General features: G+C 59.7%; 98 protein-coding genes and 1 pseudogene (2 of these 99 running past the window's edge). 50 read left to right on the top strand and 49 right to left on the bottom strand.

Going from position 1 to position 115,343, the window contains the following annotated elements; translation table 11 throughout:
- Window positions 1-225 carry the 5' end (the start) of a peptidase M41 gene (locus tag ACYZTS_RS09715; RefSeq protein WP_461995593.1) on the bottom strand. The gene continues 429 nt to the left of window position 1, outside the view, so 225 of the gene's 654 nt are visible here — the first part of the coding sequence; it begins with the start codon at window positions 223-225; the stop codon falls past the left edge of the window.
- 157 nt (window positions 226-382) lie between these two features.
- On the opposite strand from ACYZTS_RS09715, the gene ACYZTS_RS09710 reads away from it, so the two are divergent.
- From ACYZTS_RS09710 to ACYZTS_RS09665, 10 genes are all read left to right on the top strand, one after another.
- Window positions 383-844, top strand: coding sequence for an Lrp/AsnC family transcriptional regulator (locus ACYZTS_RS09710; RefSeq protein ID WP_028621524.1), 462 nt, complete (start codon window positions 383-385; stop codon window positions 842-844).
- Window positions 845-1,082: 238 nt separating this feature from the next.
- The gene (locus ACYZTS_RS09705; RefSeq protein WP_028621525.1) at window positions 1,083-2,765 is read left to right on the top strand and encodes a flavin monoamine oxidase family protein; all 1,683 of its coding nucleotides are present in this window, start codon (window positions 1,083-1,085) and stop codon (window positions 2,763-2,765) included.
- 12 nt (window positions 2,766-2,777) lie between these two features.
- The gene (locus ACYZTS_RS09700) at window positions 2,778-3,572 is read left to right on the top strand and encodes a carbon-nitrogen hydrolase family protein (protein WP_028621526.1); all 795 of its coding nucleotides are present in this window, start codon (window positions 2,778-2,780) and stop codon (window positions 3,570-3,572) included.
- Window positions 3,573-3,620: 48 nt separating this feature from the next.
- Entirely contained in the window at window positions 3,621-6,053 is a 2,433-nt protein-coding gene (gene pqqF / locus ACYZTS_RS09695) for a pyrroloquinoline quinone biosynthesis protein PqqF (protein WP_461995590.1), read from the top strand.
- 160 nt (window positions 6,054-6,213) lie between these two features.
- The gene (pqqA, locus tag ACYZTS_RS09690) at window positions 6,214-6,288 is read left to right on the top strand and encodes a pyrroloquinoline quinone precursor peptide PqqA (RefSeq protein ID WP_009045898.1); all 75 of its coding nucleotides are present in this window, start codon (window positions 6,214-6,216) and stop codon (window positions 6,286-6,288) included.
- A gap of 73 nt (window positions 6,289-6,361) precedes the next feature.
- Window positions 6,362-7,273, top strand: a complete 912-nt coding sequence (gene pqqB, locus ACYZTS_RS09685; RefSeq protein WP_461995588.1) for a pyrroloquinoline quinone biosynthesis protein PqqB — start codon at window positions 6,362-6,364, stop codon at window positions 7,271-7,273.
- A gap of 219 nt (window positions 7,274-7,492) precedes the next feature.
- Entirely contained in the window at window positions 7,493-8,245 is a 753-nt protein-coding gene (gene pqqC / locus ACYZTS_RS09680) for a pyrroloquinoline-quinone synthase PqqC (RefSeq protein ID WP_028621529.1), read from the top strand.
- A complete protein-coding gene (gene pqqD, locus ACYZTS_RS09675; protein ID WP_461995586.1) occupies window positions 8,242-8,517 on the top strand; it encodes a pyrroloquinoline quinone biosynthesis peptide chaperone PqqD in 276 nt (91 codons plus the stop codon). The genes pqqC and pqqD overlap by 4 nt, the downstream gene beginning before the upstream one ends.
- A gap of 4 nt (window positions 8,518-8,521) precedes the next feature.
- Window positions 8,522-9,664 (top strand): pyrroloquinoline quinone biosynthesis protein PqqE, encoded by a 1,143-nt coding sequence (pqqE, locus tag ACYZTS_RS09670; RefSeq protein ID WP_461996392.1) that lies wholly within the window; start codon window positions 8,522-8,524, stop codon window positions 9,662-9,664.
- Entirely contained in the window at window positions 9,630-11,444 is a 1,815-nt protein-coding gene (locus ACYZTS_RS09665; RefSeq protein WP_461995584.1) for a prolyl oligopeptidase family serine peptidase, read from the top strand. The genes pqqE and ACYZTS_RS09665 overlap by 35 nt, the downstream gene beginning before the upstream one ends.
- A gap of 129 nt (window positions 11,445-11,573) precedes the next feature.
- Here the strand turns inward: ACYZTS_RS09665 and ACYZTS_RS09660 are convergent, their stop codons facing one another.
- From ACYZTS_RS09660 to ACYZTS_RS09640, 5 genes are all read right to left on the bottom strand, one after another.
- Entirely contained in the window at window positions 11,574-11,732 is a 159-nt protein-coding gene (locus ACYZTS_RS09660) for a YqaE/Pmp3 family membrane protein (RefSeq protein ID WP_033050408.1), read from the bottom strand.
- 366 nt (window positions 11,733-12,098) lie between these two features.
- Window positions 12,099-13,877, bottom strand: a complete 1,779-nt coding sequence (locus ACYZTS_RS09655; RefSeq protein WP_461995581.1) for an acyl-CoA dehydrogenase C-terminal domain-containing protein — start codon at window positions 13,875-13,877, stop codon at window positions 12,099-12,101.
- Window positions 13,878-14,135: 258 nt separating this feature from the next.
- Window positions 14,136-15,932 (bottom strand): acyl-CoA dehydrogenase C-terminal domain-containing protein, encoded by a 1,797-nt coding sequence (locus tag ACYZTS_RS09650; protein ID WP_461995579.1) that lies wholly within the window; start codon window positions 15,930-15,932, stop codon window positions 14,136-14,138.
- A 90-nt stretch (window positions 15,933-16,022) separates the two neighbouring features.
- The gene (locus ACYZTS_RS09645; RefSeq protein WP_461995577.1) at window positions 16,023-17,309 is read right to left on the bottom strand and encodes a GGDEF domain-containing protein; all 1,287 of its coding nucleotides are present in this window, start codon (window positions 17,307-17,309) and stop codon (window positions 16,023-16,025) included.
- A gap of 221 nt (window positions 17,310-17,530) precedes the next feature.
- Window positions 17,531-19,336 carry a phenylacyl-CoA dehydrogenase gene (locus tag ACYZTS_RS09640; protein WP_028619909.1) on the bottom strand — a complete coding sequence of 602 codons (1,806 nt, stop codon included), beginning with the start codon at window positions 19,334-19,336 and terminating at the stop codon, window positions 17,531-17,533.
- A 53-nt stretch (window positions 19,337-19,389) separates the two neighbouring features.
- On the opposite strand from ACYZTS_RS09640, the gene ACYZTS_RS09635 reads away from it, so the two are divergent.
- Window positions 19,390-19,545, top strand: coding sequence for a hypothetical protein (locus ACYZTS_RS09635; RefSeq protein ID WP_461995575.1), 156 nt, complete (start codon window positions 19,390-19,392; stop codon window positions 19,543-19,545).
- A 69-nt stretch (window positions 19,546-19,614) separates the two neighbouring features.
- Here the strand turns inward: ACYZTS_RS09635 and ACYZTS_RS09630 are convergent, their stop codons facing one another.
- The 6 genes from ACYZTS_RS09630 to bioB all read right to left on the bottom strand — a co-directional run bounded on the left by ACYZTS_RS09630 (window position 19,615) and on the right by bioB (window position 24,620).
- Window positions 19,615-19,911, bottom strand: a complete 297-nt coding sequence (locus tag ACYZTS_RS09630) for a pyrroloquinoline quinone biosynthesis protein PqqE (protein WP_461995573.1) — start codon at window positions 19,909-19,911, stop codon at window positions 19,615-19,617.
- Between the two features lie 107 nt (window positions 19,912-20,018).
- A complete protein-coding gene (gene bioD / locus ACYZTS_RS09625) occupies window positions 20,019-20,699 on the bottom strand; it encodes a dethiobiotin synthase (protein ID WP_028619911.1) in 681 nt (226 codons plus the stop codon).
- Window positions 20,696-21,508, bottom strand: a complete 813-nt coding sequence (gene bioC, locus ACYZTS_RS09620) for a malonyl-ACP O-methyltransferase BioC (protein WP_461995571.1) — start codon at window positions 21,506-21,508, stop codon at window positions 20,696-20,698. Before bioC ends, bioD begins: the two co-directional genes overlap by 4 nt.
- Window positions 21,501-22,232 carry an alpha/beta fold hydrolase gene (locus ACYZTS_RS09615; protein WP_461995569.1) on the bottom strand — a complete coding sequence of 244 codons (732 nt, stop codon included), beginning with the start codon at window positions 22,230-22,232 and terminating at the stop codon, window positions 21,501-21,503. Before ACYZTS_RS09615 ends, bioC begins: the two co-directional genes overlap by 8 nt.
- Window positions 22,225-23,403 (bottom strand): 8-amino-7-oxononanoate synthase, encoded by a 1,179-nt coding sequence (gene bioF / locus ACYZTS_RS09610; RefSeq protein WP_461995567.1) that lies wholly within the window; start codon window positions 23,401-23,403, stop codon window positions 22,225-22,227. The genes ACYZTS_RS09615 and bioF overlap by 8 nt, the downstream gene beginning before the upstream one ends.
- A gap of 161 nt (window positions 23,404-23,564) precedes the next feature.
- Window positions 23,565-24,620 carry a biotin synthase BioB gene (gene bioB, locus ACYZTS_RS09605; protein WP_028619915.1) on the bottom strand — a complete coding sequence of 352 codons (1,056 nt, stop codon included), beginning with the start codon at window positions 24,618-24,620 and terminating at the stop codon, window positions 23,565-23,567.
- 92 nt (window positions 24,621-24,712) lie between these two features.
- Here bioB and ACYZTS_RS09600 point away from each other — a divergent pair, with 92 nt between their 5' ends.
- The 5 genes from ACYZTS_RS09600 to rarD all read left to right on the top strand — a co-directional run bounded on the left by ACYZTS_RS09600 (window position 24,713) and on the right by rarD (window position 31,052).
- Complete coding sequence (locus ACYZTS_RS09600; RefSeq protein ID WP_461995564.1) at window positions 24,713-25,453, top strand: double zinc ribbon domain-containing protein; 741 nt, start codon at window positions 24,713-24,715, stop codon at window positions 25,451-25,453.
- A 456-nt stretch (window positions 25,454-25,909) separates the two neighbouring features.
- Window positions 25,910-26,674, top strand: coding sequence for a TOBE domain-containing protein (locus ACYZTS_RS09595; RefSeq protein WP_461995562.1), 765 nt, complete (start codon window positions 25,910-25,912; stop codon window positions 26,672-26,674).
- A gap of 171 nt (window positions 26,675-26,845) precedes the next feature.
- A complete protein-coding gene (locus ACYZTS_RS09590; protein WP_461995560.1) occupies window positions 26,846-28,747 on the top strand; it encodes a PhoX family protein in 1,902 nt (633 codons plus the stop codon).
- Window positions 28,748-28,985: 238 nt separating this feature from the next.
- The gene (locus tag ACYZTS_RS09585; RefSeq protein ID WP_028619919.1) at window positions 28,986-29,960 is read left to right on the top strand and encodes a serine/threonine protein kinase; all 975 of its coding nucleotides are present in this window, start codon (window positions 28,986-28,988) and stop codon (window positions 29,958-29,960) included.
- A gap of 204 nt (window positions 29,961-30,164) precedes the next feature.
- On the top strand, window positions 30,165-31,052 hold the full coding sequence (gene rarD / locus ACYZTS_RS09580) for an EamA family transporter RarD (protein WP_028619920.1): 888 nt from the start codon (window positions 30,165-30,167) through the stop codon (window positions 31,050-31,052).
- Window positions 31,053-31,266: 214 nt separating this feature from the next.
- Here the strand turns inward: rarD and ACYZTS_RS09575 are convergent, their stop codons facing one another.
- The gene (locus ACYZTS_RS09575) at window positions 31,267-31,785 is read right to left on the bottom strand and encodes a glycine cleavage system transcriptional repressor (protein WP_028619921.1); all 519 of its coding nucleotides are present in this window, start codon (window positions 31,783-31,785) and stop codon (window positions 31,267-31,269) included.
- 537 nt (window positions 31,786-32,322) lie between these two features.
- On the opposite strand from ACYZTS_RS09575, the gene ACYZTS_RS09570 reads away from it, so the two are divergent.
- Complete coding sequence (locus tag ACYZTS_RS09570; protein ID WP_461995557.1) at window positions 32,323-34,500, top strand: malate synthase G; 2,178 nt, start codon at window positions 32,323-32,325, stop codon at window positions 34,498-34,500.
- Between the two features lie 183 nt (window positions 34,501-34,683).
- Here ACYZTS_RS09570 and ACYZTS_RS09565 read toward each other — a convergent pair whose 3' ends face one another.
- On the bottom strand, window positions 34,684-35,130 hold the full coding sequence (locus ACYZTS_RS09565; RefSeq protein ID WP_028619923.1) for a response regulator: 447 nt from the start codon (window positions 35,128-35,130) through the stop codon (window positions 34,684-34,686).
- Window positions 35,131-35,388: 258 nt separating this feature from the next.
- Here ACYZTS_RS09565 and ACYZTS_RS09560 point away from each other — a divergent pair, with 258 nt between their 5' ends.
- The 8 genes from ACYZTS_RS09560 (at window position 35,389) to ACYZTS_RS09525 (ending at window position 44,709) form a co-directional block, all read left to right on the top strand.
- Window positions 35,389-37,323, top strand: coding sequence for a putative nucleotidyltransferase substrate binding domain-containing protein (locus ACYZTS_RS09560; protein ID WP_028619924.1), 1,935 nt, complete (start codon window positions 35,389-35,391; stop codon window positions 37,321-37,323).
- On the top strand, window positions 37,320-38,027 hold the full coding sequence (locus ACYZTS_RS09555) for a 3'-5' exonuclease (protein WP_461995554.1): 708 nt from the start codon (window positions 37,320-37,322) through the stop codon (window positions 38,025-38,027). Before ACYZTS_RS09560 ends, ACYZTS_RS09555 begins: the two co-directional genes overlap by 4 nt.
- A 238-nt stretch (window positions 38,028-38,265) precedes the next feature.
- Window positions 38,266-38,784 carry an RNA polymerase sigma factor gene (locus ACYZTS_RS09550; RefSeq protein ID WP_461995552.1) on the top strand — a complete coding sequence of 173 codons (519 nt, stop codon included), beginning with the start codon at window positions 38,266-38,268 and terminating at the stop codon, window positions 38,782-38,784.
- Window positions 38,781-39,755, top strand: a complete 975-nt coding sequence (locus ACYZTS_RS09545) for a FecR domain-containing protein (RefSeq protein WP_461995551.1) — start codon at window positions 38,781-38,783, stop codon at window positions 39,753-39,755. The genes ACYZTS_RS09550 and ACYZTS_RS09545 overlap by 4 nt, the downstream gene beginning before the upstream one ends.
- Before the next feature lie 244 nt (window positions 39,756-39,999).
- Complete coding sequence (locus ACYZTS_RS09540) at window positions 40,000-42,435, top strand: TonB-dependent siderophore receptor (protein ID WP_461995550.1); 2,436 nt, start codon at window positions 40,000-40,002, stop codon at window positions 42,433-42,435.
- Window positions 42,436-42,507: 72 nt separating this feature from the next.
- Window positions 42,508-43,638: a PepSY-associated TM helix domain-containing protein gene (locus tag ACYZTS_RS09535; RefSeq protein ID WP_461995548.1), complete on the top strand. Its 1,131-nt coding sequence runs from the start codon at window positions 42,508-42,510 to the stop codon at window positions 43,636-43,638.
- Window positions 43,635-43,814, top strand: a complete 180-nt coding sequence (locus tag ACYZTS_RS09530; RefSeq protein ID WP_028619930.1) for a hypothetical protein — start codon at window positions 43,635-43,637, stop codon at window positions 43,812-43,814. Before ACYZTS_RS09535 ends, ACYZTS_RS09530 begins: the two co-directional genes overlap by 4 nt.
- A 265-nt stretch (window positions 43,815-44,079) precedes the next feature.
- A complete protein-coding gene (locus tag ACYZTS_RS09525; protein ID WP_461996391.1) occupies window positions 44,080-44,709 on the top strand; it encodes a glutathione S-transferase in 630 nt (209 codons plus the stop codon).
- 22 nt (window positions 44,710-44,731) lie between these two features.
- On the opposite strand, the gene ACYZTS_RS09520 is transcribed toward ACYZTS_RS09525, so the two are convergent.
- From ACYZTS_RS09520 to rloA2, 6 genes are all read right to left on the bottom strand, one after another.
- On the bottom strand, window positions 44,732-45,070 hold the full coding sequence (locus ACYZTS_RS09520; protein WP_461995547.1) for a hypothetical protein: 339 nt from the start codon (window positions 45,068-45,070) through the stop codon (window positions 44,732-44,734).
- Complete coding sequence (locus ACYZTS_RS09515) at window positions 45,067-46,077, bottom strand: hypothetical protein (protein WP_461995545.1); 1,011 nt, start codon at window positions 46,075-46,077, stop codon at window positions 45,067-45,069. The genes ACYZTS_RS09520 and ACYZTS_RS09515 overlap by 4 nt, the downstream gene beginning before the upstream one ends.
- 136 nt (window positions 46,078-46,213) lie before the next feature.
- Window positions 46,214-47,584: a cell envelope integrity protein CreD gene (creD, locus tag ACYZTS_RS09510; RefSeq protein ID WP_461995544.1), complete on the bottom strand. Its 1,371-nt coding sequence runs from the start codon at window positions 47,582-47,584 to the stop codon at window positions 46,214-46,216.
- A gap of 197 nt (window positions 47,585-47,781) precedes the next feature.
- Window positions 47,782-49,200 carry a two-component system sensor histidine kinase CreC gene (gene creC / locus ACYZTS_RS09505; RefSeq protein WP_461995542.1) on the bottom strand — a complete coding sequence of 473 codons (1,419 nt, stop codon included), beginning with the start codon at window positions 49,198-49,200 and terminating at the stop codon, window positions 47,782-47,784.
- Window positions 49,200-49,880, bottom strand: coding sequence for a two-component system response regulator CreB (gene creB / locus ACYZTS_RS09500; protein WP_461995540.1), 681 nt, complete (start codon window positions 49,878-49,880; stop codon window positions 49,200-49,202). The genes creC and creB overlap by 1 nt, the downstream gene beginning before the upstream one ends.
- A gap of 59 nt (window positions 49,881-49,939) precedes the next feature.
- Window positions 49,940-50,446, bottom strand: a complete 507-nt coding sequence (gene rloA2 / locus ACYZTS_RS09495) for a retropepsin-like aspartic peptidase RloA2 (RefSeq protein ID WP_028619937.1) — start codon at window positions 50,444-50,446, stop codon at window positions 49,940-49,942.
- 311 nt (window positions 50,447-50,757) lie between these two features.
- Between rloA2 and ACYZTS_RS09490 the strand changes: the two genes are divergently transcribed.
- Window positions 50,758-51,645 (top strand): acyltransferase, encoded by an 888-nt coding sequence (locus ACYZTS_RS09490; protein ID WP_461995538.1) that lies wholly within the window; start codon window positions 50,758-50,760, stop codon window positions 51,643-51,645.
- A gap of 1 nt (window position 51,646) precedes the next feature.
- Here the strand turns inward: ACYZTS_RS09490 and ACYZTS_RS09485 are convergent, their stop codons facing one another.
- The 9 genes from ACYZTS_RS09485 to ACYZTS_RS09445 form a co-directional block, all read right to left on the bottom strand.
- Window positions 51,647-52,204, bottom strand: coding sequence for a DUF2780 domain-containing protein (locus ACYZTS_RS09485; protein ID WP_028619939.1), 558 nt, complete (start codon window positions 52,202-52,204; stop codon window positions 51,647-51,649).
- A gap of 163 nt (window positions 52,205-52,367) precedes the next feature.
- The gene (gene fdhA, locus ACYZTS_RS09480; RefSeq protein ID WP_150579295.1) at window positions 52,368-53,567 is read right to left on the bottom strand and encodes a formaldehyde dehydrogenase, glutathione-independent; all 1,200 of its coding nucleotides are present in this window, start codon (window positions 53,565-53,567) and stop codon (window positions 52,368-52,370) included.
- 205 nt (window positions 53,568-53,772) lie between these two features.
- Window positions 53,773-54,630 (bottom strand): formyltetrahydrofolate deformylase, encoded by an 858-nt coding sequence (purU, locus tag ACYZTS_RS09475; RefSeq protein WP_461995536.1) that lies wholly within the window; start codon window positions 54,628-54,630, stop codon window positions 53,773-53,775.
- A 169-nt stretch (window positions 54,631-54,799) separates the two neighbouring features.
- Window positions 54,800-55,432 carry a sarcosine oxidase subunit gamma gene (locus tag ACYZTS_RS09470; RefSeq protein ID WP_461995534.1) on the bottom strand — a complete coding sequence of 211 codons (633 nt, stop codon included), beginning with the start codon at window positions 55,430-55,432 and terminating at the stop codon, window positions 54,800-54,802.
- A 160-nt stretch (window positions 55,433-55,592) separates the two neighbouring features.
- Entirely contained in the window at window positions 55,593-58,610 is a 3,018-nt protein-coding gene (locus ACYZTS_RS09465; protein ID WP_461995532.1) for a sarcosine oxidase subunit alpha, read from the bottom strand.
- On the bottom strand, window positions 58,607-58,936 hold the full coding sequence (locus tag ACYZTS_RS09460) for a sarcosine oxidase subunit delta (RefSeq protein ID WP_461995531.1): 330 nt from the start codon (window positions 58,934-58,936) through the stop codon (window positions 58,607-58,609). Before ACYZTS_RS09460 ends, ACYZTS_RS09465 begins: the two co-directional genes overlap by 4 nt.
- Window positions 58,937-58,950: 14 nt before the next feature.
- Window positions 58,951-60,201, bottom strand: coding sequence for a sarcosine oxidase subunit beta (locus tag ACYZTS_RS09455; RefSeq protein WP_007947735.1), 1,251 nt, complete (start codon window positions 60,199-60,201; stop codon window positions 58,951-58,953).
- 21 nt (window positions 60,202-60,222) lie between these two features.
- Complete coding sequence (gene glyA / locus ACYZTS_RS09450) at window positions 60,223-61,476, bottom strand: serine hydroxymethyltransferase (RefSeq protein WP_461995529.1); 1,254 nt, start codon at window positions 61,474-61,476, stop codon at window positions 60,223-60,225.
- A 284-nt stretch (window positions 61,477-61,760) separates the two neighbouring features.
- Entirely contained in the window at window positions 61,761-62,477 is a 717-nt protein-coding gene (locus tag ACYZTS_RS09445) for a TraX family protein (protein WP_028619946.1), read from the bottom strand.
- Between the two features lie 131 nt (window positions 62,478-62,608).
- Here ACYZTS_RS09445 and ACYZTS_RS09440 point away from each other — a divergent pair, with 131 nt between their 5' ends.
- On the top strand, window positions 62,609-63,649 hold the full coding sequence (locus ACYZTS_RS09440; RefSeq protein ID WP_028619947.1) for a threonine aldolase family protein: 1,041 nt from the start codon (window positions 62,609-62,611) through the stop codon (window positions 63,647-63,649).
- Window positions 63,650-63,836: 187 nt separating this feature from the next.
- On the opposite strand, the gene gbcB is transcribed toward ACYZTS_RS09440, so the two are convergent.
- Entirely contained in the window at window positions 63,837-64,937 is a 1,101-nt protein-coding gene (gene gbcB / locus ACYZTS_RS09435) for a glycine-betaine demethylase subunit GbcB (protein ID WP_461995527.1), read from the bottom strand.
- 295 nt (window positions 64,938-65,232) lie between these two features.
- Here gbcB and gbcA point away from each other — a divergent pair, with 295 nt between their 5' ends.
- Window positions 65,233-66,528 carry a glycine-betaine demethylase subunit GbcA gene (gbcA, locus tag ACYZTS_RS09430; RefSeq protein WP_028619949.1) on the top strand — a complete coding sequence of 432 codons (1,296 nt, stop codon included), beginning with the start codon at window positions 65,233-65,235 and terminating at the stop codon, window positions 66,526-66,528.
- Window positions 66,529-67,434: 906 nt separating this feature from the next.
- On the opposite strand, the gene etfB is transcribed toward gbcA, so the two are convergent.
- The 6 genes from etfB to ACYZTS_RS09400 form a co-directional block, all read right to left on the bottom strand.
- Window positions 67,435-68,205 carry an electron transfer flavoprotein subunit beta gene (etfB, locus tag ACYZTS_RS09425; protein ID WP_461995524.1) on the bottom strand — a complete coding sequence of 257 codons (771 nt, stop codon included), beginning with the start codon at window positions 68,203-68,205 and terminating at the stop codon, window positions 67,435-67,437.
- 15 nt (window positions 68,206-68,220) lie between these two features.
- The gene (etfA, locus tag ACYZTS_RS09420) at window positions 68,221-69,441 is read right to left on the bottom strand and encodes an electron transfer flavoprotein subunit alpha (protein ID WP_461995523.1); all 1,221 of its coding nucleotides are present in this window, start codon (window positions 69,439-69,441) and stop codon (window positions 68,221-68,223) included.
- Entirely contained in the window at window positions 69,441-71,390 is a 1,950-nt protein-coding gene (dgcB, locus tag ACYZTS_RS09415; protein WP_461995521.1) for a dimethylglycine demethylation protein DgcB, read from the bottom strand. Before dgcB ends, etfA begins: the two co-directional genes overlap by 1 nt.
- Window positions 71,391-71,493: 103 nt before the next feature.
- On the bottom strand, window positions 71,494-73,554 hold the full coding sequence (gene dgcA / locus ACYZTS_RS09410; RefSeq protein ID WP_028619953.1) for a dimethylglycine demethylation protein DgcA: 2,061 nt from the start codon (window positions 73,552-73,554) through the stop codon (window positions 71,494-71,496).
- A gap of 15 nt (window positions 73,555-73,569) precedes the next feature.
- A complete protein-coding gene (locus ACYZTS_RS09405; protein ID WP_027606002.1) occupies window positions 73,570-74,100 on the bottom strand; it encodes a DUF5943 domain-containing protein in 531 nt (176 codons plus the stop codon).
- Window positions 74,101-74,258: 158 nt separating this feature from the next.
- Window positions 74,259-75,236 (bottom strand): dipeptidase, encoded by a 978-nt coding sequence (locus ACYZTS_RS09400; RefSeq protein ID WP_461995518.1) that lies wholly within the window; start codon window positions 75,234-75,236, stop codon window positions 74,259-74,261.
- A gap of 232 nt (window positions 75,237-75,468) precedes the next feature.
- Here ACYZTS_RS09400 and ACYZTS_RS09395 point away from each other — a divergent pair, with 232 nt between their 5' ends.
- The 3 genes and pseudogenes from ACYZTS_RS09395 to ACYZTS_RS09385 all read left to right on the top strand — a co-directional run bounded on the left by ACYZTS_RS09395 (window position 75,469) and on the right by ACYZTS_RS09385 (window position 76,559).
- A complete protein-coding gene (locus ACYZTS_RS09395; protein WP_028619956.1) occupies window positions 75,469-75,870 on the top strand; it encodes a lysozyme inhibitor LprI family protein in 402 nt (133 codons plus the stop codon).
- Between the two features lie 19 nt (window positions 75,871-75,889).
- Window positions 75,890-76,111 (top strand): annotated as a pseudogene (locus ACYZTS_RS09390) (helix-turn-helix domain-containing protein); the annotation flags it as partial.
- Between the two features lie 31 nt (window positions 76,112-76,142).
- Window positions 76,143-76,559 carry a DUF3010 family protein gene (locus ACYZTS_RS09385; protein WP_461995516.1) on the top strand — a complete coding sequence of 139 codons (417 nt, stop codon included), beginning with the start codon at window positions 76,143-76,145 and terminating at the stop codon, window positions 76,557-76,559.
- 132 nt (window positions 76,560-76,691) lie between these two features.
- Here the strand turns inward: ACYZTS_RS09385 and ACYZTS_RS09380 are convergent, their stop codons facing one another.
- The gene (locus tag ACYZTS_RS09380; protein WP_461995515.1) at window positions 76,692-77,636 is read right to left on the bottom strand and encodes a GlxA family transcriptional regulator; all 945 of its coding nucleotides are present in this window, start codon (window positions 77,634-77,636) and stop codon (window positions 76,692-76,694) included.
- 219 nt (window positions 77,637-77,855) lie between these two features.
- Between ACYZTS_RS09380 and ACYZTS_RS09375 the strand changes: the two genes are divergently transcribed.
- The 5 genes from ACYZTS_RS09375 to ACYZTS_RS09355 all read left to right on the top strand — a co-directional run bounded on the left by ACYZTS_RS09375 (window position 77,856) and on the right by ACYZTS_RS09355 (window position 82,171).
- Window positions 77,856-78,800 (top strand): choline ABC transporter substrate-binding protein, encoded by a 945-nt coding sequence (locus tag ACYZTS_RS09375; RefSeq protein ID WP_461995513.1) that lies wholly within the window; start codon window positions 77,856-77,858, stop codon window positions 78,798-78,800.
- 88 nt (window positions 78,801-78,888) lie between these two features.
- Window positions 78,889-79,776 carry a beta-keto acid cleavage family enzyme gene (locus tag ACYZTS_RS09370; protein WP_461995512.1) on the top strand — a complete coding sequence of 296 codons (888 nt, stop codon included), beginning with the start codon at window positions 78,889-78,891 and terminating at the stop codon, window positions 79,774-79,776.
- Between the two features lie 136 nt (window positions 79,777-79,912).
- On the top strand, window positions 79,913-80,878 hold the full coding sequence (locus ACYZTS_RS09365) for an L-carnitine dehydrogenase (RefSeq protein WP_461995510.1): 966 nt from the start codon (window positions 79,913-79,915) through the stop codon (window positions 80,876-80,878).
- A gap of 129 nt (window positions 80,879-81,007) precedes the next feature.
- Window positions 81,008-81,484 carry a thioesterase family protein gene (locus tag ACYZTS_RS09360; protein ID WP_461995508.1) on the top strand — a complete coding sequence of 159 codons (477 nt, stop codon included), beginning with the start codon at window positions 81,008-81,010 and terminating at the stop codon, window positions 81,482-81,484.
- 423 nt (window positions 81,485-81,907) lie between these two features.
- Complete coding sequence (locus ACYZTS_RS09355; RefSeq protein ID WP_461995507.1) at window positions 81,908-82,171, top strand: hypothetical protein; 264 nt, start codon at window positions 81,908-81,910, stop codon at window positions 82,169-82,171.
- Window positions 82,172-82,281: 110 nt separating this feature from the next.
- Here ACYZTS_RS09355 and gbdR read toward each other — a convergent pair whose 3' ends face one another.
- On the bottom strand, window positions 82,282-83,385 hold the full coding sequence (gene gbdR / locus ACYZTS_RS09350) for a choline metabolism transcriptional regulator GbdR (protein WP_461995505.1): 1,104 nt from the start codon (window positions 83,383-83,385) through the stop codon (window positions 82,282-82,284).
- 555 nt (window positions 83,386-83,940) lie between these two features.
- Window positions 83,941-85,317 carry an L-serine ammonia-lyase gene (locus ACYZTS_RS09345; protein ID WP_461995503.1) on the bottom strand — a complete coding sequence of 459 codons (1,377 nt, stop codon included), beginning with the start codon at window positions 85,315-85,317 and terminating at the stop codon, window positions 83,941-83,943.
- A gap of 435 nt (window positions 85,318-85,752) precedes the next feature.
- Between ACYZTS_RS09345 and ACYZTS_RS09340 the strand changes: the two genes are divergently transcribed.
- From ACYZTS_RS09340 to choV, 3 genes are all read left to right on the top strand, one after another.
- On the top strand, window positions 85,753-86,703 hold the full coding sequence (locus ACYZTS_RS09340; protein WP_461995502.1) for a choline ABC transporter substrate-binding protein: 951 nt from the start codon (window positions 85,753-85,755) through the stop codon (window positions 86,701-86,703).
- Between the two features lie 76 nt (window positions 86,704-86,779).
- Window positions 86,780-87,625 (top strand): choline ABC transporter permease subunit, encoded by an 846-nt coding sequence (choW, locus tag ACYZTS_RS09335; protein ID WP_461995500.1) that lies wholly within the window; start codon window positions 86,780-86,782, stop codon window positions 87,623-87,625.
- A complete protein-coding gene (choV, locus tag ACYZTS_RS09330; protein WP_028623436.1) occupies window positions 87,622-88,800 on the top strand; it encodes a choline ABC transporter ATP-binding protein in 1,179 nt (392 codons plus the stop codon). The genes choW and choV overlap by 4 nt, the downstream gene beginning before the upstream one ends.
- 166 nt (window positions 88,801-88,966) lie before the next feature.
- Here the strand turns inward: choV and ACYZTS_RS09325 are convergent, their stop codons facing one another.
- Complete coding sequence (locus ACYZTS_RS09325) at window positions 88,967-90,916, bottom strand: BCCT family transporter (RefSeq protein ID WP_236645635.1); 1,950 nt, start codon at window positions 90,914-90,916, stop codon at window positions 88,967-88,969.
- Window positions 90,917-91,293: 377 nt separating this feature from the next.
- On the opposite strand from ACYZTS_RS09325, the gene betI reads away from it, so the two are divergent.
- The 9 genes from betI (at window position 91,294) to yccS (ending at window position 105,318) form a co-directional block, all read left to right on the top strand.
- On the top strand, window positions 91,294-91,887 hold the full coding sequence (gene betI, locus ACYZTS_RS09320) for a transcriptional regulator BetI (RefSeq protein WP_461995498.1): 594 nt from the start codon (window positions 91,294-91,296) through the stop codon (window positions 91,885-91,887).
- Between the two features lie 108 nt (window positions 91,888-91,995).
- Window positions 91,996-93,468, top strand: a complete 1,473-nt coding sequence (betB, locus tag ACYZTS_RS09315) for a betaine-aldehyde dehydrogenase (RefSeq protein WP_461995496.1) — start codon at window positions 91,996-91,998, stop codon at window positions 93,466-93,468.
- A 216-nt stretch (window positions 93,469-93,684) separates the two neighbouring features.
- Complete coding sequence (betA, locus tag ACYZTS_RS09310; RefSeq protein ID WP_028624751.1) at window positions 93,685-95,388, top strand: choline dehydrogenase; 1,704 nt, start codon at window positions 93,685-93,687, stop codon at window positions 95,386-95,388.
- Window positions 95,389-95,664: 276 nt separating this feature from the next.
- Entirely contained in the window at window positions 95,665-97,107 is a 1,443-nt protein-coding gene (locus ACYZTS_RS09305) for a TldD/PmbA family protein (RefSeq protein ID WP_461995494.1), read from the top strand.
- Window positions 97,107-98,444 (top strand): TldD/PmbA family protein, encoded by a 1,338-nt coding sequence (locus tag ACYZTS_RS09300; RefSeq protein WP_461995493.1) that lies wholly within the window; start codon window positions 97,107-97,109, stop codon window positions 98,442-98,444. Before ACYZTS_RS09305 ends, ACYZTS_RS09300 begins: the two co-directional genes overlap by 1 nt.
- 52 nt (window positions 98,445-98,496) lie before the next feature.
- Window positions 98,497-99,924 carry a multidrug transporter subunit MdtD gene (gene mdtD / locus ACYZTS_RS09295; RefSeq protein ID WP_461995491.1) on the top strand — a complete coding sequence of 476 codons (1,428 nt, stop codon included), beginning with the start codon at window positions 98,497-98,499 and terminating at the stop codon, window positions 99,922-99,924.
- A gap of 245 nt (window positions 99,925-100,169) precedes the next feature.
- Window positions 100,170-101,507, top strand: a complete 1,338-nt coding sequence (gene dbpA / locus ACYZTS_RS09290) for an ATP-dependent RNA helicase DbpA (RefSeq protein WP_236645656.1) — start codon at window positions 100,170-100,172, stop codon at window positions 101,505-101,507.
- A 191-nt stretch (window positions 101,508-101,698) separates the two neighbouring features.
- Window positions 101,699-102,877 carry a BaiN/RdsA family NAD(P)/FAD-dependent oxidoreductase gene (locus ACYZTS_RS09285; protein WP_461995489.1) on the top strand — a complete coding sequence of 393 codons (1,179 nt, stop codon included), beginning with the start codon at window positions 101,699-101,701 and terminating at the stop codon, window positions 102,875-102,877.
- A gap of 257 nt (window positions 102,878-103,134) precedes the next feature.
- Window positions 103,135-105,318, top strand: coding sequence for a YccS family putative transporter (yccS, locus tag ACYZTS_RS09280; protein WP_461995487.1), 2,184 nt, complete (start codon window positions 103,135-103,137; stop codon window positions 105,316-105,318).
- A 37-nt stretch (window positions 105,319-105,355) separates the two neighbouring features.
- On the opposite strand, the gene ACYZTS_RS09275 is transcribed toward yccS, so the two are convergent.
- Window positions 105,356-106,093, bottom strand: coding sequence for a substrate-binding periplasmic protein (locus ACYZTS_RS09275; RefSeq protein WP_461995486.1), 738 nt, complete (start codon window positions 106,091-106,093; stop codon window positions 105,356-105,358).
- A gap of 254 nt (window positions 106,094-106,347) precedes the next feature.
- On the opposite strand from ACYZTS_RS09275, the gene ACYZTS_RS09270 reads away from it, so the two are divergent.
- Complete coding sequence (locus tag ACYZTS_RS09270; RefSeq protein WP_461995484.1) at window positions 106,348-106,800, top strand: GNAT family N-acetyltransferase; 453 nt, start codon at window positions 106,348-106,350, stop codon at window positions 106,798-106,800.
- A 31-nt stretch (window positions 106,801-106,831) separates the two neighbouring features.
- Here ACYZTS_RS09270 and ACYZTS_RS09265 read toward each other — a convergent pair whose 3' ends face one another.
- Genes ACYZTS_RS09265 through ACYZTS_RS09255 form a run of 3 tightly spaced genes read right to left on the bottom strand, consistent with a single transcriptional unit; the run spans window position 106,832 to window position 109,858 of the window.
- Window positions 106,832-107,128 carry a winged helix-turn-helix domain-containing protein gene (locus ACYZTS_RS09265; protein WP_028623297.1) on the bottom strand — a complete coding sequence of 99 codons (297 nt, stop codon included), beginning with the start codon at window positions 107,126-107,128 and terminating at the stop codon, window positions 106,832-106,834.
- A gap of 51 nt (window positions 107,129-107,179) precedes the next feature.
- A complete protein-coding gene (locus ACYZTS_RS09260; protein ID WP_461995482.1) occupies window positions 107,180-107,686 on the bottom strand; it encodes a M48 metallopeptidase family protein in 507 nt (168 codons plus the stop codon).
- A 48-nt stretch (window positions 107,687-107,734) separates the two neighbouring features.
- A complete protein-coding gene (locus ACYZTS_RS09255) occupies window positions 107,735-109,858 on the bottom strand; it encodes a putative bifunctional diguanylate cyclase/phosphodiesterase (RefSeq protein WP_461995480.1) in 2,124 nt (707 codons plus the stop codon).
- 321 nt (window positions 109,859-110,179) lie between these two features.
- On the opposite strand from ACYZTS_RS09255, the gene ACYZTS_RS09250 reads away from it, so the two are divergent.
- A complete protein-coding gene (locus ACYZTS_RS09250) occupies window positions 110,180-110,848 on the top strand; it encodes a polysaccharide lyase family 7 protein (protein WP_461995479.1) in 669 nt (222 codons plus the stop codon).
- Between the two features lie 220 nt (window positions 110,849-111,068).
- Here the strand turns inward: ACYZTS_RS09250 and fba are convergent, their stop codons facing one another.
- The 5 genes from fba to epd form a co-directional block, all read right to left on the bottom strand.
- Window positions 111,069-112,133: a class II fructose-bisphosphate aldolase gene (fba, locus tag ACYZTS_RS09245; protein WP_008081027.1), complete on the bottom strand. Its 1,065-nt coding sequence runs from the start codon at window positions 112,131-112,133 to the stop codon at window positions 111,069-111,071.
- Window positions 112,134-112,492: 359 nt separating this feature from the next.
- Window positions 112,493-112,825, bottom strand: coding sequence for an MliC family protein (locus ACYZTS_RS09240; RefSeq protein WP_461995477.1), 333 nt, complete (start codon window positions 112,823-112,825; stop codon window positions 112,493-112,495).
- A 56-nt stretch (window positions 112,826-112,881) separates the two neighbouring features.
- A complete protein-coding gene (locus tag ACYZTS_RS09235; protein WP_461995475.1) occupies window positions 112,882-113,103 on the bottom strand; it encodes a hypothetical protein in 222 nt (73 codons plus the stop codon).
- A gap of 34 nt (window positions 113,104-113,137) precedes the next feature.
- Complete coding sequence (locus tag ACYZTS_RS09230; RefSeq protein ID WP_461995473.1) at window positions 113,138-114,301, bottom strand: phosphoglycerate kinase; 1,164 nt, start codon at window positions 114,299-114,301, stop codon at window positions 113,138-113,140.
- 24 nt (window positions 114,302-114,325) lie between these two features.
- Window positions 114,326-115,343: the 3' portion of an erythrose-4-phosphate dehydrogenase gene (epd, locus tag ACYZTS_RS09225; RefSeq protein ID WP_461995471.1), read on the bottom strand. Its footprint extends 38 nt past the window's final position; only the last 1,018 of its 1,056 coding nucleotides appear in the window; the start codon falls outside the window, past its right edge; the stop codon is at window positions 114,326-114,328.

Genomic DNA, 115,343 nt, shown 5'->3' with positions numbered 1-115,343 from the left:
GACCATCACTCGCGCCTCCAAATACGCCTTCATGTCCTCAATCGACACGATGGGTCGCGCGACGGTGACGGCCGCGCCGCCACGGTGCCTCAGGTCCATGGTAACTGTCAGGCTCACGCCGCCCGTTTCAAACCCCAATCCGCGAGCCACCACGTAGTGCGCCATTTCGTGATTGGCGATCTGCACTGCGCGATCCCGCACAGCGGATGGCATCTTGTTGGTCATATCCATCGCCTCACGTAGCAGCCTTGGTCCCTGATGACTTATGGCTAATTGTCGCAGGTAAGAATGGCATGAACGGTCATAAGGCTAGACCAACGACCGCGACCCGGAATGTCCCTGTAACATGCTGAACCATTGATAAGTGCCGCTGGAGCCACCCTTGCCTGACTTGCGCCCGCCCGTCCTCGACGAAATCGATCGTCAACTGATCGCCGCCCTGCAAATCAACGCCCGCGAGAGTGTGGCCATGCTTGCGCGGCAATTGGGCATCGCCCGCACCACCGTCACGTCGCGACTTGCCCGACTGGAAAAGTCCAGGGTCATCACCGGTTACGGCGTGCGTTTGGGCCAGCGAGTGGTGGATGGCGGGTTGCAAGCGTATGTCGGGATCACGGTTCAGCCGCGCTCGGGCAAGGAAGTATTACGGCGATTAAGCGCCATGGCGCAGGTTCAGCAGTTGTGTGCTGTAAGTGGCGAATTTGATTATGTGGCGTGGCTGCGAACGGATTCGCCGGAGCAGCTGGATCAACTGCTGGACCAGATCGGCAGCGTGGATGGGGTGGAGAAAACCACGACTTCGATCATTTTGAGCAGCAAGATTGATCGGGGGCAGCCAGTTTGAACACGGTCTTCTGTGGGAGTCTCAGTCGGCATCACCGTCGATTCGATCACGCATTCGCGAGCAAGCCCGCTCCCACATTTTGATCATTGTGCAGTCTGCGATCGTCACTTCTTTTGCTTATTGAGCAAAACGACGACACATTGCGTCTTATTAACGTGCGCTGCGCTATCTAAAATGGCTGCCATCTTTTCCTATACTCAGACGCGTACTCCGCGTCCGGTCGCCAGCAAGGTCAGCCATGAACAAGAACAATCGCCATCCTGCAGACGGTAAAAAGCCAGTCACCGTTTTTGGCCCGGACTTCCCGTTCGCTTTCGACACCTGGATTGAGCACCCCGCCGGCATCGGCAGCATTCCGGCCCACCACCACGGCGCTGAAGTGGCAATCGTCGGCGCGGGCATCGCCGGTTTGGTGGCCGCTTATGAACTGATGAAGATTGGCCTCAAGCCCGTCGTCTATGAAGCTTCCAAGATGGGCGGCCGCTTGCGTTCCCAGGCATTCAATGGCGCCGAAGGCATCATTGCCGAACTCGGCGGCATGCGTTTTCCGGTCTCATCCACCGCGTTCTATCATTACGTCGATAAACTCGGTCTTGAGACCAAGCCTTTCCCGAACCCGCTGACTCCGGCTTCCGGCAGCACCGTGATCGACATCGAAGGCAAGACTCATTACGCACAAAAGCTGGCGGATCTTCCTGCTCTGTTCCAGGAAGTGGCCGACGCCTGGGCGGATGCACTTGAGGCCGGTTCGCAATTCTCCGATATCCAGCAAGCGATCCGCGACCGCGACGTTCCACGCCTCAAGGAATTGTGGAACACCCTGGTTCCGCTGTGGGATGACCGCACGTTCTACGATTTTGTCGCCACCTCCAAAGCCTTCGCCAAGCTCTCGTTCCATCACCGTGAAGTGTTTGGTCAGGTCGGTTTTGGCACCGGCGGCTGGGATTCGGACTTCCCTAACTCAATGCTGGAAATCTTCCGCGTGGTCATGACCAACTGCGATGATCACCAGCACCTGGTGGTCGGCGGCGTTGAGCAAGTGCCGCTGGGCATCTGGCGTCACGTCCCGGAACGCTGCGTGCATTGGCCAGAAGGCACCAGCCTGAGCTCGCTGCATCGCGGCGCGCCGCGTTCCGGGGTGAAAAAAATCGCCCATGCACCAGACGGTCGCTTCACGATTACCGATAATTATGGCGACACCCGCGAGTACGCAGCCGTCCTGACCACCTGCCAGAGCTGGCTGCTGACCACCCAGATCGAATGCGACGAAAGCCTGTTCTCGCAAAAGATGTGGATGGCCCTCGACCGCACGCGTTACATGCAGTCGTCGAAAACTTTCGTGATGGTCGACCGGCCATTCTGGAAAGACAAGGATCCGGAAACCGGCCGCGATTTGATGAGCATGACCCTCACTGACCGCCTGACCCGCGGCACCTACCTGTTCGACAACGGCGACAACAAACCGGGAGTGATTTGCCTGTCGTATTCGTGGATGAGCGATGCGCTGAAGATGCTTCCGCACCCGGTGGAAAAACGCGTGAAACTGGCACTGGACGCACTGAAAAAAATCTACCCGAAAGTCGACATCGCCGCACGGATCATTGGCGATCCGATCACCGTGTCATGGGAAGCCGACCCGCACTTCCTCGGCGCATTCAAAGGCGCCCTGCCCGGCCACTACCGCTACAACCAACGCATGTATGCTCACTTCATGCAGGACGACATGCCGGCCGAACAGCGCGGGATTTTCATCGCTGGCGACGACGTTTCATGGACACCGGCGTGGGTGGAAGGCGCGGTCCAGACTTCGCTCAATGCGGTGTGGGGGATCATGAAACACTTCGGCGGTGAAACTCACGCCGAGAACCCGGGTCCAGGAGATATGTTCAACGAGATCGGCCCGATCGCCCTGCCCGAGTAAGAGGAATTTGAAATGCGTGTAGCCCTTTACCAATGCCCACCGCTGCCCCTTGATCCGCCCGGCAACCTGCACCGTTTGCATCAGGTGGCGCTGGAAGCCAAAGGCGCCGATCTGTTGGTACTGCCGGAGATGTTTCTGACGGGCTATAACATCGGCCCCGATGCGGTGAATGTATTGGCGGAGGTCTACAACGGCGAATGGGCGCAACAGATCGGCCGCATTGCGCGGTCGGCCGGGCTGGCGATTGCCTATGGCTATCCCGAGCGTACCGAAGACGGGCAAATTTACAACTCGGTGCAATTGATCGATGCCCACGGCGAGCGTCTGTGCAATTACCGCAAAAGTCATCTGTTCGGGGATCTGGATCGGTCGATGTTCAGCGCCGGTAGCGTTGACTTGCCATTGGTGGAACTCAACGGTTGGAAGATCGGTTTTCTGATCTGCTACGACCTGGAGTTTCCGGAAAACGCACGCCGGCTGGCATTGGCCGGCGCCGAGCTGATTGTGGTGCCGACCGCGAACATGGTGCCCTATGATTTTGTGGCCGACGTCACCGTGCGCTCCCGGGCTTTTGAAAACCAGTGTTACGTGGCTTACGCCAACTACTGCGGGCATGAAGACGACATTCACTATTGCGGCCAAAGCAGCATCGCCGCGCCGGATGGCAGTCAAATCGCCTTGGCCGGGCTGGATGAAGCGCTGATTGTCGGGGAGCTGGATCGTCAGTTGATGGACAATTCCCGGGCAGCCAATCGGTATTTGCAGGATCGTCGCCCGGAGCTTTATGGCGAGCTGAACAAGCGCTGATCCATCGTTATCCGCTAGCATGAGCGCTTCCCTGTTCTGGAAGTGCTCATGCCTGCGTTAAATGCCCCCCACCTCTTCACTGAAACCCTGGCCAATGGCCTGCGTTTGACGCTGCGCCACGCGCCGGAACTGAAGCGCTGTGCGGCCGCGTTGCGTGTCGCCGCGGGCAGTCACGATGTGCCGCTGGCATGGCCTGGTCTGGCGCATTTTCTTGAGCATCTGCTGTTCCTGGGCACTGAACGTTTCCCTGCCGATCAAGCGTTAATGGCCTACGTGCAACGGCATGGCGGGCAGGTGAATGCTCGGACTAGCGAACGCACCACCGACTTCTTTTTCGAGTTATCGCCTCAGGCGTTCAGCGGCGGGTTGGAACGTCTGTCAGACATGCTCGCTCACCCGCGTATGAAACTGCAGGATCAGCAGCGGGAACGAGAGGTGCTGCAAGCGGAGTTCGTCGCCTGGTCGGGTGATGCCGGGCAGCAGCAACAACAATCGCTGTTCAATGGACTGTCGACGAGCCATCCACTGCGCGGATTCCACGCGGGCAACCGAGACAGTCTGCCAGTCGATCTGCCTGAGTTTCAGCAAGCACTGAAGGCATTTCATCAGCGGTTCTACCAGACCGGGCAGATGACCCTCAGCCTTGCAGGCCCACAGAGCATTGAAGAGCTGAAACGGCTGGCGATGGTCTTCAGCGACACGATCCCAGTTGCGGAACACGCCCCGCAAAGTACGCCTGCGCTGTTGATGAAAGACGCTGATTCAGGTTATCAACAGGTGGACGCGAGAGGCTTGAACCTGTTGTTCCCTATGGAAGCACTGCCGCAGTCTTCGCCAGAAGCGTTGGCCTTTTTGTGCCACTGGCTGAACACGGACAAGCCCGGCAGCTTGCTCACGGAATTGCGAGCACGGGGCTTGGCTGATCATCTGCACGCCAAACCGCTGTATCAGTTTGCCGGACAAGCGCTGTTGCATATCGAATTCACATTGCCGGGTGACGCAGCCACCCCCGCCATTGCTGAACTGCTGCTCGACTGGCTAGGGTTCTTTGCGGCGCAAGAGGACTGGAGCGCAATGCGCGACGAGTTCGCCAGGGTGCAACAGCGCCAGCGACAGGTCAGCTGCGCCTTGAACCTGGCTCAATGGGACTGTGCTCAGCTCGAAGATGGCTTATCTGCGCACGCCGTAGTGGCGCTGAACGCCATCCTCAAGCAGATCGGCGCTGTGGACAACTTCACCGGGCCGTGGCAATTGCCGACGCCTAATCCTTTTTTGCAGGCAGAGCCCGAGGCTCCCAGCGCCGGGCTGATCCGCGGCCAGACCAGCAAACACCGGGGGCTGCGGACCTTTGCTCAGGATCGTTTGCGCAATCGTCGCGAACGCTCGTCCATGCAATTCAGCCAGGCGTTGCCGGATAATACGGTCGAAGGCGCTGTTTACCTGCGCTGGCAGTTGGAGTCGGCACCGTCCGACAACCTGCAAGCTCACTTGGAAAAACGCCTGCGGCCGCTGACAGCCGACGCGCGGCAGGCCGGCGTGGATTTCTCCTTCAGCGCATCGGGTAATGAATGGTTGCTGAAAATGACGGGATTGAAGGAGCCGATGCCCATCGTCCTCGAACACGCGCTGAAAGAGCTGACGGCATCAGAGGCCGCCGTCGTTCAGCAAACCTCGAGCAGTCCGGCATTGATCCCGATTCGGCAGCTGCTCAAGGCACTGCCCGACCATTGTCTTGCGCGTTGCGAGGTATCGGACGATCTGCAAAAGCTCTGGTCGACCGCGCACTGGGTTGGCCTGGCGACCGGGATGTCGTCGCAAACCCAAGCGGCAATGAGCGTCGCCCTGAGTCGAGTGCCCGGGACTGCAGACGGTGAATCGACATCAATGCCGTCGATGGGCGGTTGCAAAGTGTGGAGCACGGTCGAGACCGGTTCCAGCGAACACGCCGTGCTGCTGTTTTGTCCGACGGCCAGCCACGATCTGGCTGACGAAGCGGCTTGGCGTTTGCTGGCGCACTATTCCCAGACGCCTTTTTACCAACGCCTGCGAGTGGAGTTGCAGCTGGGTTACGCGGTATTCAGCGGCCTGCGACAGATCCATGGCATGACCGGATTATTGTTCGGCGTGCAGTCACCAAAGGTCGAACCCTCGGAGCTAATGGAACACTTCGAACAGTTCTTCCTCGGGTTGCAGCCGCTGATTGAAGGAATGGATGAAGTGACTTTCGTCGAGCGGCGCCGAGCACTGGCCGAACAATTTGATTGCAGCGTATTGCCAAGCGGGACCGCCGCAGAGCTGATTTGGCAGAGCAAACTGGCAGGCCGCTCGTCGGATTACCTGACCGAGTTACCTTTGGCGATTTTGACAGCTGAGCGCCGTGAGCTGGTCTCTGCCGTACAACGACTGAACTCCGCTGCAGGCGGTTGGCACTGCCTCGCCACCGGCCCCGCGCCAAGTGCCGAGTGGCATGCGCGAAAATGATCATTACCGCTGCTGCAACGAGCTTTCTCAAAGATTCACGGGCATGCACCCTGTAATTTTGAGTAACATAGCCACCTAACTATCTGAACATCTCCGCGCGGAGGTGGACTATATGTATAGGTATAGAATCAGCTGTCCCATCCCTGAAAGGAGCACTCTCATGTCTTGGTCCAAACCTGCTTACACCGACCTGCGTATCGGCTTTGAAGTCACCATGTACTTCGCAAGCCGCTAAGTTTGTCCTGTGTGTCCAGCGCCTCGGTTTGCCGAGGCGTTTTTATTTTCAGCGTTTAAATGATGGAGCACCCATGTTTGTCCAGATTCTAGGTTCTGCCGCCGGCGGCGGTTTCCCGCAGTGGAACTGCAACTGCGTGAACTGCGCAGGTTTTCGCGACGGCAGCCTGAATGCCAAGGCCCGCACCCAGTCGTCCATCGCGATTTCCGATGACGGCGTCAATTGGGTGCTGTGCAACGCCTCTCCGGACATCCGTGCCCAGCTCCAGAGTTTCACACCGATGCAACCGGGCCGGGCTCTGCGTGATACCGGCATCAGCGCGATCATCCTGATGGACAGCCAGATCGACCACACCACCGGCCTGCTTAGCCTGCGTGAGGGCTGCCCGCATCAGGTCTGGTGCACGGACATGGTCCACGAAGACCTGAGCACCGGCTTCCCGCTGTTCACCATGTTGACCCACTGGAACGGCGGGTTGAGCTGGAACCGCATCGAACTTGATCGCAGCTTCACCATTGCCGCCTGCCCGAATCTGCGGTTTACCCCGCTGCCGTTGCGCAGCGCTGCGCCGCCCTACTCGCCGCACCGTTTCGATCCGCACCCAGGCGACAACATCGGCCTGATCGTCGAAGACCTCAATACCGGCGGCAAGCTGTTTTACGCGCCGGGCCTGGGAAAAGTCGACGCACCGCTGCTGGACATCATGGCCGGCAGCGATTGCCTGCTGGTGGACGGCACGATGTGGGACGACGACGAAATGCAGCGCCGTGGCGTCGGCACCCGCACGGGTCGGGAGATGGGGCATTTGGCGCAGAACGGTCCCGGCGGCATGCTGGAAGTACTTGAGCAGTTGCCTGATCAGCGCAAGGTTCTAATCCATATCAACAACACCAACCCGATCCTCGACGAAGATTCGCCGGAACGCGCCGAGTTGGCGCGGCGTGAGGTTGAAGTGGCGTATGACGGTATGAGTATTGTGCTTTAAGAATCGAGACCGCTGCGCGGTCTATCGCCAGCAGGCTGGCTCCCACAGGGTTTGATGTTGCAACCAGATCCAATGGTCGCCCTGGTTCGGTGTTGTAATCAGACCCAATGCACTCACAGAACTCGATGGTGTGATCAGGTCGAATGTGGGAGCCAGCCTGCTGGCGATGGGGCCAGCCCTGACACCAAAGTATCCACCGGTCCTACCCGGAGAACCGAAATGACTGACACCCCGCTGTCCCGCGCCGATTTCGAAGCCGCCCTGCGCGCGAAAGGCGCCTATTACCACATTCATCACCCTTATCACGTAGCGATGTATGAAGGCCGGGCCACCCGCGAGCAGATTCAGGGCTGGGTCGCCAACCGCTTCTATTACCAAGTGAACATCCCGCTCAAAGACGCCGCGATTCTCGCCAATTGCCCCGACCGTGAGATCCGGCGCGAATGGATTCAACGTTTGCTCGACCACGACGGCGCGCCCGGTGAAGACGGCGGCATCGAAGCGTGGTTGCGTCTGGGCGAGGCGGTTGGCCTTGATCCGGATCAGCTGCGCTCGCAGGAACTGGTGTTGCCCGGCGTGCGTTTCGCCGTGGACGCCTACGTCAACTTCGCTCGTCGGGCCAACTGGCAGGAAGCCGCCAGCAGTTCGCTGACCGAACTGTTCGCGCCGCAGATCCACCAATCTCGCCTCGACAGCTGGCCGCAGCATTACCCATGGATCGATCCGACCGGTTATGAATATTTCCGCACGCGTCTGGGCCAGGCCCGCCGCGATGTCGAACACGGTCTGGCGATCACCTTGCAGCACTACACGACACGCGCCGGCCAAGAGCGCATGCTGGAAATTCTCCAGTTCAAACTGGACATTCTTTGGAGCATGCTCGATGCCATGAGCATGGCCTACGAGCTGAATCGTCCGCCGTATCACAGCGTGACCGGGCAACGGGTCTGGCACAAAGGAATCACGTTATGAGTTTCGACCGCAGCAAGACGCCGACCTGGCGTACCGGCTATCGTTTCCAGTACGAACCGGCGCAGAAAGGCCACGTGCTGCTCTACCCGGAAGGCATGATCAAGCTCAATGAAAGCGCTGCGCTGATCGGTGGTTTGATTGACGGCAAGCGTGACGTCGCGGCGATCATTGCCGAACTGGCCGCGCAGTTCCCCGCCGCGCCCGAACTCGGTGAAGACATCGAGCAATTCATGGAGGTCGCCCGTGCTGAGCACTGGATCGAACTTGCCTGATACTGTGTCGGACACGTTACCGCCCAAACCGGAAATCGGCCTGCCGCTCTGGCTGCTGGCTGAACTGACGTACCGCTGCCCGCTGCAATGTCCGTACTGTTCCAACCCGCTGGATTTTGCCGAGCAAGGCAAAGAGCTCAGCACAGAACAGTGGATCAAGGTATTTCGCGAAGCGCGTGAAATGGGCGCGGCGCAACTGGGCTTTTCCGGCGGCGAACCGTTGGTGCGTCAGGACCTGGCCGAATTGATCGCCGAGGCGCGCAAGCTGGGCTTCTACACCAACCTGATTACCTCGGGCATTGGCCTCACCGAACAGAAAATCAGCGATTTCAAGAAGGCCGGTCTGGACCATATCCAGATCAGCTTTCAAGCCAGCGACGAGCAGGTGAACAATCTTCTGGCCGGCTCGAAAAAAGCCTTCGCGCAGAAGCTGGAAATGGCTCGCGCAGTGAAAGCCCATGGCTATCCGATGGTGCTTAACTTCGTCACCCATCGACACAATATCGACAAGATCGATCGCATCATTGAACTGTGCATCGCTCTGGAAGCGGATTTTGTCGAACTCGCGACGTGCCAGTTTTATGGGTGGGCGCAGCTCAACCGGGTCGGTCTGTTGCCGACGAAGGATCAACTGGTTCGCGCTGAGCGCATCACCAACGAATACCGGGCCAAGCTGGAAGCCGAAGGTCATCCGTGCAAGCTGATTTTTGTTACGCCGGATTATTACGAAGAACGCCCGAAAGCCTGCATGAACGGCTGGGGCAGTATTTTTCTGACTGTCACGCCGGACGGAACCGCGCTGCCGTGCCATGGCGCCCGACAGATGCCGGTGCAATTTCCCAACGTGCGCGACCACAGCATGCAGCACATCTGGTACGACTCGTTCGGCTTCAACCGCTTTCGCGGTTACGACTGGATGCCCGAGCCGTGCCGCTCATGCGACGAGAAGGAAAAGGATTTCGGCGGCTGCCGCTGCCAGGCGTTCATGCTCACCGGTGACGCGAGCAACGCCGACCCGGTGTGTAGCAAGTCGCACCATCATGGCGTGATTCTCAAGGCCCGCGAAGAAGCCGAGCACGCGACTCAAACCATCGAACAACTGGCCTTTCGCAATGAACGAAACTCACGCCTCATCGCCAAAAGCTGAACCCTTCAGCGCCGCTAACGCCGTTGCTGCCGGTGTCGACTTCGCCGAATTGCAAGTCGGCCCGCATGGCCTGTTCTGGAACGAGTACCGGCCCGAGGACGGCGCGTGCCGAATCTGGCAGTGGCGCGACGACAAGGCTCATTGCCTGACGCCGGCGGGTTTCAGTGCGCGCAGTCGGGTGTACGAATATGGCGGTGGAGCGTTTTGTCTGACCGATGAGGGGATTATTTTCGTCAATGAGGCCGACCAGCAGGTGTATTGCCAGTCGCTCACCGGCGAGCCCAAGGCGCTGACCTCAGGCGAATGCCGTTACGGTGATGTGCGGTATGCCAGTGGGCAGGTGCTGGCCGTTGAAGAAAACCGTGATCAGCATCGACTGGTGGCCATCGATGTGGATAACGGCACGCGACATCCGTTGGCCGAAGGCGCAGATTTTTATGCCTCGCCGACGCTGAGCCCGGATGGCCAGCGGCTGGCCTGGATAGAATGGAGTCGACCGGCGCAACCGTGGACAGCGACCCGCTTGATGGTCGCTGATCGTAACAGCAGTGGCCACTTCACCCAGCCGCGTTGCGTGGCCGGCAATGACCTCGAAGAGTCGCTGCAACAACCGCGATTCGATGACAGTGGTCGTCTGTTTTGTCTGACTGATCGTGATGGTTTCTGGCAGCCATGGGTGGAATCGGCGCAAGGCTTGCGTCCGCTGCCGAGCGCCCCCGCTGATCATGGCCCGGCGCCTTGGCAGTTAGGCAGTTGCACCTGGCTACCGCTTGCAGATGACACTTATCTGGCCAGCTGGACTGAAGACGGTTTTGGCCGACTGGGCCTTGGCGGAAAAGATTTCACCGGTGACTACAGCCGCTTCCGTAGCCTCGCGCTGGATCAGCAGTTCATCTATTGCATTGCCGCCTCGCCGATCAGCTCGGCAGCGGTGATCACCATCGACCGCAGCACCGGACAGGTCAACGTGCTGGCCGGCGGTGGCGCGCCGCTGCCTGCCGGGCAAATCAGCATCCCGCAAACCCTCCGCTACCCGAGCGGCGCAGACGAGGCGCATGGCTTCTTTTATCCCGAGATGACCGGTTTGGCGAAACCGCCGCTGGTGGTGTTTATCCACGGCGGCCCAACGTCCGCGTGCTACCCGATGCTCGACCCGCGCATCCAGTACTGGACGCAACGCGGTTTCGCCGTGGCTGACCTCAACTACCGTGGCAGCAGCGGATACGGTCGGGAATATCGCCAAGCGCTGCATTTAAGCTGGGGGGAGGTGGATGTCGAAGATGCCTGCGCGGTGGTCAGCCATCTGGCTGAACGCGGTCTGATCGATGGCGATCAAGCGTTCATTCGCGGCGGCAGCGCAGGCGGCTATACCACTCTCTGTGCGTTGGCGTTCCACAAGGTTTTCCGTGCCGGCGCCAGTTTGTACGGCGTCAGCGATCCCGTCGCACTGGCCCGGGCAACGCATAAATTCGAGGGGGATTATCTGGATTGGCTGATCGGTGATCCCGTAGCCGACGCCGAGCGTTATGCCGCGCGAACACCGCTGCTGCACGCAGACAATATCAGCGTGCCGGTGATTTTCTTTCAGGGAGAACTGGATGCCGTGGTAGTGCCGCAGCAGACTCGCGACATGGTCGAGGCGCTGGAAGAAAACGGTATTGCGGTGGAAGCGCATTACTACGCTGATGAACGTCACGGCTTTCGCAAGGCCGGGAATCAGGCGCATGCGTTGGAGCAGGAGTGGTTGTTTTATCGGCGGGTGCTGGGGCTCCAGAGCTGAAACCGCGTTGCGTTGTTCGCGGGCAAGCCATGCTCCCACAGTTTTATGTCGTGCCGTAAATCGTGTTATTGGCACTAACCTGTAGGAGCGAGCCTGCTCGCGAAAGCGATCTACTGGGCGCCGCAATACTCAGCGTTTGGCGATGATGTAAACCGCATGCACGATCCCTGGAATGTAACCGCACAAGGTCAGCAGAATGTTCAGCCAGAACGCGCCGCCGAAGCCGACTTGCAGGAACACACCCAGTGGCGGCAACAGAATGGCAATGATGATTCGAATAATGTCCATGGGATCAGCTCCTGATTAAGTTGGCTCGTGTGAGCCATACAACCTAATCGACCCTTGCCGCTCGTCAGGGTTCAGTGCTGACATCGCCTGTATGGATATAGCAGGAGGAAACGCTTTAATTCCGGCTTGCGTCGGCCAGATCACTTTTCTGCGGGCAAAAGAAAACCCCGCCGAAGCGGGGCTTTGCAGACTGTTTCCCTGACATCCATTTCGCTCCGCCGTCCTGGCAGAATCCTACGTGTCCGTGTTGTTGCTTTGCGCTTCCTGCGCGACGTCCATGAACAGTAGATTAGCCGTGGATCCAATTCTAGCCAATGGGAGAAGAGCAGTACGCCATGTAAGCCAATGCTTACATGGCGCTTGTCGTCAGAATTGAGCGGCATCCAGCAAGAACAGCGACTCGCTGCCAGCCTTGACCGACGCACTCAGGGAGTGGATACGCGGCAGCAAACGGGCGAAGTAGAAGCGTGCGGTACCCAACTTGCTCGCGTAGAAGTCCTCCTGAGACTCTTTGCCGAAGGCCGCTTTGGCCATGAGTGCCCACATGTAGGCGTAAGACACGTACCCAAACGCCTGCAAATACTCGACGGAGGCGGCGCCGATTTCGTTCGGGTTGGATTTGGCCCGGTCGAGCAACCACGCGGTCAGCTCGTCAAGCGTAGTCACCGCGTCGTTGAGTGGCTTGGTGAACTCAGCCAGGTCAGCACTGGCCGTTGCCGTGAAGTGGCGAATCTCGTCAGCGAACAGGTTGTAGAACGCACCGCCGCTGCCGACGATCTTGCGTCCTACAAGATCAAGCGCCTGAATGCCGTTGGTGCCTTCGTAGATCTGAGTGATGCGCACGTCACGCACCAATTGCTCCTGGCCCCATTCACGAATGTAACCGTGGCCGCCGAAAATCTGCTGACCGTGAATGGTTGTTTCCAGACCAAGATCGGTCAGGAATGCCTTCGCAACTGGCGTCAGCAGCGCGACCAGGTCTTCGGCACGTTTGCGGGTGGTGGCGTCTTCACTGAACTTGGCGGTGTCCAATTGCATGGCAACGTAAGTCGAGAAAGCACGGCCGCCCTCGTTCGACGCTTTCATGGTCAGCAACATACGCCGTACGTCCGGGTGGACGATGATTGGGTCTGCCACTTTGTCCTTGTTTTGCGCACCGGTCGGCGACCGACTCTGCAGGCGATCACGAGCGTACTCAACGGCGTTCTGATACGAACGCTCGCCGGTTGCGAGGCCCTGAATGCCGACGCCCAGACGTTCGTAGTTCATCATGGTGAACATCGCTGCCAGACCTTTGTTCGGCTCACCGACCAAATAACCGACGGCTTCATCGAAGTTCATCACGCAGGTCGCGGACGCCTGGATGCCCATCTTGTGTTCGATCGAGCCGCAGTTGGCCGGGTTGCGCGCGCCCAGGCTGCCGTCGGCATTGACCATGAACTTGGGCACCAGAAACAGTGAAATGCCTTTCGGTCCTGCTGGCGCGTCCGGCAGTTTCGCCAGCACCAGGTGAATTATGTTTTCGGTCAGATCGTGTTCACCGCCGGTGATGAAGATCTTGGTGCCGCTGACCTTGTAGGAACCGTCGGCCTGAGGGTCGGCCTTGGTGCGGATAATGCCGAGATCAGTGCCTGCATGCGGTTCGGTCAGGCACATGGAGCCCGCCCAGACACCGGCGTACATGTTCGGCAAATACGCTGCTTTCAGCTCTTCGCTGGCGTGGGCGTTGATTGAGAGGCAGGCACCTGCAGTCAGCATCGGGTACAGGCCGAATGACAGGCTGGCCGAGTTGACCATTTCTTCAACCTGCGCCGAAACGGCTTTGGGCATGCCCATGCCGCCGTAAGCCGGATCGCCACCGACACCGACCCAACCGCCCTCGGCGTAAGTCTGATAAGCCTGTGGGAAACCTGCCGGCGTGGTGACGGCACCGTCCGCCCAATGGCAACCTTCTTCATCGGCCGCACGGCTCAGCGGGGCCACGCTTCTGCTGGTGACCTTGCCGGCTTCTTCAAGAATAGCTTCAACCGTTTCTGCATCGACCGTTTCAGCCAGCGCAGGCAATTCGGCCCAGAGCTTGGCGACCTCGAACACTTCATTGAGGACGAAGCGCATATCGCGCAGGGGCGCTTTGTAGTCAGCCATGGCAAACCTCGCAGGATCTAAACAGTTGATTCGTAGGAAAGATGCTTTCGTTGGGCCCGAGTGTAACCCAACAACTTTTGCGACACATAGGGTCAGGCCATGACCGATTTGTAATTTTTGGTCATCGGCCTGAAGTGAAATCTGCATGGCACAAATAGGTGGCGAGGGAGCTTGCTCCCGCTCGGATGCGTAGCAGCCGCCAATCGGTGAGCGCTACGCACTCAAGCGGGAGCAAGCTCCCTCGCCACAGACGGTGGTTCAGAGCGCAAACAACTCCGCCGGCAGTGCCATCAAACAATCACTCCCCGCCTCGATCGCCGCGCGATGAGCGGCCGTGCGCGGTAGCAGTCGCTTGAAGTAGAACTCGCTGGTCGCCAGTTTGGCCCGGCAATAATCGGCGTCGCCACTGCCCTCATCAACTTGCGCCTGCGCTACCAGCGCCATACGCAACCACAGATAACCGAGAATGATGTAACCGCTGTACATCAGGTAATCCACTGACGCAGCGCCAACTTCATCGGCATTCTTCATGGCGGCCATGCCGACCTTGGTCGTCAGTTCGCCCCACTGCTGATTTAGCTCGTTGAGCTGCGCGACATAATCGCCCAGTTCAGGGTGCCCGGCATTGGCGGCGCAGAACTTGTGGACGATTTTGGTAAAACCGCGCAGCAGTTTGCCCTGACTGCCGAGCACCTTGCGCCCGAGCAGGTCCAGCGCCTGAATACCGTTAGTGCCTTCGTAAATCGGGGCGATCCGGCAGTCGCGGACCAACTGCTCCATGCCCCACTCACGAATGTACCCGTGACCACCAAACACCTGCATGCCGAGGTTGGTCACTTCCAGCCCGGTGTCGGTCATGAAGGCTTTGCAGATGGGCGTGAGGAACGCCAGCAAGTCTTCGGCATCCTGGCGCGCGGCTTGATCCGCGCTCAGATGCGCGACGTCCAGCAATTGCGCGGTGAAGTAGGTCAGCGCGCGATTGCCTTCGTTGAAGGCTTTCATGGTCAGCAGCATCCGGCGCACGTCCGGGTGGACGATGATCGGGTCGGCAGCTTTTTCCGGTGCTTTCGGCCCGGTCAGCGAGCGCATTTGCAGCCGGTCGTTGGCATACTTGATCGCCCCTTGAAAGCTCGCTTCGCCCAGACACAATCCCTGCATGCCGGTGCCGAGGCGCGCGTGGTTCATCATGGTGAACATGCAGTTGAGGCCTTTGTTCGCCTCGCCGATCAGAAATCCCTTCGCCTCATCGAAATTCAGGACGCAAGTGGCCGACGCCTTGATGCCCATCTTGTGTTCGATCGATCCGCAAGACACACCATTGCGCTCGCCCGCTTCACCCGCGTTGTCCGGCAGAAATTTGGGCACGATAAACAGCGAAATACCCTTGGTTCCTGCTGGAGCCTCCGGAAGTTTCGCCAACACCAGATGAATGATGTTGCCACTCATGTCGTGCTCGCCGGCGGAGATGAAAATCTTGCTGCCGGAGATCGCGTAACTGCCGTCCGCCGCAGGCACGGCGCGGGTTTTTATGATGCCCAGGTCGGTTCCGCAATGGGCTTCGGTCAGGCACATGGTGCCCGTCCATTCGCCCGCAGTGAGTTTGCTCAAATACGTCTGTTTCTGCTCGTCAGTGCCATGGGCGTGAATGGCCGACATGGCGCCGTGAGTCAGGCCGGGATACATGCCCCAGGATGTGTTGCTGGAGCCGACCATTTCACTGATGACCAGGCCCAGCGAGCTGGGCAAACCCTGGCCGCCAAATGCCGGATCAGCCGCCAGACCATGCCAGCCGCCTTCTACATATTGTGCGAAAGCTTGCTTGAAGCCTGTAGGCGTTGTGACCACGCCATTGTCGAAATGGCAGCCCTCTTCGTCACCGTTGCGATTGAGCGGCACGAGAACGTTCTCACAGAACTTTGCGCCTTCTTCAAGGATCGCGTTGACCATGTCCGGGCTGGCGTCTGTCGCGCCCAGCGCAGCATAGTTGCTGTGAAAATCGAAAACGTGGTCGATCAGGAAGCGCATGTCGCGCAGGGGAGCTTTGTACTCGGGCATGGTCATTTCTCCGGCAGCAGATCCCTCAAACCTACTGCCGGCGACTACGCCTCACAATCACAGTCCAGACGCTGAATGCGCCATCATCACTCAACCTGCAGCAGCGTCCATGCGCACCGCGCCACGGCGATTTCGTCCGTACGCCACCACACAGTTGCGACCGGCGCCTTTGGCTGCATAGAGCGCTTCGTCCGCTGACTTCAGCACTTTTTCCGGGTTGCGTTGCTCGACACGCTCAGCGACGCCGATGCTGACGGTGACCGAGACACTCGAGGCCGCCGAACCGGCACGGCGCTGTCGCCCTTGCTGATCATCCTGAGGGCGGTCCTGATTACGTAGATGGATGTTGTAGGTCGCGATGGATTCGCGGATGACTTCGAGATGCGGCATACACTCTTCGAGCGTCTTGCCGGCAAACACAAGGGCAAATTCCTCTCCGCCGTAGCGATACGCCCTACCGCCACCGCCGATTTTCGACAGTTTGCTGGCAACCAGACGCAGCACCTGATCACCCACATCATGGCCGTGGGTGTCGTTGAATTTCTTGAAGTGGTCGACATCGCCCATCGCCAAAACGTAATTGCGCCCCAGACGTTGCATGCGTTCATTCAGTGCGCGCCGGCCGGGCAGACCGGTGAGCTCATCGCGAAAGGCCATCTGATACGCTTCATGAGCGACCGCTGCAGCAATCATCAACATGACCTGGCTACACATGATATTGAGCGTGAACGGCAGGATGAACGTCTTCGGTAGCGCCCAGAACAGTCCGAGCAAGCCGACCAGTTGCGCGGCGTGCAAGGGTCTGGGGTTGCGCCAGTATTGCCAACCCAGCAGCACAAATGCGCCGATAAATACCGGGTAGGCAAGCTGGATCAGGCTCATCCAGGTTCCGTGCAACGCGGGCCAGCGGATTTCCGACAGCCACAACAGCAGCGCTTGCGGGTAGCTCTGTTCCAGCCCCAGCGCGACACTGCCCACCGCCAGCAACACCGCGAAACGCGCCACCATGTCCTGAAACAAATGGGTGCGCTCCTGCCACGCGGCGTACACACCGAACAATAACGGCAGCAATAGACAGCACAGGTGAAAAACCACCGCGGCGTCTGCTCGAACTTTGCCATTGTCGCGGTAGTAATCGGTTTGGGTATCAAGCAGGAAGTACGCGATGTACACCGTGACCATCAGAAACAGTTCGCGCTGGCGTCGGTATACCGCGCAGTAAGCGCCGCCGAGCAGCAGGACCAACGTGGGCAAGACGTTGAACAGCGAGGTGAGGAAGACGTTCAGATCCTTGACGTAGGCCGCCGCGAGTCCCGCAACCAAGAGCAGAAGGGACGGCAGAAAATGACTGATACGTACAGCGGAAGGACGCGACAAAGGGTAAAACTCCAACCCGGCAAAAAGAGATGGCACTGTGCCTGCCATCAGTAAATCACATAGGGTGTGACACATGTCACATCGCCATCCTCTTTAACGGCAGCGTTTGCGTTCTTCTTAAGGTTTTTTGGCTGGAATGTTTAGCCATTTATGTCGCGCACAAAAAAAAAAAGCCGCTGCTCCCGAGGAAGCAGCGGCTCGATGAAGCACCTGCGCGGGTCTTAGTAACCCAGCGCGAAGTCCTCTTCCTTCATGTCCATCAGGTTACCGGCGCCCGACAGCATGGTTGCAACGTGAGTGCGTGTACGCGGCAGGATGCGCTGGAAGTAGAAGCGCGCAGTCTGCAACTTGGCGGTGTAGAACGCTTCTTCCGAGGTGCCGGCCGCCAGTTTTTCTGCCGCCAGGCGCGCCATGTCAGCCCAGAAATAGGCCAGGCAGGCGTAACCGGAGTACATCAGATAGTCCACCGACGCCGCGCCGACTTCTTCGCGATCTTTCATGGCAGCCATACCGACCTTCATGGTCAGCTCGCCCCACTCTTTGTTCAGCGCAGCCAGCGGTGCGACGAACTCTTGAACCGCTTCGTTACCTTCGTTGGTCTGGCAGAACTTGTGGACGATCTTGGTGAAGCCTTTCAGTGCCTCGCCTTGAGTCATCAGCACTTTGCGGCCCAGCAGGTCGAGTGCCTGGATACCGGTGGTGCCTTCGTACAGCATCGAAATGCGGCTGTCGCGAACGTTCTGCTCCATGCCCCACTCGGCGATGAAGCCGTGACCGCCGTAGATCTGCACGCCGTGGTTGGCAGATTCGAAACCGACTTCGGTCATGAAGGCTTTGGCAATCGGCGTCATGAACGCCAGCAGTGCGTCAGCTTTTTTCTTCTCTTCTTCGTCCACACCGTATTTGACGATATCGACTTGCTTGGCCGTGAAGTAAACCATCGCGCGGTTACCTTCGGCGAAAGCCTTCATGGTCAACAACATACGACGCACATCAGGGTGCACTATGATCGGGTCAGCGGCTTTTTCAGGCGCTTTCGGGCCAGTCAGCGAGCGCATCTGCAGACGGTCGCGAGCGTATTTCAGACCACCCTGGAATCCGATCTCGGCGTGTGCCAGACCTTGCAGCGCAGTACCCAGACGCGCGGTGTTCATAAAGGTGAACATGCAGTTCAAGCCTTTGTTCGCCGGGCCGATCAGGTAGCCGGTGGCCGCGTCGAAGTTCATCACGCAGGTGGCGTTACCGTGGATGCCCATCTTGTGTTCCAGGGAACCGCAGGTGACCGCGTTGCGGGCACCGATCGAACCGTCAGCGTTCGGCATGAACTTCGGCACGATGAACAGCGAGATGCCTTTGGTGCCAGCCGGTGCGTCGGGCAGGCGGGCCAGGACGATATGGACGATGTTATCGGCCATGTCGTGTTCACCGGCCGATATGAAGATCTTGGTGCCGGATACTTTGTAGGAACCGTCGGCCTGAGGTTCAGCCTTGGTGCGCAGCATGCCCAGGTCGGTGCCGCAGTGCGGCTCGGTCAGGCACATGGTGCCGGTCCATTCACCAGATACCAGCTTGGTCAGGTAGGCCTCTTGCTGCTCAGGCGTACCGTGCTCGGAAATGGTGTTCATCGCGCCATGCGACAGGCCCGGGTACATGCCCCACGACCAGTTGGCTTCACCGACCATCTCGCTGACCGCCAGACCCAGCGACTCCGGCAGGCCTTGGCCGCCGTGCTCGATGTCGTGCGCCAGGCTCGGCCAGCCGCCTTCAACGAATTGCTTGTAGGCTTCTTTGAAACCGGTCGGCGTTTTAACGCCGGACTCGCTCCAGGTGCAACCTTCGGTGTCACCCACGCGGTTCAGCGGAGCCAATACCTGCTCACAAAACTTGGCGCCTTCTTCGAGAATGGCATCAACCATGTCAGGAGTTGCGTCTGCACAAGCCGGAAGGCTCTGATAATGCGCTTCGTAGCCGAGCAGTTCGTCACGAACGAAGCGAATATCACGCAAGGGGGCCTTGTAGTCAGGCATAGCGATAAACCTCTGCTGATGTAACCGGGGATGAACGACCGTATGGATTTGTTGTGACGGTCAAACAGTTGTTTGAAACATACGTTTACGCCCAAATCTTGTCAAGCGTCGATCTTTTGCTGTTTGTCATTCACGCCATCAGTTGGCCGGACGCGCGCATGCGCAAGCCCTCGCCATCAGCGAAGCGTATTGAAGAAAAGATTAGTTGAGCGAGAAGGACTTACGCAGAAAAACGCCGCGACAAGGCGCGGCGTCGGATAGCGGATTGCAGCGAGGAGTCAGGCAAATGTATCAATCAGCGTACCGAGCATTTCGTCGGAAGCCTTCGCCACCCTGACCCCGGCCTCAAGCTGAAACTTGCCTTGAGCCATCTCGACCATGCTGCTGGAGAGGTCCGATTGCTGAGCGCGATCGACCGAGCGCAGACGATCGACTTGCGACTCGGAGGACTGACTGGTGACCGAACGCTCGATCGTATTGTTGGCGATCTGACCTGCAGCCTGATCGACACGGTTCTGCCCAGTCTGAATAGTGCTCAGACCGGCATAAAAAGCGGTGTTTCCTGAGATTTCCATGGGAGAACACGTCCTTTGAAGGATCAACAAGAACTCATTGAAGCAGACCTGACAGTAAAACGCCCGACAAAAACACTAATGGCACAGTGCCTTGTCATAGTGAAAGCCTAGTCCAGCAGATCCAGCTGCAGATGTTCAGCCACCGCCTCAGCCGTTACCAACTTGAGTTTCGGTACCCGCCCAAGGCACGGCGCGGGGAGTCGTTCGGCGAGGGTGGCGAGGTTTTCTTCCAGCCGCGAGGTTTTTGGATCGATGATATTCGCCACCCAACCTGCCAGCTGCAGTCCATCCCGGGCAATCGCTTCGGCGGTCAACAGTGCATGGCTGATGCAGCCGAGGCGCACGCCAACCACCAGAATCACTGGCAGATTCAACGCCATCGCCAGGTCCGACAGGTTGTCTTGATCCGCCAGCGGCACGCGCCAGCCACCCGCGCCTTCGATCAAGGTGAAATCCGCCTGCATGTCGAGAATCTGCCGCATCGGCGTGAGTAGCGACTGCACCGTCAACGCCACCCCGGCTTCCCGCGCGGCCAGGTGAGGCGCGATAGCCGGCTCGAACGCCAGCGGATTCACTTGCTTATAAGTCAGCGGCATCGAGCACTCCGCCAGCAGCGCCAGTGCATCCGCGTTGCGCAAACCCTTGGGCGTGACCGAGCAACCGGAGGCCACCGGTTTGCCTGCCGCGGTACTCAGGCCCGCTGAGCGCGCAGCATGCAGCAACCCCGCCGCAACAGTGGTCTTGCCAACATCGGTGTCCGTACCGGTGATGAAATAGGCTGCGCTCATTGGGGTTTCTCCAAAACCGCGTACACCACTTGATAAGTCGCTGGCAGACCTTCTGCCTGACGAAACCGCTCATAAGCCTCAACCAGGCCAAGAATCCGCGCACGTCCGGTCAAACCGCCCGGTCGACCGGGATTCAGGTTATGCGCACCCAACGCCTTGAGCTCGTGGGTGAGACTGCGCACATCAGGGTAGTGCAGCACATGGGCACGAGTCTCCAGTCGAGTGATTCGCAAACCGCTGTCTGCGCAAAGCTGTTGATAAACGCCAAGCTCACGAAAGCGATTAACGTGGACCCTGCCATCGACCTGACGCCAACTGTCGCGCAGTTCGACCAAGGTGCCCACGCACAGACTAGCAAACGCGAAGATTCCACCCGGTTTCAGCACCCGCTTCGCCTCACTGAGCACCGAAGCGAAGTCAGCGCACCACTGCACCGCCAGGCTGGAAAAGATCAAATCGCAGGTCGCAGCCTGCAGCGGCAAATGCTCGGCATCCCCGGCAATGAAATCGCGGGCCCCGCCCAATGGCCGCGCGTGATTGAGCATGCCCTCGGCAATGTCCAGTGCCACACCATGACCATCGGGAAACCGTTCGGCCAACACCCGGCTGAAATAACCGGTGCCGCACCCCAGATCGAGCCAGCGAGCCGGTACGAAAGCGTCCGGCAGCTGGCTCAGTAATTCACCGCCGACCGCACGCTGCAGCTCGGCCACGCTGTCATAGCTGGCTGCCGCGCGGGAGAAGGAAGCGGCTACGTCGCGCTTGTCCGGCAAGCCGCCGGGCAAGCCGTGAAGGGATAAATCAGTCATCACCAAACTCATGCAAAAAGGCCTGAATCGCCCCCGCCACACCGTGGGGGTCTTCCAGAAGAAACGCGTGGCTGGCCTGTTCAATCAGACCGATTTCAACATCCGGCAACAACGCCAGCAACTCACTCGCGGCCTCAGCGGGCACTAGGCCGTCGAGCCCGGCGAAGAGGTGCAGTTGCGGTCCGCGAAAGGCTTGCAGCGCCTGGCGCGTATCCAGTTGTGCGAGCACTTCGAGGCCGCTCATCAGCACGGCGTCGGCCGTGTGCGGCGCGCCGCCGAGCAACAACCGCGACAACCCGCGCGGGTCTTGGGCGCCCTGAGTGCAAAGCAATGCAAAGCGTTTCAAGGTCAGCCGCGAATCGATTTTGCACCCGGCCAGGAACGCGTCGAAGGTTTCCCCCGACATCGCACTCGGCCACTGTTCATGGGCGATAAAACAGGGATTGCTCGCGAGCGTCAGTACGCCGCAGCACCGGTCGCCGCGCCGCGCCGCCATTTCGGACGCGAGCATGCCGCCGAAGGACCAGCCACCCAGCCAGGTGTCCTGGGGCACGGTCGCATCGAGTTCGTCGAGCCACTCTTCCAGGTCACTGGATTCCAGTTCCGGCAGCGGCTCGATCTCGACGCGCAAGCGCTCATCCAGTCCCTGCAACGCCGCGGACAATGGCTCCAGCGGTGAAATACCGAGACCCCAACCGGGTAGCAGAATCAGCCGATCACGCATGGTTTGGCTCCGGGCTCAGTTGTTGAAAACAGTCAGCGAGGCCCTCTAACAATAGCTGCACCTGGGCTTCGCTGTGCGCTGCGGTCAACGTCACCCGCAAACGCGCACTGCCCGCAGGTACGGTCGGCGGGCGAATCGCGGTCACCATCAGGCCGCGTTCGCGGAGCATTTGCGACAGTCGTACCGCGCGCCCGGCATCGCCAACCATGATCGGCTGGATGGGCGTGAAGCTGTCCATCAGCTCCAGACCTATCTGCTCGGCACCCCGTCGAAATTGGCGGATCAGGGTCTGCAGGTGCTCACGGCGCCAGTGTTCACTGCGCAGCAATTCCAGGCTTTTCAGCGTTGCGCACGCCAGCGCAGGCGGCTGGCTGGTGGTGTAAATGTATGGGCGGGCGAACTGGATCAGGCTTTCGATCAGCGCGTCGCTGCCCGCGACAAACGCGCCGGCCGTACCGAACGCTTTGCCCAGCGTGCCGACCAGTACCGGCACGTCCTCCTGGCTCAAGCCAAAATGTTCGACGATGCCGGCACCCGTGGCGCCCAGCGGACCAAAACCGTGGGCATCGTCGACCATCAGCCACGCCCCCCTGGCCTTGGTTTCCCGCACCAGCGCTGGCAGATCGGCGATGTCGCCGTCCATGCTGAACACGCCGTCGGTGACCACCAGGGTATTGCCGGTGGCTTTCTCGAGGCGCTTGGCCAGACTCGCCGCGTCGTTGTGCAGATAACGATTGAAGCGCGCGCCGGAGAGCAGCCCGGCGTCCAGCAATGATGCGTGATTGAGCCGGTCTTCGAGGACCGTATCGCCCTGCCCCACCAGCGCGGTGACTGCGCCAAGATTGGCCATGTAGCCGGTGGTAAACAGCAAGGCACGCGGGCGGCCGGTAAGGTCGGCGAGGGCTTCTTCGAGTTCATGATGCGGCGTGCTGTGACCGATTACCAGATGCGATGCCCCGCCGCCGACGCCCCATCGGGACGCACCGGCGCGCCAGGCTTCGATCACTTGCGGGTGATTGGCCAGACCGAGGTAATCGTTGTTGCAGAACGCCAGCAACGGCTGACCATCGACCACCACTTGCGGGCCTTGCGGGCTGTCGAGCAATGGGCGGTGACGGTAGAGATTGTCGGCACGACGGGCGGCAAGGCGTGCGGCGAGATCGAAAGACATGCAGGCCTCGACTTTCAAATGATACATGTCCCCTGTGGGAGTGAGCCTGCTCGCGATGGCATTGTGTCAGCCGAGATCGTTATTGGATGTCATACAGCTATCGCGAGCAGGCTCACTCCTACAGTGGTTTTGCATTCCAATCAGTGGGAAAGGTGAAACGGTCAAACAGCCGCGTTATAAAACTGCTCGCTGCTTTTCTGCTCCACCAACGCCTGCTCGATCGCCGCCTGATGCACTTCATCCGCATGCTCTTCACGCGCTTCCGGCAGGATGCCCAGGCGCGAGAACAGTTGCATGTCCTTGTCGGCCTGCGGGTTGGCGGTGGTCAGCAACTTGTCGCCGTAGAAAATCGAGTTCGCACCAGCAAAGAACGCCAACGCCTGCATCTGCTCGTTCATCGCTTCACGGCCAGCAGACAGGCGCACGTGGGACTGCGGCATCAGGATGCGCGCGACCGCGAGCATGCGGATGAAGTCGAACGGGTCGATGTCATCGGCATTTTCCAGCGGCGTACCGGCGACTTTCACCAGCATGTTGATCGGCACCGATTCCGGATGCTCCGGCAGGTTGGCCAACTGGATCAGCAAGTTGGCGCGGTCGTCCAGCGACTCGCCCATGCCGAGAATGCCACCGGAGCAGATCTTCATGCCCGATTCACGCACGTACGCCAGGGTTTGCAGGCGCTCGCCGTAAGTGCGCGTGGTGATGATGCTGCCGTAAAATTCCGGCGAGGTGTCGAGGTTATGGTTGTAGTAATCGAGGCCGGCGTCGGCCAGCGCTTCGGTCTGATCCTGATCCAGGCGACCGAGGGTCATGCAGGTCTCCAGGCCCATGGCTTTCACGCCTTTGACCATTTCCAGTACGTACGGCATGTCTTTGGCCGACGGGTGTTTCCACGCCGCACCCATGCAGAAGCGGGTGGAGCCGATGGCTTTGGCGCGGGCAGCCTCTTCGAGGACCTTCTGCACTTCCATCAACTTCTCTTTCTCCAGCCCGGTGTTGTAGTGACCGGACTGCGGACAATATTTGCAATCTTCCGGACAGGCGCCGGTTTTGATCGAAAGCAGCGTTGAAACCTGAACGCGATTGGCGTCGAAATGCGCGCGGTGCACCGTCTGCGCCTGGAACAACAGGTCGTTGAACGGCTGTACGAAGAGTGCTTTGACTTCGGCCAAAGACCAATCATGACGCAGAGTTGCAGTGGTGCTGGCGCTCATGGGTGTTTCCTTTGTTTTATGCTTGGCTGGCGACTGGGGTAAGGAATACCCACAGACGCGACACGGATGTTCGGCATATTTAAGGAAGAGTGATGCGCTGTCAACCTCGCTACGAAGGACCGGTTTACATCTGGTTAAAAAACAAACAACACTGTTTGCTGTGCGGCGAAGTGGCGGATGACGCCACGCCGATCTGCATGGCTTGTGAAACCGATCTGCCGTGGCTGGGTGAACATTGCCGGATGTGCGCATTGCCACTGCCGTCGGCGGGGCTAACGTGTGGTCAGTGCCTCAAACAACCGCCGGCATTCGAACAGGTCGCGGTGCCATGGACCTACAGTTTTCCGCTGGACAGCCTGATCACCCGTTTCAAACACAGCGCGCGTTGGCCGTATGGACGACTGCTTGGTAACCTTCTTGCTCAGTTTCTGCGCCACCGTTTCGAAGAGGATATGGACCGGCCCGACGCAATGCTTCCAGTGCCTATGGCCGCGAAACGTCTGCGCAAGCGTGGTTTCAATCAAGCCGCCATGCTCGCGCGATGGCTGAGTGAGGGGCTCGACATTTCTTACGATGACAAAATATTGTTGAGAGTTCAGGACACCAGTGCGCAGCAGGATCTGAATGCCGAAGCGCGCAAAAAGAACCTGTGCAATGCCTTCGCCCTCGCGCCCGATGCACGGGTCGCGGGCCTGCACCTGGCGCTGGTGGACGACGTGCTCACCACAGGCGCCACAGCCCATGCCTTGGCCCGATTGCTGATGGATGCCGGCGCTGCGCGGGTCGATGTTTATTGCCTGGCACGCACACCAAAGCCCGGCGACACAGCCTGACTCAGGCCGGATACAAAACCTGTGGGAGCGAGCTTGCCCGCGCTCTGTCAGTCAAAAAAATTGTTGACTGTAGCGGCCTCATCGCGAGCAGGCTCGCTCCCACAAGGGTTCTGGGTTGGCCCACAACTCCCGCAACACCATCAATCCGAGAGGGAGCCGGTCTGCCCGCGCTCTGTCAGTCAACAAAATTGTCGAATGTGGCGGCCTCATCGCGAGCAGGTTCGCTCCCACAAGGGTTCTGGGTTGGCCCACAACTCCCGCAACGCCATCAATCCCGGTGGGAGCGAGCCTGCTCGCGATGAGGCCGTATCAGCCAGCATCGTATCGACCGACACACCGCTTTCGTCGGAACGCCGCCCGGAGCAAGCCCGCTCCCACAAGTCCGGTGCCCGACTTGACGTCCAGGCTTCCAACAGCCAACGTCCCCGACATCGTCATAGTCCAAAGCCTCTCGCCATGTCCCTGCCCACGTTGTTGTCCCAGCACATTGTCCGTCGCCCGCAACGCATCGCGTTGCTGCAACACATCGCCGAGAAAGGCTCGATCACCCGTGCGGCGAAAAGCGCGGGCCTGAGTTACAAAGCTGCGTGGGACGCCATCGACGAATTGAATAACCTTGCGCAGAAACCGTTGGTGGAACGCAGCGTCGGTGGCAAGGGCGGCGGTGGCGCCAGACTATCCAGCGAAGGTGAGCGGGTGCTGCGCCTGTACCAAAAACTGCAAACCCTGCAGGCGCAGGTGCTGGAAGCGGCAGAGGACGCCAGCGATCTCGAGCTGCTCGGACGCCTGATGCTAAGGACCAGTGCGCGCAATCAATTGCACGGCAAGGTGATCGCGATTGGCAGTCAGGGCCGCAACGACCTGATCCGGCTTGAGCTGGCCGCGGGCCTGACTCTGGATGCGCAGATCACCCACGACAGCACGCTGCGTCTTGAGCTGGAAATTGGCACCGAGGTGGTGGCGCTGATAAAGGCCGGATGGCTGGAGCTGCTGGCGATCGAAGGTTCGGCAACGCCGGGATACAACGACCTGACCGGCATTATCGAAGAAATCCTCGACGCCGAGGACGGTCCCAGCGAAGTGCGCATCGGCTTGCCCAACGGCCAGACGCTGTGCGCACTGGCCGAGCCGCTGCACTTGCGCTCGCTCGATCTGGCAGCGGATAAACCGGTGCGCGTGCAATTCGCACCGTCCAACGTTTTGCTGGGCACGCCGCTGTAATTGGCCACACCTGATTCTGTAGGAGCCGCCGAAGGCTGCGATCTTTTGATCTTCAGACAGGATCAAAAGATCGCAGCCTTCGGCAGCTCCTACACGACCGTCGTATAACGACTGCAACAAAAACTTCATCGTTGCTCTTTATGGTGACTGCAAAACCGCAGGGAGCCTGATGTGAGCCTATTAGAAGAAAACCAGTCCACCGATCTCGAAAACATGATCGGCCTCAGTCGCCGTGGCTTCATTAGCGCAGGCGCCCTGTGCGGCGCCGCGATGTTCCTCGGTGGCAACCTGCTGAGCCGCAGCGTGCTGGCCGACAGTGTCAGCGCAGGCGCGAGCAAACTGTTGGGCTTTGCCAGCATCCCCGCCGCCACTAGCGACGCCATCACCCTGCCGCCGGGCTACAAATCCTCGGTGCTGATCAGCTGGGGCCAGCCGCTGCAAAAGGACGGGCCAGCCTTCGACCCGGCTGGCAACGGCACCGCGGCCCAGCAGGAACTGCAGTTCGGCGATAACAATGACGGCATGAGCCTGTTCGAATTCCCCGGTGAAAAAGACCGGGCGCTGATGGCGATCAACAACGAATACACCAACTATCGCTACCTCTATCCCCACGGCGGCATGCCGCAGTCGGCGGACGATGTGCACAAGGCGCTGGCCTGTGAAGGTGTGTCGGTGATCGAAGTTCAGCGCCAGAACGGTCAGTGGCATTTTGTACAGGGCTCGCGTTACAACCGGCGGATTCACGGCAATGCGCCGATCCAGTTGAGCGGCCCGGCCGCCGGTCATGCGCTGATGAAAACCAGCGCCGATCCCGACGGCAAAACCGTGTTGGGCACCTTTCAGAACTGTGCCAACGGCATGACGCCGTGGGGCACCTACCTGACCTGTGAAGAAAACTTCACCGATTGTTTTGGCAGCAATAACGCCGAGCAAAAATTCGATGCCGCGCAGAAACGCTACGGCGTGGTCGCCGCGAGCAAAGAGATCAACTGGCATCAGCACGACGAGCGCTTTGATCTGGCGAAGAATCCCAACGAGCTCAACCGTCACGGCTGGATCGTCGAGATCGACCCGTTCGATCCGCAATCGACGCCTGTCAAACGCACGGCCCTGGGCCGCTTCAAACATGAAAACGCCGCCCTGACCGAAACCGCCGACGGCCACGCCGTGGTGTACATGGGCGACGATGAGCGTGGCGAATTCATTTACAAGTTCGTCAGCCGCGACAAGATCAATCACAAAAATCTCAAGGCCAATCGCGATTTGCTGGACCACGGCACGTTATACGTCGCACGTTTCGACGCCGGGGACAGCAATGCCGATCATCCGAAGGGCCACGGTGAATGGATCGAACTGACCCACGGCAAAAACGGCATCGACGCCAGCAGCGGTTTCGCTGATCAGGCGCAAGTGCTGATCCACGCACGTCTGGCCGCCAGTGTGGTGAAAGCGACGCGCATGGACCGTCCGGAATGGATTGTCGTCAGCCCTCAGGATGGCCAGGTGTATTGCACGCTGACCAATAACGTCAAACGCGGCGAGGAAGGTCAGCCGGTAGGTGGGCCCAACCCGCGCGAGAAAAACGTCTACGGACAGATTTTGCGCTGGCGCACGGATCGCGACGATCACGCCTCGAAAAGCTTTGCCTGGGACCTGTTCGTGGTCGCCGGTAACCCCGGCGTGCACGCCGGAACGCCGAAAGCTGGCTCTTCGAACATCACCACGCAGAACATGTTCAACAGCCCCGACGGCCTGAGTTTCGACAAGGCCGGACGCTTGTGGATCCAGACGGATGGCGACTCGAGCAACACCGGCGATTATGCGGGCATGGGCAACAACCAGATGCTCTGCGCCGATCCGGTGACGGGCGAGATCCGCCGGTTCATGGTAGGGCCGGTAGGTTGTGAGGTGACGGGGATTGCGTTCTCGCCGGACCAGAAGACGTTGTTTGTAGGGATTCAGCATCCGGGGGAGAACGGTGGTTCGACGTTCCCCGACCATTTGCCCAATGGCAAGCCGCGGTCTTCGGTGATGGCGATCACGCGTGAAGATGGTGGGGTTGTCGGCGCCTGACAGGGCCTCATCGCGGGCAAGTCGGGATGCCGCACCACACGCTCCCACAGGAGGTTGCGGTGTGTCGCAATAACGTGCGCACCGCAATACCCTGTGGGAGCGTGTGGTGCGGCATCCCGACTTGCCCGCGAACGCGTCGCCACGAACAACACTTACCTCAAGTGCAACCCCTAAACCCTCCCCGTCTGCGCTACCATGCTTGGCCGGACGCGGCAGCCTGCTGCGCGCAGGAGTCAGCATGGCCCACCCGTTTGCAACGCTTACCCCCGACCTCGTGCTCGATGCCGTCGAAAGCATCGGCTTTCTCAGCGACGCGCGCATTCTGGCGCTCAACAGCTACGAGAACCGCGTCTACCAGGTCGGCATCGAAGACTCCGAGCCGCTGATCGCCAAGTTCTATCGCCCGCAGCGCTGGACCAACGAAGCGATTCTCGAAGAGCATCAATTCACCTTCGAGCTCGCCGAGTGCGACGTACCCGTGGTGGCACCGATGATCCACAATGGCGCCAGCCTGCACGAACACAACGGTTTCCGTTTCACCCTGTTCCCACGGCGCGGCGGCCGGGCGCCGGAGCCGGGCAACCTCGATCAGCTGTATCGCCTCGGCCAATTGCTCGGCCGCTTTCACGCGATGGGCTCGACGAAGCCGTTCGAACACCGTGAAGCGCTGGGCGTGAAGAACTTCGGCCACGACTCACTGACCACGTTGCTTGAAGGCAACTTCATCCCCAAGAGCCTGCTGCCAGCCTACGAGTCAGTCGCCCGCGACCTGCTCAAGCGTGTGGAAGAGGTCTACAAGGCAACGCCGCACCAGAACATCCGCATGCACGGTGATTGCCATCCCGGCAACATGATGTGCCGCGATGAGATGTTCCACATCGTCGACCTTGACGACTGCCGGATGGGCCCTGCGGTGCAAGACATCTGGATGATGCTCGCCGGTGATCGTCAGGAATGCCTGGGGCAGTTGTCGGAATTGATGGACGGCTACAACGAGTTTCATGATTTCGATCCGCGCGAACTGGCACTGATCGAGCCGCTGCGCGCCTTGCGCCTGATGCACTACAGCGCCTGGCTCGCCCGCCGCTGGGACGACCCGGCGTTCCCGCACAGCTTTCCGTGGTTCGGCACCGAGCGTTATTGGGGCGATCAGGTACTGGCGTTGCGCGAGCAGTTGTCCGCGCTGAATGAAGAACCCCTGAAATTGTTTTGACACACTCAATCCCTAGTGGGAGCGAGCCTGCTCGCGAAGACGGACTTTCATTCAACAGAGACGTCGACTGACATACCGCTTTCGCGAGCAGGCTCGCTCCCACAGATATTGTGTTCACAACTGCCCGACCTAATCAGGCAGGACATTCACAGACAAATCTCCTTACAATCCCCTCTTTGTTAGCTGCCTATGCAAGGATTCCGCATGCAAGCCGCCAACCCGCGTCGCGGGTACATCCTGGGCCTGAGTGCCTACATCATCTGGGGACTTTTCCCGCTCTATTTCAAAGCCATCGCCAATGTCCCCTCCGTGGAAATCATCATCCACCGGGTGCTCTGGTCGGCGTTGTTCGGGGCGTTGCTGCTGATGGTCTGGAAGCACCCGGGCTGGTGGCGCGAATTGCGCGACAACCCCAAACGGCTGGCGATCCTGGCGTTGAGCGGCACACTGATCGCGGCCAACTGGCTGACTTACGTCTGGTCGGTAAATAACGACCGGATGCTCGAAGCCAGTCTCGGTTACTACATCAATCCGCTGATAAACGTGTTGCTCGGCATGCTGATTCTGGGTGAGCGGCTGCGGCGCATGCAGTGGATCGCCGTGGGTCTGGCGGCGGCCGGGGTGGCGCAGCAAGTGTGGCAGGTGGGTAGTCTGCCGTGGGTGTCGCTGGTGCTGGCGTTAACGTTCGGTTTCTACGGGTTGATTCGCAAGCAGGCGCCGGTCAAGGCCCTGCCCGGTCTGGTGGTGGAAACCTGGATGCTGGTGCCGATCGCCGTTGCCTGGTTGTTGTTCAATCCCGGGGCAAACAGTGCTCAAGCTGAATTCTGGAGCACCTCCGAGGCTTGGTGGCTGGTCGCCGCCGGACCGGTGACGCTGATACCGCTGGTGTGTTTCAACGCCGCTGCACGGCATTTGCCCTACACGACATTGGGATTTCTCCAATACATCGCGCCGACGCTGGTGCTGCTGCAGGCAGTACTGCTCTTCAATGAGCACATGTCGTCGAGCACGCTGGTTGCGTTCATGTTTATCTGGGCAGGTTTGGCGATCTACAGCGTCGATGCGTGGATAAGTCTGCGCCGCCGCAGCTGATCAGAAAACGTACAAACCTCTGCAGGCCACGTCCATCGTGGCCTGTGTGCATCCTTCCCACGGTTATCCACAGCGTGATCCCCGCCGTTTGTGCGCAACTTCTTGAAACTGCTGGTTTTTTGATCAGAGGCTGAAGACGCCCGGCCGGCGTGGGCTGGCGGGCAGTCTCTACAGGTTATCCACAGGCAGGTGCACGTTTAACTTGGATAACTGATCAAGGTTCACTGCGCAGCACCAATTCGACCATAAGATCGTCTGCCAGCGTCTCCAGACGCGACTGCAAAACATCCAGGGACAAGGTCAGCGGCACAGCCAGAATGGCTTCGGCGTGGAACAAAGGCTCGCTGCTCATCGGCGCCGGACGGACTTCTGTCACCAGCCGTTCAAGGTTGACGCCCTGTTCACTTAATAAACGCGTGATGTCCCGCACGATGCCCGGACGATCATTGCCCACCAGCTCCATGGCGATCGGTTTCCAGGTGCAGGATTGCTCGATGCCGCTTTCGGCGATCAGCACGCGAATACCATGGGTCGACAACGCTTGCAGAGCGTCGACCAATTCATCGTAGGCCTCGGCCGGCACGCCCACCCGAAGAATCCCGGCAAACTGCCCGGCCATGCGCGACATGCGGCTCTCCAGCCAGTTGCCGCCATGCTCGGCGATGCACTGGGCGATGCGCTCGACCTGCCCGGCCTTGTCCGGTGCAAATACTGTCAGTACGAGGTGGTCCATGGCGCAGCCCTCTTTTGTTATCGAAAAGGAAGTATAGGCAAGGGGCTAATCTGTGGTGAGTCGACTGATGCCCTCGCGGGCAAGCCATGCTCCCACAAGCCTGCGCGATCCGGGTGGGAGCAAGGCTTGCCCGCGAACGGCGCACTAACGATTCAATTGAAAAGCACAAATCGTGTACAACTTTTGATATTTAACTGGAACAATCCAATAGTTTTTTGAGAACATCCCGTTCCCCGTCGTGACCGCAATGCGTCATGGCGTCGCAGAACGACGTATTTAGTCTGATTTTCACAAGCGCAATTCATCATGTAGTATGCCGCAGCGCGCACTACATAACCTTGGATCGATGTCTGCCGCAGGCGCAATCGCAACCCTGAAAGCCCTGTCAGCAAGGCCTCCAAGCCGTTGATCGGTTACCACCCAGCCGCCCGAAATGGCATGTACTGGTAGAAGGGGTTTGTGGTTTAAATAGCCAGAGGCTTCATTGTCAATTTGAAGAGCTGAAAAGCGAAATAGCTGAGCAGAGTGAGGCAAGCAATGACTGAACACGTTCAAGTCGGTGGCCTTCAGGTCGCCAAAGTCCTGTTCGACTTCGTGAACAACGAAGCCATTCCCGGTACCGGTCTCACCGCCGACAAGTTCTGGGACGGCGCCGACAAGGTCATTCATGACCTGGCGCCGAAGAACAAAGCCCTACTCGCCAAACGCGATGATTTCCAGGCTCGCATCGATGCCTGGCACCAGACTCGTGCGGGTCAAGCGCATGATGCGGTGGCCTATAAAGCTTTCCTCCAGGACATCGGTTACCTGCTGCCGGAAGTGGCGGATTTCCAGGCGACGACGCAAAACGTCGATGACGAAATCGCGCGCATGGCCGGCCCGCAGCTTGTGGTGCCGGTCATGAATGCCCGCTTCGCGCTCAATGCCTCGAACGCTCGCTGGGGTTCGTTGTACGACGCGCTCTACGGCACCGACGCCATCAGCGAAGCCGGTGGCGCGGAAAAAGGCAAGGGCTACAACAAGGTCCGCGGCGACAAGGTCATTGCCTTCGCCCGCGCCTTCCTCAATGAGGCCGCACCATTGGCCGCCGGTTCGCACGTCGACTCCACCGGTTACAAGATCATTGACGGAAAACTGGTGGTTGCCCTCAAGGGCGGCAGCAATTCCGGCTTGCGCGACGATGCTCAACTGATCGGTTTCCACGGCGATGCCAGCGCACCGACCGCAATCCTGCTGAAGAACAACGGCCTGCACTTCGAGGTCCAGGTCGATGCCAGCACTCCGGTTGGCCAGACCGACCCGGCCGGCATCAAAGACATCCTGATGGAAGCCGCACTGACGACCATCATGGACTGCGAAGACTCCGTCGCTGCCGTCGATGCCGACGACAAAGTGGTGATCTACCGCAACTGGCTCGGCCTGATGAAAGGCGACCTGGCGGAAGAAGTTTCCAAGGGCGGCAAGACATTTACCCGCACCATGAACGCCGACCGGACCTACACCGGCGTCGACGGCAAGGAACTGAGCCTGCACGGTCGTTCGCTGCTGTTCGTGCGCAACGTCGGTCCCCTGATGACCATCGATGCGATCCTCGACAGCCAAGGCAACGAAGTGCCGGAAGGCATTCTCGACGGTCTGGTCACCAGCCTTGCAGCGATTCACAGCCTGAATGGCAACAGCTCGCGCAAGAACAGCCGCACCGGCTCGGTGTACATCGTCAAGCCGAAGATGCACGGCCCGGAAGAAGTCGCGTTCGCCAACGAGCTGTTCGGACGCGTCGAAGACGTGCTTGAGCTGCCGCGCAATACGTTGAAAGTCGGGATCATGGACGAGGAGCGCCGCACCACGGTCAACCTCAAGGCGTGCATCAAGGCGGCGAGCGAGCGCGTGGTGTTCATCAACACCGGTTTCCTCGACCGTACCGGCGATGAAATCCACACCTCGATGGAAGCCGGCCCGGTGGTGCGCAAGGCCGACATGAAGGCTGAAAAGTGGATCGGCGCTTATGAAAACTGGAACGTCGATATCGGTTTGAGCACCGGCCTGCAAGGTCGCGCGCAGATCGGTAAAGGCATGTGGGCGATGCCCGACCTGATGGCGGCGATGCTGGAACAAAAGATCGCGCACCCGATGGCCGGTGCGAACACCGCGTGGGTGCCCTCGCCGACTGCGGCTGCACTGCATGCGCTGCACTACCACAAGGTCGATGTGTTCGCCCGTCAGGCTGAACTGGCCAAACGCGAGCGCGCGTCGGTCGACGACATCCTGACCATCCCGCTGGCCGTGAACCCGAGTTGGACTGCAGAACAGATCAAGAACGAACTGGACAACAACGCCCAGGGCATTCTCGGTTATGTGGTGCGCTGGATCGACCAGGGCGTGGGCTGTTCGAAAGTGCCGGACATCAACGATGTCGGCCTGATGGAAGACCGTGCCACGCTGCGTATTTCCAGCCAGCACATCGCCAACTGGCTGCGTCATGGCATCGTCACCGAAGAGCAAGTGATGGAAAGCCTCAAGCGCATGGCGCCAGTGGTTGACCGTCAGAACGCCAACGACGCGCTGTACCGCCCACTGGCACCGGATTTCGACAGTAACATTGCCTTCCAGGCAGCGGTCGAACTGGTGGTGGAAGGTACCAAGCAGCCCAATGGCTATACCGAGCCGGTGTTGCACCGCCGTCGTCGTGAATTCAAGGCCGCCAATGGCCTGTGATTGAGCGTTGATGCCACAAATGAAAAAGCCCTGATCGAAAGATCAGGGCTTTTTTGTGGGTAAGCTCCCTATATCACGCTCCCGTAGGAGCCGGCTTGCTGGCGATGAACGATCACGCGTTTGACCTGTAGATCTGCTGTGTCAGGATCGCCAGCAAGCCGGCTCCTACAGCTTTGGGTTGCGCTAAGGCTCCATCCCCAGCTCATGCTTCACCAACCCGAGCAATTTGACGGTATCAATCGGTTTTAGCAGAAAGTCCACCACGCTCAAATGCATCGCCGCAATCGCGTCCTGCACATCGGCGTCACCGGAGACGATGATAAACGGCAGCGCCGCGCGATCCGACTCGCGAACCTGGCGGATCAGGTCCAGCCCATCGATATGGCCCATGCGAAGATCGGTAATCACCAGGCCAATCGACGGCTTCTCGCTGAGCATCTTCAGCGCCGTTTCGCCACTCGCCGCCGTCAGGCAGCGAATTCCATCCAGCCCCAGAATCTCCGACAACAGCTCGCGCGCGTCTTTATCGTCGTCAACGATCAGCACCCGTTGCGGCGGTAAATCAGGCTCGAGCATGACTGCGCTCAGCGCCTCGCGCTCGTCGTCAGTCAAAATATCGTGGTCGGACATGGCTTTCTCTACGTTTCCAGATCAATCCCCAGCACAGTGGTGAGACAGCGCTAAGTGGACCGCTAATGTGCACTTCGTCGGATTTATTTCCAATAGATATAAGCATAGGTTCTTCCCATAGTTACGTAAGGATTTTCCGAAACTTCTTAAGCTCCGCTGCCTACCTAGACTTACGTCCAATGGGCACCCTGCGCGCAGGGGCCGACCATGGCTCAGTCATCCGACAACAACAATTCCAAAAAAAATGCGGTAACGGTTATGAGTAAAGCGGACGCCTTCACACAGGCAGGGAAAACCGCGGTGTTGCAGAACATCCAGGGCACGTTGCAATTTCTTCAGCGCTTCCCGCCCTTCAATCAGATGGAACACGCGCACCTGGCGTACCTGGTGGAACAATGTCAGCTGCGTTTTTACGCGCCAGACGAGAGCATCATCAAGCCTGCCGATGGCCCGGTCGAACACTTCTACATCGTCAAGCAAGGCCGCGTGGTGGGTGAACGTCCACACACGGCCAAGGGTGGCACCGAGACCACGTTCGAAATCACCACGGGCGAATGTTTTCCTCTGGCGGCATTGCTTGGCGAGCGTGCCACGCGGACCGAGCACCTCGCCGCCGAAGATACCTTTTGCCTGCAGCTGAACAAGCTGGCGTTCATCAAACTGTTCGCCCTGTCCAACGCGTTTCGCGACTTTGCCCTGCGCGGTGTGAGCAGTTTGCTCGATCAGGTCAACCAGCAAGTTCAGCAGAAAGCCGTGGAAACCCTCGGCACGCAATACTCGCTCAACACCCGACTGGGCGAATTGGCCATGCGCCATCCGGTGATGTGCAGTCCCGCGACACCGTTGCGGGAAGCCGTGACCCTGATGCACGAGCAGCAGGTCGGCAGCATCGTGATCGTCGATGAAGACAAAGCCCCGCTGGGCATCTTCACCCTGCGCGACCTGCGCCAGGTGGTGGCGGGCGGCACCAGCGACTTCAACGAGCGCATCGAAGGGCACATGACCCCTGCGCCGTTTTTTCTGTCGCCGGACCACAGCGCCTTCGACGCGGCGATTGCCATGACCGAGCGGCATATTGCCCACGTCTGTCTGGTCAAGGATCAACGCTTGTGCGGCGTGGTGTCCGAGCGTGATCTGTTTTCCCTGCAACGGGTCGATCTGGTTCACTTGGCGCGGACCATCCGCAGCGCTCAGCGCGTGGATAACCTCGTGGCGCTGCGCGGTGAAATCGGCCAGTTGGTGGAGCGCATGCTCGCCCATGGCGCGTCGTCGACGCAGATCACCCACATTATTACCTTGCTCAACGATCACACGGTGTGCCGGGTGATCGAGCTGACCTTGGCCGAGAAAGGCGACCCCGGCGTGCCGTTCAGCTGGCTGTGTTTCGGCAGCGAAGGTCGCCGCGAGCAAACGCTGCACACCGATCAGGACAACGGCATTTTGTTCGAAGCACGGGATGCGGCGCACGCTGCCGAGATTCGCGGCAAGCTGCTGCCGATCGCCCAGCAGATCAATCAGAGCCTGGCGTTGTGCGGTTTCACCCTGTGCAAGGGCAACATCATGGCCGGCAACCCCGAGCTGTGTTTGTCCCGGGCCGAGTGGGCGCGGCGCTTCGCGGCGTTCATTCGCGAAGCGACGCCGGAGAATCTGTTGGGTTCGAGTATTTATTTCGACCTGCGCGTGGTCTGGGGCAACGAGCAAGGTTGCGAACAGCTGCGCAAAGGGATTCTTGATCAGGTCAGCGACAATCGCCTGTTCCAGCGCATGCTCGCCGAAAACGCGCTGCGCAACCGTCCGCCGGTAGGACGTTTCCGCGAGTTTGTGCTGGCGCGCAAAAACGGCGAAAAGGCCACGCTGGACCTTAAAATTCAGGGCCTGACGCCCTTTGTCGACGGCGCGCGTCTGCTGGCGTTGGCCCATGGCATCGAGGCGAATAACACCTTGGAGCGTTTCCGCCAGTTGGTCGCCAAAGAGGTCATCGAGCGGCTGGACGGCGCGGCGTACGAAGAGGCCTATCACTTCATTCAGCAAACCCGCATGCAGCAACATCAGCTACAGACCCGCGAGAATCTGCCTTACTCCAATCGCGTCGATCCGGACAGCCTCAACCATCTGGACCGACGCATCCTGCGCGAATCCCTGCGCCAGGCACAACGCCTGCAAAGCAGCCTGGCCCTGCGGTATCAGCTATGAGTCTATTTTCATGGTTGCGCCCGGCCAGCGTGGCGATTTCCAATGAGCAGCAACAGCGGCTGAAACGCTTGCCAACCGTGGTCGAGTTGAGCGAATGCAGCCTGCGTGAACAACGCTGGGTGGTGCTCGATCTGGAAACCACCGGGCTGAATCTGAACAAGGACCGGGTGCTGTCGATCGGTGCAGTGGTGATCGAGGACGGCGCGATCGACTTCAGCCAGCAATTCGAGCGCACCCTGCAATGTGACGAGCTCAAACTCGGCCCCAGCGTGCTGATTCATGGCCTGGGGCCGAGCGCGATTGCCGCCGGCAGCGACCCGGCGCCCGCCTTGCTGGAATTCATGGAATTTGTCGGCGACAGTCCGCTGCTGGCCTTTCATGCGCCGTTCGATCAGCACATGCTCGGGCGCGCACTGAAGGATCATCTGGGCTACAAACTGCACCACCCGTTTCTGGACGTGGCGGACCTTGCGCCGCTGCTGTGCCCGCAAGCGAACATACGCGAGGCGGGGCTGGACGAGTGGATCGAGTGGTTCAAGCTGGAGGTGTTCGAGCGCCACAATGCCAGCGCCGATGCGCTCGCCACGGCGGAACTGGCGCTGATCCTGTTCAGCCGCGCACGTCAACAACAGATTCATAGCCCGTTGAATCTGCAGCAGCGGGTGAGTCAATGGAAACGCCGACAGCGAGCGCCGTCTTTTTAGTACTGCGGTGATTGTGCTGGCCAATCGCGGGCAAGCCTTGCTCCCACAGGCTTGTTTTTGTTCTCCCGTTTTGTGTGCGACGCAAAACCCGTGGGAGCAAGGCTTGCCCGCGATGAACGATAAAGCGGTCTAACTGCACAATCCCGACCCGACCAGTGGCCAATTGCTTACCTCCCGCGCCTCTGCGACAATCGCGAACAATTCTCGTTAGTTAACATTTCCCAATCGGTGATGCTGCGTGTCGTCAGTCCAAAGCCCCCACAGTGAGCTCGTCGGTGCGTTATACCGGGACCATCGCGGCTGGCTGTTGACGTGGCTGCGGCGCAACGTGGCGTGTCCGCAACGGGCCGAAGACCTGAGTCAGGACACTTTCGTGCGCTTGCTGGGACGCGATGAATTGCAGGAGCCACGCGAGCCGCGGGCGTTTCTGGTAGCGATTGCCAAAGGTTTGTTGTTTGACTATTTCCGTCGCGCCGCACTGGAACAGGCTTACCTCACCGAACTCATGCTGATTCCTGCAGGCGAACAACCGTCCGTTGAAGAACAGCAACTGATTCTGGAAGACTTGAAAAACATCGACCGCTTGCTTGGCCAGCTGTCGAGCAAAGCGCGGGCGGCCTTTCTTTATAACCGTCTCGATGGCCTCGGGCATGCCGAGATCGCGCAGCGTCTGGGCGTATCGGTGCCGCGCGTGCGTCAATACCTGGCGCAAGGCATCCGCCAGTGCTACGTCGCGCTGTACGGTGAGCCGCTTTGAACCCGGTCAGTTCCAAGCCGGTGTCGGCACAGGTGCTGGACGCCGCGATCGCCTGGCAATTGTCACTCGATTGCGGCAATACGGTGGAGCGCGAGGAGTTCGCCAAATGGCACGCCGCTCACGAAGAACACGCTCGCGCCTGGCGACAGCTGGGCATGCTCGATCATCGTTTCAGCGTGGCCAGCGGGCCGGCCCGCGCGGCACTGTTGCAATCGCGCGAAAGCATTCGCCGGCGGGTGCGCAAGCTGGGCAGCGGTCTGGCAAGTGTGGTGGCGTTGATCGGGCTGGCGTTGTTTGCCGGCGATCGGTATTTGCCGATCGACTACTGGCTGGCTGATCAGCGCACTGCAACCGGCGAACAACGCACCTTGCGCTTGAGCGACGGCACGCTGATCAACCTCAATACACACAGCGCGGTGGACGTGCGATTCGATCAGAAGCAGCGCCTGATTGTTTTGCAGGAGGGCGAGATTCTCGTCGAGACCGGCCATGGCGATGCGCGGCCATTCATTGTCGAAACCCGCGAAGGCAGCATGCGTGCGTTGGGTACGCAGTTCCTGGTCAAGCGCGAGGAAGAAGGCACGCGCCTGAGCGTGTTGAAATCCGCCGTCGCCGCTCATCCGCAGTCGAGCCCGCAAGAGCAAATTTTGCGCGAAGGTCAGCAGGTGCTAATGCGTAGCAACGGCCTCGGCCCGATCGTTGCGCTCAACCTCGGCGCCGATGCCTGGACCCGCGGCATGCTGGTGGTGGACAACACGCGACTGGACGATCTGGTGCACGAACTCGGTCGCTATCGTCGCGGGCATCTGGGTGTTGCGCCGGAGGTTGCCGACTTGCGGATCACCGGCAGTTTTCCGCTGCACGACACTGATCTGGCGTTGAGTGCGTTACTGCCGACGCTGCCGGTGCAGATTGAAAAGCAAACACCGTGGTGGGTGACGGTGGTGGCGAAGGCTGAAGCCAAGCCCTGAAATTCGTCTCGATGGACAAATCGCCTTCGCGAGCAGGCTCGCTCCCACAGGGATTGCGGTCAAAATGTAGGAGCGAGCCTGCTCGCGATAGCGTCAACAGCCTCCCCACGAGGACCGGTTTCATCCAACATCATTTGCAACACTGATTTGATGAATCACAATTATTTTCATCCAGCCCTATCACTTTTCGGTTTTCGTTCGGCACCAAGGCAATTGAGAAATATTCCCTTTCAGGAGCCGCTGTATGTCCCGTTCGCTAGACACCTTGTTGCGCCCCAGTCTGCTGGCTGTCGCCATTGCCCTTAGCGCCCCGCTGGCCAGCAGTGCGCTGATGGCCGCCGAACAAGCGTCCAGCGTGCGCGCCTACAACCTGCCCGCAGCGCCACTGGCCAGCACTCTGAACCAGATCGCCAGTCAGGCCGGCATTGCGTTGTCGCTGAGCCCTTCGCTGGCGGCGGGCAAAACTTCGGCGCCGGTCAACGGCCAGTTCGACGCTACCGCCGCCCTTCGCGCCGCCTTGCGTGGCACGGGTTTGCAGCTGGAGCAAAGCAGCGCCGGCACCTACACGCTGGTGGCCGTGCCGGAGGGCGTGATGGCGCTGCCGGAGACGGCGGTGATTGGCGTGGAAAATACTGAAAGCGCGTGGGGGCCAGTAGAAGGTTATGTAGCGACTCGCACCGCTGCAGGGACCAAGACTGATACGGCGTTGGTCGAAGCTCCGCGTTCGATTTCCGTCGCGACCCGCCAGCAAATGGAAGATCGCGGGGTACAAAACCTCGATGACGCCGTGCGCTACATGCCGGGCATCACGGCCAGCAGCTACGGCAGTGACACCCGAGCCGACTGGTTGCGCGTGCGCGGTTTCGAACCGACTCAATTCCTCGACGGCCTGCCGTTGCCCAAAGGTGTATACGCCAACCCGAAACAGGAAACCTGGAACCTCGACCGTCTGGCCCTGCTGCGCGGCCCGGCTTCTTCGGTCTATGGTCAGACGCCGCCGGGTGGTTTGCTGGACATGGTCAGTCGTCGTCCCAGCGCCGAATCGAGCAGTGAAGTCCAGGTGCAATACGGCAGCGACAATCACCGCCAGATCAACTTCGCCAGCACCGGCAAGATCGATGACGAAGGTCGTTTTCTATACGGCATGAGCGGCGTAATACGCGACAGCGGCACGCAGATCGACCACGTCGACAACAAGCGCTACAACATCGCCCCGAGCTTGACCTGGAACATCGACGACGACACCAGGTTAACGTTACTGACGCAATTCACCCGCGACGATACCGGCATCACCAGCCAGTTTTACCCGATTCAAGGCACCAAGATCGATATGCCGTTTGGCAAGGTGTCGCACCATAAGAACCTGGGCGATCCAAATTACGAGTATTACGACCGGACCTACTACGCGCTCGGCTACGCCTTTGAACATCGCCTGAACGACGTCTGGCAGTTCCGGCAGAATCTTCGCTATACCAAGTCGGATACTTCTTTTCAGGCGATCACGGTCAACAGTTATTTCCCGGAGATCGGTTTTGTTGTCGACGATCAAGGCAACACCGGCCGTGGCACTACCAACGTTGAAGAAGACATCAGCCAGTTCGCTGTCGATAACAACTTTCAGGGCGACTTTGCAACCGGTGATATCCAGCACACCCTGTTGATCGGACTCGACCACCAGCGCAGCAATACCAATTACCTGTCGATCTTCGGCACGGCGCCGAGCATCAACGTCAACAACCCGATCTACGGCTTGCCGATCACCCGTCCGCCGCGCTCCGATGCCTTCTATGACTACGATCAGAAGACCTATCAGACCGGCCTCTACATCCAGGACCAGATGGCCCTCGACAACTGGCGCCTGACCCTGGGTGGCCGCGAAGACTGGGTTCACAGCGGCACCAAGTTCTTCAATCAAGACGGCGCGACGAACACCGAGCGCGACAAGAAATTCAGCGGCAATGCCGCGATCAGCTACGTGTTCGACAACGGCATCGTGCCGTACCTGTCTTACGCCGAGTCGTTCCAGCCGACCGCCAACGCCAACGCCACAGCAACTCAATCGTTCAAACCGACAGAGGGCCAGCAGTGGGAGTTGGGCGTCAAGTACCAACCGCCCGGCAGCAACACCCTGCTGACTGCGGCGATTTATGACCTGACGCAGAAAAACGTGTCCGCTACCACTATCGTGGCCGACGTGCCGATCACCAGTCAGACGGGTGAAGTGAAAGTCAAAGGTCTGGAGCTGGAAGCCGTTTCCGACGTGACGGAAAACCTCAAGGTCATTGCCGCTTACACCCTGGCAAAATCCGAAGTGCAGAAAGGCACTTTCAAAGGCAACCGCCTGCAACTGATGCCTAATCAGCAGGCGTCTCTGTGGGCTGACTACACCTGGCACAACGGTGTGCTCGACGGCTTCGGCATCGGCGCCGGCGCGCGTTATACCGGCAATACCTATGGCGATCAGGGCAACACCTGGCTGGGCAAGGCCAACTCCTACACAGTGTATGACGCGGCCGTGCATTACGACCTCGGTCGTCTGGACAATAGTTTGAAAGGCGCTTCTGTGGCACTGAACGCCACCAACCTGCTCGACAAGGATTACATTTCCACCTGTGACGGCTTTTACTGCTATTACGGAGACCAGCGCAGCGTCGTCGCCAGCGCTACGTACAAGTGGTAACCGATTAAACCAAACCGCCCTACGACCAAGCCGTCCTGACCGGGCGGCTTCGGCATTTCTGAAGGCCCGAACATGAAAAGCAAAACCATCCGCCGCTGGTCCTTCGTCCACACCTGGACCAGCCTGATCTGCACCGTGTTCCTGCTGATGCTGGCGGTTACCGGCCTGCCGTTGATCTTCCATCACGAGATCGATCACTTGCTGGGGGATGCCGCCGAGCTGAAGGAAATGCCGGCTAATACCCCGCATTTGAATCTGCAGCAATTGGTGCAGGCGGCGGAAAAACATCGTCCTGGCGAAGTCATGCAGTATTTTGGCTTCGAAGACGACGAACCCAACGGTGCCATCGCGATCATGGCCCCGACGGCTGGCACTCATCCCAACGAATCCCACACCTTCATGCTTGACGCTCGCACTGGCGAGGCGCTGGAAATGCCGTCGGCCAACGGCGGTTTCATGATGCTGATGCTGCGGCTGCATGTGGACATGTTCGCCGGCCTGCCGGGCAAGCTGCTGCTGGCGTTCATGGGCCTTTTGTTTGTGGTGGCGATTGTGTCAGGCACGGTTTTGTATTTGCCGTTCATGCGCCGCCTGAAATTCGCCACCGTGCGCCAGGACAAATCCACCCGGCTGCGCTGGCTCGACCTGCACAATCTGATCGGCGTGGTCACACTGACCTGGGCGCTGGTAGTCGGGCTGACCGGCGTAATCAGTGCCTGCACCGATCTGCTGATCGCGGCCTGGCGCAATGACAGCCTCAGCGCGATGGTCGCGCCGTATCGCGACGCGCCGCCGCTCACTCAACTGGCGCCGGCAACACGTTTGCTGGACATCGCCAAAGAGGTCGCGCCGGGCATGCAAGCGGACTTTATCGCCTTCCCGGGCACTCGCTTTTCCAGTGAGCACCATTACGCGGTGTTCATGAAAGGCAGCACCCATCTGGCCTCGCATCTGCTGACGCCGGTGCTGATCGACGCCAGCACCTTGCAGGTCACCGCCGTGGCCGAACGACCGTGGTACATGGACGCCATGGGCATGTCGCAACCGCTGCACTTCGGCGATTACGGCGGCATGCCGATGAAGATCCTCTGGGCGGCGATGGACGTGTTGACCATCATCGTGCTCGCTAGCGGGGTTTACCTGTGGGTGGTGCGGCGCAAGGCGGCTAAACCGGTGCTGGAACACGCCGAGGCGAACGCATGAAGCCGCGGCAGTCGAGCTTCTGGAAGGTATTCGCCGTGCCGTTGGTGATTGGTGTGCTCAGTGCTGCGGGGTTGTTCGCCGCGTTGCTGGGCGATGGCGCGTGGGACTCCCTAAGCTGGCTGGGCCTGGGCATCCCTGCCGTGCTCGGCCTGCGGGGCCTTTTGCAACGCCGCTGATAATAAATACGTCGCCATACCCCTCCCTTGTAGGAGCTGTCGAGTGACACGAGGCTGCGATCTTTTGATCTCGATCTTGTCTTCAAGGGGTAAAAACAAGATCAAAAGATCGCAGCCTCGTTTCACTCGACAGCTCCTACAGGGTTCGCATCGCGACGGTTCCCAGGATTGGACTTGGCCCGCATGCGGCCGGGATGCTTTCGACATCATGCCTCCCTGGTCAACGCGCTATGCTCTCGACACTGCCATCGTCAGAGACGTCGCCATGTCCACCGCCAGCATGACCCTGTTCCACAATCCCCTGTCGCCCTACGTCCGCAAAGTCATGGTCCTCCTGCATGAAACCGGTCAGCAGGACCGCGTGGCGTTACAGGCCAGTGTGCTGACACCGGTCAGCCCCGATACCGCACTCCTCGAAGACAACCCGCTGGGCAAAATCCCCGCGTTGCGTCTGGCCGATGGCAACGTCATTCACGACAGCCGGGTCATCCTCGATTACCTCGATCATCAACACGTCGGAGATTCACTGATCCCGCGCGAAGGCTCTGCGCGCTGGCGCCGCCTGACCCTGGCTTCCCTGGCCGACGGAATCATGGACGCGGCGGTGCTGATTCGTTACGAAGTCGCTCTGCGCCCCCCGGAAAAACACTGGGACGAATGGCTCGACGGCCAACGCGACAAGATTCGCCGGAGTCTGGCATTGCTGGAAAAAGACGCGATCGCCGAGCTGACCAGCCATTTCGATGTGGCGGCGATCAGTGTGGCGTGTGCACTGGGTTACCTGGATCTGCGCCATCCGGATCTGCAATGGCGCGAGGGGAATCCGCTGTTGGCGGCGTGGTATTTCGAGGTGAGCCAGCGGGCTTCGATGCTGGCTACGATGCCGAAGGTTTGAAATCCTCAAGGAACCCGGGCTCTTACACAGTGCTGTTGGATAACTTCGGAGCTGCCGTTTTATGTAAAGCGCGTTGCCCGGTGAAAACTGCAGCCAATGCAATCGTATCGGCGTTTCTGTACATCATTTTTTCCCTGTATTGCCCACCTTTGATGATGCCGTGCTCAACAATGAAGCGAATGCGGGTACCGAATAATGACACCATCGTATTGTCGTCAAGTGCACCCGCAGCAATCCTGTCGGCAATTTGTTGGATGAGTTGTTCTCCCGGTATCCTGGCGGTGATTTCAGTCACTTCCCTGTTGAAGTTCTCTACATTGAATTTTCCCGACAGAAAACCTGATTGACCGGGAGGGTTCAAATAATAAAAAAATCTTCAGTGCCAAGTTCCAAATGGGAAAGCTCATGAATAATAGTTCTCGCCCTCTGTAAGGGGTTACGCTCAAAAAAAATCGGAGTGAAAAAAATTCGTTTATGTTCATCTCCGGTTACGGTTCGAGCTATGACTCCGCGTCTTGCAGCGTTGGGGTTAACGAAGACAATCTGATCACTCAACGCGCCCCCTTTTGCATGCAATTTCGCAGCATCAATCAGCGTTTTAAAGTCGCTAAGTAGTTTGGTAACAGAGACTAGAGAACCCTGAAACACCTTTTGAAGCATTTTCGAGACTGTCATCGGCTTCGCCTCCATGTTCCAACGACCGTGATGCTGATTCCAATATATCCAAGGCCAATTCAAACGCTTGATCCAATGCCTCCAGATGCTCAACTTCGGCGTCAACGCGACCTCGCACAGCGATTTCGAAGTTTTCCAAGGTCTGTCCTCCCCGATCGGTTCGCCTTGGAGGCTGTAACCCTTTACTTCTCGCACGCCGGCAGTGTCAGCATGGCGAATCAGTCGACCGCAACGGTTCAACAGATTCGCATCGGATGCAGCGGGTGCGTAGTACAGGCATTCAACAGTCTGCGGGGCAGCATCGGCATTGGCTTGCTCAACGCTCAGTGGCCTGCCCATCAGATCGTATTCAACACACGTCGTGTTTCCAACTGCGTCCCAGCGATGCCGGACGTGCCCTGCTTCATCCTGCAAAGCCAGTCGCCAGCCCGCATCCACACTGAGCGTCACCAGGGGCGTGCCGGACAAACCGGGAATTACTGCCTGCGAAGCGAGCGGCTGCATCCCCCCCAAACGAGCATCCCAATTCGCCACGGATCGTCCGACCACATCAAACGTTTCCCGGGTCCTGCGCGTTGCAGGCAACTCGGCACTTGTTTTGCGATAGTAGGCAACAGAGGCAACGGCTAACCCTCGGGGATCGCGGGTTGCCAATGTCGGAGTGTGTCGATGCAGTTCGTGGCCGGTTTCCATACCTGATGTCTCAGTGCGCAATCACTGCAGGTTAGCCGAGCCGTGCTCAGGCTGTCGGGTATCAGGAACAATTTGGCTATTCGTCTCGCCAGCACGCGCCCTGTCCGCTGATCCTCGCGCAACCCCAGCGAGCGGCTCATTCCACCACCCCGATGTCGAACTCCAGTGGCTTGGCCGGTTTCTGTCCGATCCCGTACCAGTCCAGTTTGCGCGTCAGCACCATGAACAAGCCCAGCAGGCCGAACAGCAGCAACGAGCCCATCAGCAACGCGTAATCTTCGGCACTCAACAAGCCGTAGAGCAAGCCATACAGCGCTGCCAGTCCCGCCGAAAAACATAGACCGTGACGTACGCTGCGTAAAACGTGGCAGACGTAAAAACCGATCAACAACACGCAACCACTTGCCGACATTAAATACGCCAAGGCGAACCCGAGGTGTTCGGAGAGTGACAACAACAAGAGGTAGAAAAACGCCAGGGCCACGCCGACCAGCGCATATTGCACCGGGTGCACCGCCAGACTTTTCAGCACTTCGAAGAGGAAGAAGCCGGCGAAGGTGAGGACGATGAACAGCAGCGCATATTTGATCGCGCGGTCGCTTTTCAGATACTGATCAATCGGGTCGATGAAGCTCACGCCGAAGCTGCGAGCGTTGAACGCATCACAGGTGCTGGTAGACACGCAGCGCACCAGGGCTTCTTGCAGGTTGGTGGAGAAAAACGTGGTCTGCCATTCGGCGGTGAAGCTTTGATCGGTGATCTCACGCTGGACCGGCAGGTAGTTGCCGATGAAGCTGGGGTGCGGCCAGTTGGCGGCCAACGATACTTTGCTGGTTTTGCCCACCGGCAACACTTGCAGCTGGCCAGTGCCCTGCAGACGCAGGTCAAAACCGAAGGTCAGCTCTGTGACCTGCGCCGCGTTCAGCGCCGGCAACGTCACGTGCACACCTTCACCCAACCAGCCCACCTGGCTGCCAGGGAGGAAGTCCAGTCGCTGATCGTTGAGTTCCAGTTTCAGCGCATTTTCGATGCCGCGTATGTCGCTGATGCCCACCGCGAGGAATGGTTGATCGAACTGGTAATCGGCAAAGTCCTCCTTGATGCCCAGTTGAGCCGGGACCGAAAAGTGCCCGCTGATGCGGTTGTCGGCGTGGAACAGACGCGCTTCGTAAATGCCCCGTTTGCGCAGTTCGGTCTGGACCTGGCCATCGAGTTCGAAACGCTCCGGCAGGAAATATAGACGTCCGCGCTCCTCGCCAACCTCCTGATAACGCTGGTTGGTTTTTTCGTTGAGCTTCCAGGTGCGCAACACCTTGCGATACGGCACCACCATCAGTGGTCCGCTGAGTTGCTGGCTGTAGCTGGAGCTGCGGGCGATGTCTTCGAGCACGCCATCGCGCAGTTGCTGGCGGTCGTTGATCAACCCGTTGATCATTAACAGCGGGATCAGCAACAGCACGATCAACAGCGCGATGGCGCCGAGTTTCAAGGTCAGATTTCGGTTCATGGGACTTTCCCTGTTTGGATGGGGAGAGTCTGGGCTGGTCATGTGGAATTTATGTGGGGCAAATGTGGAGATTATGTGGAGACTGAGCCGCCGTCTTCGCGAGCAGGCTCACTCCCACTTTTGACTGTGGAGAACATAAGTTGCGCTCACTGCGAATACATGTGTGACCGAGCCTGCTTGCGAAAGGCGATTTGATGTCAAGCCAGGCGCAACGTGACTTCCACACCGCCCTCGACGTTAGCGATGCGCAAATCGCCGCCATGCAGCTTCACCACCTCTTCAACGAAATTAAGCCCCAGCCCCGTGCTCTTGCGCCCGCTGTCCGGGCGCGGCAGTGAGTAGAAACGCTCGGTCAAACGTGGCAAGGCATACTCGGGGATCGCGTCTGTCTCGTTGAACAATCTGACTTCTATCTGCGCTCCCGTCCGCTCGGCACTGAAGCGCAGCACGCCGTAAGCGGGGGTGAAATCCAGCGCGTTTTCCAGCACATTGCCCAGTGCCTGACGCAGCAGGAAAGGCTCACCGATGATGTTCAGATCCGCTGCGATGGTTTGCTCGACACGCAATCGCTTACCCTCGATTCGCGCCGTCTGAGCGGCCATCAATTCGCTGACCAACGCTGCCAGTGGCACCGCAGTCCGTTCCTCCAGTCCCTGCCGTTGTTCTACTTGAGCCAGATTCAGCAGACGTTCGATCAACTGCTGCATCCGCCGGCTTTCGCTGTCGATGTTGCTGACGAATCGCTGCCGTTGCGCCAGCGGCATTTCACTGTGCAGCAATTCCGCCGCACCGCGAATCGCTGCCAGCGGGCTTTTCAGTTCATGGGTCAGCGTGTGCACGTAACGCTCGACATAGGCCTTGCCTTCCAGCTGCGTGCGCATCTGCTCGACTGCTGTTGCCAGTTGCTCCAGCTCACCGCCGCGATAGTGCGGCACCTCGACTTTGCGCCCTTCGCTCACCGCTTGCGCATAACCGGTCAGCCGTCGCAGCGCCGCGCTCAACCACCACGACAACAACGCGCCGAACAGCAGGCCGAGGCCAATCAGGCCGGCGCCGTAAGCCAGCAAGCGCCGTTCGGTGCGATCGACATAAGGCTGCAAGGAACTGTTGGGTTTGGCCACAGTGACCACGCCGATGATGTTGCCGTTATCACGAATCGGCGCGCCGACGTGCATGACCGACGAGCTGGCATCGTCGGGATCACTGCGGCTGGAACGGGCGCCGTACTCGCCGCGCAAGGTCAGCAGCACGTCGTTCCAGCGCGAGTAATCCTGACCCTCCGCGACACCACTGGAATCGAGCACCACAATGCCTTTGGCATCGGTAACGTAGATGCGGTGATTGACCTGATTTTTCGGTAAACCCCAGATATTCGCCCGTGGCTGGCGTTCACCATAGGCCTTGAGCAATTGCGGCCAGCGATTCTGATTGAGCGTGCCGGCCTTGAAATCGTCACGCAGGATTTCGGCCATCAGATTGGCGGTATCGACCAGGGTTTCTTCGGTGGACTGGCGCACGCCCGGGCGTATTTCTTCCATGACGGTGTTGAGCACGAAGTACCCGGTCAGGCCGATAAACAGCACATAGACCAGAAATATCCGGATGCCCAGCGCCATCAGCTGTGGTCCGGGCTGTAGCTGTAACCGAGGCCGCGATGGGTCTGGATTGGCTCGGCGTCAGCGTTCACCAGGCGCAGTTTGGCGCGCACGCTTTTTATGTGACTGTCGATGCTGCGTTCATACCCGGCATCGGCGGCGACGCCCAATGCATCGAGCAATTGCTCGCGGCTGAAGACGCGTTCGGGTTGTTCGAGCAAGCACTGCAGCAGACGAAATTCGTGGCGAGTGAGGGTCAGCAATTGCCCGCGATAGCTGATCTGCACCCGTTCACTGTCGATGCGAAATAACGCAGATCCAACGTCGGCCACGGCTCGCGGCGCCATGCGTTTGAGAATGGCCCGAACCCGCGCTGCCACTTCACGCGGGCTGAAGGGTTTGACCACGTAATCGTCGGCACCGATTTCCAGGCCCACCACGCGGTCGATTTCGGCGTCGCGAGCGCTGAGAAAAATGACCGGCACTTCGCTGAAACGCCGCAGCTGCTTGCAGGTTTCGAAGCCGCTGATGTCCGGCAGGCCTATGTCGAGAATGATCAGATCGGCCGGGGTCTGGCGCTGATGGTCCAGCGCCGCCGCGCCAAGGCTCAGCCAGGTGGTGGTGAAGCCCTCGCCCTGCAAGGCGAAAATCAGGGTGTCGGCAATCGCGGCTTCGTCTTCGACAATCAGGATATGAGGCATGGCGTCCGAGCCCGACAGTTAGGTGGGCGAACGGTGCCTCAAGGCTGATACGCCGTCAATCAGCAGTCGGGCTTGTCTGCCGTGTAGCGACGCGCCGGGTTCACTGCCGCGTCGAATTCGCGCAAAGCCTTGGCGCCGATCAGCAATGGGTAATTGAAGCTGCTGCGGTCAGTGAGGTTGACCTCGACCGTGCGTTTCACCTTGCCCAGGCACAGTTCCAGATCGACAACCGGGCGCTTGGTGGGCTCGGCGCCTTCCTTGTCGTCCTCGTCTTCTTCGGAGCGGGCCTTGATCTTGCTGATCCGCGCGACTTTGTGTTCGTAGACCTTGTTGCTCGCGCCTTTGGTGGCAAGGCGGAAACGCACCCATTCATCACCGTCGCGGGTGAAGGTTTCGATGTCCTTGGCTGACAGCGATGCGGTCAGCGCACCCGTGTCCATTTTGGCTTTGAGCACTTCACCGCCGATTTCCGGCAGGGCGATGTATTCGTAGCGACCGTACAGGGTCGGCTCGGCGGCCAGCGCCGGCAGAGCCACGAGGGTAAGCAGTGCGAGGAGGGATTTCACGTGATCGGTGTCCTGGGAAAGTGAGCAGCGGGATTTTAGACCGTCAGCGGGGAATTCGTTCGTTTCTGAGTTCGCTTCGCGGGCAAGCCTCGCGTCCACACGTTCCGTCTCGTATCGTAATTCTGTGGACGATACAAAAAACTGTAGGAGCGTGGCTAGCCCGCGATGAGGCCGGACCAGCCACTGGAGCAATTTGAGCTGAGTGGCGTCGAACTATACCGAGACAAACGTGAAACATTCGTCATCAACGATTTGGCCTGCCGCCCCAAGCTGCTTATCATGGCGCGTCTACAAGCTTTCAAGAGTTACCTATGCGCCGCCTGCTCACCGGCTGTTTCGTTACCTTGCTGCTGTTGCTCAACACTCTGTTCCTGATCGGGCCGCTGTTGGTGTTCGCCCTGCTTAAACTGGTGTTGCCCGGTCGCTATCGCGACGACGCCTCGAAGGCGGTGATGTGGATTGCCGAGACCTGGGCCGAGGTCGACAAACTGATCTTCCGCCTGTTCATCCCCACGCAATGGGACATCCGCGGCGGCGATCATCTGCGCAGTGACACCTCGTATCTGGTCATCAGCAACCATCAATCGTGGGTCGATATCCCGGCGCTGATCCAGGCACTCAACCGGCGCACGCCGTTCTTCAAGTTCTTCCTCAAGAAAGAACTGATCTGGGTACCGTTCCTGGGACTGGCATGGTGGGCGCTGGATTACCCGTTCATGAAGCGCTACACCAAGGCTTTTCTGGCGAAAAACCCCGAGCTGGCGGGCAAGGATCTGCAGATCACCAAAGCCGCGTGCGAGCTGTTCAAGCGTCAACCGGTGACGGTGGTGAATTACCTCGAAGGCACCCGCTTCACCGCGATCAAAAGCAACCAGCAGCAATCGCCCTTCACCCATTTGCTGAAGCCCAAAGCGGGCGGCGTGGCGTTTGTACTGGCGGCAATGGGTGAACAGCTGGACGCCATACTCGATGTGACCGTGGTCTATCCGCAGCAGAAGATTCCGGGATTCTGGAACCTGATCTGCGGCGTCGTGCCGAGGGTGATCATCGACATCAAAACCCGTGAACTTGACCCGGCGCTGTGGCAGGGGGATTACGAAAACGATCCACTGTTTCGTGGCCAGGTCCAGAACTGGGTCAACCAGCTCTGGATCGAGAAAGATCAGCGTATCGAAGCCTTGCGCGCCGAACGCCGTTGAATCAACTGCCGGTGCCGGCGCCCCAGATGCCGCCGAGGCTCTGCAGCAGCGAGCCGCCGACGCCCTGCTGACCGAGGTACTGCAAAAGCACCGGGGCAAACTGGCCGATCATGCCGCTGTCCATGCCCAACGCGCTGAAAGCGTTGTTCAGGTCATTGGTGTCCTTGACGGTGCCCAAGGCATTTTCCAGCCCGGCAGTCTTGGCGGACGAACCGAGCAAGCCGCTCAACGCCGCCAGATTACCGCTGCCGCCCGACAGTTTGTCGATGCCCGGTACGCTTTTGGCCAGTTCGGAATAATCGGTACTGCTGAGCTGGTTTTTCGCCAGCCCCAACATCGCACTGGTGCCGCCGACGGCCTGCTCTGGCGAGACCTTCAACGCACTCAGCGCACTCAGCAGACCTGCCGTTTCCGGGGTTGGCGCCACAGCCGCAGCCTTGTCGCCGCCCTGCATACCGGCTACCACCCCGGCGACATCGTTCAGGTTGAACTGAGCAAAGACCGGGCTGGCCACCAGAGTCATCAGCGAGGCCAGTGCAAAACCGCGTGTAATCTTCATTCAGACATCCTCTTTGAGCCATGAAACCGCCCGGCTAGGGGCGGCAAAACTGCGGTTTGGACCGGGTATGGCCCGGCATGTTCCTCAGAACGACCGCCGATTGTCGCCGTGATCAAAACAAAAACGGCGACCCGAGGGTCGCCGTTCAGCATTGCACGAAGTCTCAGGCCGCACTGAACATCTTGTGCGGATCAATCACAAACTTCTTCGGCACGCCCGCATCGAACTCGCCATAGCCTTGCGGCGCCTGATCCAGACTGATCACCTGAACCCCCACCACTTCGGCGATGTTGATACGGTCCCACATGATCGCCTGCATCAGCTGGCGGTTGTACTTCATCACTGGCGTCTGCCCGGTGTGGAAGCTGTGGGATTTCGCCCAGCCCAGGCCGAAGCGAATGCTCAGACTGCCCATTTTCGCGGCGGCGTCGACGGCGCCCGGATCTTCGGTCACATACAGGCCCGGGATACCGATTTTGCCGGCCACACGAACCACGCCCATCAACGAATTGAGCACCGTGGCCGGAGCCTCGTGTTTCACGCCGTCATGGCCATGACCGCGCGCTTCGAAGCCGACGGCGTCGACGGCGCAATCCACTTCCGGTTCGCCCAGCAGTGCGGCGATCTGTTCGTGCAGTGGGGTGTCGAGGGACAGATCGGCGATTTCGAAACCCTGCGCTTTGGCATGGGCCAGGCGCACGGTGTTGACGTCACCAATGATTACCACTGCCGCGCCCAGCAATCGCGCGGAAGCGGCAGCCGCCAGACCAACCGGACCGGCACCGGCGATGTACACCGTGCTGCCCGGTCCAACGCCCGCGGTCACCGCGCCATGGTAACCGGTTGGCAGGATGTCGGAGAGGCAGGTCAGGTCGCGGATTTTTTCCATCGCGCGATCGCGGTCCGGCAGTTTCAGCAGGTTGAAGTCGGCATACGGCACTAAGGCGTATTCAGCCTGGCCGCCGGTCCAGTCGCCCATGTCGACGTAACCGTACGCTCCGCCCGGACGTGCGGGGTTGACGCTGAGGCAAACGCCGGTGTGCATTTCCTTGCAGGAACGGCAGCGGCCGCACGCCACATTGAAGGGTACGGAGACCAGATCGCCGATTTGCAGATTCTCGACGTCGCTGCCCTTCTCGATCACCTCACCGGTGATTTCGTGACCCAGCACCAGACCGGTCTGAGCGGTAGTCCGGCCGCGCACCATATGCTGATCGGAACCACAGATGTTGGTGGAAACCACGCGCAGGATGACGGCGTGTTCGATCTTCCTGCCGCGCGGGTCCTGCATTTTCGGATAGTCGATTTTCTGTACTTCGACCTTGCCAGCGCCGAGATACACCACACCACGATTGCCAGACATGCTTTCACCTCGCTGTTGTTTTTATGTAGCGGTCGCGTCGCCCTGGAGCGGCGGCGCGTTGATTGCTCTGGGTGTTGCCTGTGTGATTTGTGTTGTTGTCAGGGCCTCATCGCTGGCAAGCCAGCTCCTACAGGGATTCGAGTGAACACGGGATTTGTGGGCAGACACAAAACCCTGTGGGAGCCAGCCTGCTGGCGATGGCGTTTTAAAGAACAACCGTTCTGTTGGCGTTCAGAAACACCCTTCTTTCAATGTGATAACCAACAGCCCGGGCCAATGTCAGCCCTTCGATGTCCCGCCCCTTGGCGATCAAATCCTCCGGATAATGACTGTGGTCCACCACCTCGACGCCCTGGGCGATGATCGGCCCTTCGTCGAGGTCGTTGTTGATGTAATGCGCCGTCGCGCCGACCAGCTTCACGCCCTTGTTGTAAGCCTGGTGATAAGGCTTGGCGCCCTTGAAACCGGGCAACAGCGAGTGGTGAATATTGATTGCCTTACCGTCGAGTTTGCGGCACAGCTCTGGCGACAAAACCTGCATGTAGCGCGCGAGGATCACCAGTTCGGCGCCGGACTCTTCGATCACTTGCCACACCTGACGCTCCTGCGACGGCTTGTCGTTCGGGTCCAGCGGGAAATGGTAGTACGGAATCTGGTGCCAGTCGGCCAACGGCTTGAGATCCGCGTGATTGGAGACCACGGCGGCGACGTCCATCGACAATTGGCCGATGCGCTGGCGGTAGAGCAAATCGTTGAGGCAGTGATCGGCCTTGGAGACCATGATCACCACTTTCGGGCGGTAGTTGGGTTCGGTCAGTTCGAAGAGCATGCCGAAGGCTTCGCCGCGTTCAGCAAGACCTGCGCGGAAGGATTGTTCGTCGAAGCCATCCGGTTGGCGAAATTCCACGCGAATGAAGAAGCGGCCGGAGAGCCGGTCATCGAACGAGTGGTGCTCGGTGACGTAGCAGCCCTGCTCGAACAGAAAGCGCGTGACCGCGTCCACGGTGCCGAGGACGCTGGGGCAATCGGCGGTCAAAATCCATGTATCTGGGGCGCGGCTCATAGTGCGGTGACTCCTGGGAGATCGGTAAACAATGCGTTCTCCTGTGGGAGCGAGCCTGCTCGCGATGGACGTCAACGATGACGCGTATTTCCTGATTTAACGCGTCGTCCTCGAGTCCTTCGCGAGCAGGCTCGCTCCCACAGTTGACCGCCTCCATGGCGGGTAGTGATCAGGCCTGGACGCTTAACCCGTACTCAGCCGACGCATCCTGCAACCACATCCACCAGTAATCCGAGAAGCTGCGACGAATCAACAATTCCCAAGTGTCCTCGCCGGTGTGGCGGATCACCAATTGCGACTTGGCGAACACGGTGCCGACGGCTTTACCCACGGGAAAACTGTTGGGGTGCACGTCGTAGCTGGTGGATTTCATCAACACCTGGCGCACATTCGGGCCGCTCAGCTCCAGGATCTGCTGGCCGCCGCTGACGTTGGTGATCGCGATGTGCAGATCGCCCAACGCTTCACGCAGTTTCTGCTCGGTGGCGAATTCCTCGCCGGTCGGCACGATCAGCAGCCATTCATCCGGGCCCATCCATTGCAGGCTGGTTTCGCCTTTCACCATCACGGTTAGCGCGGCGGGCAATTCGATGCCCAGCGCTTTGTGCACGCCGGCGGCAAATGCGGCATCGTGACCATCGCCCCGGATAGTCAGGTGACCGAGGAGTTTTTTCTCACGCACGATCACGCCGGCGCTTTTGCGGCCCTTACCGACCAGGCTGGCGAGGTCGGCATGGTGCAGAGATGATTCGGCTTTTGCGCCGGTGGTCGGGCGTTGTTGGTACACGTTGGCTGCGGTCATAAAGCACCTTTCCTGAATTCTGACTTGAGCTCTGTGCAAGCAGATATACCGCTATCGCGAGCAGGCTCACTCCTACAAGGGGAACGCGATCACCTGTAGGAGTGAGCCTGCTCGCGATGAAGTCACCACGGTGCGACTGCACTCCACAGGATCCAAACCATCAAATATTCTGGCGATCACCCTTCGGATCGAAGAACACCGAAGAAACAATCTCCGCCTCAATCACGCTGCCATCCGCCAGCGGCGCAAACACGCGTTCACCGATGCGCTTCAAACCGCCCTTCACCACCCCCATCGCAAACGAATAACCCAGCGAGTTGTGCAGGTAGCTCGAGGTGACGTGCCCGACCATCGTCATCGGAATCGCTTGCTTGGTATTGAATACCAGCTGCGCGCCTTCCGGCAGCCACTTCGCCGGATCGATCGGCTTCAGGCCAACCAGTTGCTTACGCTGATCCTTCAGGCAATCTTCGCGATTCATGCCACGCTGACCGATCCATGAAAACGGTTTGGTGCGACCGACGCACCAGCCCATGTTCAGGTCGTCCGGGGTCATCGAGCCGTCAGTATCCTGACCGACAATGATGAAACCCTTCTCGGCCCGCAGCACGTGCATGGTCTCGGTACCGTACGGCGTCAGGTTGTACGGCTTGCCAGCCTCGACGATTTTCTCCAGCACGCCCATCGCGTAGTCGGCCTGCACGTTGACTTCGTACGACAGCTCACCGGTGAACGAAATGCGGAACACCCGCGCCGGTACACCGCCCACCAGACCTTCTTTCCAGGTCATGAACGGGAACGCTTCGTTGCTCAGGTCAATGTCGGTCACGGCGCTGAGCAGCTTGCGACTGTTAGGCCCGGACAGGGTCATGGTCGCCCAGTGATCGGTCACAGAGGTGAAGTACACCTTGAGGTCCGGCCATTCGGTCTGATGATAGATTTCCAGCCACTGCAACACGCGTGCAGCGCCGCCGGTGGTGGTGGTCATGACGAAATGATTGTCGGCGAGGCAAGCCGTCACGCCGTCGTCGAAGACCATGCCGTCTTCCTTGCACATCAGGCCGTAGCGCGCCTTGCCGACATCAAGTTTGGTCCAGGCGTTGGTGTAGATGCGGTTGAGAAACTCGCGCGAATCCGGGCCTTGAATGTCGATCTTGCCGAGGGTCGACGCGTCCAGCAGGCCGACGCTGTCGCGCACGGCTTTGCATTCGCGTTTGACGGCGGCGGGCAGGTCTTCACCGTTTTTCGGGAAGTACCACGGACGTTTCCACTGACCGACGTCTTCGAACTCGGCGCCGTTTTTCACGTGCCAGTGATGCAGCGCCGTGTGACGCACCGGTTCGAAGATGTGCCCGCAATGACGACCGGCCACCGCACCGAACGTCACCGGTGTGTAGTTCGGGCGGAACATGGTGGTGCCCATCTGCGGGATGGTCACGTTCAACGAACGGGCGGCGATGGCCAGCCCGTTGACGTTGCCGAGCTTGCCCTGATCGGTACCGAAGCCCAGCGCGGTGTAGCGTTTGACGTGCTCGACCGACTCGAAACCTTCACGGGTCGCCAGCTCGATGCCGCCGGCGGTGACGTCGTTCTGGAAGTCGACGAATTGCTTCGGCGCGCGTGCAGAGTTCTTCTCGTGCGGCACCTGGAACAGCGCCAGCGTCGGTTCTTCGAGACGGCTCAGGGCCTTTGGCAACGTGCCTTCAACCACACTGAAACCGGCTTCGCTGGCCGCGCGAGCGCCGCCTTCAAAACCGTCCGCCAGCGAATCGCCAAGGCCATAAACGCCGTTGATGCCACCCACGCACACGCGTTTCTGCGGTGCTTCGCCCGGTACAAAACCGAGGATGTCTTCACGCCAGATCGGCTTGCCACCCAGGTGCGAGGCCAAGTGAACAATCGGGCTGTAACCGCCGGAGCTGGCAACCAGGTCGCAATCGAGCCATTCACCCGGGCTGGTCACGGCGTGCGCTTTGACGTCGATCGCGGCGACACGGGCTGCGGTCACGCGTTTGGTCCCGCGGGCTTCAATGACGGCGCTGCCCGTGAGGATGCGAATGCCTTTGGCGCGCGCTTCTTCAACCAGTGCACCGCGCGGATTGCTGCGCGCATCGGCGATCGCCACCACTTGCAGGCTGGCGTCGAGCCAGTCCAGCGCCACGCGGTAGGCGTGATCGTTGTTGGTCGACAACAGCAGTTTTTTGCCCGGCGCCACGCCGTAACGGCGTACGTACGTCGAGACAGCACCGGCGAGCATGTTGCCCGGCACGTCGTTGTTGCCGTACACCAGCGGACGCTCGTGAGCGCCGGTGGCAAGCACCACGCGCTTGGCGCGAACGCGGTGAACGCGCTGGCGCACCTGGCCGATCGGTGCGCGATCGCCGAGGTGATCGGTAAGGCGCTCGTGAATGGTCAGGAAGTTATGGTCGTGGTAACCGTTGACGGTGGCACGCGACAGCAGCAGCACGTCGGGCGTGTTTTTCAGTTCGTCGATGACCGTGGCGACCCATTCTGCGGCCGGTTTGCCGTCGAGGCTTTCGCGCGAATCGAGCAGGCTGCCGCCGAATTCTTCCTGCTCATCGGCAAGGATCACCCGGGCACCGCTGCGCGCAGCCGCCAATGCAGCGGCCAGACCTGCAGGACCGGCACCGACGATCAGCACGTCGCAGTGCTGGTTCATGTAGTCGTAAGTGTCCGGATCGTTCTCGGTCGGCGAGCGGCCCAGGCCGGCGGCCTTGCGGATGTACTTCTCGTACGTCATCCAGAACGACTGCGGGTACATGAAGGTTTTGTAGTAGAAGCCCGGCGGCATCAGCTTGCCGCCGACCTTGCCGAGAATCCCCATCATGTCGTTGTTCACGCTCGGCCAGCCGTTGGTGCTGGTCGCGACCAAACCTTGATACAACGCTTGTTGCGTGGCGCGCACGTTAGGGATCTGCGTGGCTTCGGTCGCGCCGATCTGCAGCACCGCGTTCGGCTCTTCGGTGCCAGCGGCAAAAATCCCGCGTGGACGCGAATACTTGAAGCTGCGGCCGATGATATCGACACCGTTGGCAATCAGCGCGGCAGCCAGGGTATCGCCCTCGAAGCCTTTGTAGGTCTGGCCATTGAAGGTGAAGCTCAGCACTTTGTTGCGGTCGATCCGTCCGCCGTTGGACAGGCGATTGATCTGGCTCATACCTTCTCTCCCAGAGCCGTGGCGGCCGCTGTCGGGCTGTCGGTCTTGTCAGTGAATTGTGGCTTGGCGCCGATCTTGTAGGTTTCAAGAATCTCGTAGGTCACGGTGTCGCGCGTCGCGTTGAAGTACTGACGGCAACCGGCAACGTGATCCCACAATTCGTGGTGCAGACCGCGCGGGTTATCGCGGAAAAACATGTAGTCGCCCCACTCTTCGTCGGTGCAACTGGCCGGGTCCAATGGACGCGGGATGTGCGCCTGGCCCGACGCGTGAAATTCCTCTTCGGAGCGCAGTTCGCCGCAGTGAGGACAGAAGATATGCAACATAGGGATTTCTCCTGTTAGTGGGCGACCGCAGCAGCGCCGTGTTCATCGATCAACGCACCGTTGTGGAAACGGTCGATGGAGAAAGGTGCGGCCAACGGGTGCATTTCACCCTTGGCCAGACTCGCGGCAAATACGTTGCCCGAGCCAGGTGTGGCCTTAAACCCACCGGTGCCCCAGCCGCAGTTGAAGAACATGTTCGGGACCGGGGTTTTCGAGATGATCGGGCAAGCATCGGGCGTGGTGTCGACGATGCCGCCCCATTGACGGTTCATGCGCACGCGGGACAACACCGGGAACATCTCGACGATGGCCTGAATGGTGTGCTCGATCACCGGGTACGAACCGCGCTGGCCGTAACCGTTGTAGCCGTCGATACCGGCGCCGATCACCAGGTCGCCCTTGTCGGACTGACTGATGTAACCGTGCACGGCGTTGGACATGATCACGCTGTCGATAATCGGTTTGATCGGCTCGGACACCAACGCTTGCAGCGGGTGGGATTCGATCGGCAGACGGAAACCGGCGAGCTTGGCCATGTGCCCGGAGTTACCGGCCGTCACCACGCCGACGCGCTTGGCGCCGATGAAACCCTTGTTGGTTTCAACGCCGATGCACACACCGTTTTCCTTGCGGAAACCGATCACTTCGGTCTGCTGGATCAGGTCCACGCCGAGCGCGTCGGCGGCACGCGCAAAGCCCCACGCCACGGCATCGTGACGGGCCACGCCGCCACGACGCTGGACGGTGGCGCCCATCACCGGGTAGCGGGTGTTCTTCGAGCAGTCGAGGTACGGGATTTCGTCGGCTACTTGTTTGGCATCGAGCAGTTCGCCGTCGACGCCGTTGAGGCGGTTGGCGCTGACCCGACGCTCGGAATCACGGATGTCCTGCAGGGTGTGGCACAGGTTGTAAACGCCACGCTGAGAGAACATCACGTTGTAGTTCAGGTCCTGCGAGAGGCCTTCCCACAATTTCATCGCGTGTTCGTAAAGATGCGCCGACTCGTCCCACAGGTAGTTGGAGCGCACGATGGTGGTGTTGCGCGCGGTGTTACCGCCGCCTAGCCAGCCTTTCTCGACCACAGCCACATTGGTGATGCCGTGTTCTTTGGCCAGGTAGTAAGCCGTGGCGAGACCATGCCCGCCACCGCCGACAATGACCACGTCGTAGACTTTTTTCGGGGTCGGCGTGCGCCACATTTTCTGCCAGTTTTCATGATGGCTGAGCGAGTGTTTGAAGAGGCCGAAGCCGGAATAGCGTTGCATAGTCATTTACTCCAAAACCGCTCAGCGATAAACCGGGAAGTCTGCGCACAGGGCCGTCACTTGCTGGGCGACATTGGCTTCGACGTCGGCATCGCCGAGGTTGTCGAGGATGTCGCAAATCCATCCGGCCAGCGTCACGCATTGGGTCACCTTGAAGCCGCGCGTGGTCACCGCCGGGGTGCCGATGCGCAGGCCGGAGGTCACGAATGGCGACTGCGGGTCATTCGGCACGGCGTTTTTGTTGACGGTGATGTGCGCACGACCAAGGGCTGCGTCCGCTTCTTTACCGGTGAGGCCCTGACGGATCAGGCTGACCAGAAACAGGTGGTTATCCGTGCCGCCGGACACTACATCGTAGCCGCGTTTGATAAACACGCCGGCCATGGCCTGAGCGTTGTCGATCACTTGTTGTTGGTAGGCCTTGAAACCTGGCTCAAGCGCCTCCTTGAAGCACACCGCTTTACCGGCGATGACGTGCATCAGCGGGCCGCCCTGGCCGCCCGGGAACACCGCTGCGTTGAATTTCTTTTCCAGCTCTTCGTTGGCCTTGGCCAGGATCAGACCGCCACGTGGACCGCGCAGGGTTTTGTGCGTGGTGGTGGTGACTACGTCGGCGTATGGCAGCGGGTTCGGGTACAGACCCGCAGCCACCAGACCGGCCACGTGGGCCATATCAACGAAGAAGTACGCGTCTACTTTGTCAGCGATCTGGCGAAAGCGCGGGAAGTCGAGGGTCTTCGAATAAGCCGAGAACCCGGCAATGATCATTTTCGGCTTGTGCTCGACGGCCAGACGTTCGACTTCGTCGTAGTCGATCAGGCCGGTGCTGGTGTCGATGCCGTACTGCACGGCGTTGTAGAGTTTGCCGGAGAAGCTGACTTTGGCGCCGTGGGTCAGGTGACCGCCGTGGGCCAGGCTCATGCCGAGCACGGTGTCACCGGCGTTGAGCAAGGCGAGGTAAACAGCTGCGTTGGCCTGACTGCCGGAGTGCGGCTGGACGTTGGCGTAATCGGCACCAAACAGTAGCTTGGCGCGCTCGATGGCCAGGGCTTCAACTTTGTCGACGTGCTCGCAGCCGCCGTAGTAGCGCTTGCCCGGATACCCTTCGGCGTACTTGTTGGTGAGGCCGCTGCCCTGCGCTTCCATGACGCGTTTGCTGGTGTAGTTCTCGGACGCGATCAGCTCGATGTGATCTTCCTGGCGTTGCTCCTCGGCATTCATCGCCGCCAGCAGTGCATCGTCATAACCCTGGATCTGGTCTTGCTTGCTGAACATCGCGTCTCTCCCAGCGGCGGCGGTGCGCCATTCGTCTCGGTGAGGCACGTACCTTTCGGCAGTGCCCTTTGGATTCGATGGTATGACCGGCGCAGACAGGCCAAATGCCTACGGACGCCACGCAAAGGTGCGTTTACGACATGGCGGCGAATGGCAGGCCGGGCACAGTCTTTGAACCGGCGCAAATCCCCCGTGGGAGCGAGCCTGCTCGCGATAGCGGCTTCATATTCGACATTGATGTCGGCTGACCCGCCGCCATCGCGAGCAGGCTCGCTCCCACAGGGTTATGCGATGGCCTGTCGCACTGCGAGTAGCAGCAGAAAATGCACGGGATACAGCGCATACGCCCAGCGCCGCATGGGTGGCGGGCGCAGGGCTTTGGCGTGGCGCAACAAGAACATTCCCATCAAAGGCGCAAACAGGCAGGTGACGAGGCCCAGAATGGCGGGCGCATTGCCAAACCGTGCGGAGTGATACAACACCTCCCACTGATTCGCAGCCAGGCACACCACCCCGGGGAGCAGACTGAAAAACCAGGACCGTCTGATCACCAACAGCGTCGCCAGCGGTAGCAGCACCCCGAAAAACCCGAACATCAGGCGCTCGGAAAAAAGCGCTGCAACGATCAAGGCACCCAGCGCCAGCAGTCGCGATTGCAACGCGTGATGCTGCCAGCCCCGCGCCACCAGCAAGCCAAGCGCCAGCGTCGGCATCACGTTCAGCGTGTCGGGATCAGGAATAAACATCCGGTAAGGAATTTCGCTGATGGCGCTGAACAGCAGCAACCACAGCAAATAGCGCCACTGCCCATCTGCAGTGACTGCGCGAGGCCGCGCCAGATTCGCCGCCATCGCCAGGCAAAACCACGGAAAGGCCAGGCGACCCGGGACATACAGAATATCGACGGAATAACCGACATATCGCAGGTGATCGAGCACCATACTCAGCAACGCCAGCCACTTGAGCAGATCCAGCGCCCCGTCCCGCTGAGTCATGTGCATAATTGCCCGTCACCCGTGTATTTTTCTGACAGCAACATCCCGTGTGCTCCCCGGACGATCTTCGGTAAAGTGCGCACCATCATTGACCACGACGCTCTTCACCATAAGAGCCTCGATCACGGAAGCCGGCCATGACCGACAAGAGCCAACAATTCGCCAGCGATAACTACTCTGGCATTTGCCCTGAAGCCTGGGCTGCCATGGAGCAGGCCAATCACGGCCACCAGCGCGCCTATGGCGACGATGAATGGACCGCACGCGCGTCCGATGAATTCCGCAAACTGTTCGAAACCGACTGCGAAGTATTTTTCGCCTTCAACGGCACGGCAGCCAACTCGCTGGCGCTGTCGTCGCTGTGCCAGAGTTACCACAGCGTGATCTGCTCGGAAACCGCCCACGTTGAAACCGACGAATGCGGCGCGCCGGAGTTTTTCTCCAACGGCTCGAAACTGCTCGTGGCCCGCACCGAAAACGGCAAGCTGACCCCTGAGTCGATCCGCGAAGTGGCCCTCAAGCGTCAGGATATCCACTACCCGAAACCGCGCGTTGTGACCCTGACTCAGGCCACCGAAGTCGGCAGTGTCTATACCCCGGAAGAAATCCGCGCGATCAGCGTCACCTGCAAAGAGCTCGGCCTGAACCTGCACATGGACGGCGCGCGTTTCTCAAACGCCTGCGCGTACCTCGGCTGCACGCCGGCTGATTTGACCTGGAAAGCGGGTGTAGACGTGCTGTGCTTTGGCGGCACCAAGAACGGCATGGCCGTGGGTGAGGCGATCCTGTTCTTCAACCACAAACTGGCCGAAGACTTTGATTACCGCTGCAAACAGGCAGGGCAACTGGCCTCGAAGATGCGCTTCCTCTCGGCACCCTGGGTCGGGATTCTGGAAAACGACGCCTGGCTCAAATACGCCCGCCATGCCAACCACTGCGCGCAGTTGCTGGCCGAACTGGTGAGCGACATCCCTGACGTGGAACTGATGTTCCCGGTACAGGCCAACGGCGTGTTCCTGCAACTCTCGGAACCGGCCATCGCCGCGCTGACTGCCAAAGGCTGGCGCTTCTACACCTTCATCGGCAACGGCGGCGCACGCTTCATGTGCTCATGGGACACGGAAGAAGAGCGCGTGCGCGAGTTGGCTTCAGACATCCGCGAAGTGATGGCTCGGTAAACCTCCGCAGCGCACTCTGTAGCAGCTGGCGCAGCCTGCGTTCGGCGGCGCAGCCGTCGTAAGATCAAACAACGCGGTGTGTCAGGTACACCGCGTTTAATGGATTTACGACGGCTGCGCCGCCGAACGCAGGCTTCGCCAGCTGCTACACACAAGCGCGTTCACGGAAGTGATCAAATCAGCAAGGTCAGAACTCAATCCGCACATCGCCCTTCGGCACGCTGCAGCACGACAAAATGAACCCTTCCGCTTCGTCCTCTTCGGTGATCCCGCCGTTGTGCTCCATCTCGACTTCGCCGCCCAGCTTCAACACCTTGCACGTCCCGCAAATGCCCATGCCGCAGGCCTTGGGAATCAGCAAGCCAACCTTGGCCGCAGCGGCGTGAACGGTCTCGCCCGGGGCCACGTGAATGCTTTTGCCCGATGAGACGAATTCCACCTGATGCAGATCCGCCACGTCGAGTTCCGGTGCATCGGCAGCGATTTCGGCTTGCTCCACCGCATCGGCGCGAGCTTCCGGCGGTGTCGCGCCGAACGATTCTTCGTGATAGCGCGACATGTCAAACCCGGCCGCTTCGAGCATGCGCTTGACCGCGTTCATGTACGGCGTCGGGCCGCAGCAGAAAACTTCGCGCTCAAGGTAATCAGGCGTCATCAGCTCAAGCATTTTCTGGTTCAGGTAGCCGCGATAACCGGCCCACGGTTCGCCCAGGCCATGCTTCTCGCAAATCAGGTGCAGACTGAAGTTGTCGATCCGCGACGCCATGTGTTCAAGCTCGCGGTGATAAATGATGTCTTTCGGTGAGCGGGCGCTGTGGATAAACACCATGTCAACGTTGCCGTTGGTGTCATAGAACCAGCGCGCCATCGACATGACCGGTGTAATGCCGACCCCACCGCTCAGATACAAAACCTTGGGCGCGGTGAAATCCATCGCGTTGAACAAGCCGACCGGACCGTGCACCGCCAGCTCCTGGCCTTCGTGCAGCGTGTCGTGCAACCAGTTCGACACCTTGCCGCCCGGCACGCGCTTGATCGTCACCGAAAAGCTGTAAGGCACGGAAGGCGAACTGGAAATGGTGTAGGAGCGCATGATCGGCACACCTTCGATTTCCAGCTCCAGGGTGACGAATTGTCCGGGTTTGAAGAAGAACAGAATCGGTTGGTCGGCCATGAAGCAGAAGGTGCGCACATCCCAGGTTTCCTGGATGACTTTGACGCAACGGACGATGTGTCGACCATTGGCCCAGGTCTGGGTCGTTACCGGATTCAGGAAGCTGTTGGACATGCTGTTCTCCACCGCCGATGCTCGGCCTTATGGTGGCGATTCTGCGTATAGCGCAGATCGCCCATTTACCTATCTGCGACATTCACATACTTATCGCGACCAGGCCCCAACTACCGGGAGTTGCGCGTCGGGAACAGAGTGGGCCATGTCGTTCGTGGATAAGGTTCTGGTGTGCGTCGGCCCCACACTCGCTGCAAACCAATACACATTCATTACACCTTGCGTAGCTATTCCGAACAGCAACCTGATTAGCCACTTTCGCCGGCCACACAGAATGGCCATGAGGATCAAATCGATGGACGTCACCGCAAAAATCAGCTTGGGCGATCCGCTGGAACCAGCACGCAAGGCCACCGCACAGATGCTGCAAGAGCGTGAGCGCACGTTCTCGCTGCCGCAGCCGTTTTACTCTGACGAGCGGCTGTTTGATATCGATATGCAGGAGATTTTTCAGAAAGAGTGGTTGATCGCTGGCATGACCTGCGAAATCCCTGGCAAGGGCAATTACCTGACCCTGCAGATCGGCAAGAATCCGATCATCGTGATTCGCGGCGCCGAGGGCGTCGTGCATGCGTTCCACAACGTCTGCCGTCACCGCGGCTCGCGCCTGTGTACCAGCGAAAAAGGCAAGGTTGCCAAACTCGTGTGCCACTACCACCAGTGGACGTACGAGCTGGACGGTCGCCTGTTATTCGCCGGTACAGAAATGGGTGCCGACTTCGACATGAAGCAATACGGTTTGAAACCGGTGAATGTGAAGACCGCAGGCGGCTACATCTTCATCAGCCTGTCGGAAAATCCGCCGGCCATTGATGACTTTTTGTCGACGCTAAACCATTACATGGAACCGTACGACATGGAGAACACCAAGGTGGCGATCACCACCACCTTGATCGAGAAAGCCAACTGGAAACTGGTGCTGGAAAACAATCGCGAATGCTACCACTGCAACGCGTCGCATCCGGAACTGCTGAAGACCCTGCTGGAATGGGACGACGTCACCGACCCGCGCGCCGACCAGGCCTTCAAGGATCATGTCGCGGCGTCTGCCGCCGCGTGGGAAGCCGAGAAGATTCCTTACGCTCACGCCAGCTTCGGCCTGCGCAACCGCATCGTGCGCATGCCGCTGCTCAAGGGGACCGTGTCGATGACCCTCGACGGCAAACAGGGCTGCGCCAAACTGATGGGCCGCATCAAAAACCCGGACCTGGGTTCTATGCGCATCCTGCACCTGCCGCATTCGTGGAACCACTGCATGGGCGACCACATCATCGTGTTCACCGTGTGGCCGATCAGCGCCCAGGAAACCATGGTCACCACCAAATGGGTTGTACACAAGGACGCCGTTGAAGGCGTGGATTACGACGTCGACCGCATGCGTCAGGTGTGGGATGCAACCAACGACCAGGACCGTCGCCTGGCGGAAGAGAACCAGCGCGGGATCAACTCCACGGCATATCAACCTGGCCCTTACTCCAAGACGTATGAATTTGGTGTGGTGAATTTTGTCGATTGGTATAGCGAACGTTTGCTGAACAATCTTGGGGCCGAGCCGGCGGCTTATCTCAAAGGTGTGCCGGTTCAGGGTTAACAGCAAAAAGCATCGCGAGCAGGCTCACTCCTACATTTGGAATGAGTTACTCCTGTAGGAGTGAGCCTGCTCGCGATAGCGACTTTATATTCAGCACATCTCCCGGCCGTGGTTGCACAAAATCTAATCAACTGCCCCACACCCCATAATCACCAGCCCCTCAGCCTTCCGCAAACAACTTATCCACACGTCCGCCCACAGCTATTGGGGACAAGTGCGCCATGTCGTCCATATTCTTCGTAAAAAGGCGAATAAAAACCGTGACTTATCCCGGACTACGGTTTGGCTTGAGTATTGGTTAAATAGTAACCAGCCAATTGAAAGCCCCGGATAACAAGGCCTGTAGACGATGGCGAACACCTTATCCACAGAACCACCAACAGAGTTTGGGGGCAACTTTTCCCAGGCTGTGGAAAACCGCTGACAACCGCGTGAATTGGGCCTTTCGGGGCGCATCCAGGATTAAAAAAGCACAATTGATCAACTTATGATCAACTCCCTGAAAGCGCCGCTGGGTATTGGCTGCAGACGTTCGCGAACATCTTATCCACAGAAGCGCCAACAGGAATTGGGGGCAAGTATCGTCAGTTCAACAGCGCGATGTTCAAAAATAACCCGACAAAACCGTAGGTTAGCCTGGTTGTTTTTCGTACCGAGGCCTGCATGGCCGGGTTTACAGGGACTGTGGACAAGGATGAACATGTTATCCACAGGTACACTCACAGCAATTGTGAGTAAACCTGTAGCAGCTGCCGAGCCTGCGAGGCTGCGTCCGAGGACGAAGTGCTCGTCAAACCAGGTACCACCGTCGCGCAGGGTCATGTCATCTTAGGCGACCGCTTCGCGCTCGAACGCAGCCTCGCTGGCTCGGCAGCTGCTACATAAGCGAGGTGCAGACTCGTTGCCTTACCTGACCACGCCTTCTTCAATCAGCAATTTGAGGATAGCCTCGGCACCCGCTTGTGCGGTGACGCCCTTGAGCACTTGCCCCCCGCCACCGCTGGCCTTGGCGGTCGCGGCTTTCATGCGGTCGGCACCGCTTTTGGCCTTGATGACTTTCAAGCGTTTCGGCCTGGGTTTGGCCGACTGCAACGTCGCAACCGTGAGCAGCTCATCGTCGATGACCTCCACGTCGTCAACCTGCAGAACACCCCGTCGCGCCGGACCATAAGCGCTCTGTCGAGGCTTGGGCGCAGCATTATCCACAGTCGCAAGAAATGGCAGCCGCACCTTCAAGCGACGGCGCTGACCCCGCGGCAAGGCCTGGAGAACCAATGCCGTACCGCCTTCGATCGATTCCACTTGGGCCAGCCCCACCACCAGCGGCCAGCCAAGGTTTTCCGCCAGCAGGAACGGCAGCATGCCGGAGCCCTCACCGGTTTCCGCCTGACTGCCAGTGAGCACGACCTGTGCTCCGGCCTCGCGCAGATACGCAGTCAATGCTGGCAACGCGTCAGCGCCGGCCGGTTGTTCCAGCACATGCAACTGTTCCAGGCCCATGCCCAAATATGCCCGCAACGCCGGTTCCGCCACGTCGCCAGCATGCAGCACCTGCAAGTTATCCCCTGCCAGCTGCAGTCCAAGTTCTACAGCCCGCGCATCTTGTTCCGCGCGACGTGGCCGACCGGAGGTTGGATGAGCGCCGATGGACACCAGGCTGATGATTTTTGTGCTCATAACCCTTTCCTTTCCTTATGCCGCATCGCGCTTGGCGTCGTTACGGTAAGCCGCGACCGCATCGATCAAGGCCTGAAGAATCTCGGCACTTTCACCGATCACCGACAGGTCGGCCCGTTTGATCATGTCGCAGCCCGGATCCAGATTGACCGCCACCACCTTGTCGCAAGCGCCAATGCCCTGCAGGTGCTGGATCGCCCCGGAGATGCCCACCGCCACGTAGACCCGCGCCGTGACCCAGGTGCCAGACGCACCGACCTGGCGATCCCGCGCCATGAAGCCATCGTCGACCGCCACACGGGACGCGCCCTCTGTGGCACCCAATGCCTGGGCGGTCCTGTGGAACAGCGCCCAGTCCTTGACGCCATTGCCGCCGGAAAAAATGAATTCCGCCTCGGCCATCGGAATGGCAGCCGGATCTACCGCCACCGCGCCCAGATCTTCGATTCGCGTCAGGCTGCGCGCTACGGTTGTGGATAACTCAACCGCCAGAGCTTCATGACGGGTTTCGCTGACCGGTTCGGCGCATTCGGCTGAGGCCAGAATCAGACGCGCAACGGGACGCGCCAAATCCTGCAACCCGGCTCCGGCACGGCCAATACACTGCTGATCCTTGACCTGCCAGACCCGCGTGGCCGGGCGTTCACCCAGTGCTGCGGCGAAACGCCGACCGAGTTCACCGCCGCCGCTGCGGCTATCAGGCAGTAGCCAATGGCGAGGATTGAATTGGTTATCCACAGCTCGCAGTCCCTGCACACGTTGCTCAGGTGCATAACCGCTGAACTCGTCACCTTCCAGCGCCAGCACGCGATCGACGCCGGCGTTGGCGAAGTTGATTTCTTTGTGCTCACCGAAGACTACCGCCAACACCGCGCCGTCCTGTCCGGCCAGCTGATGAGCCAGGCCAAGCAAATCGCGGTCGTGACTGCTCAAGCGGCCGCCGACCATGTCCGGCACCACACAGATGTAGAACGCCGGTTGCGGCACTTGATGCAGCGGCAATTGCACTTCAACCGCGGCCGAGCGTTTGCTCGCCCCGCCCTGCTGCGCGCCGCTGCGGTCGATACGCTTGATCCCGTTCGGGCCGATGAAACCGATACCATGGGGATTCTTGCGGATCACGCCGTTGGGCCCCATCCAGCTGTGCTGCAGCGGTTGCATGGCCGCGTGCAGCGGGTGCAGACGGTTGCGGGCGATCCACTCGGCGCGTGGGTCGCGGCGGATAATGTCGCTCATCAATGGGCCTCCGCAGGTTCACGTTTGGCCGGTGAATTCGGCTTGTTGGTTGGCGCGTCTTCAAGCAACGCGTCGGCCACCAGTTCGGCGATGTCTTTGATCAGCGGGCGCGGTTCGACCACGCCTTCGAGCATCGCGGTGCACTGTGGACAGCCCACGGCCACAAGCTCGGCGCTGGTTTCGCGGATGTCGTCCATGCGCATGTCGGGGATGCGTTGCCTTCCCGGAATGTCGGTGATCGGCGCACCGCCGCCACCCCCGCAGCAGCGCGAACGGAATCCGGAGCGTTGCATCTCTTTCACCTCGATTCCGAGCGCGCGCAACACTTCACGTGGCGCCTCGTATTCACCGTTGTAGCGGCCGAGGTAGCACGGGTCGTGATAGGTCACGCTGCTGCCTTTGTGCTGGCCGAGATTGAGCGCACCCGCGCCGATGATTTCCGCCATGTAAGTGCTGTGATGCTGCACGAGGTAATTGCCGTCGAAGGCGCCGTACTCGTTTTTCAACACATGAAAGCTGTGCGGATCGCAGGTAACAATGCGATTGAAGCTGTACTTGGCCAGGGTCAGGATGTTGCGCTTGGCCAATAACTGGAAAGTCGCTTCGTCGCCCAGACGTCGGGCCACATCGCCGCTGTCGCGTTCTTCAAGGCCCAGCACTGCGAAGTCCACCTTGGCCGCTTTCAGCACTTTGACGAAGGCGCGCAAGGTGCGCTGGTTACGCATGTCGAAGGCACCGTCGCCGACCCAGAACAACACGTCGACGGATTTCCTTTCACTGAGCAGATTCAGGTTCAAGTCCGCCGCCCAGTTCATCCGCCCGCCCGGTGCGAATCCGCCCGGGTTGTCGGTGGCAATCAGGTTTTCGAGGACTTCGGCGCCTTTGTTCGGCGTCGCACCTTTTTCCAGGGTCAGGTGGCGGCGCATGTCGACGATGGCGTCGACATGCTCGATCATCATCGGGCATTCCTCGACGCAGGCGCGGCAGGTAGTGCACGACCACAGGGTTTCGGCGTCGACCAGACCGTTGACGATCGGTTGATGCGGATTGCCGGCGTGTTCGCCGACCGGTTTACCTGGATAAGGGCTGCCGGCAAATTTGGCATCGGTGCCACCGGCCAGGCCGACGACCATGTCCTGAATCAGTTTTTTCGGGTTCAGCGGCTGCCCTGCAGCGAATGCCGGGCACGCCGCTTCGCACTTGCCGCACTGCACGCAAGCGTCGAATCCGAGCAGTTGGTTCCAGGTGAAATCCTTGGGCTTTTCCACGCCCAATGGTGCGCTTGGATCGTTCAGGTCCAGTGGTCTCAAACCGGTGGATCGACCGCCACCGAAACGTTCGGCGCGACGGTGCCAGGCCAAGTGCAGCGCGCCGGCGAAGGCGTGCTTCATCGGCCCGCCCCAGGTCATCCCGAAGAATAATTCCGAAACGCCCCACAGCACGCCGACCAAAAGGATCGCCGCCAACAACCAGCCACCGAAATTTGCCGGCAGCACGCCGGCCACCGGCAAGGTCAACAGGAAGAACGAGACCGAAAACGCCAGCAGGCTTTTCGGCAGTCGCATCCATGGGCCTTTGGACAGACGAGCCGGCGGATTCAGACGGCGCATGAACATGAAAATGGCGCCGACAAACATCACCGCCGAGGCAATCAGCAGCGCGACACCAAGGACGCGATTGTGCAAGCCGAAACCATGCACCAGGATCGCCAGCACCGCCGCCAGGACAAAGCCGCCGGCCGTGGCCACGTGGGTGTTGGCAATGTATTTGTCCCGCGCGACCACATGGTGCAGATCGACCATGTAGCGCTTGGGCATGGCAAGCAGGCCACCGATCAGGTCGACTTTGGAAGCCCGGCCCCGGCGCCACATCGCTGCCCGGCGCAGCGCGCCAAGGGCAGCAAGGCCCAAGGCAGCGAACAACAGGATTGGAAGAAGGGTGTTCAACATCGGAGTCACCTCAAGCGGCAAGCTTCAAGCCAAAAGCGGCAAGTAAAAGCCGGTCACCCATCGCTCTTTCTTGCAGCTTGAAGCTTGCAGCTTGTGACTGTTCTTAAAAATCCTTGCACAACCGCAGCGCGTCATAGATAGCCGCATGCACGTTGCGCTGCGCCACGCAGTCGCCGATACGGAACAGCAAGTAGCCGTCGCCGCTCTGCTCCAGGCAAGGTTGCGGCTTGATCGCGAACAAGGCTTCGACGTCGATCTGACCTTTGTTGCGGGAGCCTTCCTTCATCGCGTAATAGATTTCTTCGTCCGGACGCACGCCGTTTTCGATGACCACCTGATCGACCACCCGCTCCTCTTTCGCACCGGTGTATTCGTTCTCCAGCACCGCGACCAGCTTGTCGCCTTCGCGATAAACCTTCTCCAGCATCATGTCGCCGGTCATGATCACTTCTTTGGGGTACATGCTGCGGTAGTAGGTCGGGAACGACGTGCCGCCCATGGCCACGCCCGGCTTGATGTCGTCGGTGACGATCTCGACCTGGCTGCCCTTGTCGGCCAGGTAGTCGGCGGTCGACATGCCGGTGAATTCGCAGATGGTGTCGTAGACCAGCACATTCTTGGCCGGCGCGACTTTGCCATCGAGGATGTCCCAGCTGCTGACCACCAGGCCTTCCGCCGCGCCCCAGTGCTCGTTCTGTTCAACGAACGGATGGCCGCCCACCGCAAGCACCACCACGTCCGGACGCAAATCGAGAATGGTCGGCGCATCAGCCGCCACGCCCAGGCGCAGATCGACTTTCAAACGCGCCAGCTCCAACTGATACCAGCGCGTGATACCGGCGATCTGGTCGCGCTGCGGCGCTTTCGATGCCGTGGTGATCTGCCCGCCGATAAATTCCTTTTTCTCGAACAGGGTCACGTCGTGGCCACGTTCAGCCGCAACACGCGCCGCTTCCATCCCGGCCGGGCCGGCACCCACCACCACCACTTTGCGTTTCACCCCGGTGGTTTTTTCGATGATGTGCGGCAGGCCCATGTATTCCCGCGAGGTTGCGGCGTTCTGAATGCACAAGACATCCAGACCTTGATACTGACGGTCGATGCAATAGTTGGCGCCGACGCACTGTTTGATCTGATCGATCTGGCCCATTTTGATCTTGGCGATCAAGTGCGGGTCGGCGATGTGCGCGCGGGTCATGCCGACCATGTCGACGTAGCCGCCTTCGAGAATGCGCGTCGCCTGGTTCGGATCCTTGATGTTCTGGGCGTGCAGAACCGGCGCCTTGACCACTTCCTTGATCCCGGCCGCCAAGTGCAGGAACGGCTCCGGTGGATAACTCATGTTCGGGATAACGTTGGCCAGGGTGTTGTGGGTATCGCAGCCCGAGCCGACCACGCCGATGAAGTCGAGCATGCCGGTGTCATCGTAGTACTTGGCGATCTGTTTCATGTCCTCGTGGGACAAACCGTCCGGGTGAAATTCGTCACCGCACAGACGGATACCGACGCAGAAATCGGGGCCGACTTCGGCGCGTACGGCTTTCAAGACTTCGAGACCGAAGCGCATGCGGTTTTCAAAACTGCCGCCCCATTCATCGGTACGTTTGTTGACGCGTGGGCTCCAGAACTGGTCGATCATGTGCTGGTGCACCGCCGACAGTTCGACGCCGTCCAGACCACCGGCCTTGGCCCGACGCGCAGCCTGCGCATAGTTACCAATCACCCGCCAGATTTCTTCCGGCTCGATGGTTTTGCAGGTGGCACGGTGCACCGGCTCACGCACGCCAGACGGCGACATCAGGGTCGGCCAGTTGAAGCCGTCCCAGCGCGAGCGACGGCCCATGTGGGTAATCTGGATCATGATCTTGGCGCCGTGCTTGTGCATGGCGTCGGCGAGGTTCTGGAAGTGCGGGATGATCCGGTCGGTCGACAGGTTCACCGAGCTCCACCATTCCTGCGGGCTGTCGATCGCCACCACGGACGAACCGCCGCAGATGGCCAAGCCAATGCCGCCCTTGGCTTTCTCTTCGTAATATTTGACGTACCGCTCGGTGGTCATGCCGCCGTCGGTCGCGTAGACCTCGGCGTGCGCGGTGCTGAGCACACGGTTGCGGATGGTCAGTTTGCCGATCTGGATCGGCTGGAACATTGCTTCGAAAGCCATGACGGGTTCCTCGACTTACAACGGCTTGACGGTGAACAAACCGTCGTCGTGGCCTTCTTCAGAGCCACCGTAAACTTGCTCGGCAACGGTGCGAATCTGGCTGCCGCGCGCTTGCAGAATCTGATCCATGGCACCGGCAAACCAGCCGGTGAACATGTAGTCGACCTTGCGTCCGACCTTGCCGTACACGTAGACGAAGGCCGAGTGTTCGAGCTTGACGCTGGCAGTGCCTTTGTCGAGGTCGATGTCCTGAATCTTGAACAGGCCCCAGCCGCGTTGCGACAGGCGTTTCATGTAGTGCTCAAACACCGCGACGCCTTCCAGGCCGTGGCATTCAGCTTCTTTTTCGCACCAGTGCCAGGCGGATTTGTAGCCGGCCTTGTACAGGATCTCGGCGTAGGCTTCAGCGCCCAACACTTCCTCGATGCCCATGTGGTTGTTGACGAAAAAATGCCGCGGTACGTACAGCATCGGCAGGGCGTCGGACGTCCAGACACCGGTCTCGCTGTCGACTTCGATTGGCAATTGCGGGGCGATCTTGGCCATGGAAACTTAACTCCAGAAAAATTCGTGGTGATGTCGTGTCTGTAGCAGCTGCCGAGGCACGAAGGCTGCGTTGCGGTCCGCAGGACCGCCCTCGGGGGGCCGCTCCGCAGCCCGACGCAGCCTTCGTGCCTCGGCAGCTGCTACAGGAAATCGGGGACTTATTCGCCCCAGACGTCCTTGAGGACGCTTACCCAGTTCTCGCCCATGATCTTGCGCACGACGCGCTCGGAATGGCCGCGCTTGAGCAGCGTCTCGGTCAGGTTCGGAAACTCGCCGACGGTGCGGATGCCCAGCGGGTTGATGATCTTGCCGAAGCTGGTGAGGCGGCGGGCATAGCCTTTGTCATGGGTCAGGTACTCGAAGAAGTCCTGGCCGTGGCCCTGAGTGAAATCGGTGCCGATGCCGATGGCGTCTTCGCCAACGATGTTCATCACGTATTCGATGGCTTCGGCGTAATCGTCGATGGTCGAATCAATGCCCTTGGCCAGGAACGGCGCGAACATGGTCACGCCGACGAAGCCGCCGTGATCGGCAATGAACTTCAGCTCTTCATCGGACTTGTTGCGCGGGTGGACTTTCAGGCCTGACGGCAGGCAGTGCGAGTAGCAGACCGGTTTCTTCGATTCGAGAATGACTTCTTCGGAAGTCTTCGAACCGACGTGGGACAGGTCGCACATGACGCCGACGCGGTTCATCTCGGCGACGATCTCGCGACCGAAACCCGACAGGCCGCCATCACGCTCGTAGCAACCGGTGCCCACCAGGTTCTGCGTGTTGTAGCACATCTGCACAATACCGACGCCGAGCTGCTTGAACACTTCGACATAACCGATCTGGTCTTCAAACGCATGAGCATTCTGGAAACCGAAAAGGATGCCGGTCTTGCCTTGCTCCTTTGCTTTGCGGATGTCGGCAGTGGTGCGCACCGGAATGACCAGGTCGCTGTTTTCGCGGATCAGTTTCTGACTGGCGGCGATGTTGTTGACGGTCGCCTGAAAACCTTCCCACACCGACACGGTGCAGTTAGCCGCAGTGAGGCCGCCTTTGCGCATGTCTTCAAACAGCTCGCGGTTCCACTTGGCGATAATCAGCCCGTCGATAATGATGCTGTCGGCGTGCAATTCGGCTGGGCTCATCAGGCAGTCCCCTTTTGGCGATTCGTACGCCGAATCGTGTGTCGGCGCTTTGGGGCCAGCATATGCTTCGGTGCCGTGACGACCGGGTGCAAAAACGACAGGGGAATTGCCGAAAGCGTCAATCCGCGACAAAGGGTCGTCGCGCAAGCTCACGGGCTACCTGTTCAAGGGCTCGCGCATACGCCAGAATTCGCCGCACCACCGGACAGGCACAATAAAAAGGCGCGGCGCAATGAAATCGATCTTCCTGGCTTTGGCACTGATAGCGACCGGCGTACAGGCCGCTGAAGAGTCCGACATCAACCCTTGCGACGCCGTCGAAAATGACGTGCAGACACTGGAATGCTCGGCCTACAGTCGATCCGCCGCCGAAAACCTGCTTGGCGAAAACTACCTCAGCCTCGGCGAGCGCATGCAGTCGCTTTATGGCGACAACCCGGCGCAGCTCAGCGACATCACCGCCAAACTCAAGACAGCCCAGCAACAATGGCTGAAAACCCGTGACGCCGATTGCGCCGTGGAAGCATTCCCCGCGACCAGCGGCAGCAAGGCCTTCACGATTGCGCAGAATGACTGCGTGGCGCGGATGAGTGATGAGCGGTCGGAGTTTTTGGAGTTGATTGGGCAGGAGTAACAACATGAAGACGGAAAATCATTCGATCCCCCACGAAGTGGTCAGTCGCATCGTCGATGGCGCCATACCCATTCGCGCCTGGCGCGAATATCTGAACCTTACACAGGAGGAAGTGGCCGTACGCATGGGCATTTCTCAACCGGCCTTTGCCCAGCAAGAGAGCGTGGCGAAGCCGCGTAAGGCGACCCGCGAAAAAATTGCCAAGGCGTTTGGCATCACGTCCAGTCAACTTGAGCTGTAGGCTGCACCCACACTTTGTAAAAGGGATGAACATGAACATCTGCGGCATCGAAATCAAAGGCAGCGAAGCGATCATTGCCGTGGCGTCCCTCGACGGTCAGGTGCTGAGCCATCTGCCACTGGCCACCAAGAAAATCGCCCTCGACGATGACGACGAGGCGGCGAATGTTAAAGTCTTCGCCGCGCATGTCGCGTCGTTTGTACGCGAGAATTCCATCGACCGGATTGCGATCAAGAAGCGCAGCAAGAAAGGCGAGTTTGCCGGCGGACCGACCACGTTCAAGATCGAGGGCATTTTTCAGTTGCTGGAGAGTTGCGAGGTGACGCTGTGGTCGCCGCAGACGATCAATGCGCAGGCGAAGAAGCATAATTTCGAGCTGCCCGGGACGCTGAACAAGTATCAGCATGAGGCGTATAAAGCCGCGTGTTCGGGCCTGATGAAGAAGTAACCTGCGGCCAACACAAATCAACTGTGGGAGCCAGCCTGCTGGCGATGAGGGAGTGTCAGTCAACAACATTGTTGACTGACCAAATGCCATCGCCAGCAGGCTGGCTCCCACAATGGTTTTGTGTGAACGTCCTCAGGCCTTTGCAGTGCGCCGGTCTTCCCGCGGGCAGCGCGCAAACCGCGCCCGATAACTGCGGGTGAAATACGACGGCGATTCGAAACCGCAGGCAATGCTCACCTCCAGCACGCTCATATCTGTCTGTCGCAGTAGCTGTCGCGCCTTGTCCAGGCGCAAGCGCAAGTAGAAATTGCTCGGCGTGTCGTTCATATGCAGGCGAAACAAACGCTCCAGCTGCCGCCGCGTCACCTTGATCGATTCCGCCAGCGCCAACGTACTCAGCGGCGGCTCGCTGTGCTGCTCCATCTCGCCGATCACTTGCACCAGTTTCTTGTTGCGGATGCCATAACGCGTGGCTACTTCCATGCGTTGATGGTCCTTGCGTGGACGGATGCGGCCAAGCACGAATTGTTCGCTGACCTGGATCGCCAGTTCCGGGCCATGCGCCTGGGCGATGAGGTCGAGCATCAGGTCGATGGAGGCGGTGCCACCCGCCGAGGTGATGCGCTTGCGGTCGATCTCGAACAGCTCCTGGGTCACGCTGAGCTGTGGATAGGATTCACTGAACGCGTCGATGGCTTCCCAGTGCAATGTCAGCCGATGACCATCGAGCAGGCCCGCTTCGGCGAGGACAAAACTACCAGTATCGATAGCACCGAGGGTCACGCCTTCACTGTCGAGCCGGCGCAGCCAATGCTGCAGTGCCGGGGTTGCGAATTTCAGCGGTTCGAAACCGGCGATCACCAGCAGCGTGGCACCTTTCTTCATGGGTTCCAGCGCCGCATCGGCGTTGACCGACATGCCGTTACTGGCCAGCACCGCGCCGCCATCGGCACTCAGCACATGCCAGCGATACAGCTCGCCGCGAAAGCGATTGGCGACGCGCAGCGGTTCGATTGCCGAGATGAAACCGATGGCCGAAAAACCCGGCATCAACAAGAAGTAAAAATCCTGAGGCATTAGACGCGCTCGACTGGCAGGTAACGAGAGACAGGTAACGAGAGACAGGCAACGTGGAGACGTTGATACGCCGGTCACTCAAGGCATTCAAGAGCACAGGTCGCTACAGTGCAAGTGCTGGTCGCCGTAGTGCGCTTGTGCGGGGGCCAAGCTGCGTAACTTGGCATCACCGGCGCACAGACGCCCGGACCCACAATAACGTCTGCCGAGGAAACCGACATGAAACGACTGATCAGCAGCTGTGTTCTTGCACTCAGCGGTACCGCTTTCTTCAGCGCCAGCGTCATGGCGGCCGAACCCGAATCGTGCAAGAACGTGCGCATGGGCGTGGTCAACTGGACCGACGTGATCGCCACCAGCGCCATGACCCAGGTGCTGCTCGACGGCCTCGGCTACAACACCAAGCAAACCAGCGCCTCCCAGCAAATCATCTTCGCCGGTATCCGCGATCAGCGGCTGGACCTGTTCCTCGGCTACTGGAACCCGCTGATGACGCAAACCATCACACCGTTTGTCGAAGCCAAGCAGGTCAAGGTCCTCGATACACCGAGTCTGAAAGACGCGCGCGCCACCCTCGCCGTGCCGACGTACCTCGCCGACAAGGGTCTGAAAACCTTCGCCGACATCGCTAAATTCGAGAAGGAACTGGGCGGCAAGATTTACGGCATCGAACCCGGTTCGGGCGCCAACACGCAGATCAAGGCGATGATCGCCAAAAACCAGTTTGGCCTCGGCAAGTTCCAGTTGGTCGAGTCCAGCGAAGCCGGCATGCTCTCGGCGGTGGATCGCGCCGTGCGGCGTAAAGAGGCGGTGGTGTTCTTCGGCTGGGCGCCGCACCCGATGAACGTTAATGTGCAGCTGACTTACCTCACCGGCAGCGAAGACGCGCTGGGCCCGAACGAAGGCATGGCCACGGTCTGGACGGTCACTTCGCCAAACTACGCGCAGCAATGCCCGAACATCGGTCGCTTGCTGAGCAACCTGACCTACACCGCTGAAGACGAGAGCCGGATGATGCAGCCTTTGCTGGATCACAAGGATGCCCTTGAGTCCGCCAGGCAATGGCTGAAAGATCATCCACAAGACAAGCAGCGCTGGCTCGAAGGCGTGACCACTTTCGACGGCAAACCGGCTGCCGACAACCTGAAACTCACCACCAAATAATCCCAAATTGAACCAGCGAAACGCAGCCCGTCCGGGCTGCGAACGGGATCATCACGCCCGCCATTTCATAAGAACAGGAACCCGCCTCATGAACCACGACGTCATCATCACCTGCGCACTGACCGGTGCTGGCGACACGACCGCCAGAAGCCCGCATGTGCCGGTCACCCCGAAACAGATTGCTGCCGCTGCGGTGGAAGCCGCGAAAGCCGGCGCCACCGTGGTCCATTGCCACATACGCAACCCCGACACCGGCAAGTTCAGCCGTGACGTCGCGCTGTACCGGGAAGTGATGGAGCGCATCCGCGAGGCCGACGTCGACATTATCGTCAACCTCACCGCCGGCATGGGCGGCGACCTGGAAATCGGCGCTGGCGAAAACCCGATGGAGTTCGGCCCGAACACTGATCTGGTCGGCCCGTTGACTCGCCTCGCGCATGTCGAAGAGCTGCTGCCGGAAATCTGCACCCTCGATTGCGGCACCCTTAACTTCGGCGATGGCGACACGATTTATGTGTCCACCCCGGCGCAATTGCGTGCGGGCGCCAAACGTATTCAAGAGCTGGGCGTGAAGGCCGAGCTGGAAATTTTCGACACCGGTCATCTGTGGTTTGCCAAGCAGATGATTAAGGAAGGTTTGCTCGACAACCCGCTTTTTCAACTGTGCCTGGGCATTCCTTGGGGGGCGCCCGCAGACACCACGACCATGAAAGCCATGGTTGATAACTTGCCGGCTGACGCGGTCTGGGCTGGTTTCGGCATCGGTCGCATGCAGATGCCGATGGCGGCGCAAGCGGTGCTGCTGGGCGGCAACGTGCGGGTCGGGCTGGAAGACAACATCTGGCTGGACAAGGGTGTGCTGGCGACTAACGGCCAACTGGTCGAACGCGCCTCGGAAATTCTCAGCCGCCTCGGCGCGCGGGTTCTGACGCCCGCGGAAGGCCGGATAAAAATGGGCCTGACCCAGCGCGGCTGAACATACACAAAACCCGTAGGAGCCGGCTTGCTGGCGATGAGGCAGGTACATCCGCCACATTTTTTGCGGCAGGAACGCCGCCATCGCCAGCAAGCCGGCTCCTACGGGGGATCACCGAACTTTTCAGGAAGTAGCCATGACCTTTATCACCGAAATCAAAACCTTCGCCGCCCTCGGCAGCGGTGTCATCGGCAGCGGCTGGGTATCGCGTGCCCTCGCCCACGGCCTCGATGTGGTGGCCTGGGACCCGGCGCCAGGCGCCGAAGCCGCACTGCGCAAACGCGTCGCTAACGCGTGGGGCGCGCTGGACAAACAAGGCCTGGCGCCTGGCGCCTCTCAGAACCGACTACGCTTTGTCGCAACCATCGAAGAATGTGTTCGCGAGGCCGATTTTATTCAGGAAAGTGCCCCTGAGCGGCTGGATCTGAAACTGGATCTGCACAGCAAAATCAGCGCCGCTGCAAAGCCCAATGCCCTGATCGGCTCCAGTACTTCAGGGCTGCTGCCGAGCGAGTTTTACGAGAGCTCGACGCACCCGGAGCGCTGCGTGGTCGGGCATCCGTTCAACCCGGTTTACCTGCTGCCATTGGTGGAAGTGGTGGGTGGTAGAAACACTGCTCCTGAAGCGGTGCAAGCGGCGATGAAGGTTTATGAATCGCTGGGTATGCGTCCATTACATGTGCGCAAGGAAGTGCCCGGTTTCATTGCTGACCGTCTGCTTGAAGCGCTGTGGCGCGAGGCATTGCACCTGGTCAACGACGGTGTGGCGACGACTGGAGAAATCGACGACGCGATCCGGTTTGGCGCGGGGCTGCGCTGGTCGTTCATGGGGACTTTCATGACCTACACGCTGGCGGGGGGTGATGCGGGAATGCGTCATTTCATGGCGCAGTTCGGCCCGGCGTTGCAGTTGCCGTGGACGTATCTGCCAGCGCCGGAATTGACCGACAAGTTGATTGACGATGTGGTGGACGGGACCAGTGAACAGTTGGGCAACCACAGCATTTCGGCGCTGGAGCGTTACCGGGATGATTGCCTGCTGGCGGTGCTGGAGGCGGTGAAGACCACCAAGGAAAAGCATGGGATGGCGTTCGCAGACTGACCACCACTGCGTCCCGTAGGAGCCGGCTTGCTGGCGATTGAATCAACGCGGTCTCACCGGAACACCGCGTTGTCTGCATCGCCAGCAAGCCGGCTCCTACAAATCCTCGTTACTTCAGGAGTTGATTGCATGCCTGCTCTTACGACCTACGAAACTACAATCATCCCCGACTGGGTCGACTACAACGGCCATCTGCGTGACGCCTTTTACCTGCTGATTTTCAGCTACGCTACCGACGCTTTAATGGACCGCTTGGGCATGGACAGCAACAACCGCGAAGCCAGTGGCCACTCGCTGTTCACCCTCGAATTGCACCTCAATTACCTGCACGAAGTGAAACTCGATGCCGACGTCGAAGTGCACACCCAGATCATCGGTCACGACAGCAAACGCCTGCACCTCTACCACAGCCTGCATTTGATCGGCGATGAAAAGGAAATGGCGGGCAACGAGCAGATGCTGCTGCACGTCGACCTCGACGGGCCACGCTCGGCACCTTTCAGCGAAGAAACGCTGCGCACACTGCAAGCCATCGTCGCCGATCAAACGGAGCTGCCGGTTCCGGAATATATCGGCCGTGTGATCGCCCTGCCCGTCAGAAAATAATCGCGGTTGCAGCCGTAACCCGCGTCATCGTTCATCGCGGGCAAGACGGATCACCGCCCGCAATTGTTGTGGCTGGGCGGACGCCTTCGCGGGCAAGCCTCGCTCCCACAGGTTCTGGGGCGCTCAACGCATTGGCGGCTGACCTCAATCTTGTGGGCGCGATTTTCACAGGCAAAAAAAACCCCGATCAAGCCGTGCCAGGATCGGGGTAGAGGTGGGTACTGTTGAGGAGCCGCTACGCGAGGGTGACCAAACCTTCGGAATTCAGCTGAGCCCAGTGTGCCCGCTCCCTCCGATGGCAAGTTAGCCGAAAACGACCTGTTCATAGGTATCTCGGCCATTGCGACAAAACGGCCTTGCCGCCTCCCCTCGGCCCTTCCAGAATCGAACCACGACCCCATTCTCCGAAGAAGGATTCGCGTCATGATGCACGCCGATTTGATTGATCAGGAAGACTTGCTGGGCCAGCTGAAATCATTGGGTTTTCAAGTACAGAGCGGCGCCACCGCCGAGCAGGCTTGCGAGTGTGCGGTGCGAGGGTTGAATGATGAACGGGCCATGACGTTACGCAAGATGGTCAAGGACATGTACACCAGCAGCGCGACCATCCTGCCGGCCGTACGCCAGGCCATCGACAAACAACTGCTGCCTGCATTGGCGAAATATCAACAGAGCCGTAGCGCCTGAGCCGTGGCGAGGGGGCTTGCCCCCGTTCGGCTGCGCAGCAGTCGTAAATTCTTGGGGCCGCTGCGCGACCCAACGGGGGCAAGCCCCCTCGCCACAATAGTCCGCGCGGTTTAGAGCCTGACGCTGGCAAACGTCGACTCATTACGCGCCTGGCTGAGCGCCGACAGCGGACCGGACAACGGCGACAGCACCAGCGCTTGCGGCAGCGGCAGCATTGCTACTTGCTGCGTGGTGTTGGAACCGACGCGTTCGTCGCGCGGTGGGATGCCGAAGTATTCGCGGTAGCACTTGGAGAAGTGCGGCGTGGAGACGAAGCCGCAGACCGACGCCACTTCGATGATCGACATTGGCGTTTGCTTGAGCAACTGCCGCGCACGGATCAGGCGCAGTTTGAGGTAGTACCGCGACGGCGAGCAATGCAGGTATTTCTGGAACAGCCGCTCCAGCTGGCGGCGCGACACGGCGACGTAGACCGCCAGTTCGTCGAGGTCGATGGGTTCTTCGAGGTTGGCCTCCATCAGCGCGACAATTTCCTGCAGCTTTGGCTGATTGGTGCCGAGCATGTGCTTGAGCGGTACGCGCTGGTGATCCTGCTCGTTACGAATGCGTTCGTAGACAAACATCTCCGAGATCGCGGCGGACAGTTCACGCCCGTGATCGCGGCTGATCAGGTGCAGCATCATGTCCAGCGGCGCGGTGCCGCCAGAGCTGGTGAAACGGTTGCGGTCGAGGGTGAACAGACGCGTGCTCATGGCCACACGCGGAAACGCCTCCTGCATCGAGGCCAGGCATTCCCAGTGCACGCTGCAGTCGAAGCCGTCGAGCAGGCCGGCGCACGCCAACGCCCAACTGCCGGTGCAGACGGCGCCAAGACGCTTGGACTGCCGTGCCTGGCTCTGCAGCCACGATACGTGTTCGCGGGTGACGGTGCGTTGAATGCCGATGCCGCCGCAGACGATGATGGTGTCCAGGGAAGGTGCTTTGTGCATGGAGGCGTCAGGCGTGATCTGCAGACCGTCACTGGCCCAGACCTGACCGCCATCGACGGTGAGCGTGGTCCAGCGATACAGCTCGCGACCGGACAATTGGTTGGCCATGCGCAGCGGTTCCACTGCAGAGGCCAGAGAAATCAGCGTGAAATTGTCCAGCAGCAAAAAGCCGATGGATTGAGGCGCACGGTTCTGGGGTTGGGCCCCGGAGTTGAACGTCGTCATCGCGGTATCTCCTCACACAAAGCGGGTGAAGGCCTCAGGCGGAGGCTCTTGTTATTGCCAGCGTTCTCGCGTGGGAGACGGGCTTTGATATGACAGAGCAATTGCCATGCCTAAAATTGAATGAGCGTTCAATAACTCCTGAAAACGACCTGTGAATGTGTCTGGATATGACGTGCGTAGAGGGTGGAATTCAAGTGCCATCAGGGGCTGGGAGCGGTGTGTTTCATCGGGCGTGAGCAGATCGGTAGCACTTGTGGGAACTGGGCTGCGAGGGGTCGACGGAGAGTGTCACCACAAGCACGGGTGACGGACGGTCGGAAGGCTCTGCGCGCTTCAATTCGCAGAACCACGCTTATCTGTAAGCGACGCGCTAAAAGGTGGCGGATTTCGAATTCAGTGGTCAATTAGCGCGCAGTTTTGACTGGTCTTCGCTGGCTGATGATTTTCTGTGGCGAGGGAGCTTGGTCCCGCTCGGTTGCGCAGCAGCCGTAAAAATTTCAGGGTCGCTTCGCAACCCAGCGGGAGCAAGCTCCCTCGCCACACGGTCACTCTGACTCAGCACTCAACCGCACTCACCGCCAACCCACCCCGCGACGTCTCTTTGTATTTATCATGCATATCCGCGCCGGTATCGCGCATGGTGCGGATTACCCGATCCAGCGAGATGAAATGCTGACCATCCCCACGCAGCGCCATTTGCGCCGCATTGATCGCCTTCACCGCGGCAATCGCATTGCGCTCGATGCACGGCACTTGCACCAGCCCGCCCACCGGATCGCAGGTCAACCCAAGGTTGTGTTCCAGACCAATTTCCGCTGCGTTGCACAGCTGCTCTGGCGTAGCACCCAGAATCTCCGCCAACCCCGCCGCCGCCATGGCGCAGGCCGAGCAGACCTCGCCCTGGCAGCCGACTTCCGCGCCGGAAATAGAAGCGTTTTTCTTGCACAAGATCCCCACCGCCGCAGCGCTGAGGAAGTAGTCAACGACATTAGCCTCGGTCACCACTTCGCTGAACTTCATGAAGTAGTGCAACACCGCCGGAATGATCCCCGCCGCGCCATTCGTCGGTGCCGTCACCATGCGCCCGCCGGCAGCGTTTTCTTCGTTGACCGCCAGGGCGAACAGGTTGACCCATTCCATCGCGCTGAGTGTCGAGCCGATCACATTGGGCTTGCCGAGCTCCTGCAAACTGCGATGCAGTTTTGCCGCGCGCCGCCGCACATTCAGGCCGCCCGGCAGGATGCCTTCGTGCTTGAGGCCCTGCTCGACGCAATCCTGCATGGCACGCCAGAGCGTCATAAGGCCCGCGCGGATGTCTTCCTCGCTGCGCCAGACCTTTTCGTTCGCCATCATCAGTTCGGCAACGCGCAGGTTGTGCTGCTTACACAGGCTGAGCAGTTCAACCGCGCTTGAGAAATCGTAAGGCAGCACCGTGCGATCGAGGTCCACCACGCCACTCGACGCCTGCGCCTCATCAACCACAAAGCCGCCGCCGATGGAATAGTAGGTATTACGATGCAGTTCGCCGGCATCGCCTTCGGCAACCAGGGTCATGGCGTTGGGGTGGAAAGGCAGGTTTTCATCGATCAGGCGCATGTCCTGCGCCCACGTGAAGGGCACCGGGAAGCGACCATCGAGCAGCAGCGTGTCGGTTTCCCGCAGCGTGGCAATGCGGATGCCGATTTGCGACGGGTCAATCGCGTCCGGCCATTCGCCCATCAAGCCCATGATCACCGCGTTGTCGCTGCCGTGTCCGATGCCGGTGGCGGACAGCGAACCAAACAGCTGAACTTCGACGCGCCGTACTCGCTCCAAAAGACCCTGCTCGCGTAAACCTTGCACGAACAGCGCTGCAGCGCGCATGGGTCCCACAGTGTGCGAGCTGGAAGGGCCGATGCCGATTTTGAACAGGTCGAAAACGCTGATAGCCATGACTGCAAAACTCCAGGATGTGCCAACTCCAGGCGCAAAAGCGCCCGGTGACGGAGCTGCTACGCTCAAGCTGCAATCCGTCGGAATGGCCGCATCATCGGGCTTTTACCAGGTCGTGCGGCGTCTGACACCGACGCAATCATGCCCACTAACGCCGCACGGGTTTGAAGCGCCGTTTTCGCCGTTTTCTGTTGATCCGTCACGCTGATCAGGGCTGAAAAAAGCTGTAAACGACGTCACCGACACTGGATGCGACCATCCCTGTACTGGTTACGACGCTCCCTGTAGGCGTCAGATTTTCACTGGTACATGATCGTATCGACTCGATTGCAAGGCGCCGTGGTAGAGATGTCTTCAAAACGCCATCCAACCGCAACCTATAAGTGCGGTGGTCCAGTCGGAACACTGCCAAAAAAAACACCAAGGAGTCCATCCATGAAAGGTTCCCCGTCGTTGTTGTTGGCCGCCATGCTAAGTCTGCCGGCTCTGGCGCAAGCTGCAGAGCCGGCCCAATGCAGCACCGTAAATTTCTCCGATGTCGGCTGGACTGACATTACCGTCACCACCGCCACCACCAGCGTCGTGCTCGAAGCCCTCGGCTACAAAACCAAAACCACGATGATTTCCGTGCCGGTCACATACAAATCCCTGGCCGACGGCAAAAACATGGACGTGTTCCTCGGGAACTGGATGCCGACCATGGAAAACGACATCAAGGCCTACCGCGATGCCGGCACCGTGGAAACCGTGCGCGCCAACCTCGAAAACGCCAAGTACACCCTCGCTGTGCCGGAAGAGTTGTATAACAAAGGGCTCAAGGATTTCGCCGACATTGCCAAGTTCAAAAAGGAACTGGACGGCAAGATCTACGGCATCGAACCGGGCAACGACGGCAATCGCCTGATCCAGAGCATGATTGACAAGGACGCCTTCGGCCTCAAAGAAGCCGGTTTCAAGGTGGTTGAGTCCAGCGAGGCAGGCATGCTCTCGCAAGTCGATCGCGCCCAGCGCCGCAAAACCGCTGTGGTGTTCCTAGGCTGGGAACCGCACCCGATGAACACACGCTTCAAGATGAAATACCTGACGGGCGGCGACGAGTTCTTCGGCCCGAATTTCGGTCAGGCCACCATCTTCACCAACACCCGCAAGGGCTACGCCCAGGAATGCAGCAACGTAGGACAGCTGCTGAAAAACCTGGCGTTTACCCTCGACATGGAAAGCACGCTGATGGGCAACGTCCTGGACGACAAGATAAAGCCTGACGCGGCCGCCAAGGCCTGGCTGAAAAAGAATCCACAGGTGCTCGATACCTGGCTCGCTGGCGTAACCACCATTGACGGTAAACCAGGCCTGGAGGCCGTGAAAGCCAAGCTCGCTCAGCCTTGAATTCAGGAGCATCGCTTACGCCGGGCGACTTCGGTCGTCCGGGCTGTTTTTTCCTTGCATGCGGACGTTCACTACCATGCTGATTGATCAGAAAATCCCTTTAGGCCAGTACATCGCGGGCTTCGTTGAATGGTTGACGCAGCACGGCGCCGACACCTTCGACGCCATCGCCATGTCACTGGAAACGATGATCCACGGCGTGACGTTCGCGCTGACCTGGTTCAATCCGCTGGCATTGATCGGCCTGATTGCGCTCCTCGCTCATTTCATTCAACGCAAGTGGGGACTGACCGTTTTTGTCATCGCCTCCTTTCTGCTGATCCTCAATCTGGGGTATTGGCAGGAAACCATGGAAACCCTCGCCCAAGTGCTGTTCGCCACCTTCGTGTGCGTGTTGATCGGCGTGCCGTTGGGCATCATCGCCGCGCACAAACCGATGTTCTACACCGTGATGCGGCCGGTGCTCGATCTGATGCAGACCGTGCCGACGTTCGTGTACCTCATTCCTACCCTGACCCTGTTCGGGCTGGGCGTAGTCCCGGGTCTGATTTCAACGGTGGTGTTCGCGATTGCCGCGCCGATCCGCCTGACCTACCTGGGCATTCGCGATGTTCCCCAGGAACTGATGGACGCCGGCAAAGCCTTCGGCTGCTCGCGTCGTCAATTGCTTTCACGGATTGAATTGCCCCACGCCATGCCAAGCATCGCGGCCGGAATCACCCAGTGCATCATGCTGTCGCTGTCGATGGTGGTGATTGCCGCACTGGTGGGCGCCGACGGCCTGGGCAAACCCGTGGTCAACGCACTGAACACTGCTGATATCGCCCTGGGCTTTGAAGCCGGCCTGGCGATCGTACTGCTGGCGATCATGCTCGACCGTATCTGCAAACAACCCGACGCTAAAGCAGGGGGTGACGCATGAGCATTATTCGCTTCGAAGACGTCGACGTAATCTTTACCAAGGATCCGCGTGAAGCGCTGAAACTGCTTGATCAAGGCATGACGCGCAATGAAATCCTGAAGAAGACCGGGCAGATTGTCGGCGTTGAAAAAGCCAGCCTGGACGTCGAAAAAGGTGAAATCTGCGTACTGATGGGCCTGTCCGGCTCCGGCAAATCCAGCCTGCTGCGCTGCATCAACGGGCTCAACACCGTCAGCCGCGGCAAGTTGTTCGTCGAGCACGAAGGCAAGCAGATCGACATCGCCTCTTGCACGCCGGCCGAGCTGAAGATGATGCGCACCAAGCGCATCGCGATGGTGTTCCAGAAGTTCGCCCTGATGCCGTGGCTGACGGTGCGCGAGAACATCAGTTTCGGTCTGGAAATGCAGGGTCGCCCGGAAAAGGAACGCAAGAAACTGGTCGACGAAAAACTCGAACTGGTGGGCCTGACCCAGTGGCGCAACAAGAAACCCGATGAGCTCTCTGGCGGTATGCAACAACGTGTTGGCCTGGCCCGTGCGTTGGCAATGGACGCCGACATTTTGCTGATGGACGAACCGTTCTCGGCGCTTGACCCATTGATCCGCCAGGGCTTGCAGGACGAACTGCTGGAGCTGCAACGCAAACTGAGCAAAACCATCGTCTTCGTCAGCCACGACCTTGATGAGGCGCTGAAACTCGGCAGCCGCATCGCGATCATGAAAGACGGACGGATCATTCAGTACAGCAAACCTGAAGAAATCGTCCTCAACCCGGCGGACGATTATGTGCGTACGTTTGTTGCGCACACCAACCCGTTGAACGTCCTGTGCGGTCGCAGCCTGATGCGCACGCTGGACAACTGCAAACGCATCAACGGTTCGGTCTGCCTCGATCCGGGCGGTGATTCGTGGCTGGACCTGGCCGAAGGCAACACCATCAAAGGCGCTCGCCAGAACGGTGAAAGCCTCGACCTGCAGAACTGGATTCCCGGGCAAGCGGTAGAAGGTCTGGGGCGTCGGCCAACGCTGGTGGATTCCAACATCGGCATGCGCGATGCGTTGCAGATTCGCTATCAGACGGGCAACAAGCTGGTGTTGCACGACAACAACAAAGTGGTCGGGATCCTCGGCGACAGCGAGCTGTATCACGCGTTGCTGGGCAAGAATCTGGGTTAACCCCTCACACACAAAAACGCCGCGAGAGGATCGCGGCGTTTTTGTTTGTGCGCGTATACGAGTGGCAACACGGACCATTGAGAAGAGGTGATTTCTGTGGCGAGGGGGCTTGCCCCCTCGCCACACAAGCCCCCTCGCCACAATGGATCCGCGACGCACTTACAAGTCAGCTATAAACCCGCCCAAGCAACTGGCGATGGCTTTCGAACTGATCAAGCACATCCCGGGTGATCTGCTCCTGAGTGAAGCCCATCAGGTCGTAATCCTGGCTGCCGTTGTGCAGGTAAACCTCGGCGCGGTAATAACGGGCGCGCGCTTCGTCAGCACTTTCCGCCAACGCCGTGTCGCTCGCCGCCGCCAGATACCCATCCAGGCTCACCTCATACACAAACGGATTGCCCTCCTCCATCTCGATTCGCAGGCCCATGCAGCGCTTGGCCTTGCCTAGCAACGTCTGCACGTCCAGGCCTTGTCCACGCAGTTGCGCGGCGGCATCTTCCAGCGCCGGGCTGACCTGCTTGTCCATGAAACGCTGAACGATCGACTGGCTCGGTTGCAGGTCCAGTTGCGTCAGGCGCTCGCTGAAACCACGACGACCACGGGCGGCGAGTTCGGCTTGCTCCTGTTCGATCTGCACGTCCTGGCGCATGGCCTTGTGCAAACCGAACATGAAGACCACCAACACCACCGAGAACGGCAGCCCGGCCAGCACCACCATGGTCTGCATGGCTTCGAAGTTACCGGCAAACAGCAGACCGATGGTCACCAGGGTGATCACCACCGACCAGAAAATGCGCAACCAGTGTGGCGCATCCTCATCGACGTTGCCGCCCTTGCACGAAAGGTTCGCCATCATCACCGCGCCGGAATCCGCCGGGGTCAGGAACAGCACGAAACCGACGAAAATCGACACGCCAATCACAATCTTCGATGCCGGGTAATGCTCGAGCAATTGATAAATCGCCATCGACGGCTGTTCAAGGGCTGTTCTGCCAAGCTCCACCGCACCATGGTTCATCACCAGGTCCAGGGCCGAGTTGCCGAAAATCGACAGCCACGCCAGGGTGAAACCCAGCGGAATCAACAGCACGCCCGCGACCAGTTCTCGCACGGTACGACCGCGGGAAATACGCGCGATGAACATGCCCACGAACGGTGCCCAGGAAATCCACCAGGCCCAGTAGAACAAGGTCCACAGGCCCATCCAGCGCTCGGTTTTCTGCCCGTCGCCTTCGTACACATACAGGTCGAAGGTCTTCAGCACGATGCCGTTCAGGTAGTCGCCAACGTTTTGCACAAAGCCGTTAAGCAGGTGCAAGGTCGGCCCGAACAGCAGGACGAAAATCAGCAAGCCGCTGAACAGCACAATGTTCAGGTTGGACAGCCGACGAATGCCGTTTTCCACGCCAGATACGGCAGCGATGGTCGCCACGGTGCTCATCACAATGATCACGATCAACAGGTTGGTGTTGCTGTGTTCCATGCCGAACAGGTTTTCCAGCCCGGAGGACACTTGCAGCGAACCGATGCCCAGGTTGGTCACCAGCCCCAGCAGCGTCACGAACATGCCAAAGCCGTCCACCGCATGGCCGGCTGCGCCCTTGACCCAACGCTCGCCCACCAGTGGATACAACGCCGAACGCAGCGCCAGGGGCTGATTGTGCCGGTAAGCGAAATACGCCACCGCCAAACCCACCAACGCATAAATCGCCCAACCGTGCAGGCCCCAGTGCAGGAAGGTCAGCTGCACCGCCTGACGCGCAGCGGTGCCGCTGGCGGCCACGCCTTCGGGTGGATTGAAATAGTGATCAAGCGGCTCGGATGCGCCGAAATACAGCAGCGAAATGCCGATGCCTGACGAGAACAGCATCCCCGCCCACGCGCCGTAGCTGAAGTCCGGTGTATCGTCCTTGCTACCCAGTTTGAGTTTGCCGTACGACGAAAACGCCAGGCCGACTACAAACACCAGGTAAGCGGCGATCACCACCATGTAATACCAGCCGAAGCTGCGCGACAACCAGGCCTGAGCCGTGGCGAGCACTCTGCCGGCCTCTTGCGGGGCGATGATCAGGATGGCAGTCAGCAGCAGAATCAATGCGGTAGAGGTGTAAAACACCCAACCGTTAACCGTCACCTTCTCGGGCGGGGTCTTTATTAGAGAGGCAGAACTCATGGCACAGCGGCTCCGGCAGTACGAGAGAAGAACGCAAGGCAACGCATTACCCGAACCATCGGTGATTGGCAGCCGACGGACGGGTGATATAAAGACAGCCCGACAATGGCCGAAACCGCGAAAGCGCCGAGGCGTACAGGTTTCGAGCCGTTTTGGGAGTCAGATTTGCGCCATTTACACGTAGGAAAAATCTGTAAGCAGCGACGATTTGTCGCAGAGCTTATTCTTTGTTGATTGAACGTTCAATCAAAACAAAATAGACTGGCCCTCAATCCGATAGACGCACGTCGTCTGCCGGAAGGCCTAAGGAGATGTGCAAGATGCCCAAGGTCGGTATGCAACCCATCCGCCGTCAGCAATTGATCGAAGCCACCATGCAGGCGGTAGATCAAGTCGGCATGGGAGATGCCAGCATTGCGCTGATCGCCCGTTTGGCCGGTGTCTCGAACGGCATCATCAGCCATTACTTTCAGGACAAGAACGGCCTGATCGCTGCCACGGCGCAGCACCTGATGAGTGTCCTCAGCGAGAACGTCACCGCGCGTCGTCAAGCGCTGACAGATGACAGCCCACGAGCGCATCTTCAGGTGATTATCGAAGGCAACTTCGACGCCAGCCAGGTGAATGGCCCGGCAATGAAAACCTGGCTGGCCTTCTGGGCCACCAGCATGCACCACCCGTCATTGCACAGGTTGCAGCGGATCAACGATCACCGCCTGTATTCCAACCTGTGCTGCCAGTTTCGCCGTGTATTGCCGCTCGATGATGCGCGCAGTGCAGCTCGCGGCCTGGCCGCATTGATTGACGGTTTGTGGTTGCGCGGAGCGCTGTCGGGAGATGCTTTCGACACTGCCCAGGCGCTCCGGATCGCTTACGAATACATGGATTTTCAATTGGCCAAGCAGGTGAGTTAGAGCACACATAACGCTCAGCCCCTGAACTGCCACTGATCAGCGATGCCAAAAGCTATACGGCAACGTCCAGTGGTCAACGCCAACCACTTATGCACTTGCGAGGACATTATGGCCCGTTTCGAACTGCAAAAACTCTACATCGATGGCGGCTACTCTGACGCCAGCAGCGACGCCACCTTCGAAGCCATCAACCCGGCTACCGGTGAAGTCCTCGCAAACGTTCAGCGTGCGACCAAAGACGACGTTGAGCGCGCCGTGGTCAGCGCCGAAAAGGGCCAGAAAATCTGGGCTGCGATGACCGCCATGGAGCGTTCGCGCATCCTGCGTCGTGCCGTCGACATCCTGCGCGAGCGCAACGATGAACTGGCCGCCCTGGAAACCCTGGACACCGGTAAATCCTTCTCCGAAACCAAGTACGTCGACATCGTTACCGGCGCCGATGTGCTGGAATACTACGCAGGCCTGGTGCCGGCCATCGAGGGCGAGCAGATTCCACTGCGCGATACTTCGTTCGTCTACACCCGTCGCGAGCCGCTGGGCGTCGTTGCCGGTATTGGCGCGTGGAACTACCCGATCCAGATCGCCCTGTGGAAATCCGCACCGGCCCTGGCCGCCGGTAACGCGATGATCTTCAAGCCGAGCGAAGTCACTTCCCTGACCACGCTGAAACTGGCTGAGATCTACACCGAAGCGGGCGTGCCGGCAGGCGTGTTCAACGTATTGACCGGCAGCGGCCGTGAAGTTGGCACTTGGCTGACCGAGCACCCGCGCATCGAGAAAATCTCCTTCACCGGCGGCACCGACACCGGCAAGAAGGTCATGGCCAGCGCTTCAGCTTCTTCCCTGAAAGACGTGACCATGGAACTGGGCGGCAAGTCTCCGTTGATCATTTTCGACGACGCCGACCTCGATCGCGCCGCCGACACCGCGATGATGGCCAACTTCTACAGCTCCGGTCAGGTCTGCACCAACGGCACTCGTGTATTCGTGCCGAGCCACTTGCAAGCCGCCTTCGAAGCGAAGATCGCCGAGCGCGTTGCGCGCATCCGCATCGGTAACCCGCAAGACGAAAACACCAACTTCGGCCCACTGGTCAGCTTCGCCCACATGGAAAGCGTGTTGGGCTACATCGCCAAAGGTAAAGAAGAAGGCGCGCGCGTCCTGTGCGGCGGCGATCGTCTGACTGACGGCGAGTTCGCCAAAGGCGCCTTCGTGGCACCGACGGTATTCACCGACTGCACCGACGAGATGACCATCGTGCGCGAAGAAATCTTCGGCCCAGTGATGAGCATCCTGACCTACGAAACCGAAGAAGAAGTGATCCGTCGTGCCAACGACACCGACTTCGGCCTGGCCGCCGGCATCGTCACCAAGGACCTGAACCGCGCTCACCGCGTGATTCATCAACTGGAAGCCGGTATCTGCTGGATCAACGCCTGGGGCGAATCCGACGCGAAAATGCCGGTCGGCGGCTACAAGCAATCGGGCGTGGGCCGTGAGAACGGGATCAGCTCTCTGAACAACTTCACACGCATCAAATCGGTACAGGTCGAACTGGGCGATTACGCCTCGGTTTTCTGATCTGACGCGGAACCTGGGGCTGGGGCATTTTGTGGCGAGGGAGCTTGCTCCCGCTGGGCTGCGAAGCGGCCCCATTCCAGGCACCGCATTCTTCAGACAGAACTCGGTCGCTTGTTTTGCGACTGCTGCGCAGCCGAGCGGGAGCAAGCTCCCTCGCCACAAGTAAGTGGCAGCTCGGTCACCGCGACCTGACCAACTTCAAAGAGGGTGCATTTTATGTCCCAAGAATTCGATTACATCATCATCGGTGCCGGCTCGGCCGGTAACACCCTGGCGACCCGTCTAACTGAAGACCAAGGCGTCACCGTTCTGCTGCTCGAAGCAGGCGGCCCTGATTACCGTCTCGACTTCCGCACGCAAATGCCCGCTGCCCTGGCATTCCCGCTGCAAGGTCGACGCTATAACTGGGCGTACGAAACTGACCCAGAGCCGCACATGGACGGCCGTCGCATGGAATGCGGTCGCGGCAAGGGCCTCGGCGGCTCGTCGCTGATCAACGGCATGTGCTACATCCGCGGCAACGCGATGGACTACGACAACTGGTCGAAATTGCCAGGTCTGGAAGACTGGGATTACTTGAACTGTCTGCCGTATTTCCGTAAGGCCGAAACGCGCGACATCGGCGCCAACGACTACCACGGTGGCGATGGCCCGGTCAGCGTGACCACGCCGAAAGCCGGCAACAACCCGCTGTTCCACGCAATGGTTGAAGCAGGCGTGCAAGCCGGCTACCCGCGCACAGAAGACCTCAATGGTTACCAACAGGAAGGCTTCGGTCCGATGGACCGTACCGTCACGCCGAACGGCCGTCGCGCCAGCACCGCTCGCGGTTACCTGGATGTCGCCAAGAAGCGCTCGACCCTGACCATCGTCACCCACGCCCTGACTGACAAGATCCTGTTCGAAGGCAAGCGTGCGGTCGGTGTGCGTTACCTGATCGGCGCGGCAGAAGAACGCGTCGAAGCCCGCGCCCGCAAGGAAGTACTGCTGTGTTCCGGCGCCATTGCTTCGCCGCAGATTCTGCAACGCTCCGGTGTCGGCCCCGCCGACCTGCTGAACAAGCTCGATATTCCGGTGGTCCACGACCTGCCTGGCGTTGGCGAGAACCTGCAGGATCACCTCGAGTTGTACCTGCAATACGCCTGCACCCAACCGGTCTCGCTGTACCCGTCGCTGCTCTGGTACAACCAGCCGGCGATCGGTGCCGAGTGGCTGTTCAACGGCACCGGCATCGGCGCCAGCAACCAGTTCGAAGCCGGCGGTTTCATCCGCAGCAGTCCTGATTTCGAATGGCCGAACATCCAGTACCACTTCCTGCCGGTAGCGATTAACTACAACGGCAGCAACGGCGTAAAAGAGCACGGTTTCCAGGCACACATGGGCTCCATGCGTTCGCCGAGTCGTGGTCGCGTTCAGGCCAAATCGAAGGATCCGCGCGAATACCCGAGCATCCTGTTCAACTACATGGCCTCCGAGCAGGACTGGCAGGAATTCCGCGACGGCATCCGCCTGACCCGGGAAATCATGCAGCAGCCTGCGCTGGACCCTTACCGTGGCCGCGAAATCAGCCCGGGCATCGACGTGCAGACGGACGAGCAGCTCGACACTTTCATTCGCGAACACGCCGAAACCGCGTTCCACCCATCCTGCTCGTGCAAGATGGGCACCGACGCCATGGCCGTGGTCGATGGCGAAGGTCGCGTGCACGGCATGCAAGGCCTGCGTGTGGTCGATGCCTCGATCATGCCGATCATCACCACCGGTAACCTGAACGCACCGACGATCATGATCGCCGAGAAAATTGCCGACAAGATCCGTGGCCGCCAACCGCTACCGCGCAGCACCGCCGATTACTACGTGGCCGGCGATGCGCCGGTGCGTGGCAAGCCGTTGCGGGATTTGAGCCTGACTGCACAGTAAGGCGTGATACCGAGTCGCGACCATCGCGAGCAGGCTCACTCCTACAGGTGATCTTCAGTGAACGCAGATACTGTGAACACCGAAGCTCACCTGTAGGAGTGAGCCTGCTTGCGATGGGGCCGGCCTCAACAACATTTCCCCAATGGATACACCCCAACAATCCCGCCCCACCCTTGATCTACCCCCCGCCCCGGCCTAATCTAGCGCCACGCAAACGTTTCACCCCCCTTCGCGACACCGCTGCATCGCCACTCCATACCAGGGAGGTTCCCCCGAATGTTCGATTTCCACCCCCAGCTCAAGCAGCGCTTCGCAGCGTTGCGCACGGGCGCTGAATTCTTTTCGCTGCGTTATGTGCGCGAATCCGGTCAGCATCTATCGGTGCGCAAGAACGTTGCCGAACCTCCGAGCCTCAGCCGCGATGAAGGGGCGATGCTGACCGTGCGCGTTAACGGCGTTGAAGCCTATGCCGCGACCAACGACCTTTCGCAATCCGGCCTGCAAGCCGCACTGGAAAAAGCCGAGCAACAGGCTCGCGCACTCAAACCGCACGCCCTGCTCGATCTGCGAGAGCAAGCCGTTTCCAGCGAACGCGCCGACTATTTTTCGCCGAACCTCGAACAACCTTTTCCCTCCCTGAGTGACTGCTATCAATTGCTCGGCGCCGAGTCCGCCTCCGTGCCGAAGGATGAGCGGCTGGTGAACTGGCAGGTGAGCATCGGTATCACCCACGTCGAGCAGATCTATCTCAACAGCGCGGGCGCCGAATTGCGCCAGGTCCAGCGTTTCGTCTACCCCGGTCTGGACGTCACGGCGTACGACGGTCACGACAGCCAGACGCGCAGCCTCGGCCGGGAGAACTTTGGCCAGCAAGGCAGCGCCGATGTCATCAGCCGCTGCGGCCTGATCGGCGCGGGCCCGACCGTGGCTGAACAGGCGCTGCAATTGTTGCTGGCCCCCAACACCCCGCAAGGCCCGCGCGACCTGCTGTTGATGCCCGACCAGATGATGCTGCAGATCCACGAATCGATCGGCCACCCACTGGAACTGGATCGAATTCTGGGCGACGAGCGCAATTACGCAGGCACCAGTTTCGTCAAGGCTGAGGATTTCGGCCATCTGCAATACGGCTCGACACTGCTCAACGTCACGTTCGACCCGGAGATTCCCGAGCAACTGGCGAGCTACGGCCATGACGACGACGGCACGGCAGCCAGCAAGCAATTCCTGATCAAGCAAGGTTTACTGCTGCGCCCATTGGGCGGTGCGTTGTCGCAATTTCGCACGGGCATGGACGGCGTCGCCAACAGCCGCGCGTGTGGCTGGAACCGGCCGCCGATCGATCGCATGGCCAACCTCAATATCGAGCCCGGCGATCAACCCCTGGAGCAACTGATCGGCAACATCGAGCACGGGATTTTGATGAGCACCAACCGCTCGTGGTCGATCGACGATGCGCGCAACAAATTCCAGTTCGGTTGCGAATGGGGGCAATTGATCGAAAACGGCGAGCTCAAAGGCGTGGTGAAAAATCCGAACTACCGGGCGATTTCCGCGCACTTCTGGAAAAGTCTCAGCGCGGTCGGCGACGCCAGCACGTTCAGGGTTCTGGGCACGCCGAACTGCGGCAAGGGCGAGCCAAACCAAGTGATCCGCGTGGGCCATGCGTCGCCGGCCTGCGTGTTCAGCCATGTGGATGTGTTTGGAGGAGATGCCTGATGAGTGTTGTGAAAAGTCAGGCCGAATCGTTCAAGGCGCTGGTCAACTGGTTGCGGGACGCGATCCGCGAACCGGAACAATTTACCCTCAGCTACGCCGCCGAATCATCCGCCTTCGTGCGCTTCAACCACGCCAAGGTCCGTCAGGCGGGGCAGGTTCAGCAAGCGAGCGTCGGCTTCAAACTGATCAACAACGGACGTCACGCTGACCTCGATATCACGCTGTCGGGCGATGCCGAGGTCGACCTTCAACGGCTGGCCGAAGGTCTGCAGCAACTGCGCGAAACCTTGCCGCTGTTGCCGGCGGATCCCTACCTGCTGCTCAATCACAACGGCTGGCAGAGCAAGAATGTGCAGAATGTTCCGCTGCCCGATACCGAACAGGTGGTCGCTGAGATCGCTCAGGCCGCCGAGGGTCTGGACCTGGTCGGGTTCTACGCCGCAGGGCCGATCAGCCGTGGTTTCGCCAGTTCTTCGGGCGCGTTCGGCTGGCATCAGGCGAATAGTTTCAATTTCGACTTCAGCCTGTTTCACGAAAACGGCCAGGCGGTGAAAGCCAGTTACGCCGGGCATGACTGGAGCAGTGAAGGTTTTGCCCGGCGCTTTGAGCAGGCCCGCGAACAGCTCGAATTCCTCGGTCGGCCACTGCGTACGTTGGCGCCTGGGCAGTACCGCGCGTACCTGGCGCCGGCGGCGATGGAAGAAATCATGGGCATGCTGAGCTGGGGCGGATTTTCCGCGCAGGCCATTGCCAGCAAGAGCAGCGCATTACAGAAGCTGTATGCGGGTGAAAGTGCTTTCAGTTCCTTGCTGTCGCTGGATGAGAAAGTCAGCGATTCGTTAAGCCCGGCGTTTTCCGGCGAAGGCTATCCGCGCAGTGATCTTGGACTGATCGTCAAGGGTCAGGCCGGTGCGCAGATGGTCAGTTCACGCAGTGCGGCCGAATACGGCCTGACCGCCAACGGTGCCGGCGCGGGCGAGATGCCGAGCGCCTTGAACATGGCCGCGGGGACGTTGGCCGATGCAGAGATTCTCAAACAATTGGGAACCGGGCTGTACATCAGCAATCTGTGGTACTTGAACTACTCGGATCAACCGGCCGCGCGTATGACCGGCATGACCCGCTTTGCGACCTTCTGGGTCGAGAATGGCGAGATTCAGGCACCGGTCAGCACCATGCGTTTTGATGACAGTGCGTTCAGTTTGCTCGGTTCTCAGCTGGAGGCGTTGACCGAACAGCGCGAATTGTTGCTATCGGCCAGCACCTACAGTCAGCGGGCAACGGCGTCGGCGTTGCTGCCGGGTGCGTTGATCAGCAAGCTGACCCTAACGCTGTAAACACCTGTCGTCGTTCTGCAGACCTTGGATTTTCACACTGACAAGAGGTCCCATGCCCAATCGCCTGCCGCTCGACCCCGTCACCGCGCGCTGGATTCCGTGGGTGGTCGCCATTGCGTTTTTCATGCAATCGTTGGACGGCACCATTCTCAACACGGCCCTGCCGGCCATGGCCCGCGACCTCGCCGAAGACCCGCTGCGCATGCAGGGCGTGATCATCGCCTACATGCTCACAGTCGCCTTGCTGATCCCCGCCTCGGGCTGGATCGCCGACCGCTTCGGCACCAGGAAAATCTTCTTCAGTGCCATTCTGTTGTTCAGTATTGGCTCGCTGCTGTGCGCGTTGTCGAGCAGCCTCGGCATGCTGATTGGCGCCCGGGTGATTCAAGGCCTGGGCGGCGCACTGATGCTGCCGGTCGGGCGGCTGGTGGTGCTACGTGCGTATCCGCGTTCGGAGCTGGTGCGGATCATGGGTTTCATCACCATCCCCGGTCTGCTCGGCCCATTGCTGGGGCCGACGACCGGCGGCTGGATGGTTGAATACCTGTCGTGGCACTGGATCTTTCTGCTCAACCTGCCGGTGGGCGTGATCGGCTGTTACGCCGTGTGGAAATTCATTCCCGACTTGCGCGGCACGGAACGCACCCGTTTCGACGGCATCGGTTTCCTGCTGTTCGGCGCGGCGATGGTGTTGATCACTGTCGCCATGGAAGGCCTCGGTGAATTGCATCTGCCGCACTTGCGGGTAATGTTGCTGCTGTTCGCCGGTATGGCGTGCCTGGCCGCATATTGGCTGCGCGCCGGGCACATCGACAATCCCTTGTTTGCGCCGTCGCTGTTCAAGACCCGGACATTTGCCGTCGGCATCCTCGGTAACCTGTTCGCGCGACTGGGCAGCGGCGCGTTGCCGTTTCTGGTGCCGTTGCTGCTGCAAGTGGCGCTCGGTTACTCGCCTTCTCAGGCCGGCATGAGCATGTTGCCGCTGGCCGCTGCGGCGATGGTCGCCAAGTCGGTGGCGCGCCCGCTGATCGAGCGTTTCGGTTACCGCATTGTGCTGACCGGCAACACGCTGGCATTGGGCATTATGCTGGCGAGCATGGGCCTGGTCAGTGCGCAAACGCCTTATTGGCTATTGCTGGGCATGCTGGCGGTGCTCGGCGCGATCAACTCCTTGCAGTTCACCGCGATGAACACCGTGACACTGATCGACCTCGATGACGCCAGCGCCAGCAGCGGCAACAGCCTTTTGTCGGTGGTGGCGCAATTGTCGCTGAGTCTTGGCGTCGCCTGTGCCGGCGCCCTGCTCGGCGGCTTCACGGCGCAAGTCGGTAATGATGGCGTGGACACGGTGCTGGGCGCGTTCCAGCTCACGTTCGTGACGGTCGGCATCATGGCGATGCTGGCGGCGACGATCTTTTCGCAGCTGTCGAAGGAAGACGGACGGCGCGTCAGGCGTCCGGAAGAACATATCGAACACTGACCTGTAGCAGCTGCCGAGGAACGAAGGCTGCGTTGCGTGTCCGCAGGACCGCCCTCGGGGGCCGCTTCGCAGCCCGACGCAGCCTCGTGCCTCGGCAGCTGCTACACGTCGGCGGCTACGACTGCTCGTCCATAATTTGCAGGTGAGCAGCGCGGGACTGATACACTGCGCGACATTTTGTTTTGCAGGCCAGTCCCGTGACCACCATCGCCACCGCTTTTAATACTTTGCCGCTGTCCGCCGCCATGCTGGCTAACCTCGACTCCCTCGGTTATGCCCAGATGACGCCGATCCAGGCGCAAAGCTTGCCGGTGATCCTCAAAGGGATGGATCTGATCGCTCAGGCCAAGACCGGCAGCGGCAAGACGGCTGCCTTCGGTATCGGCCTGCTGAACCCGATCAATCCGCGCTTCTTCGGTTGCCAGGCGCTGGTCATTTGCCCGACCCGCGAACTGGCCGACCAGGTCGCCAAGGAAATCCGTCGTCTGGCTCGCGCCGAAGACAACATCAAGGTCCTGACCTTGTGCGGCGGCGTGTCATTCGGTCCGCAGATCGGCTCGCTGGAACATGGCGCGCACATCATCGTCGGCACTCCGGGCCGCATTCAGCAGCACCTGCGCAAGGGTTCGCTGATACTGCACGGCCTGAACACGCTGATCCTCGACGAAGCCGACCGCATGCTCGACATGGGTTTCTACGATTCCATCGAGGAAATCATCGCGCAGTGCCCGGAGCGTCGGCAGACCCTGCTGTTCTCCGCCACGTACCCGGTGGGCATCAAGCAACTGGCCTCGAAGTTCATGCGCAACCCGCAGATCGTCAAAGCCGAGGCGTTCCACGACGACACGCAGATCGAACAGCGCTTCTACGAAATCTCCCCTGAAGAGCGTATGGACGCAGTGGTCAAGGTGCTCGCCCATCACCGTCCGGCGTCCACCGTGGCGTTCTGCTTCACCAAGCAGCAGGTTCAGGAAACCGTCGATCACCTGACCTCCAAAGGCATTTCTGCCGTCGGCCTGCACGGCGATCTGGAACAGCGCGATCGCGATCAGGTGCTGGCGATGTTTGCCAACCGCAGCACCTCGGTGCTGGTGGCCACCGACGTCGCCGCGCGCGGTCTGGACATCGATGCGCTGGACATGGTGATCAACGTCGAACTGGCCCGGGACTCGGAAATCCACATTCACCGGGTCGGCCGTACCGGTCGTGCCGGCGAGAAAGGCATCGCGATCAGCCTGGTCGCACCGTCCGAAGCGCACCGCGCCCAAGCCATCGAGCAACTGCAGAAGTCGCCGTTGAGCTGGGATCAGCTGGACAACCTCAAATCCCAAGGCGGCGCACCGCTGCTGCCGGTGATGAGCACGCTGGTGATTGGCGCCGGTCGTAAAGACAAAGTGCGTCCGGGCGACATTCTCGGTGCATTGACCGGTGACGCCGGCATCCCGGGCGCTCAGGTCGGCAAGATCGCGATTTTCGATTTCCAGGCCTACGTGGCCGTGGAGCGCGGAGTTGCCAAACAGGCCGTGCAGCGCCTGAACGACGGCAAGATCAAAGGCCGCTCGCTGCGCGTGCGTATCCTCTGACTGTGGTTGATACCTGTGGCGAGGGAGCTTGCTCCCGCTGGTCTGCGTAGCAGACCCGAAACTGCAATCGCGGTGCTCCCATCAAGCATGTGGCAGCACCTTTTGCGAGTGCTTCGCACTCGAGCGGGAGCAAGCTCCCTCGCCACAAAATAGCGCTCCCAAGCCTGCCAACGAAACTCGAGGACACCGTTTTGCGCTCTTCCGAAGTCGTGATCATTGGCGCTGGCGCCGCAGGGTTAATGTGTGCGCTGACCGCCGCCGGGCGCGGGCGCAAGGTGTTGCTGCTCGACCATGCCAACAAGGCCGGCAAGAAAATACTGATGTCGGGCGGTGGTCGCTGCAACTTCACCAACATGTACACCGAACCTGGCAATTTTCTCTCGCACAACGAGCACTTCTGCAAATCCGCACTGGCGCGTTACACCCAGTGGGATTTCATCGGCATGGTCGCCAAGCACGGCGTGCCCTACCACGAGAAAAAACTCGGCCAGCTGTTTTGCGATAACAAATCCAGCGACATCCTCGAGATGCTGCTCAACGAGTGCGAACAGGTCGGCGTCAGCCTGCACCTGGACACATCGATCCAGCACATCGAGAAAATGGACAGCGGCTATCTGCTGCAAACCACCCTCGATCAAATCACCTGCGAATCCCTGGTGATCGCCACGGGCGGTCTGTCGATTCCGACCCTGGGCGCCACCGGGTTCGGTTATCAGGTCGCTAAACAGTTCGGCCACGAACTGCTGGCGACCCGTGCCGGTCTGGTGCCGTTCACCATCACCGATCAGCTCAAAGAGCTGTGCACAGAGCTGTCCGGGACTTCGGTGGATTGTCTGGTGAGCTGTAACGAACAGAGTTTTCGCGAGAACATTTTGTTCACCCACCGAGGCCTCAGCGGACCGGCGATCCTGCAGATTTCGTCGTTCTGGGAGTCGGGCGATCCTGTGGAGATCAATCTGCTGCCGGATCATGACGTCCCGGCCTGGCTGCAACAGCAGCAAGCCGAACGCCCGAACAGCGAACTGAAAACCTTGCTGGGGGAAATCTTCACCAAGAAGATGGCCAACCTGCTGGCCGATAACTGGTTCGTCTCCAAACCGATGAAGCAGTACACCCACGCCGAAATCGCCGACATCGCGGAAAAACTGGCGAGCTGGAAAGTCGTGCCGGCCGGGACCGAAGGCTATCGCACGGCAGAAGTAACGCTGGGCGGGGTCGACACGCGCGAAGTGTCGTCCAAGACCATGGAATCGCTGAAAAGCCCGGGGCTTTATTTTATCGGTGAAGTACTCGACGTCACCGGGCATCTGGGCGGATTCAACTTTCAATGGGCCTGGGCCTCGGGTTATGCGGCTGCGCAGTACGTCTGACCGACGCGGTAGAAGCTGTGTAGGAGCTGCCGAGTGAAACGAGGCTGCGATCTTTTGGTTCTGCCTTTCAAAAAACAAGATCAAAAGATCGCAGCCTCGTTTCACTCGACAGCTCCTACAAGGGATCGCAATTCAAATGCCGGAAGCGATTGCGCGGCGAAGGAACAGATTTTGCTGTCAGATGTGATCGCCGCCATTGCGTCGGCGTCATTACTGGCTCAATTTAGCGCCATTGCCTCGGAAGGCCTTCGCACTTCATGTCATCGACCTCTTTCCAACAGTCTCTGCGTCGCCTCTGGGCACTGGATAAATTCAGTTACAGCGTGCGGGTGTTCATTGCGCTGACCGGCAGCATGGCGCTGTGCTGGTATCAGGACGAAATGCGCCTGTTGATCCCGTTGTTCCTCGGGATCATCGCCAGCGCCCTGGCCGAGACCGACGACAGTTGGCAGGGCCGCCTCAATTCGCTGGCCGTGACGCTGGTGTGTTTCACCATTGCCGCCCTGTCCGTCGAATTGCTGTTCCCCTACCCGATCATTTTTGTCATCGCCCTCGCCCTCGCCAGTTTCGGTCTGACCATGCTCGGCGCGTTAGGCGAACGCTATGGCGCGATCGCCTCGGCCACCCTCATCCTCTCGGTCTACACCATGATCGGCGTTGACCAGCGCGGCGGTCCGGTCACCGATTTCTGGCATGAGCCGATGCTGCTGGTGGCCGGCGCCGCCTGGTACGGCCTGTTGTCAGTGCTGTGGCAGGCGCTCTTCTCCAACCAGCCGGTGCAGCAAAGTCTGGCGCGGCTGTTCCGTGAACTGGGTTTGTACCTGAAGTTGAAGTCTTCGCTGTTCGAGCCGATCCGGCAGATGGACGTGGAAGCGCGACGGCTGGAACTTGCTCAGCAGAACGGCCGTGTAGTCGCGGCGTTGAATGCGGCCAAGGAAATCATCCTGCACCGTGTCGGCAACGGTCGGCCCGGCTCGAAAGTCAGCCGCTACCTCAAACTGTACTTCCTCGCGCAAGACATCCACGAGCGCGCCAGCTCCTCGCACTATCCCTATAACGCGCTGGCGGAAGCGTTCTTCCATAGCGACGTACTGTTCCGCTGTCAGCGCCTGCTGCGCCAGCAAGGCAAAGCCTGCCGAGCGCTGGCGGAATCGATCCAGATGCGCCAGCCGTTCGTCTACGACGCCAGCTTCGCCGAAGCACTGGGCGACTTGCACGCCTCCCTCGAACACTTGCGCATCCAGAGCAACCCGGCCTGGCGCGGGTTGCTGCGATCACTGCGGGCGCTGGCGGCCAACCTTGGCACGCTGGATCGGCTGCTCAGCGACGCCAGCAACCCCGACGCCCTCGCCGATGCTACCGACAGCAGCCTGCTCGACCGGTCGCCGCGCAGCCTCAAGGATGTCTGGATTCGCTTGCGCACGCAGCTGACGCCGACGTCGTTGCTGTTCCGCCACGCACTGCGCCTGCCCCTGGCGCTGAGTGTTGGCTACGGCATGGTGCATTTGATCCACCCGTCGCAGGGTTACTGGATCATTCTCACCACGCTGTTCGTGTGTCAGCCGAACTACGGCGCCACCCGCCGCAAACTCGGCCAACGGATTATCGGCACCGCGATCGGCCTGACCGTGGCCTGGGCACTGTTTGATCTGTTCCCCAATCCTCTGGTGCAATCGTGCTTCGCCATCGCCGCCGGGGTAGTGTTCTTCACCAACCGCACCACCCGCTACACACTGGCCACCGCCGCGATCACCTTGATGGTGCTGTTCTGTTTCAATCAGGTGGGCGACGGTTATGGCCTGTTCCTGCCACGGCTGTTCGATACGTTACTGGGCAGCCTGATTGCCGGCCTCGCGGTGTTCCTGTTTTTGCCGGACTGGCAGGGCCGACGCCTGAACAAGGTGCTGGCCAATACCCTGACCTGCAACAGCATTTACCTGCGCCAGATCATGCAGCAATACGCTGCGGGCAAGAGCGACGACCTCGCCTATCGTCTCGCCCGGCGTAACGCACACAATGCCGACGCGGCGCTGTCGACCACACTGGCCAACATGCTGATGGAGCCCGGGCATTTCCGTAAGGAAGCCGATGTCGGCTTCCGCTTTCTGGTGCTGTCGCACACGCTGCTGAGTTATCTGTCGGGGCTGGGCGCGCATCGCGAAACCCCGCTGCCGCCTGATGTGCGCGAGCATTTGATTGACGGCGCGGGGGTGAGACTGGCCGCGAGTATCGATGAAATCGCACAAGGATTGGCGAGCAAGACGCCCATCGCGATTCAAAGCGACGACGAAGAGGCGCTGGCCAATGAGCTGGAGCAAATGCCGGACGAGATCGACGAAGGGCAGCGACTGGTGCAGACGCAGCTGGCGTTGATTTGCCGGCAGTTGGGGCCGCTACGCACGCTGGCGGCGCATTTGATCAAGGATACGCGCAAGGTTTGAGAGGCGCGCTGTGTTAGCGGGCCCTATCGCGGGTTCTTCACATCCCGTGCCGCTTCAGCAGGCGCTCATAACTTCCATCTGCCTTCATCTTGGCAATTTCGCGGTCAAAATTCGAGACGATTTCCGCATGCTTGGGGTGCTTCAGGCTGACCAGAATATGCAGGCTATTCTCACTCAACGGCTTGGGCAGAAACTCAACGGAGCTACGCACTTTGGCCGATTCCCGCGACAAGTAATAACGCGCCACAAATTCATCTTCCAGCGTCAGCTTGACCCGATCGGCCGCAAGCATGCGCACCGCCATGGCGAAACTGTGCACCGGGACTTTCTGTAGCACCGTGTCTTCGTCGAAGGCTGACGAATAGGCATAACCGCGCACCACCGCAATTGGGTAAGTGTGCAATTGCTGCAAGTTGTTGTATTCGATCGGCGCGTCTTTGCGCTTGAGAAAGCGCACGCGGTTAACCAGGTATTCACCGGAAAACTGGCCGAGTCGGGTGCGATCCTCGGCGTACCAGGCGTTGACCAGGACGTCGTAGCGCCCCTCGCCCACACCCAATAACGCTCGCGCCCAGGGGACCTGCTGGAACTCGCTGGCATAGCCAGCTCGGGCCAGTGCGGTGCTGACGATGTCAGTCGCCAACCCGCCGTTGATCAGCGTGGCGTCGGTAAAGGGGGGCCAGGCGTCGGCGACCAGACGCAGTTTTTGCGCGGCTGCCGCGTGGGTCAGCAACAGCAAACCGATCAAGGCCAACGCTCGATGCAATCGCGGCATGCCAGAAATCCTTAACGGGCGGGAGGCCCGGTGTGTTTCAGCCAAAACTCCAAGGCCCCGTACCGGCAAAACCCAGGTACTAACACTAGCTCATCGACGCCATTGCACAGCGCTGCATTCCAGATTACACAAAGAATACGAGCGCGCGCGAAATGAATGATGGCATTTTGGCCTTTGTCACAGATTTATTCGCCATACAGACATCTTCCGCCGGTGCGCTTAGTATCGGGGCGAGTTGATCAAGGAATGCAAAAATGACAATCGATTGGGTCTGCAAACACCACACTGATCTGGGCAAAGAGCAGCTGTACGCAATTCTGCAGTTGCGCGTCGAAGTCTTCGTCGTCGAGCAGAAATGCTGTTATCAGGACGTGGACGGCCAGGACCTGGCAGGTGACACCTGCCATCTGATGGCGTGGGATGAGGACAGGCTGGTGGCGTATCTGCGCTTGCTGGATCCAGAGCTGCAGGGCGGCGACGTGGTGATCGGCCGGGTGATCATCGCCCCGCAGGCGCGCGGCACCGGGCTTGGGCACGAGCTGATGGCGCAGGCGCTGAAACAGGCTGACAAGCACTGGCCGGACGTGTCGATCTATCTTTCAGCTCAGGCGCACCTGCAGGGGTATTACGGGCGCTACGGATTTGTCGTGGCGGGTGAGGAATACCTGGAGGATGACATTCCGCACATCGGCATGCGTCGGCTGTAAGGCCCTTTCCTCAAATGCTGAACCGCGCAGGTCAGGGATATTCCAGCACCGCTTTGATCTGCCGCAAATTACCCTCGATCCAGCCCTTGTCGATCGCTCCCCACTCGCGAATCCGATAGCGACCGGCATGGTTGCGAGCGCCCTCTTCCTGCTCGAACTCGCACACAATGTCCAGATCCGCCAACGCTGCAATGGTGTCCTGGGCCGTGCGACGGGGCATGCCGGTCACTTCGGTCAGGGCAGGAACGCTGCTCGCAACGCCACTGTCGATCAGATACGCCACGTAAAGACGGCGATAGAAACTGCTTTTGGTCTTGCTGACGTCCATCCATGCGCTCCGGGTGTTTGAAAATCAAAAGATCGCAGCCTGCGCTAGCTCCTACGCGTTTGGGATCGCCGGCATGTCCCGCCACGTCAGGTAGACGCGCAGATCGAACTCCACCTGGTGATAACCCGGCAACATGTGTTCGCAAAGTTTGTAGAAGGCCTTGTTGTGGTCCGATTCCTTAAAGTGCGCCAGTTCATGCACCACGATCATTTTCAGAAACGCCGCGGGTGCGTCCTTGAACAGCGCCGCCACGCGGATTTCCTTCTTTGCCTTGAGCTTGCCGCCCTGCACGCGCGAAATCGTGGTGTGCAGGCCGAGGGCGCGGTGGGTCAGGTCGAGGCGGTTGTCGAATAACACCTTGTCGATCGCCGGGGCATTTCTCAGGTATTCCTGTTTCAAATCCAGCGCGTAGGCGTACAGCGCTTTGTCGCTCTGCACGTCGTGCTTGTCGGGATAGCGCTGGCTCAAGTAGTCGCCCAGCCGACCTTCAGTGATCAGCCAGCGCACCTGGTCCTGCAAATCGACAGGATAAGCCTGGAGGTATTTCAGCGCAGTCATAGTGGGGCGGACAGCATCAGCTTCGAAAAGGCCGCCAGTGTAGCGAATTCAGCGGGGTAACGCGCTCCAGTCGAAAGGCTGCACAAAGTCGCCCGCGTCTTCGGCGACCAGCGGCTTTGCCACCAAAAAGCCTTGCACGAAGCCACAGCCGTTGGCACGCAGCCACTCGTATTGCGCGAGCGTTTCCACGCCTTCAGCAATGACCAGAATGTCGAATTGCTGACAGAGGTCGATCACATGCTGCACCAGCGCGGCGTCTCGCCTGGACTCGGGCAACCGGGCGATCAAGTGCCGGTCAAGCTTGACCGTATCCAGCTCAATATCCCGCAACAATGACAGCGAGCAAGGCCCCGAACCGAAGTCGTCCAGCGCCACCCGCACCCCCAGATTGCGCAGCAGTCGCATCTGTTTGCGGGTCTCTTCCGGGTGCTGCATCAAGGCCTCTTCTGTGATCTCGACCTCCAGATGACGCGCTTGCAAGTCATGACGCTCCAGCACCTGGCGCAACTCGGTGACCAGATTGGGCATGCCGAATTGCGTACCGCTCAAGCTGACCGCCAGCACCAGCTCGTCTGCAAACACAGGTTCCCAGGCTTTGCGTTGTTCGGCGCCATGATGATAGATCCAGCTGCCCAACCGGCTGATCAGCCGCGCTTCCTCCAGCAGCGGTAAAAACAGCCCGGGCGGAACATCGCCAACGCTGGGGTGCTGCCAGCGCAAGAGTGCTTCGAACCCTCGGATTTGCCCGCTGTCGATTGCCACCTGCGGCTGATACACCAGGCTGAAATCGCGGTTCTCGATAGCGGCGCGCACGCTTTCCTCGAGCATCAGCCGCGAGCGCGCGCGGCCATTCATGTCGTGATCGTAGAAGCGATACTGCTGACGACCTGCACGCTTGGCCTCATACATGGCGATGTCGGATGCGCGCATCAACCCGTCCAGATCAGCACCGCAGTCGGGAAAGATCGCGATACCGATACTCGCACCGAGGGCGATGTCCAGGCCATCGATCTGCTGACAGATCGATACGCGTTCAATCAGCTGCTCTGCAATCTTCGCCGCCTGTTCGGGCGCTTCCAGGTCCAGCAACGCGGTGAACTCGTCACCGCCAATGCGCGCCAGTATGTCGAACGGGCGCAGGCAGGCCTTGAGCTGCTCCGACACCCAGCGCAACACGCGGTCGCCAGCATCATGACCGAGGGAATCATTGACCCGTTTGAACCCGTCCAGGTCGAGATACAGCAATACCCAGCCGCTGTCCGTGCGCTCGTCGCGCTGCAGCAGGTTCTCCACGGTCTGGTAAAAACCACGGCGATTGAGCAACCCGGTCAACGGGTCGGTGACGGCCTGGACCTCCAGTTGCTGATGCAGATGGCGCACCACTGACATGTCGAGCACGGTCACCACCATCGCCTGTTGCGGGCTGGGCAACGGTGCGCAGGACAGCGCTACCGGCACCTGCTGACCACACGCCGTGCGCAACAGCGCGTCGTGCAGTCGCAAGGTTTCGCCGCCTCTGAAGCCCTTGAGCAGGTCCGAGTCTGCCCAGACCGGCACATGCGGCTTTTGCAGATAATTCAAAAAAACAGTGCCCTGCAATTCCTGCTGCGTGGCATTGAGCAGCCGCGACATGGCCGGGTTGGCAAAGCGAATCAGACCGTCTTCGCCGACGACCAGAATACCTTCGGCGGCGTTATCCAATACCGAGGCATTAAACGCGCGCGCGACTTCCAGATCATGGCTCAGACGCTGCAGCGCCCGGCGGTTACGCTGGTGCTCCAGCAAGGCCTGGACTTTAGGTTTGAGGATTTGCGGGTTGAACGGTTTGAACAGGTAATCAACCGCGCCACTCGCGTAACCCTTGATCACGGCGTCCTGCGACTGTTCGTTGGCGGTCAGAAAAATGATCGGGGTAAGGCGGGTGCGCTGGCTCCCACGCATCAACCGCGCTACTTCAAAACCGTCCATGCCAGGCATCTGCACATCCAGCAGAACCAGGTCGATATCGTATTCAAGCAGCAGACTGAGGGCTTCGAAACCGGAGCCAGCCGTGATGACCTGCCAGTCCTGGCGCTCCAGCAATGCGCGCATGCTGACCAGGTTTTCAGGGTAGTCGTCGACGATCAGTAAGGTAGAGCCGCCTTCAGCTGGCGTGATTTGCGCGCATTCCATGCTGCTTCTCTTGTCGGGGCGTCAGGCCGGTTTTTCAGACAAACCGGACAAATACGAAGCCTCCACTCTAGACCGGGATCCGTCAAAGCAGAAGGTGTCAGTACGCCAGCATTTAACCATTAACTTCGCTGGCCGACTAACGGTCACTGCTACAGGCCGCTAAAACCGCGAGAGATGGCCTTTTAACAGGATATTGACGTCACCCGTTTGTCAATTACGCATTAACAAATTGAACTTCTACGATTATAAGGATTGCCCCCAAGGCGCGCGCCAGAGCTTCTGGAACGTGCGTGCCGTAAAAATCTGTGGAAGCTTTTGTCTATGATCGATCTTGCAACCTGGAATCTGAGCGTTCCTGTCGGTAGCCCTCCCTACACTGTCGAGACCACGAAACTGGTGAAGGGATTCAAGGATCAATACTTCCATTCAAATACCGGAACGCTGTTTTTCTGGTCTCCGGTGACAGGCACCCGCACCGAAAACGCTAAATATGCCCGCACGGAATTGCGCGAAACCTACAGCAACGGCACCTTGCGAAACTGGTACTACCCCGACGCTGACAATTTTCTTCGAGCAACGCTGGCAGTTAAGCAGGTTCCCAGTTCTGGCAAGATTGTCATCGGCCAGATCCACGCTTTTCAAAGCCATAAGCCGATGGTGAAGGTTGAATATCAATACGATACCAGTTCGGACACTGGCGATATTGTCGCTAAAGTGCGCATGCGCCCCGATGACGACGAGGGTCGGGTCATCACTGTCGCGACTGGCGTAAAACTCCATCAGGAATTTTCCTATCTTATTCACCTGAGTCCGGGCGGCGCACTGGGCATCAGTGCGGCGGGCTATCAGTGGGATACCAACATCAGCGAGAAATGGCGCGTCAAACCGTTGTATTTCAAGGCGGGTGTGTATGTGCAGGATAACTCCGGATATACCAGCGAAGGCGGGAAGGTGATGTTCAGCAAGCTGGATATTGATCACGATAAGTAACGCCAAATCCCTGTAGCAGCTGCCGAGCCTGCGAGGCTGCGTTCGAAGACGAAGTCCTCGCCATCGCTCCTTTCGCATGGATGGGGTGTGTGATTTTAACGACTGCTTCGCGGCTGGACGCAGGCTCGTAGGCTCGACAGCTGCTACAGAGCGGCGCCTTTTTTCAGCCAATAAAAAACCCGCATTCCTGCGGGTTTTTCTAGGGTTTAACGCAGAAGGCTTAGTTGACCTTAGCGTTCAACTCACCTTTCAGATAACGCTGATACATCGCTTCCAGCGAGATCGGTTTGATCTTCGAAGCGTTGCCGGCGGTACCGAAGGCTTCATAACGCGCGATACAGACATCACGCATCGCAGTCACGGTCGCGCCGAAGAATTTACGCGGGTCGAATTCGCTCGGGTTGGTGGCCATCAGGCGACGCATCGCACCGGTGGAGGCCAGGCGCAGGTCGGTGTCGATGTTGACCTTGCGCACGCCGTGCTTGATGCCTTCGACGATTTCTTCAACCGGCACGCCGTAGGTTTCTTTGATGTCGCCGCCGTACTGGTTGATGATCGCCAGCCACTCTTGCGGAACCGAAGACGAACCGTGCATCACCAGGTGGGTGTTCGGAATGCGCTTGTGGATTTCTTTGATGCGGTCGATGGCCAACACGTCGCCGGTAGGTGGCTTGGTGAATTTGTAGGCGCCGTGGCTGGTACCGATGGCGATTGCCAACGCATCGACCTGGGTGCGCTTGACGAAATCAGCGGCTTCTTCCGGGTCGGTCAGCATCTGGCTGTGATCCAGGACGCCTTCAGCGCCGATGCCGTCTTCTTCACCGGCCATGCCGGTTTCCAGCGAACCCAGGCAGCCCAGCTCACCTTCAACCGAAACGCCGCAGGCGTGAGCCATGGCTACAGTCTGCTGAGTGACACGGACGTTGTAGTCGTAGTCGGTCGGGGTCTTGCCGTCTTCGCCGAGGGAACCGTCCATCATCACCGAGCTGAAGCCCAGCTGAATGGAGCGCTGGCAGACGTCAGGGCTGGTGCCGTGGTCCTGGTGCATGCACACCGGGATATGCGGGAATTCTTCGATTGCTGCGAGGATCAGGTGACGCAGGAACGGCGCACCGGCGTATTTGCGAGCACCGGCCGAAGCCTGGACGATCACCGGGGAGTCAGTCTTGTCAGCGGCTTCCATGATGGCGCGCATCTGCTCAAGGTTGTTGACGTTGAAGGCTGGAACGCCGTAGCCGAATTCGGCTGCGTGGTCCAGCATCTGGCGCATGCTGATAAGTGCCATTGTGCGTGTCTCTCCCGGTTTGGGTCGTTAATCGTGTCAGCCTGCCGGAGCGGCGGTGGCTATTCAAGTTATTGCAGATCGGGGGTTGGCCCGTGCTGCGAATTGGGTGTTGCCAAATCCCTGTAACGCTTAAACCTTGTCTTGTGACGCTGAAACCTTGTGGTGAGGGGGCTTGCCCCCGTTCGGCTGCGCAGCAGTCGCAAAGCAGATGTTGCGGTGTCGCTGATGTACCGCGGTGACTGGTTTGGGGAGCGCTTCGCGCTCCAACGGGGGCAAGCCCCCTCACCACAAAAGCCCCTAGCCACAAAAGCCCCCTCGCCACACAGGCCCGCTCCCACATTGGGTCTGTGGTGTGTCAATTACTGCGCTTTACAACCGCGGCCAATCAAATCATTGGTGGCGACCCAGTAAACCAGGCCTTCCTCACCTTTGATGTGAAACGCCAGCATGTCACTGCTATATAGCGCACCCGACGCGCCGGGCTCTTGCTTCAGGCGATAAACCTGATCGGCCCCGCCGAGGCGGACGTCTACTTCTTCGCGGCTTTCATTGACGTAACGCCATAACACTTTGGCCTGACTGTCGCAGGTCCAGGTGGTCCAGCTGTCCGTGGGTTCGGCCGGTTTGAACAGGTTGAAACTGGAGCAACCTGCCAGCAGGGCCAACGCCGTAATGGCGATAAAACCTTTCATCCGTGTTCCTCGGCCGACGAAACATGCCGCCAGCCCTGAGTAAGGAGTCAGACCCGTCAAGGACAGCCATGTTCCTTGGCGGGTGTCAGTGTTTCGTATTTCTCCAGGCCGTCCGGCCCTGAGCGCTTGTTGATCACCGGGTTGGTTTCCGCCTGCCAGTCAGCCTGGTAGCAGCCCTTTTCCAAGGTTTGCGGCGCCGGTTGCGCTGCGGCTTTCGGGTTACTCCCGCAGGCCGTCAGCGAACCGGCGACGATCAACAACGCTAGCAGCCTGACCATGTGAACACTCCTTTGCCTGGCCAATACCACAACTTCAGCCCTTGGCCCGGCTTTCGAGGACTTCGACGGCCGGCAGCACTTTGCCTTCGACGAATTCGAGGAAAGCACCACCACCGGTAGAAATGTAGGAGATCCGGTCAGCAACGCCATATTTATCAATAGCGGCCAGGGTGTCGCCGCCGCCTGCAATGGAAAACGCCGGGCTTTCAGCGATCGCCTGGGCCAGCACTTTGGTGCCGTTGCCGAACTGATCGAATTCGAACACGCCGACCGGGCCGTTCCACAGAATGGTTTTGGATGATTTAAGCAGTTCGGCGAAATTCGCAGCAGTCTGCGGACCGATGTCCAGAATCATGTCGTCTTCTGCTACATCAGCGATCAGCTTGACGGTGGCAGTGGCGCTTTCCGCGAATTCCTTAGCAACGACAACATCCACCGGCAAAGGCACGCTGACCTTGGCCGCGATTTCACGCGCGGTGTCGAGCAGGTCCGGTTCGTACAGGGATTTGCCGACCGGGTGACCGGCCGCTGCGAGGAAGGTGTTGGCGATGCCGCCACCAACAATCAGTTGATTGCAGATCTGGCTCAGGCTGTTCAGCACGTCCAGTTTGGTCGAGACTTTGGAGCCGGCAACGATGGCGGCCATTGGCTGCGCCGGCGAACCCAGCGCCTTGCCCAGTGCGTCCAGCTCAGCGGCAAGCAACGGGCCTGCGGCGGCGACTTTGGCGAACTTGGCCACGCCGTGGGTCGAGCCCTCGGCGCGGTGAGCGGTGCCGAAAGCGTCCATCACGAACACGTCGCACAGTGCGGCGTATTGCTGCGCCAATTCGTCAGCGTTCTTTTTCTCGCCCTTGTTGAAGCGCACGTTTTCGAACAGGACGATGTCGCCGGCCTTGACCTCGACGCCTTCCAGGTAATCGGCCACCAACGGCACTTCACGGCCCAAGGCCTTGCTCAGGTAGTCGGCTACCGGCTTGAGGCTGTTTTCGGCGGAAAACTCGCCTTCGGTCGGGCGGCCGAGGTGCGAGCAGACCATCACCGCCGCGCCTTTTTCCAGGGCCAGCCTGATGGTCGGCAGCGAAGCCAGGATCCGCGCATCGCTGGTGACTACACCGTCCTTGACTGGGACGTTGAGGTCTTCGCGAATCAGTACGCGCTTACCTTGCAGATCGAGGTCGGTCATCTTCAACACGGTCATGGGTCGCATTTCCTGGTAGCTGATTTAGAGAGCAGGTTTGTTGATCGCTGTTTGCAGATAATGTTCTGCAACGTCCAGCATTCGGTTGGCAAAACCCCATTCGTTGTCGAACCAGGCCAGGATGTTCACCAGCCGTGGGCCGGAAACGCGGGTCTGACTGGCATCGACGATTGCCGAATGTGGGTCGTGGTTGAAATCACAGCTTGCGTGAGGCAGCTCGGTGTAGGCCAGCAGGCCTTTGAGCGGGCCACTGGTGGCAGCCTCGCGCAGAATCCGGTTGACCTCGGTGGCGTCGGTGTCGCTCACGGTCTGCATCGTGATGTCGAGACAAGACACGTTTACCGTCGGCACTCGCACGGCTTTGGCCTGAATTCGGCCAGCAAGTTCCGGCAGCAAGCGTTCGATACCACGCGCCAGACCAGTGGACACAGGAATCACCGACTGGAACGCCGAACGGGTGCGGCGCAGGTCTTCGTGGTGATAAGCGTCGATCACCGGCTGATCGTTCATTGCCGAGTGAATGGTGGTGATCGATACATACTCCAGACCTATGGCCTGGTCCAGCAGGCGCAACAGCGGCACGCCGCAATTGGTGGTGCAGGACGCGTTGGATACCAGCAGCTCGTCGCCGCTCAGGCAATCCTGATTGACGCCGTAGACGATGGTAGCGTCGACATCCGACTCGCTGGCCATAGGTTGGGAAAACAACACTCGAGGTGCGCCGGCGTCGAGAAAGCGCTGGCCGTCTTGACGGGTGTGCCAGGCACCGGAGCACTCCAGCACCAGGTCGATCCCCAGCGACGCCCAATCTATTCCTTCGGGGGTGGCACTGCGCAGGACCTTCACGCAATCGCCATTAATATGCAGACAATCGCCGTCCACTCGCACTTCACCGGGAAAACGCCCGTGCGTGGAGTCGAAGCGTGTCAGGTATTCAATGCTGGCCATGTCTGCCAGATCGTTGATTGCGACAATTTCAAACCCGGCCTTCTCGCCTCGCTCGAACAACGCACGCAAGACGCAACGACCAATGCGGCCATAG

The organism is Pseudomonas sp. TMB3-21 (assembly GCF_054898145.1).
Note: the sequence above shows the minus strand (reverse complement) of the source record. Positions and strands in the feature narration are given on the sequence as shown.

Coding starts and splice junctions, on each gene's coding strand:
- ACYZTS_RS09705 (WP_028621525.1), top strand. CDS start 1,083: ATGAACAAGAACAATCGCCATCCTGCAGACGGTAAAAAGCCAGTCACC.
- ACYZTS_RS09700 (WP_028621526.1), top strand. CDS start 2,778: ATGCGTGTAGCCCTTTACCAATGCCCACCGCTGCCCCTTGATCCGCCC.
- pqqF (WP_461995590.1), top strand. CDS start 3,621: ATGCCTGCGTTAAATGCCCCCCACCTCTTCACTGAAACCCTGGCCAAT.
- pqqB (WP_461995588.1), top strand. CDS start 6,362: ATGTTTGTCCAGATTCTAGGTTCTGCCGCCGGCGGCGGTTTCCCGCAG.
- pqqC (WP_028621529.1), top strand. CDS start 7,493: ATGACTGACACCCCGCTGTCCCGCGCCGATTTCGAAGCCGCCCTGCGC.
- pqqD (WP_461995586.1), top strand. CDS start 8,242: ATGAGTTTCGACCGCAGCAAGACGCCGACCTGGCGTACCGGCTATCGT.
- ACYZTS_RS09665 (WP_461995584.1), top strand. CDS start 9,630: ATGAACGAAACTCACGCCTCATCGCCAAAAGCTGAACCCTTCAGCGCC.
- ACYZTS_RS09660 (WP_033050408.1), bottom strand. CDS start 11,732: ATGGACATTATTCGAATCATCATTGCCATTCTGTTGCCGCCACTGGGT.
- ACYZTS_RS09655 (WP_461995581.1), bottom strand. CDS start 13,877: ATGGCTGACTACAAAGCGCCCCTGCGCGATATGCGCTTCGTCCTCAAT.
- ACYZTS_RS09650 (WP_461995579.1), bottom strand. CDS start 15,932: ATGCCCGAGTACAAAGCTCCCCTGCGCGACATGCGCTTCCTGATCGAC.
- ACYZTS_RS09640 (WP_028619909.1), bottom strand. CDS start 19,336: ATGCCTGACTACAAGGCCCCCTTGCGTGATATTCGCTTCGTTCGTGAC.
- ACYZTS_RS09630 (WP_461995573.1), bottom strand. CDS start 19,911: ATGGAAATCTCAGGAAACACCGCTTTTTATGCCGGTCTGAGCACTATT.
- bioD (WP_028619911.1), bottom strand. CDS start 20,699: ATGAGCGCAGCCTATTTCATCACCGGTACGGACACCGATGTTGGCAAG.
- bioC (WP_461995571.1), bottom strand. CDS start 21,508: ATGACTGATTTATCCCTTCACGGCTTGCCCGGCGGCTTGCCGGACAAG.
- ACYZTS_RS09615 (WP_461995569.1), bottom strand. CDS start 22,232: ATGCGTGATCGGCTGATTCTGCTACCCGGTTGGGGTCTCGGTATTTCA.
- bioF (WP_461995567.1), bottom strand. CDS start 23,403: ATGTCTTTCGATCTCGCCGCACGCCTTGCCGCCCGTCGTGCCGACAAT.
- bioB (WP_028619915.1), bottom strand. CDS start 24,620: ATGAGCGCCAGCACCACTGCAACTCTGCGTCATGATTGGTCTTTGGCC.
- ACYZTS_RS09600 (WP_461995564.1), top strand. CDS start 24,713: ATGCGCTGTCAACCTCGCTACGAAGGACCGGTTTACATCTGGTTAAAA.
- ACYZTS_RS09595 (WP_461995562.1), top strand. CDS start 25,910: ATGTCCCTGCCCACGTTGTTGTCCCAGCACATTGTCCGTCGCCCGCAA.
- ACYZTS_RS09585 (WP_028619919.1), top strand. CDS start 28,986: ATGGCCCACCCGTTTGCAACGCTTACCCCCGACCTCGTGCTCGATGCC.
- rarD (WP_028619920.1), top strand. CDS start 30,165: ATGCAAGCCGCCAACCCGCGTCGCGGGTACATCCTGGGCCTGAGTGCC.
- ACYZTS_RS09575 (WP_028619921.1), bottom strand. CDS start 31,785: ATGGACCACCTCGTACTGACAGTATTTGCACCGGACAAGGCCGGGCAG.
- ACYZTS_RS09570 (WP_461995557.1), top strand. CDS start 32,323: ATGACTGAACACGTTCAAGTCGGTGGCCTTCAGGTCGCCAAAGTCCTG.
- ACYZTS_RS09565 (WP_028619923.1), bottom strand. CDS start 35,130: ATGTCCGACCACGATATTTTGACTGACGACGAGCGCGAGGCGCTGAGC.
- ACYZTS_RS09560 (WP_028619924.1), top strand. CDS start 35,389: ATGAGTAAAGCGGACGCCTTCACACAGGCAGGGAAAACCGCGGTGTTG.
- ACYZTS_RS09555 (WP_461995554.1), top strand. CDS start 37,320: ATGAGTCTATTTTCATGGTTGCGCCCGGCCAGCGTGGCGATTTCCAAT.
- ACYZTS_RS09540 (WP_461995550.1), top strand. CDS start 40,000: ATGTCCCGTTCGCTAGACACCTTGTTGCGCCCCAGTCTGCTGGCTGTC.
- ACYZTS_RS09535 (WP_461995548.1), top strand. CDS start 42,508: ATGAAAAGCAAAACCATCCGCCGCTGGTCCTTCGTCCACACCTGGACC.
- ACYZTS_RS09530 (WP_028619930.1), top strand. CDS start 43,635: ATGAAGCCGCGGCAGTCGAGCTTCTGGAAGGTATTCGCCGTGCCGTTG.
- ACYZTS_RS09525 (WP_461996391.1), top strand. CDS start 44,080: ATGTCCACCGCCAGCATGACCCTGTTCCACAATCCCCTGTCGCCCTAC.
- ACYZTS_RS09515 (WP_461995545.1), bottom strand. CDS start 46,077: ATGGAAACCGGCCACGAACTGCATCGACACACTCCGACATTGGCAACC.
- creD (WP_461995544.1), bottom strand. CDS start 47,584: ATGAACCGAAATCTGACCTTGAAACTCGGCGCCATCGCGCTGTTGATC.
- creC (WP_461995542.1), bottom strand. CDS start 49,200: ATGGCGCTGGGCATCCGGATATTTCTGGTCTATGTGCTGTTTATCGGC.
- creB (WP_461995540.1), bottom strand. CDS start 49,880: ATGCCTCATATCCTGATTGTCGAAGACGAAGCCGCGATTGCCGACACC.
- ACYZTS_RS09490 (WP_461995538.1), top strand. CDS start 50,758: ATGCGCCGCCTGCTCACCGGCTGTTTCGTTACCTTGCTGCTGTTGCTC.
- ACYZTS_RS09485 (WP_028619939.1), bottom strand. CDS start 52,204: ATGAAGATTACACGCGGTTTTGCACTGGCCTCGCTGATGACTCTGGTG.
- fdhA (WP_150579295.1), bottom strand. CDS start 53,567: ATGTCTGGCAATCGTGGTGTGGTGTATCTCGGCGCTGGCAAGGTCGAA.
- purU (WP_461995536.1), bottom strand. CDS start 54,630: ATGAGCCGCGCCCCAGATACATGGATTTTGACCGCCGATTGCCCCAGC.
- ACYZTS_RS09470 (WP_461995534.1), bottom strand. CDS start 55,432: ATGACCGCAGCCAACGTGTACCAACAACGCCCGACCACCGGCGCAAAA.
- ACYZTS_RS09465 (WP_461995532.1), bottom strand. CDS start 58,610: ATGAGCCAGATCAATCGCCTGTCCAACGGCGGACGGATCGACCGCAAC.
- ACYZTS_RS09460 (WP_461995531.1), bottom strand. CDS start 58,936: ATGTTGCATATCTTCTGTCCTCACTGCGGCGAACTGCGCTCCGAAGAG.
- ACYZTS_RS09455 (WP_007947735.1), bottom strand. CDS start 60,201: ATGCAACGCTATTCCGGCTTCGGCCTCTTCAAACACTCGCTCAGCCAT.
- glyA (WP_461995529.1), bottom strand. CDS start 61,476: ATGTTCAGCAAGCAAGACCAGATCCAGGGTTATGACGATGCACTGCTG.
- ACYZTS_RS09445 (WP_028619946.1), bottom strand. CDS start 62,477: ATGCACATGACTCAGCGGGACGGGGCGCTGGATCTGCTCAAGTGGCTG.
- ACYZTS_RS09440 (WP_028619947.1), top strand. CDS start 62,609: ATGACCGACAAGAGCCAACAATTCGCCAGCGATAACTACTCTGGCATT.
- gbcB (WP_461995527.1), bottom strand. CDS start 64,937: ATGTCCAACAGCTTCCTGAATCCGGTAACGACCCAGACCTGGGCCAAT.
- gbcA (WP_028619949.1), top strand. CDS start 65,233: ATGGACGTCACCGCAAAAATCAGCTTGGGCGATCCGCTGGAACCAGCA.
- etfB (WP_461995524.1), bottom strand. CDS start 68,205: ATGAGCACAAAAATCATCAGCCTGGTGTCCATCGGCGCTCATCCAACC.
- etfA (WP_461995523.1), bottom strand. CDS start 69,441: ATGAGCGACATTATCCGCCGCGACCCACGCGCCGAGTGGATCGCCCGC.
- dgcB (WP_461995521.1), bottom strand. CDS start 71,390: ATGTTGAACACCCTTCTTCCAATCCTGTTGTTCGCTGCCTTGGGCCTT.
- dgcA (WP_028619953.1), bottom strand. CDS start 73,554: ATGGCTTTCGAAGCAATGTTCCAGCCGATCCAGATCGGCAAACTGACC.
- ACYZTS_RS09405 (WP_027606002.1), bottom strand. CDS start 74,100: ATGGCCAAGATCGCCCCGCAATTGCCAATCGAAGTCGACAGCGAGACC.
- ACYZTS_RS09400 (WP_461995518.1), bottom strand. CDS start 75,236: ATGAGCCCAGCCGAATTGCACGCCGACAGCATCATTATCGACGGGCTG.
- ACYZTS_RS09395 (WP_028619956.1), top strand. CDS start 75,469: ATGAAATCGATCTTCCTGGCTTTGGCACTGATAGCGACCGGCGTACAG.
- ACYZTS_RS09385 (WP_461995516.1), top strand. CDS start 76,143: ATGAACATCTGCGGCATCGAAATCAAAGGCAGCGAAGCGATCATTGCC.
- ACYZTS_RS09380 (WP_461995515.1), bottom strand. CDS start 77,636: ATGCCTCAGGATTTTTACTTCTTGTTGATGCCGGGTTTTTCGGCCATC.
- ACYZTS_RS09375 (WP_461995513.1), top strand. CDS start 77,856: ATGAAACGACTGATCAGCAGCTGTGTTCTTGCACTCAGCGGTACCGCT.
- ACYZTS_RS09370 (WP_461995512.1), top strand. CDS start 78,889: ATGAACCACGACGTCATCATCACCTGCGCACTGACCGGTGCTGGCGAC.
- ACYZTS_RS09365 (WP_461995510.1), top strand. CDS start 79,913: ATGACCTTTATCACCGAAATCAAAACCTTCGCCGCCCTCGGCAGCGGT.
- ACYZTS_RS09360 (WP_461995508.1), top strand. CDS start 81,008: ATGCCTGCTCTTACGACCTACGAAACTACAATCATCCCCGACTGGGTC.
- ACYZTS_RS09355 (WP_461995507.1), top strand. CDS start 81,908: ATGATGCACGCCGATTTGATTGATCAGGAAGACTTGCTGGGCCAGCTG.
- gbdR (WP_461995505.1), bottom strand. CDS start 83,385: ATGACGACGTTCAACTCCGGGGCCCAACCCCAGAACCGTGCGCCTCAA.
- ACYZTS_RS09345 (WP_461995503.1), bottom strand. CDS start 85,317: ATGGCTATCAGCGTTTTCGACCTGTTCAAAATCGGCATCGGCCCTTCC.
- ACYZTS_RS09340 (WP_461995502.1), top strand. CDS start 85,753: ATGAAAGGTTCCCCGTCGTTGTTGTTGGCCGCCATGCTAAGTCTGCCG.
- choW (WP_461995500.1), top strand. CDS start 86,780: ATGCTGATTGATCAGAAAATCCCTTTAGGCCAGTACATCGCGGGCTTC.
- choV (WP_028623436.1), top strand. CDS start 87,622: ATGAGCATTATTCGCTTCGAAGACGTCGACGTAATCTTTACCAAGGAT.
- betI (WP_461995498.1), top strand. CDS start 91,294: ATGCCCAAGGTCGGTATGCAACCCATCCGCCGTCAGCAATTGATCGAA.
- betB (WP_461995496.1), top strand. CDS start 91,996: ATGGCCCGTTTCGAACTGCAAAAACTCTACATCGATGGCGGCTACTCT.
- betA (WP_028624751.1), top strand. CDS start 93,685: ATGTCCCAAGAATTCGATTACATCATCATCGGTGCCGGCTCGGCCGGT.
- ACYZTS_RS09305 (WP_461995494.1), top strand. CDS start 95,665: ATGTTCGATTTCCACCCCCAGCTCAAGCAGCGCTTCGCAGCGTTGCGC.
- ACYZTS_RS09300 (WP_461995493.1), top strand. CDS start 97,107: ATGAGTGTTGTGAAAAGTCAGGCCGAATCGTTCAAGGCGCTGGTCAAC.
- mdtD (WP_461995491.1), top strand. CDS start 98,497: ATGCCCAATCGCCTGCCGCTCGACCCCGTCACCGCGCGCTGGATTCCG.
- dbpA (WP_236645656.1), top strand. CDS start 100,170: ATGCTGGCTAACCTCGACTCCCTCGGTTATGCCCAGATGACGCCGATC.
- yccS (WP_461995487.1), top strand. CDS start 103,135: ATGTCATCGACCTCTTTCCAACAGTCTCTGCGTCGCCTCTGGGCACTG.
- ACYZTS_RS09275 (WP_461995486.1), bottom strand. CDS start 106,093: ATGCCGCGATTGCATCGAGCGTTGGCCTTGATCGGTTTGCTGTTGCTG.
- ACYZTS_RS09270 (WP_461995484.1), top strand. CDS start 106,348: ATGACAATCGATTGGGTCTGCAAACACCACACTGATCTGGGCAAAGAG.
- ACYZTS_RS09265 (WP_028623297.1), bottom strand. CDS start 107,128: ATGGACGTCAGCAAGACCAAAAGCAGTTTCTATCGCCGTCTTTACGTG.
- ACYZTS_RS09260 (WP_461995482.1), bottom strand. CDS start 107,686: ATGACTGCGCTGAAATACCTCCAGGCTTATCCTGTCGATTTGCAGGAC.
- ACYZTS_RS09255 (WP_461995480.1), bottom strand. CDS start 109,858: ATGGAATGCGCGCAAATCACGCCAGCTGAAGGCGGCTCTACCTTACTG.
- ACYZTS_RS09250 (WP_461995479.1), top strand. CDS start 110,180: ATGATCGATCTTGCAACCTGGAATCTGAGCGTTCCTGTCGGTAGCCCT.
- fba (WP_008081027.1), bottom strand. CDS start 112,133: ATGGCACTTATCAGCATGCGCCAGATGCTGGACCACGCAGCCGAATTC.
- ACYZTS_RS09240 (WP_461995477.1), bottom strand. CDS start 112,825: ATGAAAGGTTTTATCGCCATTACGGCGTTGGCCCTGCTGGCAGGTTGC.
- ACYZTS_RS09235 (WP_461995475.1), bottom strand. CDS start 113,103: ATGGTCAGGCTGCTAGCGTTGTTGATCGTCGCCGGTTCGCTGACGGCC.
- ACYZTS_RS09230 (WP_461995473.1), bottom strand. CDS start 114,301: ATGACCGTGTTGAAGATGACCGACCTCGATCTGCAAGGTAAGCGCGTA.